A 112098-nucleotide genomic window follows, 5' to 3' on the forward strand; every position below is an offset into this window, starting at 1 on the left:
ACCCGAGTCGGCCAATCCCATCGCTTAGCGATGAACCGCCATCCAGTGGCACACCACGGCGGCATCGGCCGAAAGACCCCGCCACGGTGTGCCACTGAACGGCAATTCGGTGACCCCCGGATTTCGGCGTGCCAGCATAGGCCGCATGACTCCGGTCCCAGAGAACCGCGACGGGTGCGGACGAAGCGTTGTGGTTCACTCGTTCTGGCGACGACCATATCGGGCGCCTCACTACTGATGGTGTCCTGTCGGCGTTCGAATTACCTTCGGGCAGTGGCCCGTTCGGTATCTGTGCCGGTCCGGACGAGGCCATGTGGTTCACCGAGATGAATACCGGTCGAATCGGCAGTATCACCTCGACGGGCATCATCAAGATGTTTCCGCTGCCAGATCCGACGGCGAAACCGCATGCCATCACCGCACTTCCCGCCGGCGACTGCTGGTTCACCGAATGGGGCGCCAACCGGGTCGGCCGGATCACCCCTGCCGGCATCATCACCGAATTCGGCCTACCCACACCGGAATCCGAACCACACGGCATCACCGTCGGCCCCGACGGCGCGGTGTGGACTGCATTGGAAACCGGTGCCGTCGCACGCATCGCACCATGACTACAGCGGCCAAGTAGCAGGTGTCTACTCGCGGGAGCGTACGGCGGCCCGGAACATCTCCGCGACCACCCCGAGGACGAGCACCACGGCGCCGACCGTTAGTGCCCGCCCCGGCGCATCGGTGGAAAGTGTCTCGCCCAGGCTCTGATCCGGTAGGAACACCAGCGCGGTGATCGTGACCGCGGCAAAGCACAGCCCGTACGCCACCGCCGCCGCGATCAACGGCCGCACCGTTCGCAGCGGCGTCAGCGGGGCGCACGCCAACCGCCATGCGAACCCGACCCCGCCGACCAAGGTGAATGCGAGCCACCCGTAGTTGATGGTGCTGAACCCGTTGATGCCATGGAAGTCGAAGTGGCGGGCACCGCCGATGACGAGGTCGACGGCCACCGCGACGGCGAGCGACGCAACCCATGGCCACCGCGACACGAACGCTTTAGTGCTGTGCCACACCATGTCTGGGCGCCGCGCCGCGCCCGGCGCTAAACCAGAGATGTGCGAACCTGCCATCTGAGCCTCCCGGCGATCGCTCCCGCAGCAAGACCCATCGTGCGCGCATCCCCGAACCACCACATCAGGGACAACCCCGGACTCCACCCGGAGAACAATCGAATCCTGGCCAGCCCGCGCCGACCACTGCGCCGTGTCGGTGGCTGATGGCATCCTGCTGCTCATGACGGTCTGGGATCTGCTCGCCATCGACAAGGCTCTGCGTGCGAGTTGGGCGGGGGATACCTGTTCCCCGGATGACGTTGCCAGGGCGGGTTGGCGGCCGGAGAATCCCGCGTGGGGGCAATGCGACATCACGGCCTTGATCGTCAACGACATCTTCGGTGGTGATTTGATCGTCGGTGAGGTGTGGTCGGGTGCGGAACAGCATGGGTTCCATTGGTGGAATCGCCTGACCACCGGCATCGAATTGGACCTGACCCGTAGCCAGTTCCGCGATGGACAGGTCGTCACCAATCCCCGGGTTGTCCAACGTCCGCGTGGTCGACTACCGCGACGAAGGGATGAATATCTCCTGCTGCGTCAACGCGTTATCGACCAGCTAGGTCACCTGCCGCCATTGGACAGCTGACCGCAGGGACAACCCCACGCCCTCAGCCCGCTGTTTCCGGCCGCCGTTCATGTTCGGAGAGCCAACCCGTGTTCTCGTTCCCGACAACGCCTTCGACCCGTTCGACCAGGATCGACCGCCGGTCCGGCGATCGGTACGGGCCGCTGGCGGTCAGGTAGAGATACTTCTCTCGCTTCAAGGCCTCGGCGGTGCCGCGGTAGCGCAGCCAATTGGTGTGCCACTGGAATAGTTGCTGGGCGCCCTCGGCGATCACTACGAGGGCGGCGATCGAGGCGGTCAGTCCGGCGGGGGCGGAGAGGGCGACCACGGGTACCGCGGCGCCGACCGCGATCTGCGCGAACTTGACCCGCTTGTACATGCGCTGTGCCTGCGCGCCGTTCGTGCTATACCAGCGCAGCTGTTCGTTCAACCGCACCCATACGGGGTCGTTCTCATCCACCGACCCGCCCTGCGGTTCCGTCTCCGGCACTGCTCACTATTAGCACGTGCGCGGTGGGCGTTGTGCCGATCCGGCGCAAAGAGTTACGTGATAATCGAGGGATGAAGGCACGGCTGTCCATGCGGTGGCTGGTCGGCGTCGTGGTGCTGGTCGGGGTGGTCATCACGGTGTGGGCGTGCTGGCCGAGCGCGCCGCGGGCGGAGCAGGCGACGGGGTGGCAGGTGCAGGCCGATCTGCCGATGCTCGTGACCGGGCCTAAAGGCGTTGTCGTGGATCGGAACGGCGACGTGTATGTGGCCGAGTCCGAGCACATTCAGCGGCTGTCCGCCGGGAGTTTCCGGCCGGAGCGTTTGCCGATCCAGGAGCTGAAAGACCCGAGCAATGTCGCGTTCGGCCCGGCCGGGGAGTTGTATGTCGGCGATTACAGCCTGCAGCGAATACTGAGGATTTCGGCGGATCGCCGGACGGCCGTTGCCCTTTCGTTCACCGACGCGGCGGGCCAGGATCTGTCGACCGCCGGATCGGCGATGGACGCCGGCATCGCCGTCGACCACGCGGGCACCCTGTTCGCCACCGACCCCGAGAAATCCCGGATCATCAAGCTGGCTGCGGGATCGGCGACCGCCGAGGTGCTGGCGACTGTCGAGCACCTGCGCCCGCCGATCGCGGTATCCGACAACGGCGATGTCGTCGTGTTCGTTTCGGATCCGGTACCGACGCTGCTCACCTTCCGCGGCGGAAAGTCACCCGCGGTGCCGACGCCGATCCCGGACCTGAAATTCCTCTCCGCGATCGCGATCGACCACCGGGGAAATCGATTGCTTGCGGACAATGATCTGGAATTCAGTTCGGCGGACGGTAACTTGACCTCGACGACTACCGCCAGGCTGTGGCGCCTCCCGCCGGAAGCGGTGACGCCGCAACGACTGCCGTACACCGACCTCGGCGAGGTCGTCGCACTCACGGTGGACTCGTCCGACACCATGTACTACACAGATCGCTCCACGCTCGGCCGGGTCGTGCGGCTGACACCTATGGGATGACGGCCTGTTGTCATCCGCAGGTGTCGCGGTAGGGGAGCTCTTGGATGTACTGGCGCCAGCTGTCCGGCCCAAGCGCGGAGCCCACTGTCTGGCAACCGATTTCGGCCGGATCTCGACGAAGGTCGTGCAGCCTGCGCAGATCCCAGTCGACCACCGCGCCCTTCTCGTGGCCGGTGATGAGCCGCTTCGAATCGGCGGTGAAGGTGGCCGACATGATGTCGAACGCCCCGGCATCCCGAGGCTCACCGATCCGCGTCGGATGTGCTGGGTCGCCGACGAGCCACATCTGTACCTGTTGGCTGCCGTAGATGGCGAGAATCGTTCCGGTCGCATCGAATTGGGCGCCGAAGTTCCCGATGTCCGGTCGCACGGCGTTGCCGACCGGCGCGGGGTGTGCGGGGTCGGCGACGTCCCAGAACTGTCCGGCGCCGTTCTCGATAACCACCAGCACGCCGGTCACCGGCGAATACGCCACCGGCGTGTTTTGCGCGAGCGGTAGGCCGCCGAGCCGGATCGGACGGTCGGAGTCGGTGAAGTCCCAGAAGGTCAACTCCCGGTGTGCTGAGCCCATCGCGAGTACCCGGCCGTCGGCGGTGAACGAGATCTGCTTCATGACCGCTTCGTGGATCCCACGTCCGAGCCGCCGCGGCGCGTCTCTGATCTCGATATCCCATGCCAGCGAGTTCTCGTCACTGCCTGCGGCGAGCCGCTTGCTGTCGGGCGAGAACGCGAGTGTGGTCACGTCCCCCGCCAGCCCGGTCAGGGGCACGCCGAGACGCCGAGGGTGCTGTCGGTCGCCGACATCCCACAGCGCCACCGTCCGATCCGCACCCCCCGTCGCCAAGGTCTTGCCGTCTGGCGACAGTGCGATACAGCTGATTCGGTTGTCGTTGAGGTAATCGAAGTGCTCGGTGTCGAAGGTCGCGGTGCGTACGGGCATGCCGGGGTTTCCGGTCCCCCACAGATCGACTTTCCCGCTCCTGCCACCGGTCGCGATGAGATCGCCACTGGTCGCGACGCCGCACGGAGCGGCGACCATGCCTACCTCGCCGGTGAACGGCCGACCGATGGGCTGTGGTTGGGTGTGGGCGTCGATCGTCCACAGGGTGGTCCGGCCGTCCGGTCCGCCTACCGCGAGAATTCCGTTCGCCGAGAACGCGATCGCGGTAATCGCGGCGGGCTGGCCGACCAGCCATGGCCCCGCTCGAATGGTGTTCGCCGTGTTGTCCAGTACCGACAGCGAGACACCGTTGTTGACGGCTCCGGCGATGACATCGCCTGCCGGAGCGAACGCCACCCGCGACCAGATCGTCTCGATGCCTGGTTCGGCACGCGGGTGCGCCGGGTCGGTGATGTCCCAGCGTGCGGCACCGGACGTCGAGGGTGAGACCACCAACTGATGGCCATCGGGTGAGAATGCGAGGTGCCGGAGGATCGCCGGCCCGAGCCCCGATCCGCCGACCGGACGCGGGGAATGCCGGTCGGAGACGTCCCATATGGTGAGGGCTTTGATGGTGGCGGTCACCAGAAGCTTGCCGTCCGGCGAGAATTCAGCGGCGTCGATGGCTTCTTCGCGAGGCAGGATCGTCGCGGTGGGGACCGGATGCTCGGGATCGGTGAGATCCCATAACGTGGTCGGTTCGGTGTACGCGCTACTGATCGCCAACATCGTCGCCGGCGCGAAGTCGAACTGCAGTTTCTCCGGGATAGACAGGGCTGCACGGACTTTCTGGCGCGGATGAGCCGGATCGGTGACATCCCACCAGATCAGGCCGTCCACACTGGACGATTCGTAACTCGGCTCACCGTAGCTCGATTGACCCGAGCGTGCGGCCCGCGCGTTGCGGTCGAGGCCCGCACCGGTGAGCAGTGTCTTGCCGTCCGGAGTGAAAGCGATATCCGTGATATCGCTGATGCCCGTCAGTGGTTCGCCGAGCGCCTGTGCTCGGCCGGAGTCGGACACGCCCCAGAGGGCGATCGTCCCGTTCGTTTGCTGTATGGCGAGCGTCTGGCCGTCCGGTGAGAAGGCCAGTCGGTCAACGTTTTTCGGGGGTCCGTCGACGGTGCCCGCATATCGGGTGGTGGACAGCATGTTGATCAGCCACTGCCGCGTCTCACTACCAGGATCGATGCGGTCGGCCGCCAGCCCGAGCCGGATCGCCGTCCTCGGGTCGACATCGCGCAGTTGATCCGCCTGCGCCAGCAATTGCCGCGCCACCGCGGTGTGCTGCCGCGCCACCGCGTGCTGCTGCTGCACGATCGCGACAACGGCGGCTACCAGTGCGACGCACAGCAGTGCCGAAAGCACCACCGTTGCCCGCCCGCGGCGCAGGCGGTCCCGTCGATAGCTGTGTTCGAGGAATTCCCGTGCCCGCGAACTTGTTTCGACGCGTGTCGTGCTGAGTTGCCAGAGTCGAGGTGGCCAGTGGCGCAGTTGCGGTCGCGGCAGCATGCGCAGGCGGGCACCGGTGTCCTTCATGGCCACGGCGAGCCGGTCACGTTCCCACAGGCGCACCGGCTTGTCGTCCTGTTTCCATTCCGCCGCCGCGATTTCCACGGCGCGCCGGGCCCGCAGTGCCGCGCTCTGGTCGGCGATCGCCTCGCTCAGCGGCGACCAGTTCCGCAGAAACGCCTCATGCGCCGCCGAGACGACGATGCCTTCGTCCTCCTCGGCGGTGATGAGCAGCCGATGGGTCACGAAGGCGTCGATCATCTGCTGTGCCGATTCGCTGAATTCCGCGCGCGCGACCCGATCGCGCGTCGGTACACCGTTCTCGTCGACGGTGACCAAACGCAGTAGCACCGCGATGATCTCGTCGCGCGAGTGACCGGTCGTCGCCTGTGCCTGCGCCAATGCGGTATCCGCCTGACGATCCAAAGCGCCTCGGACCCCGCCGATTTCGCGATAGCGACGATGAGAGAGCAGGTCGCCGCGCCGGAGCCCGTCAGACAGCTGCTCCAGGGTGAAGGCCAGCAGGGGGAGGGCCTCGCCACTGTCGGTGTCGGCGAGCAACGCGTCGACCAGCCCATCTTCTATGGTCAAGCCCGCCACCCTGGCCGGGCCCTCGATGACCTCGCGCAAGGCGTCCTTGCGCAGCGGCTGTACCGGGTGCGTCCGGGTCTGGATGCGCGACAACGCGGGATCGGTGCCGAGTGGATCGAGGAATTCCGGTCGGAGCGTGGCAAGGATCTGCAGCGGGCCGCCGACCGCGGGAATGAGCAGGTCGACGAAATCGGCGCGGTCCCGCGGTGCCGTGCGCCGCAGCAACTCCTCGAACTGGTCGATCACCAGCAGCAGCTTGCCGTCGACGCCGGCCTGCTCGGCGAGCAGGATCTCCTCGGCGATGTCGCGAAGACCGTTGCCGACCAGGCGTTCTCGCAGCGATGCCGACTTGGGGTCGATGCCCGCGCGCCGCCGGGCGACCGCGAGTGATCGGGCCAGCGCGGCCACCGGATCGGTGCCGGGGACCATCGGGTCGAGCGGCACCCACAGCGATTCCTCGGCGATCAGCGGAATGACGCCCGCGCGCACCAGCGAGGATTTCCCGCACCCCGACGGGCCGATCACGAACTGTATCGCCGTCTGGGCGCGAGTCGCGGGCTTGCGCAACAACTCCGCGATGTCGGCGGCCTCGCGGGCACGACCGAAGAACACCCGATGCCGGTCGGTGTCGAAGGCCACCAAACCCGGATAGGGCGATCGGTCGTCGGACCAGCCGAGGCCGCCGCCCGCGTCGAGCCTGCGCAGCGCCACCACGAGTTTCTGCCTGGCCACCGCGGGATCGGCCGCGGCGTTGGACTGCTGCAGCGATTTCAGCAGCGGATGGACGACATCGGCGGCCACCCGGACCGGCAGCAGCCTGCTGCCGTTGCCCTTCGCGATGCCGACTTCGGCTGCGCACCACACCGATTCGAGATAGGTCTGGGTGACGACACAGACCACCGCGTCGGCCCAGCGCAGGCGCCGGTAGAGCTCGGGCTCCCACTCTTCGCCGACGATCAAACCGTCGACCGGGTGCAGATCGAGGAAGACCTCGTGCCCGTCGTCGACCAGCCAGCCCCGAATCTCACTGGCCCATTCGCGATCCGCGCTCGCGTGACTAATGAATACTCTGGCCAACACCCCTCCAGCCGGAAGGCCGTCCTGCCAGCACAACGGTACCGGTCAACGGTCGAACCGCGCGTGCTTTCCTGACCCGCTGATCGGTCGCGGCTATCGTGAATAGCCAGGCGCCTCGGCACAATGGCGAGACCGATGACCGAAAGGAAGTCCGTGGAAACCATCGCCGAGGGCGTCTTCAAGGGTGGTGAGCCGTACCTTCGGGTGGGTAGTGGCCGGCCGCTGGTGTATCTCGCCGGGTTCGCACTCAGCCACGCCAACCCCACGGGACGGATGCGCCAGATCGCCCTGGCGAGCGTGCGGCCGCTCGCTCGTGCCGGTTTCGAGGTGTACTACACGAGTCGGGCGCCTGGTCTCGCGGCCGGCACGACATTCTCCGACATCGCCGCCAGCCACGCTGCCGGTCTGGCCGCGCACTTCGGTGCGCCGGTCGACGTGCTCGGTCACTCGACAGGCGGCGACCTGGCACTGCAGCTCGTCGTCGATCATCCGGAAGTGGTGCGCCGGGCCGTAGCCGCAAGTGCCGCTTACCGTTTGGGGCCGGTGGCAAAGCGGGCGCAGCTGGACATGATCGCAAGCTTGGAGCGGGACGGCCGGTTTCGCGCCGACGCGCTCGTCGCCGGATTCACCCAGAACCGGGCACTTCAGCGGCTGCTGGCGATACCGATGCGGCTGACCGTGCTGATGAAGGTCCCCAACCCCGCCGACCCCATCGCCTTACTGCGCGCGGAGGACCAGTACGACGTGCACGACCGCCTCGGCGCGACCGAGACCGAGACCCTGGTGATCTGCGGAGAACGCGACTACTTCTGGCCGCCGGAGATGTTCGCCGACACCGCGCGCCTGATGCCGCACGGAAAGCTCGTGATGTACCCCGACGCGGGACACGCCATCGTCACCCGCGCCGACTTCGTCACCGACGTCACCGCATTCCTCAACGCCCCCTGAGTCTGCGGCGTCACGAGTCGGCCGGGGAGGTCGGTGCCTGGCAGAGTGCGGGTATGACAGTTACTGATCCGAAGTCGGATCTGCACCGTTATTTGCGCTACGCGCGTGAGGCCATGCTGTGGAAGCTCGATGGTCTGTCCGAATACGATGTTCGCCGTCCCATGACCCCTACCGGGACCAACTTGCTGGGCTTGGTCAAGCACCTCGGCACCATCGAGTTCGGTTACTTCGGCGATACTTTCGGCCGTCCCTACGACGAACCCATCGCCCAGCAGGATTTCGAGGCCGATCCCACCGCCGATATGTGGGCCACCGGCGAAGAATCTCGGGCGGAGATCATCGGGTTCTACCGCCGGGCTTGGGCGCATGCCGATGCCACGATCGATAGCCTCGAGCTCACGGCCGAAGGCTCGGTTCCGTGGTGGACTAAAGACAGAGTCGTCACGCTGCACCGGATCCTCGTGCATGTGACTGCCGAAACGAATCGGCATGCCGGACATGCCGATATCGTTCGCGAACTCATCGACGGCGCCGCCGGACTGCTCGCCGACAACGACAACATGCCCAGCAGCGACCAGAGCTGGTGGCAGAGCTATCGGTCCGAGCTGGAGGACACCGCGAAACGGGCAGCGGGACTCGGCTGATCGCGGAACGCTCCGGCGAGGCGGCGGAGTCCCGCGCAAGCATCGCGCCAGGGCGGTGCAAGAGTCCTCGAAAAGCATTGGTTCATGGATGAATTCGATGTGGTGATTGTGGGGGCGGGCCCGGTGGGGCTTTTCCTTGCCTGTGAGCTCGGCCTCGCGGGGTGCGCGGTGCTGGTGCTCGAGCGGGAGCCGGAGCCGCATTCCCGGTGGCGGGTGGAACCGCTCGGGATGCGGGGGCTGTCCGCCACGTCGGTGGCGGCGTTCTACCACCGCGGACTGCTGCCTCCGCTGATGACGGCGTCGGGGGTGCCCGACGATCTCGGCGTGGGTGCCGACACGGACGAGCCGTCACTCCCGCGTAGCGCAGGCCACGTCGCGGGCATGGTGCTCGATCCGGCGCTGATCGACCTCGCCGCACTGCCGTTCCGGCTGCCGAGTCCGGCTTCGGAATCCATGATGACGAGCCTCGACGCGGTGGAGACGGTGCTGTCGGAGCGGGCGGCCAAGCTCGGTGTGCAGGTCAGGCGCGGGGTCACGGTTTCGGCTGTCACGCAGGACGAGGCGAGCGTGGTTGTCGAGGCCGGCGCGGGCACCTACTCGGCACGTTGGGTCGTCGGTTGTGACGGTGGACGCAGTGCGGTGCGTGGGCTCGTCGGCTTCGAATTCGTCGGCACCGAACCACAATTCACCGGCTATGCCATGCTCGCCACCATCGCCGATCCGGAGAAGCTGCGCCCGGGGATCAACCTGACGCCGACGGGCATGTACATCACGATGCGCACGCCGGGGCACATCGGCATGAACGACTTCGACGGCGGCGCGTTCGATCGCACCCAGGAGCTGACTCGCGAGCATCTACAGGCGGTGCTGCGCCGCGTGTCGGGCACCGACGTGACGCTGAGCGACATCCAACTCGCCTCGAGTTTCACCGATCGGGCGATGCAGGCGACGACCTACCGGCAGGGGCGCGTCTTGCTCGCGGGCGACGCCGCGCACATCCACTCGCCGCTCGGCGGGCAGGGACTCAACCTCGGCCTCGGCGACGCCATGAACCTGGGGTGGAAGCTCGCGGCGACCGTGCACGGGTCCGCGCCGGAGGGGCTGCTCGACAGCTACACCCGGGAGCGTCATCCGATCGGTGCCGGGGTGCTCGACTGGTCGCGCGCGCAGGTGGCGATCATGCGGCCGGACCCGCATTCCCGGGCGATCCAAGGCATGCTTCGCGATCTGCTCGGGACCCGCGATGGCACGACGTACGGGTTCGAGAAGCTGTCGGGCTCGTCGATCCGTTACGACCTCGGCGGCGAGCACCCACTGGTCGGCCGTAGCGTTCCGGACTTTCTGTTCGAGGACGGCACGCGCCTCGGCGACCTGATGCAGGACGGGCGCGGCGTCGCGCTCGATTTCAGCGATGATCGATCGCTGCGGGATTCAGCGATGTTGTGGGAGAGCCGGATTCGGTATTCGGCTGGGACGGCGCGGAACGAACTCGGATTGCGTGCCGTGCTCGTTCGACCCGACGGCATGGTCGCCTGGGTAGCTGACGGCGACCCTGATCGCGAGGCGTTCGAGCTCGCCGCGGGCCGTTGGTTCGGCTCTCCGGCAAGCACCGCACTGTGAATTGTTTCCTCCCCCCGTTGATTTCAGGAGTGCAAGTGACGATTACCCTCCGTCCCGGAACCACCGTGATGTTCACCGGCGATTCGATCACCGACCCGCAACGACTCGAGAGCCGAGACGGCCGCCGGTTCGGCTACCCGCTGCGCATCGCCGACGAGTGGGCGCTGCGGCACCCGGACCGCGCCGTGACCTGGCTGAATTCCGGACTGGCCGGCAGTAAGGTGCGCGACCTCGAATCCCGTTGGCAGGCAGACGTACTCGACGTGCGCCCGGACGTGGTATCGATCCTGGCCGGCATCAACGACGTCGGCTGGCGCACCCTCGACCCGTACGGTTACCCGATCTCCGCGCAGGACTACGCGGCGGGTTACGACCGCCTGCTCGCGCCCCTTGCCGAGGCAGGCACCGAGCTGATCCTCATCGAGCCGTTCCTGCTGCCCATTCGCGGCGTTATCCAGAAGCGCGACGTGCGCATCGACGAGGCGGTCCGTAAGGAGTGGCGCGCCGACCTGGACCTGAAGATCCAGGTCGTGCATCAGCTCGCCGCCGATTACGACGCGCACCTGCTCGCCGCCGACGACATGTTCGCCAAGCTGTCCGCGACGACCGAGCCCGAGCACTGGGCCGAAGACGGCGTGCATCCGACACCGGCCGGGCACGCCGCGCTCGCGCAGGCATGGCTGCGGCTGGTGGCGTAATCGCCGCCGATTCGGAATGTGGTCCGACGCTTGTGAATATCTCCAGCTGCGAAAGAGCTCCGTTGTGCCACAACCAAATGTTCATCGTCGATTCGCGCATTCAGAGGTTGCATGAAAACATCTGTGCCAGTTGACTATCGGAATGCGGCAGACATGATCACCGCATCGTCGCAACGCCAAGGGATTCGGGGAGCAGATGCTGTTCTGGGCAACCATCGCAGGTGCCGCACTTCTCGTGCTGCTGTTACTCGCCGCGGCGGCACGAGCCATGGATCCGCGCGGCCAGGACGAGCGCAGGCGCCGCACGAGTGTCGCTGACTCGCGCGGGCCCGCACTGCCGCAGGAGTGGCCGCAAGCTGGGCGGCCGTCCTAAGCCACCTTCACGCAGAGTTCGGTCCCGCCGTGCAGTGGCAGCGTCACCGACACGAAGCCGTTGGCCGGATCACGCACGTAGGCAAGGAAATCGGGTTCGGCGTTGTCGTTCATGACGTAACCGCCGACGCGCAGTTGCGGGGCGATGATCTCGATCACCTCGCGGGCGAGCGACGGTTCGGCGCCGAGCCAGCCGTCGATCAACGCGAAGTCGACCTGGCCGCCGAGGTCACGCAGCGTCGCGCGCGCGTCGCCCTCGCGGATCTCGGCGTAGTCGGCGAGTCCGGCCTCGGCGAGGTTGGCCCGGGCGACTGTGACTTTGGTAGGCACGATCTCCGATCCGATCACCTTGCCGCCGCCGTTGTCGCGCACGGCGGCGGCCGCGTAGAGCGTCGACATGCCGACGGAGGTCGCGAATTCGACGGTCCGGGTGGCGCGGATGCCACGGCACAGCAGGTAGATCAGATCACCCTGTTCGGGTGCGATCGAGTAGCCGTATCTGCTGTAGTCGTGCGGATCGCGCAGCTGGCCGTCCTGGGGGTCGTCGGGCCGATACTGTTGCGCCCCAGCGAGTCTGGAGATGACCGCGTTGATCGTGCTGTCGCGGAGGGGGCGGTGCGTGTCGGTGCTCATTGGATCTCCTAATCCGTTGCGGCCCAATATGATTCAGGGCTCCACCCGTAGCTTGCCGATAAGGTAAGGCTAATGTGGCGGATGGGCGGCAGACGGCCAATTGCTACCGTGAAACGGCCAACCTTGCGCACCTACGCGGTGGGACCGCCGGCTTCCCGCCGCACGGTCTCGGCGATGCCGGACAGTGCTACGCCGAGTTGGCGGCGCTGCGCCGGAGTTAGCGGGTCGAACACGAGACGGCGTACCTGCTCGACATGTCCCGGCGCGCTGTCGACTACCTTCTGACGGCCCGCTTCGGTCAGCGTGGCCAGTGTGTAGCGACCGTCGCCCGGGTCGATCCGGCGAACGATCCACTCGCGCGCCTCGAAGCGGTCCATCAGTTTGGACAGCCGCGGCAGCGTGCTGTTGCAGACCCTGGCCAGCTCGCTGAGTCGCATGGTTTCCTCGTCGGCCATCGACAACCGGGCGAGCACGCTGTACTCGAAGTTCGAGATGCCCGCGTCGCGCTGTAGCTGCCGGTCGAGGGCTGTGGGCAGCGCGATCACGACGGTGAGCAGGTCCTGCCAGAGTGCCTGCTGCTCGGCGTCGAGCCACGGCGTCGATTCGTCCATGCGGTCCACTTTAACTTGCCTCGGCAAGAGATTTAACTTGCCTAGGCAACTCAATGTGGTCTAGCTTATGAGTTGCCTAGGCAAGTCAATCTCGATCGCAAGGAGTATTCGATGATCAAGCTCAGCATCTTCCTGACCCGGCGGGCAGACCTCACCCACGAAGAGTTCGTGGACTACTGGACGTTGAAGCACACCCCGCTGATCGCGAGTGTGCCCGGCGGCGAGGTCCCGGTCCGGCGCTATGTCCAGCTGCTGCCCACCGACGACCAAATCGACGGTGTCAGCACGATCTTCTACGACGGTGTCGCCGAAGTGTGGGTCGACGAGATTGCCGACGCCGCACGTTGGTTCACCTCCGAGACGTACACCACGACCATCGCCGAGGACGAGGAGAAGTTCATCGACCGCTCGAAGACTCGTTTCCTCTACACCACCGAGACGCCGATCTTCGGTTGAGCACCGACTCGCTGTCCCCGGGCTACCTGACGATCAGGTCGCCCGGGGAGGCGCCCACTTCCGATAAGGAACGACATGACCACCTCGCACATTCCGGCCGGAGCCTACGACGACCATCTCGCGCGGGTTCTCCCGCGAGCCAATGCGCAGCGGCGCTGGGATCCGGCCGATGGGGCGTTGCCGAGCCTGTTCATCAGTCACGGAGCACCTTTCACCCTCGACGATCCGCAGTGGCTCGACGACCTGTTCGGCTGGGCGCAGTCCCTGCCCAAACCGCGAGCCATCGTGATCATCTCGGCGCACTGGGAGGACGCACCGGCAGCGATCTCGGGCGCGGCGGCGGGCACCCCGCTCTACTACGACTTCAGCGGATTTCATCCCCGGTACAAGACCCTGCCTTACGCGACCCCGGACGCGACCGACCTCGCTCGTCGGCTCGCGGCCACGCTCGGTCCGGCGACCACGGTGCACGAGCGCGCCGACCGAGGTCTCGACCACGGTGCGTTCATCCCGCTCATGGCCATGTATCCGGCGGCCGACATTCCGGTCGTGCAACTGTCGATGCCAAGCCTCGAGCCCGCCGCGCTGGTCGAGTTCGGGGCACAGCTGCGAGCTCTGCGCGACGAAGGCATACTGGTCATCGGCTCGGGCTTCATGACTCACAGCTTCGCGGTCTTCCGCCGTCCTGACCTCAGCGCACACACCAAAGCCTTCGATGAGTGGGCCGTGGACGCACTCGGGCGCGGCGACGTCGACGCTCTCGCCGACTACCGGCGTAAGGCGCCCGGCGCCTCGGTCGCGCATCCGACGGCAGAGCACTTCGTGCCCCTGCTGGTCGCGGTCGGCGCCGCGAACGATCCAGGCAGTGCCACCAGTGCGATCGAACGCATGGTCATGGGCAACTCGATCCGTTCGGTGCAGCTGAACTGACCTTCTCAGAGGAAAATGCGGGCGATCTCCAGCCACTTTTGTGCGTCCGCGCCGATCGCCATGAGGTCGGTCTCCGCGAGGGGGCGGCGTTGGGTGACTCGGAGGCAGAAGTCGCGGGCACTGCCCTGCACCCGTTGCTCGGCGTCTTCGGGGCCCCACACCCAGCTTTCGCCGTCCGGACCGGTGAGCTCGATACGGAACGGCTCTGCGGGAGTGGGCAATTCGGCCGTATAGAAGGACAGCTCGCGTCCGGTGACCCCCAAGGCGGCGATATGCCGGAGCCGACTCGTCGGGCGGTGGGCGACACCCACCGCATCGAAGATGTCCTGCCCGTGCGCCCACGTTTCCATCAGTCGCAGCGGCACCATGAGCGCCGCGGTCAGCTGCGAGCCGTACCACGGAAACGGCTGGTCCAGCGGGATGTCACCGAGCGCCGCCGCCACTTCGATGCGTCCGGCGCGCCATCGTTCCAGTAGTTCCGATCGCGGTTCGGCGGCTCCGGCGGCGGCGTCGAGATCCCGGTATCGGCTGCCTTCGTTCTCCGCGTACTTCAGCACGGCGTCGAAGGCAGCCGGGGTCCGGATGGCGATGAGGACGTTCTCGTCAGCCGACGCGAGATGAGCGATCTGGTGGGCGATCGTCCAGCCCACTGCCGGTGTGTCCGTGGACCAGTCGGCCTGCGCTGATACCAGGGCGTCGAGCTCATCGCCTTCGGCCACCAAGTCGGGCAACGCGATATCGCGCCGCACATCGGACATGTCGATGCCGTAATCCAACATTCAGTAGCACCTTTACACGCATTGACAGCAACAGACTCGTCCCGCTGGACGGGCAGCCTGCGATTCCGCAGGTTTGTTTTCGAGCCTATGGGTGCTGACCCGCGCCCAGCAAACCCGGTGAACTGCGGTGTTACCGAAATCTGACAGGCGACTTGCCGCAGAGCCGTTCGCGGACCTCCGCTTACGCCGCAGCCAGGTCAGTATTCGGGTCAACGGGAAGAGGGCCGGTGCGGAAGAGGAGTGCGGCCAGGGCGGCACCGCCGAGGAATACTGCCGCGGCGACCCAGAACACCAGGTGGTAGCCGCTGATTGTCGCGTCGGCGAGGGTCGCGGCGTGCGTGGTGCGGTAATTGTCGATCGCTGTCGTGGCGAGTGAACTGAACACGGCAAGCCCAATGGCGCCACCGATCTGCTGGGCGGTGTTGACCGTCGCGGAGGCGACGCCGGCGTCATGGGGTTGCACACCGCTGGTCGCGGCGTTCTGGATCGGGCCGAAGATGAAGCCGAATCCGAGACCGGTCACGAGCAGGGCAGGCAGGACGCCGGTGGCGTAGCCGGAGTCGGTACCGATGCCGGTGAGCAGCGCCATGCCGGTCGCGGCGAGCAGGCAGCCGGCGGGTACGAGCGGGCGCGGGCCGGTGCGCGGCATCAGCGCGGTACCGGAGAAGACCGCACCCACCATCACCATGGCGATCATCGGCAGGAATGCCGCGCCGGACCGAATCGGGCTGAACCCCAGCGTGTTCTGGAGGTAGTAGGTGAGGAACAGGAAGACCGCGAACATGCCGGTGCCGGTGATCGCGACAGTCAGGAAGGCCGAACCGCGGACGCGGTCGAGGATCACGTGCAGGGGTAGCAGGGGATTTCGAGTGCGGCGTTCGATGAGCACGAACGCCGCCAGCAGCAGGATCCCGGCGATGACCGGAGCGAGCGTCGCGGGGGCGTGCCAGCCGTGAGATTCGGCGTTGCCGAGCCCGTAGACGAGGCCGGCCAGGCCGAAGACCGCGGCGGCGGTGCCCGCGATGTCGGGCCGAACTCGCTCGGGGCGGTCGCCGTCACGCAGAAACACCAGCGCGCCTGCGAACGCGATCGCCGCGATCACGATGTTCACATACAGACACCACCGCCACGAAAGTCCTTGGGTGAGAACCCCGCCGAGCAGCAGCCCCAAGGCGCCGCCCGCGCCGGAGATCGCGCCGAAGATGCCGAACGCGCGGCCGCGTTCCTCGGCGTTGTCGGCGAAGGTGACCGACAGCAGCGACAGTGCCGCGGGCGCGAGCAGCGCACCGAACACGCCTTGGGCGACCCGTGCGACGAGCAGCATTTCCAGACCACCGGCGGCGCCGCCGAGCGCCGAGGCCGCGGCGAATCCGCCGACGCCGATGAGGAACATTCGCTTGCGCCCGAAGAAGTCCGAGAGCCTGCCGCCGAGCAGCAGGAGGCTGCCGAAGGCCAGCGCGTATCCAGTCACTACCCACTGCCGGTCGCCGGTGGAGAAGCCGAGGTCGTGCTGGGCGCTGGGGAGTGCGATGTTCATGATGGTGTTGTCCACGATGTCCATCAGCTGGGCCAGGCTCAGCACAACCAACGCTATCCATCGATTCCGGCCACCGTGGTGGTCGGCGCTCGGTGTCGAGTGGGGGGACCCGGGTGTCGAGATGGTAGAACTCATGATGACCTCTCAGTCAGGTGCGCAGGCGTCATCGCCGATGCGGACGTGCGGCATCGGGAATCACGGTGTGGGCGCGACACATTCGCGTCGCGCAGGATTATGTGGGTGTGGTCGTCAGTGGGGGAGTAGCACGAGTTTCGCGCGTACCGCACCGGATTCGCCTGCACGGTGTGCCTCGGCGATATCGGTCAGCGGGAAGGTCCGGACGGCGGGAAGTGCGAACTGCCCGGACTCGATCAGCGGGCCGATCTGGGCGATTACGTAGAGCGCTCGACTGGCGTCGCCCCGGGAGAACCGCACGTCGTATTGTTGCGCGCCGGTGAAGTCGGCGAGCGTGATGACGTGCTCCGGACCTCCGGCGAGCTCGATCAACTCGGGCAGCACACCGCTGCCCGCGACGTCGAGTGCCAGATCGACGCCGTTGGGCGCGAGCGCGCGGACCCGCTCGCTCATGCCCGCGCCGTACGCGACGGGTTCGGCGCCGAGCGAGCGCAACAGGTCATGGGAGGCCGGACTGCCGGTGCCGATCACGCGGGCGCCGCGGGCCACCGCCAGCTGCACCGCGGCGCTACCGACGGTGCCGGACGCGCCGTTGATCAGCACCGTGTTCCCGGCCTCGACACCGAGCTGGTCGAGCGCACGCACGGCCGTCTCCGCGGCCGCGGGCAGTGCGGCGGCCTCGGCGAAACCGACCGACGACGGGATGGGCGCGTAGTGGGTCAGCACCACCAGTTCCGCCTGCGCGATGCCGTCGGAGCTGAATCCGAACACTCGATCGCCGAGGGCGACATCGGTGACGCCCGTGCCGATCTCATCGACCACCCCGGCCGCCTCGTAACCCAGGGTTTGCGGGAGCTCCTGATCCATCTGACCTTGACGTTTCTTCCAGTCGCTGGCGTTGACACCGGCGGCGTGCACCACGATCCGGACCTGGCCGGGGCCTGGGTGCGGGTCGGGCAGGTCGACGATTTCCAGGACCTCGGGGCCGCCGAATCGGTCGAAACGAGCTGCTTTCATGATTGTCGTCCGTCCTCGGCCCGGATGTCGGGCTCGATAGTCGTGGTCTCCGAGGTCAGCCCTCGAAACAGTTGCGCGAGGGTGAAATCGAAGCGATCGTGTCCATGGCCCGCGGTCAGCTCGTGCGCGTAGGCCACCATGTTCGGGAAGTGTGAAACGGGCAGCATCTCGAGTCGCGCGATACTTTCGGCTCGATCCAGCACTCGCCCGTCGGTGTCGGTGACCGGGTCGCGGCGCAGCGACGCCTCGAAGCTGTACGCGGCGACATACAGCACCGCGGCATCGACCGCCCACGCGGCGCTCTGCGGCGACACCCCGGCGGCCAGCAGGATTGCCAGCATGCCCTCGGCGATTCGGAGTGTGTCGAGACTGTTCGGTGACGCCGACAATGCCGCGCGGGATATCCCCGGATAGCGCAGGTACTGGTCGCGTAACTGCTGGCACACATCGCCGATCTGCGTCCGCCAATTCGCCGGGTCCGGTGCGGGTATCGCCACCTTCCGGCACAGCTGACCGATCAGCAGATCATCCAGCTCCGCCTTGTTCCGCACGTGCGCGTACAGCGCGCCCGGACTCGTCTCGAGCGCCGCGGCGACGCGACGCATCGTCAATGCGTCGAACCCCTCGGCCTCGACCAAGCCGAACGCGGCGGTCAAGATCGCGCCGACCGTGATCGGCTCCTTGCGAACCCGGCGCGGCGCTTCCGTCGCACCCAGCGCGGCGATCTGCGCTTCCCATTGGTCGCGGGTAACAGCCCTGCTCGGGGGATTCTTCTCGGTCACCGGTTCACCGTAGCACGGTAGACGAACGATGTTCAACGGAAGAACACTGTTCATTCACGAACAGTGTTCAGTCAGCTTCGCTGAGATTGCCGGAGTCTGTCCGGTCCGCGAGGACCGCCACCCGGGCCTGCGCGGTGAGCACTCCTCGAATCCCATCGAGAAACGCTGGCCTGGAAGGGTTCCCGACTCGCCGCTGACCGGGCGCTTCGGCGGGCGGCTAGCCTGGGCCGGTGACAGTCGCAGAGTTGCCCTTCGGATCGTGGCCGACCTCCATCACCTCCGAATTCGTCGTCACGGCCGCGGTGCGGCTGTGGGAGGTGCGGGTGGACGGGGCCGATGTCTACTGGTCGGAGGGCCGTCCCACCGAGGACGGCCGGACCCAGATCGTGCGCCTCAGCGCCGACGGAACCGTCGCCGACCTGCTGCCGGACGGCATGAACGCGCGCACCGCGGTGCACGAATACGGCGGCGCGGCATGGTGGGTGCGCGACGGCGTGCTCTGGTTCACCAACTGGGCCGACCAGCGGCTGTACCGACTCGAGCCCGGTGGTATGCCGGTGCCGCTGACGCCGATCCCCGCCGCGCCCCGCGGCGACCGGTACGGCGACGGCGAGCTCACGTCGAACGGCACCGACCTCGTAGCTGTCCGCGAAAGTCATCAGGCTGACGGGCGCGGCGCGATCGATGTGCGCAACGAGATCGTTCGGCTGGCCGCGGACCGTCCGTCGCAGCCGGAAGTCCTGGTGAGCGGGCCGGACTTCGTCGTCGCGCCGCGGCTGAGTCCGGATGGGGGTTCGCTTGCGCTGGTGTCGTGGGACCACCCCTCCATGCCGTGGGACGACACCGTGCTGCGGGTACGTGATCTCGCGACCGGCGCCGACACCGTCGTCGCGGGCGGGCCGGGCGAATCGGTCATGGAGCCGCGCTGGCAGCCCGACGGTTCGCTGTTGTTCCTCTCCGACCGCAGTGGATGGTGGAATCTTTACCGCTGGACGCCCGGCGGTGCGGTCGTCCCGGTGATCGAGTTGGACGCCGAGATCGGTGTGCCCGCTTGGCAATTGGGGTCGGCGCGCTACACCGTCCTCGAGGACGGCAGCATCGTGTTCGCCCGCTGGCGCGACGGCTACGACGGCCTCGGATTACGGACTCCCGACGGTTCGGTGGCTGAGCTGGACCTGCCCTTCTCCGCGATCACGGCGATCGAACGGGTCGGTACGGACGCCGTCGTCGTGGTGGCGGCCACCCCGGCTACCGAACTCGGCGTGTACCGCGTCGAATTCGGCAACGGCGCACCACAATTCGAGGCGCTCCGCGCGCCGCGGGTGCTCGGCCTCGCGTCCGCCGATATTTCCGTTCCCGAGCCGATTTCCTTTCCGTCGGTGGACAGCACGGGCGCACCACGGACCGCACACGCGCTGTTCTACCCGCCGACGAGCAGCGGTAACGGCGGCCCGGTCGGGGAATTGCCACCGCTGTTGGTCATGATTCACGGCGGTCCCACCGCTTCCGCGCGGCCCATGCTGTCGCTGGAAACCCAATACTGGACCAGTCGAGGATTCGCGGTCGTCGACGTCAACTACGGCGGCTCCACCGGATACGGTCGCGAGTACCGCGAATTGCTCAGGGACGCTTGGGGAGTGGTGGACGTAGCCGACTGTATCGCCGCGGCCGGCTGGCTCGGCGAACAGCACCGGGTCGATCCGGAACGGCTTGCCATCCGCGGCGGTTCGGCAGGCGGTTATACGACGCTCGCCGCGCTCGCCCGCGCGGACACCCCGTTCGCCGCCGGTGCGGACCATTACGGCGTCGCCGACCTCGAGGCGCTCGCGGCCGACACCCACAAGTTCGAAAGTCGATACCTCGACGGTTTGATCGGCGCGTATCCGGCCAGGCGCGACATCTATCGCGAGCGTTCGCCGATCCACCACGTCGACCAGCTCCGCAAACCGCTCATCGTGTTGCAGGGCAGCGACGACTCGGTGGTGCCGCTCAATCAGTCGGAGATGATCGTCGACGCACTGCGGGCGCGGCGGATCCCGGTGGCCTTCCTGGTCTTCGAAGGTGAGCAGCACGGCTTCCGCCGCGCGGAGAACATTCGCCGTGCCCTGGACGCCGAACTGAGTTTCTACAGCCAAGTGTTCGGTTTCACGCTGCCGGCGGACGAAGCTATCAAGCCGGTCACCGTCGAAAACCTCACCTAGTTCGGGCGACACCTGACCGCACTGGACACTGCGGGCAGGGTTACGGCCGCAGACCGGGTTGTCGCGGGCGATCAGTGGGGGCGCACGATGTCCAGAAGGAGCTCTGGGAGGTTGGTCATGATGCCGCTGATGCCCGCGTCGACAAGGCGACGGAGATCGTCGGCTGGTGCGTCGGGCCTGATGTCGTTGTAGAGGGTGTCGGCGCAAGTCCACACCGGTGTCCCGAGTTCGCGGACGGTGCGGACGAGGTGCGCGCCCGCTCGGTCGTCGGTGAGGATCCATGACGGCCAGAGCCGGACGAGATCTGTTCCCGCGTCGACGAACTCGGTGATGACGGCCAAATCTGCGGGCTCGTCCTGACGTCCGGGGATCAACGCCAGCGCACGCAGCCGGGGATCGAGTTTCTTGAATGCCCGTAAGTCGGCGATGGTGCGCGGACCGACGATCACCTGGTGCGATGCGGAATAGTGCGCGGTGCAGTCGACTACCGCTGCAATTGCGTCGGGCGGACAGTCTTTGATGTCCAGCAGCAATTGAATTCGGCTGTTCTGCAGGGTCTCCAGCACTTCGCGGTAGGTCGGTACCCGTTCGCCGCCGAACTGCGGACCGGCATACCGGCCGGCATCCAGCGCCTTGACCTCGGCAAGTGTCAAGTCGGCGACCCGGCCGGACCCATCGGTGGTTCGATCTACGGTGTCATCGTGCATGACGACGACATGGCCATCGACGGTCACTCGAAGGTCGATCTCGATAGCGTCCACGCCAAGCGCGATCGCGCCCCTGAACGCCGCCAGCGTATTCTCCGGCAGGCCAGGCGCCAGACCACGGTGCGCGATCACCGTGACATTCTCAGATTCCGTCGTCGCGGTCACGAACCGATTGTGTCACAGGCGATTCGGCGTGAGCCCTAACCGAACTCACGTTGCGATGTCGAACAGTGTCCGACCGGGAACATCAGGTTCGGCAAGCCTGACGACTGAGTTGCGGGTCGTCAGCGGCAACTATTGTGCGGGACCGGCGATCCCGCTCGACGCCGCCGGGCACGAGGGGACCGCACGGAGTAGTTCGGCGTCGAGTGATTTGTCGTGGGCCCGGATTCGGTCCCCGACCTCCGGAGGCAGCGCTGCCCTCGAATAGACGCCGAACCAAACGTCGGTCGGCTGAGTGCTCAAATAACCACCACATACCGCGCTGACAATCTGGTCGGCCGGATCGAGGTTCGCCGCCGAAGGGTCGAGCGGTACCAGGTGGATCGTGTACTTGCCGCGCGTGAAATCCGGATACCCGATTTCTGTGTATACCTCTTGCACAGACTTTCCGATGAGGCTGTCGAATGCCACCGGCCGATGGGGTTCCGGGTCGGTGACATAGCCCGTGGACGAGGTCGACTCGCCGGGAATCAATCGCTGAACAACGATCCAGCCGACGATCACGACGGCGATGAGTGCCACAGCCGCGATTGCGGTCCTTCGAGTGAGTTTCATCTGACTTCCCATCATCGGCGCGGTACACCTTTGATGCCGACCGGCACCATGTAGAGGAACGTTTCCGTCGCCACCACTGTCTTGGACTGAGTGTCGTATTTCTGCAGCGTGTACTGGTAGACGCTGTATTCCATGTAGCCGTCCGCCGCGTAGTTCGGCGCCAGATCCTGACCAGGGAGCGTGGTCGTCGCGCTGAAGTTGTTGAGATTCTGGATTTGATTCTGCTCGGTGGTCGTGAGCTTTTTACCGATCTTCGCGTTGATTCCGTCGACGCTCAGTCCCGCCTCCCCGGACAATTCTTCACTCTGGCTCAGGGTGTTCGTGACGGAGACGCTGTGCTGATACTGCAGTGTGCACGTGCCGTGTTCGGTCGTGGTGCACGTCGTAACCGGGCCTTCACCCTGCTTCGTGCTGGTTCCCAGATATTTCACGTTGGTGATGTTGTAGTCGTAGTCGGGATAACACGTCCCGTCGATAACGCCGTAGCCGCTCTTGTGATATCCCGCCGCACAACCATCCCAACTCCACGGATCGTAGTGGTCGGAATCCGCAACGTCCTTCACGAAACGCGCGGTTGGGGTGCGTGGGGTCACGGGCACGCCCGGCGTCGTCGGGACGGTCGAACCCGGTTCCCCAGTGCTCGATGCAGGGGGTTCCGACGCGGCGTCCGGATTCGGTGCCTGCTGCGGCGATCCGGGCACGGACTCCGGTCGCACCGACGGCGGCTGCCCCGGCACCGGAACAATCGGCGTGTTGTTTCCTGGTCCGACCGGCGGCGGCGTCAGCGCACCGGCACGGCTGCCGGCCCCGGTGGACGGCTGGCCGGGCAATGCGGGCGTTGGCAGCGGTGGTGGCGTGGTCGGCGCCCCGGGCGCGGGTGTCGGCGGTTCTGGCACGTCGACGCAGGGCCAGCCGGGATGCATCTGCTGCCACTGATCGCACGGAATATAGGGGCCGGCTTCGGCCTGCGGGATGTTGAGTGCGGGAGTCAGAACGACCCCTGCGCCGATCGCCACCGCGACGATCGTCGTCGTAACGACTCCGCGTGGTCGGCTGCGCCGGTCGTTGGTAGCTGTGTTCATCTAGTGCGGACCTTTCCGAAAGGGTTGGCCGGCAATTGATGCCGAATCGCCGGTACGGAAAAGCCCATGCTCGAGACAGTCAAAGTTGCCCCCCAATTCCCGCACGAGTGATTCCCCCAGGTAGCTGCTTCGTCTGCCGAAGCGCGGTGCGTCGGCGGACTTCTGATGCCTCAGAGCTGACCACATTGGCAAACATTCAGCAATCTTTATGGAACTCGTACGGGCATCGCGTCACCTCCCGGTTACTTACCGGGTCCGCAAATCGCCCGGTCCGCATCCCAATTCGACACTCCAACCGGCGATCTGTGAGCTCCGTCGCAGACTGTCTCGGGCAATTGAGCAAACCAGAGTTCGCCGAACACATTTGGACGGATACGACCGCGGTATCAGCGGTCGCCGACCGTATTGCCGACAGCGTCGGCTTGACCCTGGCACCCAATACCGACGGTCGGGTGCGCGGCAGGCTTCGCCAGATGGCGGTCACGGTCCGTCACGCCCGCAAGTAACTTGCAGGCGCGAGGACCCGACTCAGGCTGCGATGTCGAACAGCGTCAATTCTCGTGCGGCGGCGCGTTGTTCAGCGCGTTCGCGGATCGCGCAGGTTGGTCCGATGCCTTGGGCGACGGATTCTGTGGACAGCAGCCAGCCGTGGCAGCGGCGACAGTGCGCGACCAGTCTGGCCTCGGGCTTGTTGTCGGTCTCGGCCATCTAACTCTCCTCCGGCCGTGGGTAGATATGTTGCCAGCTTGGCATAGGGGACCGACACGAAAGGGTGGCGAACCGCTTACCAGGTGCGGCGGAGTGCTGGGCTCGCCATAACCTTCACTACCTGGCCGGTGACGCAAGTCTCCGGGCTTATCGCAGGCGTTGTGCGCGCAAGATGGTGTCTCGGGTGTGATGTGTTCCTATGGGGGCGGGGGCAATTCGTGGGCGTGCTTCGTTGATCTGGATGGTCCAGGTGGAGTCGAGTAGTTCGGCGATGTCGGTGGGTCGGTAGTAGTCGGCGGGGTTGACGCCGGGGGTGTCATCGGGGGTCAGGTCGGCGAGATCGTGGCCGACGAAGAGGAGGGTGCCGCCCGGTGCGACGGCATCGAGCAGGCCGCGCAATGCGATGTGGTGTGGCCGGCGGTGGAGCGGGAAGTATTGGGCGGACACCAGATCGAACGCGCCGGGCGGTGGTGGTGTGACGGCCAAGTCGGCCCGCAGCCAGGCGATGCGGTCGGGGAGTTCGGTCGCCGCGGCGGCGCGCTGCAGTGCGGTCGACGCGATGTCGATTGCGGTGACCTGCCAGCCGTGCCGGGCCAGCCACAGTGCGTCGGCACCTTCACCGCATCCCACGTCGAGCGCTTGCCCCGGCGGCATGCCGGTGATCTCGGTGACGAGCACACCGTTGGGTGCGCCGCTGAAAAGCTGGTCATGACTGCGATACCGGGCATCCCAGAAGTCGGCGTCCATTCCGTATTTCTCCTTGTGGTGGGGTCGAGCCACCACTGTGGACTTGCCGATGACAATCGGGCAAAGAACTTTGCCGAATGCGCAAATCACTGGGCATAGTGGGGGCATGGACGACGAGTTCGACACCGTACTTGCCGCCGTCGGACCTGGATTGCGGGAGTTTCGCCGCCGCGGCGGCACCACGTTTACCGCGTTGTCCTCGGCGACCAAGACCTCGTTCTCGCCGCCGGAGAGGTCGCCGAATTCGACACCCACCTCCCACACTGGTTCGGCAACGCCGACACCCGCCCGGTGGAATTCCTGAGCATCCTCGGCCCACAAGGCGAGCGCTTCCACATCAAAGCCAGCTACCGGCCTGCCCGATGATCCGGCGGCCGAGCCATTTGCGGCGATCGGTCCGTGACATGCTGGTCCGCGGCAAACCGAGCTGCGGCCGACGGCGAGGACCCGCTCGACCCGCTCGTCGCCGAGGCACTCTTTGAGCACCCCTTGCCCGATCATGCCGGTCGCGCCGAAATGGATTACCTTCGTGGAGGCATCCTGCCTGATGGCAAGGCAACCTCGGTTTCGGCAACGCGCTGACATGCCGGTGCGGACGGCCCGCAGCACTCAGGATGACCCGCCGTAGCAAGCGGCGATGGTGGCGGCGTGGTCGCGCAGGGAGGTGCGCAACCACTGCGGGGCAAGGGCTTCCGCGTTCGCGGCGAGCTGCCACAGCGCCCATTCTGCGTGTTTCGGATCTTGGAAGGTCACCTCCAGTCGCAGCCAGCCGTCTGCGTCGGTTTCTTCGGCGCGGACGGCGAGTGCGGTGCTCAACAGTTCCGCCCGTCGTGCCGGGTGCACCCGTACCAGCACCGAGATTTGGTCGCCCGCGGTCCGGAACCGCGTGCTGCGTTCCTGCCAGGCCCGGTCCAGATCGACTCGGTCTGGCCGCTGCGCGAGTTCGGGGAGTTCCTCGGCGGCCAAGACTCGCGACAGCCGGTAGGTGCGGTCCGCGCCAGCCCTCGTGGCCAGCAGAAAGCCCTGGTCGCGCACGGTGACCAGACCGATCGGGTCCACTGTGCGCCACTGCGGGCGCTGGTCCACCGCCGCGTAATGGATGCGCAGCTTGTGTCCGGCCAACACCGCGCGCCGGACCGCGGTCACGATGGCGTCGGGCACCTCCTCGGGGACCAGCCTGCGCGCGAAGAGGTCGGTCTCGGGGTCGATGAGCAATCGCTGGGCCGCACCGGCTGCGGTGTCTCGATAGCTTTCGGGTAGCGCGTCGACCACCTTGCGGATGGCCGAGGCGAGTGCCGAGCCGAGGCCGAATGCCTGTGCGCCGCGCCGTGATCCGGCGACCAGCAGGGCAAGTGTCTCGTCGTGGTTCAGGCCGATGAGCTCGGTTTGGAAACCGGGTAACAACGCGAAACCGCCGTGCCTGCCGCGCTCGGCGTAGACGGGGACGCCGGCCGCGGACAGCGCCTCGATGTCACGTAACACGGTGCGGGTGGACACTTCGAGCTCGCGAGCGAGCGTGGGCGCGGACAGCTGACCGTGCTGGCGCAGCAGCAGCACCAGCGACACCAATCGGTCCGCGCGCATGGAAAAACCTTAACCGGAATACCCGACAGGAGATGTCGTGATTCTTTGGGAGGCTTATCGGTATGACAAACAAGATCGTGGCCACCGAACCGAACGACCTGGGCAAGTACTTCATCGAGCGCGCGAACGCGGGCGACGTCGACGGGCTGGTGGCGTTGTACGAGCCGGACGCGGTGCTGGCGTTTCCGCCGGGCAGCCAAGCGACCGGACATGCGGAGATCCGCAAGGTGTACGAGCAGTTCCTCGCGACCGCGCCGGTGCTCGCGCCGGGCAGGCAGCATCCGGCGCTGGTGAGCGGCGACCTGGCGCTGATCGCGACCACGCTGACCACCGGCGAGGTGACCGTCGAGATCGCCCGTCGCCAGCCGGACGGGTCCTGGCTGTTAGTTATCGACCAGCCGACACTCGTGCCGTAGTGGCGGGCCGGGTGCGGCGATGAGGCGCATCGTGACGATCGGCGTCTACGGCTTCACCGCCGAAGCGTTCGTCGAGAAGCTCACCGGTGCCGGCGTGGGGTTGCTGCTCGACCTCCGCCAGCGCCGCGGCGTTCGGGGCCCCGAGTACGCCTGGGCGAACTCGGCTCGACTCCAGCACGCGCTCAGCACCGCGAAGATCGGCTACCGCCACGTGCCGGAGCTGACGCCGACGACCGAGATGCGTCAGCTCCAGTACCGCGAGGACGACCGCCGGGGTGTCGGCAAGCGCAACCGCAGCGTGCTGGCCGCCGAGTACGCCGAGCGATACACCAGGGAGATCCTCGATCCGTTCGACCTCGGCGCGCTCGTGGCCGAACTACCGAATGATGCGGCGACCGCCCTGTTCTGCGTCGAACGCGATCCGGCGGCCTGCCACCGCTCGCTGGTGGCCGAGCGCCTGCACGTCGAGCATGGTCTGCTCGTCACGGACCTACGCCCTGAGGTCTGCTGATCACCGGCGCGACCCGAAATACGGTATGGGTCAGGGGCGGTGCGTTATCGTCGGCTTCCAGGGGAAATGCCAACTTGCCCCGCGGCGGCGTTCAGTGCTGACCTGACCTGCGATATCAGGGAGGAATTGTGGACATTACCGAGCTGATCCTCGACGACCACCACGAGCAGCGGCGGCTGTTCGCGATCCTGGAGCAGATCGATCGCGGGGAGACCGGCATCCTCTCCGCGATCTGGGACAGGCTGGCCACCTTCCTCGAGCTGCACGCGAAGGCGGAGGAGGAGATCTTCTACCCGGCGCTGCTGCAGGTAGGTATCGCGGCCCGGCGCACCGGCCGGGTGGAGGACGAGACGCTCGACGCTATCCACGACCACAACGAGATTCGCGACGCGATCGCCGAGGCGGCGCGGCACGAGGTCGGCACCGATGACTGGTTCGCGGCCGTCACGGCCGCGAACCTGGCGAACAGCGACCACATGGCCGAGGAGGAACGCGAGGGCCTCACCGACTTCCGCCGCCTGGCCGGGCTGCCGCGCCGCCATCAGCTGGCCGTCGCGTTCGCCGCCTACGAGGCGCGGAACTACGCGGGCGTCAAACCCGTCGACCCGGATCCCGCCGGGTACGTCCGTGCGGTAGAGGACGCGGTAGCGGAGAAGCTGCCGGGGAGCGGATCGCTGAGTGTCGGCAGCCTGAAGCCGAACTGACCCGGCCTTGGGTCAGCCACCCAGCGCGAGCTGGATGAGCGCCTGCAACGCGCCGTCGATGGGATGGGGCTGCGGCCGCCCCTCGGCGTCGAGCCGGTTCCAGCGCTGCAGGTTCACCGCGATAGACATCTGCCTGGTGCCGTCGGCGCTGATCATCGATATCGCGCCGCCGCCCCAGACGGAACCGTCATGGCCCCAACAGATTCCGCGACCGGGCACGGTCAGCCTGTGCAGGCCGAGACCGTAGTCGAGGGTCTTGCCGTCGAAGGCGATGACGGGAATGGTGCGCTGCATCTGTGCCAGGGACGATCGGCTGATGATCTCGCCCGCCAGCAGCAGACGGTAGAAGCGGTTCAGGTCCGCGACAGTCGATATCAGCGAGGCCGCGGGGCCCACAAACGACATGTCGAACACGCTGTAGTCGCGCGGCGGGTCGATCATGCCGACCCATGCCTCGTAGTGCAGTGAGTGCGGCCCGTCGATGGACGGTCCATCCGGGAGCTCAGTGTCGCGCAGCCCCGCCCGCTCGATGACGTCACGGGTGATGCATTTCTCCGCCGACGAACCGGTCACCGACTCCAGAAGTTGGCTCAGCAGAAGGTAATTGGTGTTCGAGTAGACGCCGGGTGTGCCGCCCGGAGTTCCGCAGGGAGGTGACGAGACGCCCAGCTCGATCAGCTCGGTCGGGTGAAACTTGGTGAACCGGTTGTCATCCAGGCTCTGCGGTGTCGTTTTCGCCAAGGCGGGAAAGCCCGCGAGGGACGGGTAGGCGCGTGGCAGGTATTCGGTGAGGCCGCTGGTGTGGTTGATCAACATGCGGACCGTGATCGCCTTGCCGCGTTCGCCGGGAACCAGCTGGGGGAGATAGTGGCCGATCGGTGTGTCGAGGTCGATTTCGCCGTTGTCGACCTGCCGCAGCACCGCCGCGGCGGTGAACGTTTTGGTGATGCTGCCGACGCGGTGCCGCATGTCGGCCGTGACGGGGCGGCCGGTGTCGACATCGGCGACTCCCGCTGCGCCACGCCAGGTTTCGTCGTTGTCGCGCACTTCGGCGAAAACGCCGGGCATGCCCGCCTGATGCAGGTTCGCCAGGGCGGTCTGTAGTTGCACGGGATCGAGGGTGTTGGTCACGACACCTGTCCTCTCGCTGTTGATGGGGTGACGGATCACCACTATCGAGCTACCGGTGCCGTGCGGTATTGGAAAAATTTCCCCAGGCCCGATACCGGTGCCGGGCGATGGTGGGCAGATAGTGCGTCCGCAGCGCCCCCGGCGTGTGGTCCGCGAAGATCGACACGTCCCGGCACAGATGGGCCTGATCGGTATATCCACAGTCCATCGCGACGTCGGCGGCGGGCCGGCCCGCCAGCAGCTCGTCGACCGCGGCCCGGAATCGAACCAGCATCGCCGCCCGCTTGGGTGTCAGGCCGATCTGGGATTCGAACCGCCCCAGCAGCCGCTTATAACTCCAGCCGACGGATCCGGCGAGCTCACCGATCTTCACCTTGCCGCCGGAGGTGAGGATATGATTCCAGCTGGCGAGCACCTCGGGATCGGGCGTTCGCGTCGGCCTATCGCATTGCGCCAGAAACGATTTCGTCAACGCGAAGCGCTCGTCCCAGGTTGCGGCGGCCGCGAGTTGCGCACGCAGTCGCTGCGCCCGCGGTCCCCACAGGTCCTCCAGCGCGACCGCGCCCCGCCCCAAATCCGTTGGCGAAACACCCAATAGCGAATATGCCTGGATCGGCGAGAACCGAACCTCGACGCACTCGGCCCGCTCGCTACGGATGCGCATGGCCTCGATGGGCAGCCCGGCGACGAAGCCGCCGAGCGTCCGCTGCCCGAGCGCGTCGTCGATGATCACGCCGCGCCCCCCGAACTCGATCAGCACGGTGACCGCCGACGTCCCGGCAACCCGAAGATCCAACCCCGCGCCACCCACATCGCGGTAGCCGATCATCCGCCCACCCCACGGCACCGCATCGGCCGGGACCGCGAAATCCCATGCCATACCAGGCTCGCGGCCGACATCCACAGCTCCCACCTGTCCAGGCTACGGTGCGACGACCGTCTCCTGCGGGCCCGCGCCCGTGTGCAGGATCCGGAAACGATCGGGTTTCGCCGGGTCTCGATCGACGACTGAGACGCCGACCCTCTTGTGCGAAGAAGCATTTTATGGCTGCTGGAGGGCGTCGGTACGGTCGATTTCATGGAATGGAGTTTTAGTTCGGCAGAGGATCTTTTGGCTGCGTTGCGGGTTGGTGAAGTGACCTCGGAGGAGTTGACCGAGGAGGCGATCGCGCGGATCGAGCGCGACGACAAGGTGATCAACGCGATCTGCGTGCCGGACTTCGACAATGCGCGGGCCGCCGCGCGTGCGGCCGACCAGGCGCGCGCCCGCGGCGAGGACCGGCCGCTGCTCGGTATCCCGGTGACGGTCAAGGAGTCCTACAACATCGCCGGGCTGCCGACGACCTGGGGCATGCCGCAGTTCCAGGACTTTGTGCCCGCCGAGGACGCGGAACAGGTGGCGCGGGTGAGGGCGGCGGGCGCGGTGCCGCTCGGTAAGACCAATGTGCCGCTCATGCTGCAGGATATGCAGAGCTTCAACGAGTTCTACGGCACCACCAACAACCCGTGGGATCACGACCGCACGCCGGGCGGCTCCTCCGGCGGCTCGGCGGCGGCCCTGGCCGCCGGATTCGGCCCGCTGTCCCTCGGCACCGACATCGCCGGTTCGCTGCGCACCCCCGCGCATTTCTGCGGCGTCTACGCACATAAGCCGACGGTCGGGCTGGCGGCGATCCGCGGCATGGTCCCGCCGCCCGCGCCCGCCTTGCCGACCGAACACGACCTCGCCGTCGTCGGCCCGATGGCGCGCACCGCTCGCGACCTGTCGCTGCTGCTGGATGTGATGGCCGGACCGGACCCGCTGACCCGCGGCGTGGCGTACGACCTGCGCTTGCCGCCGGCCCGGCACGAGCGGCTCGCCGATTTCCGGGTACTGGTGCTCGACGACCACCCGCTGATTCCGACGGGTGCCGCGGTGCGGGCGGGCGTCGACCGAGTGGCCGACGCGCTTGTCGACGAGGGCGCCCGCGTGGAACGGCACAGCGCGCTGCTGCCCGATCTCATGGAAGCCGCGATGCTCTACGTGCAGCTGCTGGTTTCCAACGTGGGCGCGGGTTATCCCGCGGCGCGGTACGAGGAGATTCGGACCCACGCCGCGGGCCTGAGCGCCGACGACCAGGGTCTCGGTGCCACCTGGTTGCGCGGCATCGTGTTCAGCCACCGCGACTGGATCGAGGCGAACAACCGTCGCGAATCGCATCGGCAAGATTGGCGGCGGCTCTTCGCCGAGTTCGATGCCGTGGTCTGCCCGATCACGCCGACGCCCGCGTTCCGGCACGACCACGAGCGCGGTATCGGCGAACGGTTCATCGACATCGACGGCGTCGAGTACCCGTTCCTCAACCAGTTCGGCTGGCCCGGGCTGGCGACCATGCCCGGCCTGCCGGCCACCGCCATCCCGGCGGGCCGGTCACCCGAGGGTCTGCCGGTGGGCGTGCAGCTCATCGGTCCGATGTTCGAGGATCGCACGCCGCTGCGGCTGGCCGAACTGCTCGAACTGAAGATCGGCGGCTTCCAGGCACCGAAGTAGGGCGGACTGCCGCATTCGTCCGTACTCGAGCTGTTCGGAGTGCCATACGAATTGGGCCCCCACTGTGACCTGTCCCGCATCTGCCCCCGGATAATGCGTTCTTGTGTCTGTACCGCTTAACGTCGCGGAAGCACAACAGAGTTGGTAGGGAAGGTGGCAGCGGGCGTGGTGGATACCCAGGCGAAGCTAGATGAGTTGGTCAAGATCCTGGCGATCGCCGAGGAACCCGCGGGTGAAGTCGGTATCGCCAAGCGGGAGAAGAAGGGCGTCCCGAGCGTCCGGCAGCGGATGCGCATGCTGCTCGACCCAGGGACGTTCATCGAGACCAATGCCTTAGCTCGTCAGCCTGACCAACCCGACGCCCTCTATGGCGACGGGTTGGTCACCGGTCGGGGGTTGATCGCGGGCCGCCCGGTGGTGGTGATCGCCCACGATCAGACGGTGTACGGCGGTTCGGTGGGCGTCACCTCCGCCCGCAAGTTCATGCGGGCGCTGCAGTTCGCGTTCGACAACGCGTGCCCGGTGGTGACGATCAACGATTCCGGCGGTGCGCGCATCCAGGACGCGGTGGGCTCGATCGCCTCGTTCGGCGATATCTCCCGGGTGCTGGAGAAGCTGTCCGGCTATGTGCCGCAGGTGTCGATCATTCTCGGCAAGTGCGCCGCGGGTTCGGTGTACGGGCCGATCAACACCGATGTGCTGATCGGCACCCGGGATTCGTACATGTTCGTCACCGGGCCGGAGGTGATCAAAGCCGTCAACGGCGAGGACATCACGGCCGAAGCGCTCGGTGGCGCCGAGGTGCAAGCCAAGCGCGGCACCCTGCACCATGTGGCGGACACCGAGCAGGCGGCCTACGACTGGGCCCGCCAGTACCTGAGCTACATGCCGACGAGCTGCCTCGAGCAACCGATGGTCGTGAACCCCGGCCTGGAGCCGGAGATCACCGCGACCGATCGGGAACTCGAGAAGATCATCCCGGATTCGGATCGCACCGGATACGACATGCACGAGATCCTGCTGCGGATCTTCGACGACGGTGAATTCCATGAGATCCGTACCGAATTCGCGCCGAACCTGATCACCGGATTCGCGCGGGTCGACGGATATCCGGTCGGTGTGATCGCCAACCAGCCGCTGGTGCTCGGTGGTTCCATCGACGCCGCCTGCTCGGACAAGTCGACCTATTTCATCCGGCTGTGCGACGCGTTCAACATTCCGCTGGTGTTCGTCGTCGACACCCCTGGCGTGCTGCCCGGTCTCGAGCAGGAAGCCAACGGCGTGATCATCCGCGGCGGCCGGGTCCCGCGCGCGATCATCGAGGCCACCGTGCCGATCATCAACCTCGTGGTGCGCAAGTCCTACGGCGGCGCGTACGGCATGATGGCGGCCCGGCAGGTGGGTGCCGACATCAGTTTCGCCTGGCCGACGGCCCGGATCGCGGTGATCGGCGCGGAAAGCGCGGTCGACCTCATCGGCAAGCGGCAACTCGCGGCGGTCCCGGCGGAGCAGCGGGCGGCCGCACGCGAATTCATGGTCAACCACTACAACGAGACCATCGCCACCCCGTGGATCGCCGCCGAACGCGGCTACATCGACGCCGTCATCGAACCCGCCCGCACCCGCCTGGAGATCCGCCACGCGCTGCAGCTGCTGCGCGACAAGCCGCCGGTCAAACCGGGATTCAATCCACGCAAGCATCCGGTATACCCGATGTGAGCGGCCCGGCGGCTCGGCGAGATCGCCTGAGCCGCCGCCTGTTCGAGCCCGTCGTGTGTCGGCGGGCTCGGCCGGGCCTCAATTCCCTTGGCCCGGCCAGTGGTTCGTAGGTAGCGGCAGAATAACCGGATCCGTGCGGATGTGGGAGGGCGCGGTCGGCGTCGGCTCGTCGTACGGGAACAGCAACGCGACGCCGCCCACGAACAACGCCAGTGCGGCCGCGACGCCCATCAGCGGACGTACCCACCTCGCCTGGGTCAATCGCCAGAAGCGCCACAGGTACGCTAACCGCCATAGTCGCCACAGCTGCCCGAGCCGCCATGGTTGCCATCCGCGCACTTCGTTCATGTCACAGTCCTGTCGCCGCACTGCATATGCTCAATCGCGCTGGCGGCCACCGCGTTACAGGGTCGAACCGGCGGGTAGGGCGACGGTGTGCAAGCATCAGCGCATGTCGATTACTGCGGAATCCATTGCGCATCTGCGTCTAACCGTGTGCGATATCGACCGGTCGCGGGCCTTCTACGAGAAGGTGTTCGGCTGGCCGGTGGCGTTGGAGATTCCGGCCGACGCGGACGACGAGACACGGCAGCGGCTCGGATTCCTGTACGGCGGCGTGATCTATCGGATGCGGCACGGCATGATCGGACTGCGGCCGGTGGGCACCGATCGCTTCGACGAAAACCGGGTTGGTCTCGACCATCTCGCGTTCTCGCTGGGATCGCTCGCCGAACTGGAAGCCGCCGCCGCACATTTGGATGAGTGCGGTGTAGTGCGCGGGGATATCAAAGACATCGGTATCAGCTACATCCTGGAATTCCGGGACCCGGACAACATTGCGCTGGAGCTGGTCGTTCGCAAGTAATCGCGCGCTATTTCGGATCCACTCGGTCGAGCTTGGTCCAGCCGGTCCACCCTTGCCGGCGCAACAGCTCGACCAGCCGACGGGTCGGCGGCGCGGTGTCGAAGGCCAGCGTGTCGAGCAGCTCGGCCAACGACGGTTCGATATCGCCGCCGACGTAGTCCGCGCCCTGCTCATCGGCGAGCTGCGTGAGGTAGACCGCGACCTTGTCGACGAGCTCGACCAGCATCGAGTCGTTGTCGGTGCGGTCGAGGGCCGCGCTCAGCGTGAGATAGAAATCGACGAGCTGGGGGTGCGCGAGCTGTGCCCGCTTGCGCGCGATCAACTCCCGAACCCGATCGGGCGAGCGCGCGGCCAGCGGGATCCAGCCGTCCCGTTCGACCCGGACGATCCGCTCGTCGACCCCGAGCGCCCGCAGGTGGTCGAGAAACTCGACCACCTCCGGCGGCAACGCCAGATTGTCGCCGGCGGCGAGACGGGCGATCCGCTCGCGATGCCGCTGGCGTTGCCGGATCTCCGCCCGCAGCCGCTTATCGATGTCGGCCACCGCCACGGCGAACTCCGCCGGGTCTGCCCGCAGCAGCTCACGCACCCGCGCCAGCGGAACACCGGACTCGGCGAGGGTCCGAATCTTGATCAGCTCGACCACGGTATCCGCGTTGTACCTGCGATAGCCGGAGTGGTCCCGCTCGGGTTCCGGCAGCAGCCCTTTGGCGTGATAGTGCCGCACCGCGCGCACCGTGACTCCGGCGTAGGACGCCAGCTCGCCGATGGTCAGCATCGATCCAGTATGAGGCGAGCGACCTCAGGGACGCGGTCGACGACCAGCGCGTGCGTGGCATCGAGCCAGGAGACGGAAATGTGTGGCTGCTCGCGGACAAGCCGCTCGATCCCAGCACGCCAAAGCCGATTGTGCCGCGGCGCACGCCCTTCGCCGCTGTCACCTGCCATCGAGGTCGCCATGACCATCCGAATCGGACAGTCGAGCTTGCGATACCGATCGAGGATTCCCGGCCCGACCACATCGATATCTAGATCGATGCCCGACCGCAGTACGTCCAGCTCGAGATTGAGATCGAGGATCTCCTGCGCGGTGAGCAACACCTGACGCGCGGTGCCGCTGATGCTCTCCTGCCACGCCGCCAGGTCCGCCCACAGCGTGCGGAACCCTGGCAGATCAGGCGTGGTGATGAAGGGGGCGGGAATCGGGTTCGCCCCGTCGATGAGCACGAGCTCGCCGACGGAATCGGGATATTCGGCGGCATAGTGCACGATCAGATCCGCACCGTACGAGTGCCCCGCGAGGATCGGCGCCGAGGACAGTCCGCGCCGCCCAACCTCGGCCATCACCGCGACGAAATCACCGAGAAACGCCTCGAACGAGTACCGGTCGGCCGCCGACGAAAACCCATGTCCCCGTAGGTCGAAGCTCACCACATCGAAGTCCCGACGCAACGCCTCGATGAGTTCGCGCAACTCGGCCTGCGTCGAAGAAAGCCCAGGACACAACACCAACGTTCGCCCGTTGCCCCCGCGCGACACCGGGATCGTCACTCCATTGTTGCGGGCGGTGAATTGCTCGGTATCCGTAGTCATGCCAACCATGCTGAAACGTTGACCCTGCGTCAGTGTCAAGCCACGGCCCTATGTGCGGTCAACTTGGCGGCGAGGGTAGCCAGCACTAGACAGATGGACATGACGGCTGCCATGGGGGCAGGACTGTGGGTTCCGAAAAGGCCGACGACGGGTGAGGCCGCCGCGCCGAAGAGGAATTGCCCGCCACCGAGCAGCGCCGAAGTGGCACCAGGCGCGGCACGTCCGCGGCGCTGAGCGATGGTGACCACCGCGGGAAAAAAGACGCCGAATGCGATGAGCGACAACAGCAGACACATCCACGTGAAAAACAAGGAGCTGCCGACTGTGACCGAGGCGAGGAACAGCAGGGCCGGACCTGCCAGAGCGAGTGCCGAACTCGCGATGAGGAGCGTTTCCGCAGACCAGCGTTTGATCAGTCGTCCGTATCCGAGGCTGCCCGCCATATTGCCGACCGCGTTGACGCCGTAGACGAGGCTCGCGACCGCCGGGGTGAGGTGATGAATGTCCTGAAAGACGAAGGTCGCGCCGGCGATGTAAGCGAAAACCGCTGCACCGCCGAAAGAGAGCGCCAGCACGGGACTGAGCACATCTCGGCGGTTGGCCAGCTGTCCGATGGCGCGCAGCCCGGCGGTGACGCCTCCGGCCAGACGCGTCTGCGGAGGAAGCGATTCCGGAACCCAGCGCAGCACGCCCAGCGCCAGCAGCAGACCGAGCAGGGCGAGCACGGCGAACACCGCTCGCCAGGAAAGAACCAGCAGCAAGGCGCCACCGGCCAGCGGAGCGATGATCGGTGCGGCGGCGGTGATGGCGCCGAGTCGCGAAAACGTGGTGGCGAGTTCGTTGTCGTCGAACAGATCGGCTACTACGGCGCGGGCGATGACAATGCCCGCCGCACCGCTGACCCCCTGTCCGAATCGCGCGGCGTCGAGGACTTCCATGGTGGGTGCCACTGCGCACACAGCCGAAAGCGCGGCGAACAGTGTGGTGCCGGACAGCAGGACGGGCCGACGGCCGACCGCGTCGCTGAGTGGCCCGAGGACCAATTGCCCGACAATGATTCCGGCCAGGAACCCGGTCAGCGACAGCTGCGCGCCGGAGGCGTCGGTGCCCATCGACGCGGCCAGGTCCGGCAGTGCGGGGACATACATGTCGGTCGCCAGCGGCGCCGCGCCACTGAGTCCTGCCAGCACCAGGAGAAGTCGTAACCGGCTCAGCGTCGATATCGGTGCGGAAGCCGTGGTGACATTGCCTGCACGCGAGGCCATTACAGCGCGGGCGCCGCTCCATCGGCTCGGGCGGGGGTCGCTTGCGGTCGCTCACCTCCGTCGCCGGTGACTTCCGCCTCGGCCACCGTGCGCAGCAGCCCGGCCGCGATGCCGAGTACCCCACGCTCGGCGTCCGACAAAGTGTGCCGCAACGCGGTGGCCAACCAGGCATTGCCGTCGCGCACGTGCTCGCGCAGCGCGTCCCGGCCGCCGTCGGTGATCATGAGGTTCTGCCGTCGTGCGTCGGAGTCGCTGCGCGAGCGCAGGATTCGGCCCTGCTCCTCGAGTTCGTTGAGTACTCGGGTGAGCGATTGTGCCTGTAGCCCTTCGATATTCGCCAGCTCGGAGGCCGTGAGTGGGCCGCTGTGTGCGAGATTCGCGAGTACCGAAGCGGCCATCCGGGTGAGCGTCCGGCCGGTGCCCGGTTGCTCCGCACGCAGGCGAGAAGCAAGTCGAGACACTCCCCACCGCAGTGTCTCGGCTAGCAGTAGGTCGTCGTCGGTGTATCCGTTCGCACCTTCCATAGTTACAAGCTAAAGCTTGGTATATGTCGGAGTCAACACCGCAAATATATCGTGGAGATAAGCTAATGATTAGTAAATGGGGGAACTGATCTACCGCACCGCCCGCAATTGCGCGAAACCGCCGATCGTATCGCCGCCGAGCCGCAGCGAGCGGCGTACTAGGCAGTCGTGGACCGTGTGGGTGAACGCGGCGGGCGTGCGAGGGAGCGGATACGAACTGGACTGGCGGTTAGCGTCGGGTCGATTGTCCGGATGCGGTATACCTCGTTGGTACCGATCCCAACGCGCAAGGAGACTTCGGCGTGTCCGATGGCCCTATCGACCTGCATACCGATGTGCCGCACCCGGCTCGGATGTATGACTATTTCCTCGGCGGCAAGGACTCCTACGATGCCGACCGCGTGGCTGCTGAGCAGGCGCTGCGCGACTTTCCGCACGTCCAGTTGACCGCTCGGACCAATCGCGAGTTCATGCGGCACGCCACGCGATTCCTTGTGGGGCAGGGGATTCGGCAGTATCTCGACATCGGCACCGGCATTCCGACCGAACCGAACCTGCACCAGGTCGCCCAGGAGCAGGCGCCCGAGTCCAGAGTCGTGTACGTGGACAACGACCCGTTGGTGCTCGCGCACGCGCGGGCGCTGCTGGTGAGCACTCCCGAGGGGCGCACCACCTATCTACAGGCCGACGCGGCGGATCCGGCGACCATTCTCGCCGCGCCGGAATTGCAAGCGACATTGGATCTTTCGAAGCCGGTGGCGGTGTCGCTGATGGCGGTGGTCCACTTCGTGCCCGGTGACGTCTACGAGATGGTGCGGACCCTGATGGCGCCGTTGGCGCCGGGGTCCTATCTGGCGATGTCGCATGTCACGACGGATTTCGATGACGGTGACGCGGACCCAGAAGGCATGGCACGGCTGTTGCAGGTCTACATAGATCGTGGGATTCCCGTACGGCCGCGGACCCGCGCCGAAGTCGCACGATTCTTCGATGGACTGGAACTCGTCGACCCCGGTGTCGAGGTGATCCACCGCTGGCGTCCCGAGGGCATCGAACGCCCGAAAAGCTATGACAAGCGGGTGTCGCTCTACGGTGCCGTCGGCAAGAAGGTCTGAGGCCTGCGGGGATCGCCTCCAATTCACAACTGGTGGTTGGGGATTGGGCGTTTCGGTTGTTGGACAACGCACTCGCGATCTAGTCGAATCGATCCGTGACCGAACTCGAGCTCTCGTATGTCGATGATGTGCCGTGCCATCGGTGCGCGGGCCCGGTGATATGCGCTATGCGGGTTCCCCATTCTTTCCTTCGGGCAGACGGGATAGAGGTGCGTGGGACCAGATCCGTCGGCCTCTGCCCGTCTTGCGACGGCGAAAGTCGCGCGGCACGAGCGGTGATCGATCACCTCGTGCGCCACGGTGGCTTCGCACAGGCGGACCTGCCCGAGATCGCCGCTCTGCTCGGCGAATTGGCGTCGCGGGCGTTACCGGCGGAACTGGACGAGGAACTGTTGCACGCGGCCGCGGCGGAGTTCGTCAGGGCAACACCTTGATTCCGCGCAGCGCCCGCAACTCGCCGAGCAATGCCGGGCTCACCGCCACCGGATAGTCGGCGACCGCCAGGGTTGTCCGCTGCTCCCGATGGCACAGTACGATCCGCACCGGAGTGCTGCCGTGATGGGCTCGCAGTGCCGACTTGAGCTCCAAAACGCCTTTGCGGTCGGTGCTTTGGGCGTTGAGCTCCAGCATCAAGGGCGGGCGTTGCCGGCCACCGTCCAGGTGGCTCACGTCGAGCACCGCGACGTGCGAGCCGAACACCGACATCTTGTCCTCGCGCCAGTTGACGCGGCCCGCCACCACGACAACGGCGTCGACGGCCAGATCCATGGCGAACACGCTGTAGCTCTTCGGGAAGAACAGCACCTCGATCGAGGCGTCCAGGTCCTCCACCACGGCGATGGCCCAGCTCTCACCCTTCTTGTTCACCCGGCGCTCCAGGGCCGAGATGATGCCCGCGACGGTGACCGTCCCCTCCTTCGGCGGATTGGCCAGCACGCCGGCGATCGGCTTCGGCGCACTCTTGCGCAGGACATGGTCCGCGCCATCGAGCGGGTGGCCGGAAACGTACAGCCCCAGCATTTCCCGCTCCAGCGCGAGCAGGTCTTTGCGCGGCCACTCGTCCGCGTCGAAGCGCAGGTGCGCCAGCGGCGAGGAATCGCTTGCCGCCTCCTCGGCGCCGTCCGGCACCCCGAACAGGTCGAACTGGCCCATCGCCTCCTGGCGTTTCAGCCCGGTGACCGCGTCCACGGCTTCTTCATGGACGGCGACGAGCGCTTTGCGGTGATGGCCGAAGGAGTCGAAGGCGCCGGCCTTGATGAGCGATTCCAGGACACGCTTGTTGCAGCAGACCAACGGCGACTTTTCGACGAAGTTCGCGAACGAGGTGTATTTGCCCTTCGCCGTGCGGGTTTCGATGATCGAGTCGACCACGTTGGCCCCGACGTTGCGCACGCCACCGAGCCCGAACCGGATATCACCGCCTACTGCCGAGAACCGCAGTGCGGACTCATTCACGTCCGGCGCAAGCACTTTGACGCCGAGCTGCCTGCATTCGGACAGGTAGATTGCCGACTTGTCCTTGTTGTCGGACACCGAAGTCAGCAGTGCCGCCATGTATTCGGCTTGATAGTTGGCTTTGAGGTAGGCGGTCCAATAGCCGACCAATGCGTAGCCGGCGGCATGCGACTTGTTGAAGGCGTAGCCGGCGAACGGCAGCACGGTATCCCACAGCGCCTGCACGGCCGCATCGGAGAATCCGTTGTCCCGCATGCCCGCCCGGAAACCCTCGAACTCCTGCTGCAGTACGTCGAGCTTCTTCTTCCCCATCGCGCGGCGCAGCACGTCGGCGCGCCCCATGGAGAAACCCGCGACCCGCTGCGCGATCTGCATGATCTGTTCCTGATAGACGACCAATCCATAGGTCTCGGCGAGGATTTCGCGCAGCGGCTGCTCGAGTTCCGGGTGGATCGGCTCGATCCGTTGCCGGTCGTTTTTGCGATCGGCGTAATTGTTGTGCGTGTTCATCGCCATCGGTCCCGGCCGGTACAGCGCGTTGACGGCGACGATGTCCTCGAAGCCGGTCGGCCCGAGTCGCCGGAGCAGTTCGCGCATCGCGCCGCCGTCGAGCTGGAACACGCCGAGACTGTCACCGCGGCCGAGCAATTCATAGGTCTTCGGGTCGTCGGTGCCGAGCGCGTCCAGGTCGACCGTCTCGCCGCGGTTGGCCTGGATGTTGTCGATCGCGTCGCCGATCACCGTGAGGTTGCGCAAGCCGAGGAAGTCCATCTTGAGCAGGCCGATGGCCTCGCAGGACGGGTAATCCCAGCCGGTGATCATCGCGCCGTCGTCGCGTCGCCACAACGGCGTCACGTCGACCAGCGGTTCGGACGACATGATCACCGCGCAGGCGTGCACACCCGCGTTGCGGATCAAGCCCTCGAGGCCGCGCGCGGTGTCCATGATGGTGGCGACGTCTTTGTCGGTCTCGATCAGTGCCCTGACCTCGGCCGCCTCCGGGTAGCGTTCGTGCGACGGATCGGTGATGCCCGAAAGCGGAATGTCCTTGGCGGCCACCGGCGGTGGCAGCGCCTTGGAGATCCGGTCGGCGACGGCGAAGCCCGCCTGACCGTAGTGCACGCGCGCGGAGTCCTTGATCGCCGCCTTCGTTTTGATCCTGCCGAAGGTGATCACCTGCGCGACGCGATCAGAACCGTACTTCTCCGTCGCGTAGCGCACCATCTCGCCGCGGCGGCGATCGTCGAAGTCCATATCGATATCGGGCATGGACACCCGCTCGGGGTTGAGGAATCGCTCGAACAACAGTCCGTGCGCGATCGGGTCCAGGTTGGTGATGCCCATGGCGTAGGAGACCAGTGATCCCGCGGCCGAGCCGCGGCCGGGCCCGACGCGGATGCCCTCTTCGCGCGCATGATTCATGAGATCCGCGGTGATCAGGAAGTAGGCGGGAAACCCCTTCTCCACGATGATGTCCATCTCGAACTCTGCCCTGCGCACATACTCTTCGGACACCCCGTCGGGAAACCGCCGGCCGAGTCCGCGCATGACCTCCGCGCGGAACCACGAGTTCGCGTCGTAGCCCGGGGGCGCTTCGTAGATCGGCATCCGATCGGTATGCGCCCACACCTCGGCGTAGGACTCGACCCGTTCGGCGATCAGCAAGGTGTTGTCCGCCGCACCGGGGACCTGGGTGTCCCAGTACGCGCGCATCTCCTCGGCCGATTGCAGGTAGTAGCCGTTGCCGTCGAACTTGAATCGCGTTGGGTCGCTGAGGGTTTTACCGGCTTGCACGCACAGCAGTGCGGCGTGCGCCTCGGACTGGTCCTTGCTCACGTAATGCGAATCGTTGGTGGCCAGCGGGGGCAGCCCGAGCTTGCTGCTGATCTCGAGCAGGCCGTCGCGGACCGACCGCTCGATCGGCAAGCCGTGGTCCATCAACTCCACGAAGAAGTTGTCCCTGCCGAAGATGTCGCGGTAGTCGGACGCGGCCCGCATCGCCTCCGCGTGCTGGCCGAGGCGCAGCCTGGTCTGGACCTCGCCGGACGGGCAACCGGTGGTGGCGATGATGCCCGCGGCGTGCTGGGCGATGAGCTCGCGGTCCATCCGTGGCTTGCGGTAGTAGCCCTCGATGCTGGCCAGTGACGACAGCTTGAACAGGTTGCGCAGACCCCGCGGATTCTGCGCCAGCATCGTCATGTGGGTGTAGGCGCCGCCGCCGGAGACGTCACCGCCGACGCCCTCGCCATTGGATCCGCGCTGGCCCGCCTGTCCCCAGAACACCGGCTTCTTGTGGTGTCTGCTGCCCGGTGCCAGGTAGGCTCGATGCCGATGATGGGTTTGATGCCCGCTTTCGTGGCGACCTGATAGAACTCGTCGGCGCCGAACATGTTTCCGTGGTCGGTCATGCCGACCGCGGTCATCCCGAGCCTGGCCGCCTCGTCGAACAGCGGCTTGACCTTCGCCGCGCCGTCGAGCATGGAGTATTCGGTGTGGACGTGCAGGTGAACGAACGAAGACAACAGATGCCCTCCAAGATGCGATCCGGGTTCGGATCGCCCTATTCGAGCCGAGTGCGCGAGGGTGGGGCAAACAATCGACACGCGTGCGTCGACAACCGATAGTTGTTCGTGCTGGCAGTGGATCGCGAAACAGCGGCGGGGCGCAGCCGAATTCGGGGTGTCGTGAGCGAGGGTTTCCATGAGATGGCCGACATGTTCGCGCGTCGGCTGATCAGGGGCGCCGGGACTCTCGGACGTGCGGCTTGCCCCAGAGTCCGCTGTGCAGTTCCGCCGTTGGCAGCCAATGGATTTCGGGGTCGTACGGCCGAAAGCCGGCGGTCACATAGTCGATGAGGCGGGGCAGTGCGGGGTGCCGATTCCGGCGCTGCCACAGCATGGAATGCGGGTAACCGGGTATCGGCTCGACGACCGGAATCTGCACGACCTCGGGATGCCATGGGGCGCGGAGTCTTTCGCCGGTGAAGACGATGCTGTCCGCTGAGTCGGCGATATCGTCGAGCAGGTGTTCCAGGCCGAAATAGGGGCCCGAGGTATCGATGGTGAGCCGGAAGTCGGCGGCGAGATCGTCGTAGTACTGCCGCCATTCGCTGCCCGGTTCGTTGCCCGGCATCCGCGCGACCGAATCGGTCAGCTCGCTCAGCCGGATCTGGCGGTGGGCCGCGAGGCGGTGTTTGCGGCCGATCAGCACGTGCAGTGGCTCGAGGTAGACGGGGAGATGGTCGATCGAGGGGTCGAGTGCGCCGACCACCCTGGCGAAGGCGACGTCGATCGCGCCGCTGACGAGCGCGGACCGCCCGCTGCGCAGGCCGCTGGAGGTGATGATGTCGACCTCGACGCCCGCGTGCGCGTGCAGGAAATCTCTGATCAATTCGGTTGCCGCGAGCCGGGTTTCGAGCACGTCGACGCGCAGCGGGCGCACCCGTCCACTGACCGATTCGCGGGCCTGATCGGCCAGCGCGATGAGCGCCCTGGCATGGGGGAGGAAGGCGGTGCCGTCCTCGGTGAGGCCGCTCCCGTTGCGCGAGCGCTGGAACAAGGTGGTGCCGAGACCGGCCTCCAGCTTGGCGATCCGCTTGGAGATCGCCTGCTGAGTCAGCGCCAGCTGGTCCGCGGCCTCGCCGAAATGCTGATGGTCGGCGATAGCGATGAACGCGCGGACCGCGCCCAGGTCCAATTCCACCCTGACTCCTCCCACAACAACCGGTTGTCTACCTTCGCATACGGCAGACAGCCGTCGCGGATCAGTCGGGCGTCGTAGCGTCCGGCACCGGCTCGGTGACGAGTCCGAAATCGGCGTCGTGGCGTTCCTGGCCTTGCAGCACAGCGTTTTCGATGAGTGCGGCGCCGTGTTCTTCGCGCAGGATCATCGGATCCGAGCGCACGTCCTTGTACAGCGCGACGCACAGCAATCCCATGACCAAGACGAAGGGGAGTGCCACCACCGTCGTCAGCGCTTGGAGTCCGTTCAGGGCGCCGCCGAGGTCGCCGGGGTCGGCGATGATGAGCATGATGGCGGCGACCGCGCCGGTCGCGCTGCCCCAGAAGATCACTGTCGCCTTGGAAGGTTCGAGGCTGCCCTTCTCCGACAACGTGCCCATCACGATGGAGGCGGCGTCGGCGCCGGAGACGAAGAAGATGCCGACCAGGATCATCACCAGGACGGCGGTCACCGTGGCGATCGGATAGTGATCGAGCAGATGGAACAGCGTGAAGTTGGAGTCCACGCGGCCGTTCGCCTCGGTGAGGTCACCGGTCTGGCGCTGCTGGAAAATACCGGCGCCACCGAAGATCACGAACCACGCGAGGCTGACGATGCTCGGCACCAGCAGCACGCCGGTGACGAACTGGCGGATCGTGCGCCCTCGGCTGATCCGGGCGATGAACATGCCGACGAACGGGGTCCACGAAATCCACCAGGCCCAGTAGAAGACGGTCCACGTCGACAGCCAAGCCTGCATCTCGTCGCCGCCGCGCACGCCGGTCCGCGAGGCCATCTCGGGCAGCATGGAGATGTAGTCGCCCAGCGCGGCGGGCAGCATGTTGAGCATGAAAAGCGTTGGCCCGACCACGAAAACGAAGACCGCGATGAGCAGGGCGAGCACCATGTTGACGTTCGACAGCCACTGGATACCCCGGTCGATTCCGGACACGGCCGAGGCGATGAACGCGATGGTCAGGCCGGTGATGATGACGACGAGACCGACCTTGCCGATCGCGTCGACCCATCCGTTGAACTCGATGCCCGCGCCGATCTGTAGCGCGCCGAGACCGAGCGAGGCCGCCGAGCCGAACAGCGTCGCGAAGATCGCCATCATGTCGATCGCGCGGCCGCCGATGCCGTCGGCGTGGCGTCCGAGGATCGGCCGGAACACCGACGAGATCAGCTGTGAGCGTCCCTTGCGGAAGGTGCCGTACGCGATGGACAGGCCGACCACGGCATAGATCGCCCACGGGTGCAGCGTCCAATGGAACAGCGTGGTGGCCATGGCGACCTCGGCCGCCTCGGCGGTGCCGGGTGAGACGGTGCCCGGCGGCGGGCTCGTGTAGTGCGTTACCGGCTCGGCGACACCCCAGAACATCAGGCCGATGCCCATGCCCGCGCTGAACATCATCGCGATCCACGACGTGGTGCGGAACTCCGGCTTCTCGTCGTCGGCGCCGAGCGGGATCTTGCCGTATCGGCTTGCCGCCAACCAGATTACGTAGACGACGAAGGTGGACGCGGTCAGTACGAACAGCCAGCCGGTGTTGGTGATCACCCACGACTGCGCGTCGGCCGCGGCGGTGCCCAGGCTGGAGTGGTCGATGATGCCCCAGGCGACGAAAGCCAGCGAGCAGACGGCGGTGAAGCCGAAGACCAGCCAGTCGAGCCCGCGCTTCGCCGGCGACGGGCCGGGCGGGTCCTGGATGCTTTCATCCGATCCATCGGCGTAACGCCCGGTCTTCGTCGCCATCAGGTTCGAGTCCTTTCCGGTTGACGCGAGCGCGCGTCTGCGAAGCCCCCTTGCCACTCCCTGGCACCGTACAACGTCTTTCCGTGCGAACCCGCGACATTCGATCTTCTGTCGAAGGGCTATTTGTCCGATCGTGTTGGGGCGGCGGTGTGTTCGAGCGGTGTGGTCAGGATGAGGTCGAGGAGTTCGCCGAGCGTGTCGATCTGAGCGGGGGACAGTCCTTCGAGGGAGCGGCGTTGCGTTGCGCGGACGCGGCGCGCACCCTCGGCGCGGATCTGCTCGCCCTTGGCGGTGAGGCGGTGCCGGATGGCGCGACCGGGACCCGGTACGCGTTCGATCAGGCCGCGGTCGACCATCCGTGCCGCCAGGGTGCCGAAGGACTGGTCGGTCTGAAAGGTCAACTGCGCCAGATCATGCAGTGAGGCGTCGGGATGGAGATCGAGATGCCGCAACGTGTCCCATTGCGCCAGCGAGACACCGAGATCGGCGAGTTCGGCGGTGAAGGCGCGGTGGTGGCGGTGCTGCACCCGCTTGATCGACAGGGCTACCGCTTCGATCGAGGTCATGGCGCGATCATAACTCAGGTTGTTTGTATCAGGTTCATTGTATAAGGTTGCTGATATGTCGTCCTTGGTTACCCGCACCGTCGATATCGAACTGCCCGGATTCGGCAGCGTTGCCGTCCGCCTCACCGAGCGAGGGGCGGGTCGCCCGATCCTGCTGCTGCACGGCGGGGCAGGTTCCATCTCGGTCGCCGACTTCGCCGATCGTTTCGCCGCCGAGCGGCATGCCCGCGTCCTCACGCCTACCCACCCCGGGTTCGACGGGACCGAGCGACCCGAATCCCTCACCACCATCGGTGAACTCGCCGCCGTCTATGCCGCGTTGCTCGAGACCCTCGATCTCACCGACGTCACCGTCGTCGGGAACTCGGTCGGCGGATGGATCGCGGCCGAACTCGCGCTCCTGCACCCGGATCGGGTGACCAGTGTGGTCCTCGTCGATGCCGTGGGGATCGAGGTTCCTGAGCACCCGATTATCGACTTCTTCGCGCTCGATATTTCGCGGATCGCGGACTATAGCTACGCGGATCCCGATGCCTACCGGATCGACCCGGCACAGCTCAGCCCGGCGGTGCTGCGAGTGATGGCCGCGAATCGTGGCGCGCTTCAGGTTTACGGCGGCTCGATGGTCGACCCGACGTTGCATGGTCGGCTGCCCGGGATCACCTTGCCGACGCTGGTCATCTGGGGGGACGCCGATCGCGTCACCGAGCCGGAAAACGGGCGGGCCTTCGCCGATGCCATCCCCAATGCTCGATTCGTCGTCATGAAAGACACCGGGCATCTTCCACAGATCGAATCACCTGCCGAGCTGATCCAGCTCCTCTGGGACTTCGCCGAGACCTACGCCACCGAGCCTGCCGCCTGAGTTTTCTCGCTCACCCGCGGGGTGCAACGCACCTAGCCTCAGTCGTGCGCCCTCGGACGCTCCTTGGCGGTCAGGGCGTTGGACCGTCGAGTTGGTTGATGGTGGCGTTGGAGGGGGTGCGGGTGCGTTGCAGTTTGTCGGCGACGTCTTCGGCGTCGCGGAGGACGCGGACGGCGTTGTGCCAGGTCAGTTTTCCGATGTCGGGTTCGGACCAGCCGCGGCTCAGTAGTTCGGCGATCAGGGTGGGGTAGCCTGCGACGTCGTTCAGGTCGGTGGGGAGGTAGTTGGTGCCGTCGAAGTCGCTGCCGAGGCCGATGTGGTCGATGCCGACCAGTTCGCGCAGGTGGTCGAGGTGGTCGGCGACGGTTGCCACGGTCAGTGGGGGGCGGGGGTGGGTGGCTTCGTAGGTTTGGCGGCACGCCGTCGCCTCCGGTGACCAGTCCATGCGGAGGAAACCGTTGGCTTGCGCGTATTCGTCTGCCGCGGCCGCCCAGTCCTTTGCGGCGGGGAGCAGGAAGTATCCGACGAAGGCGGCCATCGCGACACCGCCGTTGGCGGGCAGCGTGGCCAAGACGTCGTCGGGGATGTTGCGCGGGTGGTCGCAGAGGGCGCGGGCGCAGGAGTGCGAGAAGATCACGGGCGCTTCGGATGTCGCGATCGCCGCACGCATGGTGTCGGGGGAGACGTGGGAGAGGTCGACCAGCATGCCGACGCGATTCATCTCGCGCACCACCTCGACACCGAACGCGGTGAGCCCGCCCGCCTTCGGTTCGTCGGTGGCCGAATCCGCCCACGGCACATTGTCGTTGTGCGTGAGGGTCAGGTACCGCACGCCCAGTCGATGCAGGGCACGTAACGTCGCGAGCGAGCAGTTGATGCTGTGGCCACCCTCGGCCCCCATCAACGAGGCGATCCGGCCCGCCGCGCGTGCGGCTTCCATTGCGTCTGCGGTGCAAGCCAATTGCAGCCGATCAGGGAATCGCTCGGTCAGTGCCCGAACGAAGTCGATCTGTTCCAGGGTGGCGCTGACGGCGGCGTCGCCTGCCAAGTCGCTGGGCACGAACACCGACCAGAACTGTGCGCCGACCCCGCCGGCACGAAGCCGATCGAGGTCGGTGTGCAACCGCGCACTCTGATCCTTTGCCAGGTCGATGGCGTCGAGATCGTATCCGGCCTCGATCCGCATAGCCCACGGAAGGTCGTTGTGACCGTCCACAACCGGGGTATCGCGGAGGATGGCGTGCGCGCGAGCGAGCAGAGGGGAGGTCACGACTCTGTTCTATACGCGCATCGCATCGGTGTCGAATGTTTTGGACTTGGAAGCGGCGAAGGGAGCCGCCACGCTCCGGGTAACGCCGTTGCCGACAGTTGGTGTGGGAGGGTGCGGGCATGAACTCGGTTGCGACGCCAGGTATCGGATTGGCGGCGCTGTGTGTTGTGCTGGTCGCGGCGGCCACAGCGGTGTATTGGGGAGCCGACCTCGGGTCCATTACCGTCGCGCCCGGGGCGGCGTTGCGTGCTGTGGCGCAATTGTCGGTGGTGGCGCTGGTGTTGGCTGCGGCGTTGGCGCACTTGTGGTCGTCGTTGTTAGTGCTGTTGGTGATGTTCATCGCCGCGACGCTCACGGCGGCAGGTCGGGCCGGCGCCGGGGTATCGGGCGGTTGGCTCACACTCGCCGTGGGTGCCGGCATGGCGGCGGTGCTACCGGCGATGCTGGTCAGCGGTGTGGTTCCGATGACCGGGGTGGCTGTTGTCCCGGTCGGCGGGATCATTCTGGGCGGCACCATGACTGCCACGTCGCTGGCCGCTCGACGGTCGCTGGACGCGTTGACGCAACGCCGCGGGGAGGTGGAGGCGGCGCTGAGCCTCGGGCTCACCGATCGCGACGCACGGCTCGAGATGATTCGCTCGACCGCCGCCGATGCATTGCTGCCCGGCGTCGATCAGACGCGAACCGTCGGGCTGGTCACGCTGCCCGGCGCGTTCGTCGGTGTCCTGGTGGCCAGTGGATCCGCCGCGCAAGCGGCCGCCGTGCAGATACTCGTGCTGCTGGGTTTGATGCTCGCGCAAGCCTGCGCGGTAGCGGTGACCACCGAGCTCGTGGCGCGCGGCCGGGTATGGCGATCGGGCGTCATCAGCGGGGCTCGCCGTCGAGCTGGGTGCGGATCCAGGTGAGGTTGGCGCGCATGCCGGTTGCCCATTCCTCCAGTCGCCGCGCGACGATTCGTCCTTCGAGTTCCGGGGTGGCGATGATCGCCGCAGTCAATCCAGATGGGGCGGGGCCCATTCGGGCCCACTGGCGGACGAGCACTCCTTCTCGGGCCGGGTCTATCTCGAAGGCCCAGGTGGCGCTGGTGGTGTCGGCGGGGCCGACTACTCGCCAGACCCAGCGACGCTGGGGTTCGACCTCGACGACTTCGCAGACGGTTTCCCAGGATCCGAGGGCGGGGTGATCGTTTCGGCCGCGGAACCGTGCCCCGGGCTCGACCCGGTCCGCTGTGCCCTCCCATTCGACGGACTTCAGCTCGGGTGAGCACCGTACCGGTAGCTCTATGTCGGTGACCATGGCCCACGCGGTGTCCGCGTCGCATGGAATACGTTCCGCCACTTCGATAGTGGGACAGTCTCGATAGCGCACCCGCACCCTTCCCTGCTGCTGGATCCGAACTCTCTATACGCTATGGCAACTATGCCCGAGGAGGCGCGATGCGTATCGGTGTACTGATCGAGCCACGGCTGCCCGGCGCGGTCGAGTTCGCCGTCGCGGCGGAGCAGGCCGGGGCCTCGTCGCTGTGGGTCGCGGAGGTGTGGAGCTACGACGCGCTCACCGGACTGGCCTATCTGGCGGCCAAAACGTCATCGATCCGGTTGGGGACGTTCGTGGTTCAGCTCGGATCGCGCACACCCGCGCTGTTGGCGACGTCGGCGCTGAGCCTGCACGAGCTGTCCGGCGGACGATTCGACCTCGGCATCGGGGTTTCCGGGCCCGGGGTCATGGAGGGGTGGCACGGCGTCCGGTTTCGTCGCCCGGTGCAGACCACCCGCGAGACGATCGAGATCATCCGGACGGTGAGTCGCGGCGAACGCCTCGAACATTCCGGCGAGATCTATCCGCTGCCACTGCCGGACGGGCCGGGCCGGGCGCTGCGACCCCTGGTGAATCCGGCGCATGTGCCCATCTACAACGCCGCGATGGGTCCGCGAAACCTGCGGCTGACCGGCGAACTGGCCGACGGCTGGCTCGGTAACGCGTTCATTCCCGAAGCGGCCGAGGTTTTCCTGGATCCGTTGCGCGAGGGCGCGATTCGCGCCGGTCGCGCTCTCGCCGATCTCGACCTGGTGGCGCCGGTCGCCGTCGAGATCACCGACGACGACCAGGCGGCAGCCCAGGCGATCGACAAACACGCCGAGGGGTACGCGTTCACTATCGGTGCCATGGGCGTAGGCGGCCGGAACTTCTACAACGACGCCTTCACGCGTCTCGGTTTCGGAACGGCCGTCGACAAGGTCGTCCAACTGTGGCAGTCCGGCGACAAAGCCGCCGCGCGCCGCGCCGTGCCCCGCGAACTCGGCGAATTGACCAACCTCATCGGGACTCCCACCAGGATCGCCGACCGATTGCGTCACTATCGTGGCGCCGGAATAACCAGCCTGCTCGTCAAACTCGACGGCGACTACCAGCGGCAGCTGTCGACGTTACGTCAATTGATCGCTATCGAATCCCGCGGCACGGATTGACGGAAGAGTGCCCGGCCTCCCGTTGCCACCGGGAGGCCGGGCGAGACGCTTCGGCGGCTATCCTTCGAGTCCGCCGATAAGAATTGCCGGATCACGGTCGCAGCCGCTACAAACGCAGTGCCCGCAGGTGCAGCATCCGGAACAGTCGCACGGCGGGATCAGACCCGTTGGCGCCGAGCGGTTGTCGGCCATGGTCAGCAGTTCGGGTTCGAGATTCAGCAATTCGAGGGCGAGTTTCGCCGAGGTAGTAGCCATATGCCAGTCCTCTCCTGGATAGGTGAAGCGAGAACTTCGAATATGCGCGCCGCGCTTTCCCTTTCGACAGGGCAGCGGGCCCTCCTGGACCGGGTCCCGCCCCGCTCGGGCTGGGAAAGTTTCCCAGCCATCCGGGAATTGGCGCTCTGTCGGCGTGACCGTCGGCCGTGTGATCGTGCTCCAAGAGGTGAAAGGAGCCCGGCATGCGTCCACGATTGGATCCGGCTGTGCGCTATGTGGCCTGCCCCGACGGGGTCTACCTGTACGGAGATCGGGGCGCGCGCACCCTACGGGGAGCCAGGGCATTCGAATGGCTCAGCCGGCTCGAACCGTATCTGAACGGTGAACTGGAACTGGACATGCTGACTGCGGCGCTGCCCGCCGACCAGCGGGCCACCGTCGAGGGCATGGTGACGGTGCTGCACGAGCACGGTTACCTGACCGACGCGCAAGACGATCTTCGCCATCGCCTCTCGGAGGCGGACCAGCAGACCTATGCGCGCGAGATCGCGTTCCTGGCCTGCGCGATCGACTCGCCCGAGCATCGGTTCCAACGGCATCGGGAGGGGCGGGTAACTGTATTCGGCGCTCCCGGAACCGAATCCGTCGTGCGAGAGGTGGTCGCGGCCGGTGTGCGATCGGGCTGGGCGGATGTTCGCGTCTTGGCGGGCGAGTGGGACCTCGTCGAGCTGGCGCGGGCCGCGGAAGCCGCGCGCCGCGACGAACAGCAACGGGTGGTCATCGAGACCCCGGCGGCGCCGGCGGCGGCCGATTTCCACTACACCGACGTCGTGCTGCAAATATCCAGTGCCCTGGACGATTTGGCCGCCTTTGTCCCTTCCTGCCCGCAGGGCGTATCCCTCGGGCAGATGTTGGTCGGTACCGACGAAGCATGGATCTCCGAGGTCGGCGATTCCGTCGACATCGCGGCCGCGTCCTGTTGGAAACGCCTGCGGGCCAACCGGAAAGGCACAGAAACCCGGCGGCGGAATCGCTGGGTCACCGGACCCGTGCCCGCTGTACTGGCCGCACATATGGTCCTTTCCGCCTTCCGGCACCGCACGGGATTGGCTACGCTACCGACCCCCGGGGCGAGCGGACCGCGTTTGACCCGGGTGGATCTGCGGACCCTCGATATGACAGCGCACAGGGTTGCGCCGATTCATGTTGTCGCTGAACGTGGTTCACAATCGCCGCAGGGACGAGGTGGCAACAAGATCGCCTCGACACTCGACGATCTCCTCACGAAGGGCGCCGGGCTCGTCGATGAGAACACCGGCGTGATCAGTGTTCTCGATGAGGGCAACCTGCCGCAGTTCCCGCTATCGCTTTGCCGTGCGGTTGTTTCGGATCCGGCGGCGGTGGTTCCGGCCGGGACCCCGCTTCCGGAAGTGCTCGGGTGGGGGCCGGACCAGCGCGTTGCTCGCATCGGGGCATTGCTCCGCGCACTGGGCATGTACGCATGGCTCGCCTCGGACGCGACGGCGAGGACAACCGGCTTGGACCTGCTGACCGGCGAAACACTAACGCTGTCAACGGAAGTCGCGAGTGAAGCGACGAACCAGCCAGCTGTCGGCGTCGCCGCGGGACTCACTCAGGCGGACGCCATCTCGTGGGGGTTGCGCCAGCAATGCGAAGCACTGCTCATCGAGCGCCGTGCGCGGTGGACGGCACCGGCCGTCGACGCGCATCGAGTACCGCTCGACGAGGCCGGTGGTCGGCTCCTGCACCAACTCGACGTGGCAGGATGCCGGACATCCGTGCTGGATCTCGGTGACATCCTGCGGATTCCGGCCTACGCCGTGCGTACCGATCGCGGTGACGAAGTGGTGAGTTGCGCGGCCAACGGCGCGGATGCCGTGCGGGACGGGTTGGCGCGCACGCTACTGGCCTGGCAGGGCTACCCGGCCGGCTGTACCGCCCCGGTGGCGTCCGAGGAACCGGGTGTGCTCGTGCAGGCATTGGACAGGGCCGGATTCACGCCTGTCGCAATGATTCTCGACAGCGACGTCACGCTCGTGCACACCGTCCGGGTGGTGCTCGATGCCGCATGACATCGCTGTGCTCGGGGAGGGCCTGCTCGCAACCGCCGTTCGGACAGCCCTGGTGGCGACAGGTAACCGCGCCACTGATGACGAACATTCCTGCGATGCGCTGGTAGTGGCCGAGGACGGTCCGGGCACTACCATTTCGGGTCACTGCGCCGCCGATAAGCCGTGGATTCCGTTGCAGCTGAACCATACCCGGGTGCTCGTCGGGCCCGGCCGCCTTCCCGGTACGCCAGGCTGCCCGACCTGCGCGCACCGCCGCCGCGAACACAACCGTGCCGACGCGCCCCAACGCGCGGCGCTGACCGAACAGTTCGGCACGGAACTGCTGCGCCGATCCTCGCCCTTGCTCCTGGAGACCACGGCGGCCGCGGCGGCGGCGCTCGCGGTCGCCGAGGTGGCACGGTTGGTGGCGGGCGCGTCCAGTACGACGCAGTGGAGCCTCGACCTGGCGACGGCGGTCACCAGCAACCACGCGATCCTGGCCGATCCGCTGTGCCCGGACTGCGCCGAGCTGCCGGACGACGACCCTGATCTCGCGCGAATCCAGCTCGCGCCCACCCCGAAACCCGAACCTGGCCGGTTGCGCCTGCGTGATCTCACCGCGGATTTACCTGAGCTGCAACGGACTTACGTCGACGCGGACACCGGGATGGTGCGCGCCATCACCACCTGGACCACCGCGACCTGCCCGGTATCCAAGGCGGAGATCGAATCCGAACAGGCCCCAGCGAGCAGCCACGGTTACGGACGCGGCTTCGGTGTCGCCGCGACCAAGGCCGCCGCGGTGGCCGAGGCGCTGGAACGTCTTGGCGGACAACGCCCCCGCGCCCGGCGTACCGTGGTACGCGCCGCGTATTCCGACATCGCCGACCAGGCCGTCGACCCTCGTACCTTCGGCTTGTACTCCGACGCGCGGTACGACACCCCCGGCTTCTGGTTCCATCGCTACCACCCGGGCCTGGAAATACCCTGGGTGTGGGGGTATTCGTGCACCCGTGCCGAACCCGTGCTCGTCCCGGAGTGCCTGGCGTACTACGGAGTCCACGGCCGCCGTTTCGTCTACGATACCTCCAACGGTTGTGCCGTGGGAAGTTCGGTGGTGGAGGCGGCCCTGCACGGCCTGCTGGAGGTCACCGAGCGGGACGCCTTCCTGCTCACCTGGTATGCCCGGCTACCCGTGCCCCGGGTCGACCTGAACTCGGCGAGCGATCGCCGGATTCCGCTGCTCGCGGATCTCGTCGCGCATGAATTCGGTTACGAGGTAGCGGCTTTCGACTGCACCACCGAAACGGGTATTCCGGCGTACTGGCTGATGGCCGTCGACAAGACTCCCGACGCCAGCAGGCCCAAAGTCCTCTGTGGGGCGGCCGCGCACGTTGTTCCAGAGCGCGCGCTGCTGAGCGGCGTGCAGGAAATGCTGACTATGCTGGAGGGATTCGTCGCCCGCTACGATCCCGACTCGGCACGTCGAATGGTTGTCGATGACACCGCAGTCGGCGATATGGACGACCACAGCATTCTCTACGGTCACCCAGACGCCTTCGCGCGCTTCGACTTCCTGCCCTTCGACGGCCCGCAGCGGCCGATACCCCGCCCGGCGTGGACCGAATCCACCGATCTCACCCAGGATTTGCTGCGGCTCACCGAGCGGTATGAGGCCAGTGGCCTGGATGTCCTTGTCGTCGACCAGACCTCGTCGGAACATCGGGCGGGCGGGCTGGCCTGCGCCAAGGTGCTCGTTCCCGGCACGCTGCCGATGACCTTCGGGCACCGGAACCGCCGCGACCACGGACTGCCGCGAATACGCACGGCACCAAGAGTTCTCGGCTATGCCGAGCGCGATCTCGCCCCGGACGAGGTCAACCCATATCCGCACCCGTTCCCCTGAGGTAGACGTCGATGAGTGCCGACATCGGTTCCCCGCTTGCGAGATTCCTGGACCGCGGCCGCCGTCCGGCGGATGGTCCGATCGACTGGAATGCCGCCCCGGAGCGGTACAAGCGCTACCCCGAAGCCGAGCGGGTGCACTTGCCGTGGGCCGAGGAAGGTGCCGAAGCCGCGTCGATCCGGTCCCTGATGGGTGCCCTGCTGCTCGAGCTGTGCGGAATCACCCGCTTGATGTGGATACCGGTCCTCGATCGCGAGGGTGCGCCGAGGCCAGGGGAGTTCAAAGTTCAGCACGGGCGATCCGCGCCGTCGGGCGGCGCACTCTATCCGTTGGAAGCGTATGTGGCAGTGGGTAATCCCGGGCCGGGGCTCTATCACTACGATCCCGCGCATCACTGCCTGGAGCTGCTGCGAACAGGCGATCATCGGGGCGCGCTGGCACCCGGCGCACCCGTCCCCGCCGTGGTGGTGCTCACCACTCGGTTCTGGCGCAACGGATTCAAGTACGGCGAGTTCGGATATCGGCTGCAGACACAGGAAATCGGTGTGCTCGCGGCTCATGGCGAGGCGATCGCCGCGCGCCTCGGCACCACGGTGGATACGCGCCTGGACTTCGTTGACGAGTCGGTCCATGCGCTGCTCGATGTCGATCCGCGCGCGGAAGCCGCGTTGGCCATGATGTTCGTCGGCGACGAGGCGGCGGCCGCCAGCACGCCCTCCTACCGGGAATTGATCGACCTGGCCCCGGCGAGCGCCTTGCGGCGCGCACCGACGATCACCGACCGGTTGCCCGCCATGGCCGCGCTGCATGCCGCCTCGATGACGCCGCCGGACGACCTCGTGACGGAATCTGCGCCGTATCCGATGGAATCCGGGCGCGCAGTGACACTGCCGTCGGTACGGGTGTCACTCGACGCGGGCATCCCCGGCCGATCCTCGCCCGCTGACGGGTTCCGTCCGCGATCCATCGATGCGGCCCAGCTCGGGGGTCTGATCGGTACCGTCGCCGACGGCTGGGCGGGGTTCGGCCGAGGATCGGCTCTGTACTGCCTCGTCGCGCGGGTCGAGGGGATAGCACCCGGCATGTACCGCTACGACCCCGCTCAACATGCTCTCGTCGAGATCACCGTCGGTGTCGACGAATCCATCCGCTGCCATCCTGTCGTAGGCGAGGCCGCCGCGGTCCTCCTGCCGGTCGGTGATTTCCTGGCGGGTACCGACACCGTCGGAGCTCGCTGGTATCGCATCGTGCAAGCCGATGCGGGCGTAGTTCTGCAACGCGGCGCACTCGCCGCCGCGGCACTCGGTCTCGCCGCACGCATCTACTCCGGCGAAAGTCCCGATTTCACTGACTATTTCGGCGGTATGGCCGGCCGCACCGCGCTGGCCGCGTTATTGATCGGAAAGCCGCGAGCGGTCTCGACGCTGGACCACCGCATCCACCCGGTCCGTTACCCGGCGGGGAAGACGAGGGCCGGATCCGATCTACCCGAGTAGCTTGTCCGCGGTGATGGGTAGATCTCGGATGCGGGTTTCGGTGGCGTGGTAGACAGCGTTCGACACCGCGGCCGCGGCGCCGACGATGCCGATCTCGCCCGCGCCGCGCGAGCCCATGGGATTGGTGTGCTCGTCGATCTCGTCGAGCCAGATCGCCTCGAAATCGCCGATGTCGGCGTGCGCACTGAAGTGGTAACCGGCGAAGTCCTGGTTCACGATGTGACCGAAGCGCGGATCGCGCACGCTTTCCTCGTGCAATGCCATGGACAGTCCCCAGATCATGCCGCCGATGAGCTGAGACCGCAGCAGTCGTGGGTTGATGGCGCGTCCGATGGAGAAGACACCGAGCATGCGGGGCACCCGAATCTCGCCGGTGTCCCGATTCACGTGCGCCTCAACGAAATGCGCGCCGAAGGAGTGCGTGGCGAAATCGTCGGTGTCCTGACCCTCGTCGGCGTCGACGCTGACCTGTGCGCCGACGGCCGGGGCGGTCCCGTGGGTGTCGCGGAAGGCGCGTGCGGCGGTGACGATCGCGGTGCCCCACGAGCTGATGCCCGAGGACCCACCCGCGACGGACGCCGAGGGCAGGGCGGTATCGCCGATCTGTAGCTCGACCGATTCGAAGGGGCAGCCCAGCGCGTCGGCGGCGATCTGGGTGAGCGTGGTCCACGTGCCGGTACCGATGTCCGCGGCGCCGATTCGAACGACGTATCGGTGGTCCGCCGTGAACTCGACGCGCGCCGCGTTTCCTGGTGATCGGGTCGCCGGATAGGTGGCGGCGGCGACGCCGGTGCCGACCAGCCAATCGCCGCTGCGACGGCAACCCGGTGCGGGATCGCGTGCGGCCCAGTCGAACTCGACGGCACCGCGGCGCAGGCATTCGATCAGGTGGCGTCCGGACCACGGTTTGCCCGAGTCCGGATCGGTGGCGGGTTCGTTGCGGATCCGCAATTCGATCGGATCGATAGCGCAGGCGACGGCGAGTTCGTCCATGGCCACCTCGCCGGCGAACATGCCGGGCGCTTCGCCGGGCGCGCGCATCCAGAACGGCACGGCCACGTCGAGGCGCGCCAGCCGGTGCGTGGTCCGGCGATGGGGGGCCTGGTACATCTTTCGCGACGAGACCGCGGTTTGTTCGGCGAACTCTTTGACCCTGGAGGTTTGCTCGATGACGTCGTGGGTGAGCGCGATCAGTGTCCCGTCGGCCTCCGCGCCGAGACGGATGCGCTGGATGGTCGGGGTTCGGTAACCGACCAACGCGAACATCTGCTGTCGGGTGAGTGCCAGCCGCACCGGTCGTCCGCCGCTGCGTTGCGCCGCCAGCAGAGCGAGAACGTTGTGGGCGTGTGGGGCGCCCTTGGCGCCGAAGCCGCCGCCGACGTGCGGTGCGATCACCCGTAGCTGCTGAGGTTCGAGTCCGAACAAGGGCGCGAGCGTTTCGCGGACGGTGTGCACGCCCTGGGTGGAGTCGTACAGCGTGACCGCGGGCTGGTCGCCCGCCGGATGCCAGATGGCGATACAGGCGTGCGGTTCCATCGGGTTGTTGTGTTCGATGGGGGTGGTGTAGGTCTGGTCGATGGTCACGGCGGCGGTGGCCAGCGCGGCGTCCGCGTCGCCGACGGCGGTATCGGTCGGAAACCCGGAGACTTCGTCCGGGGCGTACCGGGTGGCGGGGTCGCCGGGGAATTCCACCTGAGCCTGCTGTTCCTGATAGGAGACCTGCACCAAACCGGCCGCATGCCTGGCGATTTCGGGTGTCTCGGCGATCACCGCGCCGATCAGCTGGCCGCGGAAGGCGACGTTGTCGTCTTGCAGGATGGTCAGCTCCCCGTCGGAGGTATCCGCCAATTTCGGTGCGTCGAAGACGGTGAGCACGGCGATGACGCCGTCGAGCCGGGTGGTCGCGGTGGTGTCCATGGCGGTGACCCGGCCGCGCGCGATGGTGGCTTGCACGGGATGCAGATAGGTCGGCCGGTCCACGTGGTGTTCGGCGGTGTAAGGGGCAGTCCCGGTGACCTTCGCCGGGCCGTCCAGGCGAGTCGGCGAGGTGCCCATCGCCTTGGCTTCGATGAGTGTCATGACCGCACCTGTTCGGCCGGGTCGGATTCGGTGAGGGAACGCAGCGTCGCGACCAACGTGCGCCGCGCGAGTTCGACCTTGAAGGCGTTGCCTTCCAACGGTTGTGCCTCGGCGAGCTCGGCCTCGGCCGCCGCTGCGAAGGTTTCTTCGGTGGCGGGAGCACCGATCAGCATCGACTCGGCCACGCGGGCCCGCCACGGTTTATGCGCCAGCCCGCCGAATGCGATACGCGCGGAAGTGATTTCGCGCCGATCGTGGTAAACCAGTTCGGCGGCAACCGATACCAGCGCGAACGCGTACGACGCGCGGTCGCGCACTTTGCGATAGGTCGAGCGTGCGCCGGTGGGCGCCGCGGGTAACTCCACCGCGGTGATGAGCTGTCCGTGCGTGAGTACGGTGTCGCGGTCGGGCCGGTCGCCGGGCAGGCGGTGGAAATCGACCAGTGGTATGCGCGTTTCACCGTCGGCGCCCATCACCACCACCTTCGCGTCCAGGGCGGCCATCGCCACGGCCATGTCCGAAGGATGCACGGCCACACAGTGTTGCGAGGCGCCGAGGATCGCGTGATAGCGGACGTAGCCGCCGAGAGCGGCGCAACCGGAACCGGGTTCGCGCTTGTTGCACGGCGTGCTGACGTCCTGGAAATACACACACCTGGTGCGCTGCAACAGATTTCCGCCGGTCGTTGCCAGATTTCGCAGTTGGCCTGACGCGCCCGACAGCAATGCCCTTGCGAGGGCGGGGTATCGGGTGCGTATCGAGGGGTGTGCGGCCACGTCGGTGTTGCTTACTCCGGCCCCGATGCGCAGGCCGCCATCGGGCAGTTCGGTGATCTCGGTGAGCGGCAGGTGCCCGATATCGACCAGCAGGGTCGGCCCGGCCACGCCCAGTTTCATGTGGTCGACGAGATTCGTTCCGCCCGCGAGATAGGCCGCGTCCGGCCGGTCCGACACGGCCGCGACCGCGTCCTCGATGGTGTCCGCCCGCTGATATTCGAAAGGAATCATGTCGAGGCCTGCCGAATCGCCGCGAGGATGTTGGGGTACGCGGCGCACCGGCACAGATTCCCACTCATCCGTTCCCGGATCTCGGCGTCGGTCAGCACCTGCTCCGCGTCGAGATCCTCGGTGACGAAGCTCGGCTGCCCGGCCGCCACCTCGTCGAGCATCCCGACCGCCGAACACACCTGACCTGGCGTGCAGTAACCGCACTGGAAGCCATCCTGTTCTACGAAGGCCCGCTGCATCCGATGCCGTTCGCCGCCGTCGCCCAGGCCCGCCGCGGTGACGACGGTGGCGCCGTCCCGCGCGACCGCGAACGTCAGGCAGGTGAGGGCGCGCCGCCCGTCCAGTAAAACGGTGCACGACCCGCACTGCCCGTGGTCACACCCCTTCTTCGGTGCGGTCACGCCGAGATTCTCGCGCAGGGCATCCAGCAGCGTGGTGCGGTTGTCGAGCCGCAGGGTGTGCCGTACTCCGTCGACCTCGAGGCTGATCTCGGTATGACTTCGGGCGGGTTCCATGAGCGCGGAATAGCCCTGCGGGTCGCGCTCAATCGGATTCGGTGGCTTCTTCGCAATTGCCGGGGGGTTGATCTGCGGAGCGTCGCCCGTAGATCGGAGTGCCGTCGCCTTAGCCTGAGGTGTGGCTGTGCTGACCCCGCGCGAACGTCCGAGGCGTTGGTCGCTGGACGACATCGTCGTCACCGATCCGCCGATCATCCGCCGGGCGATCGGCGCGGCGAGCATCGGCAACATCACCGAGTGGTACGACTTCGGCGTCTACGCCTATTTCGAGCCGACCATCAAGGACGTGTTCTTCTCTCATCTGGGCGACACCGCGGGCACGGTCGCCACCTTCGGCCTGTTCGCGGTGGCGTTCCTGGTCCGCCCATTCGGCGGGATGTTCTTCGGCCCGCTGGCCGACCGCATCGGCCGCAACCGGGTGCTGGCTACCACGATGATCCTGATGGCGCTCGGCACCTTCGCCATCGGCTGCATCCCGGACCAGAACTCGATCGGCATCTGGGCGCCCATGCTGCTGCTGTGCGCGCGGCTGTTGCAGGGCTTCTCCACGGGCGGCGAATACGGCAACGCGATGACCTTCATCGCCGAGTACGCGCCGGACCGGCGGCGCGGATTCCTCGGCAGCTGGCTGGAATTCGGCACGTTCACCGGATATCTGCTCGGCGCGCTGATCGTCACGCTCGCCGACGCCACCCTGAGCCACGACCAACTGCTGGCGTGGGGCTGGCGGTTGCCGTTCTTCGTCGCGCTTCCGCTCGGTTTCATCGGTGTCTACCTGCGCATGCGCTTGGCCGACACCCCCGCTTTCGCCGCGCTGGAAAAGGAATCCGAGGAGCGAGAGAAGTCGAACAAGACCGGTGACGAGGCCAAGATCCTGGCGAAGCTGTGGCCCTACGTCCTGGTCTGTATGGGTTTGGTCGTGGTCTGGAACGTCCCCAACTACATGCTGACCTCCTACATGCCGACCTACGTCACCTCGACGGTGCCCGACGCGACCGGCGGTGGCGTGTCCTCGTCGACCTCGCAGTGGCTGCAGATCGCGGTGATGGTGGTCGCGCTGCTGACCATTCCGGTGATCGGCCTGATCTCCGATCGGGTCGGCCGCAAACCGATCATCTGGACCGGTATCGCGGCGCTGATCGTGCTGGCGTTCCCGATGGTGCTGCTGGTCCGCACGGATAACGCGTTCGCCGTCTTCGTGGGCCTGCTGATGATGGGGCTGACGCTGATCTGTTTCAGCGCGACGATGCCGTCCACCCTGCCCTCGCTGTTCCCGACGAAGGTGCGTGGCGCGGGGCTGTCGGTGGCGTTCAACGTCGCGGTGTCGCTGTTCGCGGGCACCACCTCGGTGGTGGTCGGCGCACTCGTCGGAGTGACCGGCGATTTGAACTGGCCCGCCTATTACCTGATCATCGCCGGTGTGGTTGGCGCGGTATCGGTCTACTTCCTGCAGGAACCCAACGGCAAGCACATGTGGGGTTCGGCGCCTGCCGCGCAGTCCGAGGAGGAGGCGGCGGAGTTCGTCGGGTCGCAGGCGCCGTCGTAGCCAGCGTGCAGGCGCCGACTCTGCCGCACCGCAATCTGAGCCGGGTCCGGTCTCACTAGTTGGCGGCGGTGCGGAAGCCTGCGTTGCCCATGGTGGAATCGGGGGTGTTCGAGGATCGGGCGGCGGTGCGGTATCTGGTGCAATAGCTGTCGTGGCAGAGGTATGAGCCGCCGCGCAGTACCCGTGCATGTCCGGTTGCGGCTCCTTGCGGATCGCGGACGCGCCCTGCCTGGGCGTCGTGGCTGTAGGTGCCGGGGGAGAAGCGGTCGGCGCACCACTCCCAGACGTTTCCGGACGTTTGCCAGAGTCCGTATCCGTTGGGCCGGTAGGTGTGCACCGGTGCGGTAGTCAGGAATCCGTCCGCCCGGGTGTTGGTAGTCGGGAAGGTGCCCTGCCAGATGTTCGCCCGCCACTGACCGCCGGAATCCGGCGCTTCGTCGCCCCACGGGTAGCGGGCGCCGGAAAGGCCACCGCGCGCGGCGAATTCCCACTCCGCTTCGGTCGGGAGGCGACGGCCTGCCCAGTCGCAGTAGGCGACGGCGTCGTACCAAGAGACCTGCACAACCGGATGATCGCCGCGGTCGTCGACGTTCGAATGCCGTCCCTGCGGGTGTCGCCAGTTCGCGCCCTTCACCCCTATCCACCAAGGTGTGCGCGTGGGGGGTCCGATGAGGTCTTCCTCGTCGGCGGCCAGCACGAGGTGGAACACGGCGGAGTACCCGAACTTTTCCGCGTCGGTTATGTATCCGGTCTGCTCGACGAACGTCGCGAAGGCGGCGTTGGTGACGGTGGTGGTGTCGATCGTGAACGCTGAAAGTTCCACGGTGTGTACCGGCGTCTCCCCATCGGCGTGAAATCCGTCGTGGTGCGGATCGCCCATCGCGAATGTCCGGCCGGGCAGCTGTGCCTGTTCGATCGGGTGCCGGTCGGCTAGTCGGTAACTCATCCGACCGCCGCTCGCTCGGCCAGCAGGGCGCGCTGGCGTTCGACATCGCGGGGATAGGTGCGATAGAGAATGGTGCAGAAGGCGGCGTTGACGAGCATGAGAATGCCTGGGATCCAGAGCATCACGCCGCGCAGGCCGATCACGTCGGTGAGCAGTCCGGCGACGAGGTTGAACAGCGCGTAGGCGAGGGCTTCGAACACCGAAAGCAGCAATGCGAAAGCGGCACCGCGCATTTCGGGCGGGACCACGGCGGCCACGATGGGCCGGTTCACGCCGGGGTTCAGGCCCTGCATGAAGCCGAGGACGGCCCAGAAGCCGGCGAAGACCCCGATGCCGCCCCAATTGTGCTGAGTACCAACCACAGCGACGACACCGAAGCCGAGCTGGGCGAACTGCAGGACGATGACGCGGCCGATCCTGGGCAGCCTGCTCTGCAGGAAGTCGGTGGCCACGCTGCCGCCGAAAGTGCCGAGGAGATAACCGATCCCGAAGGGCAGGGTGACGATCGAAGCGACCGCGGTGGAGAAGCCGTAGGTGTGGACGAGGAAGACGATGCCGAAGCTCGCGATCAGCAGATGCCCCGAGATGAGCCGCTGGATCAGCATCAGGACGAAGGTGGGGATCCGCAGCATCTGCCGCACCTTGGCCCAGGTGATCTGGTTGTCTTCGGCCTGCTGCCGGGCGGTTGGCAGCGACGTCGTGGTCTCGCTGGCGCCGACGGCGGGGTCGGTGAAGAACACGGCCAGCAGCACGGCGGTGAGCGTGGTGACGGCACCCCAGATGAAGAATCCGTAGCGCCAGCCGTCGGGCACCCGGGACAACTGCCCGATCAGTGGTCCGAGTACCGAGCCGAGCAGCGAGATCACGCCCCAGGTGTAGCCATTGGCGCGCCCGCGCGAGGTGTCGTCGAACAGGTCGGCGGTAATCTCGCTGGCGATCGGCAGTGCCGCGGCGATGAACACCGCGGACAGTCCGTACAGGAGGATGAGCTGGGTGTAGCTTTGGGCGAGACCTGTTGCGGCGGTCGCGATTCCGGCGAGGCCAGACGCCACGGCGAAGGCGATCTTGCGATTTGTCTTGCGCGCCACCCACGCCCACAGCGGCCCGAAGACGATGCTGATGAACTTCCCGACGGAGGTCAGGTAGCCGACCGCGGCCGCGGGCGCCCCGACCGCCGCGACGATGACCGGGGCGAGGGTGCTGAGCACGCTGGATTCGTTGTTGTCGGCCCAGAGCGGAGCGACGACGACGGCGAGTTGACGCCAACGGCCGGGCACGCTCACCGGGGTGCCGCCGACGAGTGCCGGGGACGCCGGTACCACGGTGTCTGTCAAGGGATTACCTCACTGAAAGTGTTAGGGACCGGCCTGGTTTCGGCCAATGCCCGATCGAGCGTGTGCAGGGTGCGCCTGGTCAGCGCCGGGGTGAAGTCGGCAAGGTCGAGGAGAGTGGCCGACCCGGTCTGCTCGGCGATGCGGGCGATCGCGGGCCCGAGCGCGGCCTCGACGATCGCGCGGGTATCCGCGGTGGCGAGGAGGTCGGTGATCGGCGTGTTCACCCCCGGCCGCCCGGTGGGGAAGTCCGCCGGTACGGGTAGTGGTGCCACAGCTTCCTGGTAAGCCCGCAATTGGGTCCGGGCCAGCAGGTGCCGGGAATCGGCGGGTCCCGCCAAAGGCAGTCCGAGGCGGGTGAATTGGGAGTCCGGCGCGTCGCTCGCGTGCATGAGTTCCAGCAGGAGGTTGATCATCCGTAGTTCGAGTGCGTCATCGACAATCGGATTCTCTTGGCGGGTATCGCTTTCCAGATCGAACAGGGCGGTGCCGAAGGCGAACGGGTCGCCGACAGCGAACCCGGGTACCCGCAGCACCGGGACGTTCTTGGTGAACGGCAACGGGCCGACCAGCTGCGCGTTCTCCAGTTCGGCCGGGGTGAACCGGGACGCCATGTGCGTGGGCATCAGGGTGTGCTCGAAAAGCGGTGCGTTGCCCGGCGCGGCCGGGGCTCGCAGGTACACGTACCGCCCGTCGGTGACGTTGACGTGCCCGCCGAAGATTCCGAACAGCGCCCCCGCGCGGTGCCTGCCCGGTGCTGGATCGCGCAGCAGCGGCAGCAGGGACCGGCCTTGCATGTCCGCGGTGGGCGGCAGGCCGAAGAAATCCAACAGGGTCGGGCCGAAGTCGATGGTCTGGACCAGTTCCGGGCAGGTACCGGCTTGCACCCGGGCCACCGGATCCCACGCGAACAGCGGCGTGTGGATGGTCTCGTCGTACCAGGGCTGCACGTTCTTGCCCCACCAGCCGTGCTCGCCGAGCAGGAACCCGTGGTCGGTGCACACGATCAGCAGCGTGTCGTCCCAGAGACCGAGCTCGTCGAAGGCGTTTAGGACGCGACCGAGCGACGCGTCGCACATCGTCAGCAGCGCGGCGTACTCGGCCCGTGCCCGCTGCACGGTCGCCGGATCTTCGGCCACCCGTTTGTAGTCGGGCCACGCCGGGGCCTGGTTCGTGGTGTCCAGCGCGGGATAGTGGCGCTGATGCTCGCGGTGGGAGAAGTACGGTTCGTGCGGGTCGAAGCACTCGATCTGCAGGAACCACTCGTTCTCGGCGTGATTGGTGCGGAGGAACTCGAGGCCCGCCTGCACCGTCCGGATCTGCGGGTGATCGGCTTCTTCGGTGAGGTACTGCCGGTTCACGAGATCCTGGCGCCACAGCTGGTTGCGGACCCGGCGCGGGCTCTGCGGTTGCGGCGGATCGGCGACCTGTCCTTTCCACGCGTCGCCTTCTTGCCCGCGGAAGAACTCGAAGGTGCGGAATCGGCTGTGGTACGTCGCGCCGCCGTCTTCCCAATAGTGCGGATGGTCGGTGACCAGGTGCGGGTATATCCCAGCGGCGGAAAGCATTTCCGGCACGGAGTCGTCGAAAGGCTCCAAGGGTCCCCAGGAACGGTGCAGGAAGTTGTGCCGGCCGGTGTGCATCTCGCGGCGGGCGGGCATGCACGGCATCGAGCCGCCGTAGCAGTTGTCGAACCGCACGGTGCGCGCGGCGAGCCGGGTGAAGTTCGGGGCATGCACCCACTCGGCGCCATAGGGCGGCAGCAACCGGCGGTTGAGACTGTCGAAAAGCATCAGGACCGCGCGCATCAGTTATCCGCCGCCAGCCGATCTGCCTGCGGAAAGGGCATCAGCTCACCTGGATCAGTTGTGCCCGAAGGTATTTCGGCCGGTTCATCCCAGGCGACCGGTAGCCGGCGCACGCCGTATACCAGCGTGTTGTCCTTGTACTCCAGCTCTTCTCGCGGCACTGCCAGCCGCAGGCTAGGTACTCGCCGGAACAGCAGGGTGAGCGCCTCCTGTAGCTCGACGCGGGCGAATTGTTCCCCGAGGCATTTGTGCGCTCCGAAGCCGAAGGCGACGTGGCTGCGCGATGCGGCGCGGCTCAAATCCATGTCGTCGGCGTGCGGGAACACCTGCTCGTCGTGGTTGGCCGAGTTCAGGGCCGCGACCAGCCACTCACCCGCCTTGACCATGCGTTCGCCGACGAGCACGTCGGTAGTGGCGTAGCGCAGGACGCCGAACTGCACGACCGAGAGATAGCGCAACAGTTCGTCGATCGCGCGCTGCGGCGCTTCGAGCAGCACATCGCGCTGCGCTGGATGTTCCAGCAATGCCAGTGTGCTCAACGCGATCATGTTGGCGGTCGCCTCGTGCCCGGCCACCACAAGGTTGAGCGCGAGCATGGCCATTTCAGCGATCGTGAGCGGGTCGTTGTCGGCCTCGCCGCGCACGATCATCCTGCTGAACACGTCGTCCTGCGGGTTGATCTGCTTGTCGGCGAACAACTCGGCCAGGTAGGTGAGCAAGCCGATGGTGGCCTGCTGCGTTTCTGCTGGAGTGGTATCGCTGCTGAGCAGCGTCGTGCTCATGCGCTGGAACTGGCGACGGTAGCCGGGGGGCACGCCGAGGAGCTCGGAAATCATCAGCAGGGTGATCGGTGATGCGAAGTCCCGCACCAGATCCGCGCTGCCGGGCTGGGCGAGCATCGCGTCGAGGTGACTGTCCACCACCGCTTGCACGTAGTCGCGCATCGCCTCGACGCGGCGGACGGTGAACTCCGCGATCACCATCTTCCGCAGCCGCGAATGGTCTTTGCCGTCGAGCTGAATGACCGAACCGGGCTGCACCGGGTCTCGACCGGCGTTCGGGAGGATATGCAACGAGGCCGCGCCGCGAGAGCTCATCGTCCGGTCGGCCAGCACCGCACGGACGTCCGCGTAGCGCGTCACCAGCCAGGCGTCGATACCGGTCGGACAGCGCACCTCGACCACCGGCTCGGTAGCGCGCAGGGTCGCGTACGCGGCCGGGGGATCGAACGGGCAGCCGGGCGGCCGCGTTACCGGAAGTGCTGATACCCGGGATGTTTCGGTCATTGCGGATCACGTCTTTCGGTCATGAGGGACGTGGCGCCGAGCACCGCGTCGCGTGGCAGCAAGGTCAGATGTGGCGAGATCGACTGTGCGTAAACGGGTTCGGGCACCGGGTGCTCGGCGGCCTGCTGGCGGGGTACGGCCTGCGGCCATTCGCGGCGCTGTGCGGGTTCGGCCATCTTGCGGGCGAACAGCCGCATCAGGTCGTGATAGCGATAGCGGCCCAGCCGTGGTGTCTGCAGCATGCCGAGATCGACGAGGTCCTCGCAGAGCTGCTCGGCCTCGGCCTGACCTCGGTCGAGCAGGGCGGCAGCGGCCGCGACCGACAGCTCACGCGCGTCGGAGACTGCGAGCAGGACGAAGGCGCGGGCGAGCTCGGGTTCGAGGAGGCGATAGCTCGCTCGGAACACCGATGCCACGCTGGTGTTGCCGAGCGTGAGTTCGGCCAGTCGCCGATGGTCGTCGGCCAGCCGCTCTGCGACGGTGGCGAGGCGCCAGCCGGGCCGGGTCGTGAGCCGGGCCCCGACGATGCGTAGTGCGAGGGGCAGGTTGCCGCAGGCGCGCAGGATCTCGCGGGCCGCATCGGGTTCGTCCGACAATCGTCTCGTAGTCACCAGCCGCTGTAGCAGCGTCTCCGCTTCGTCGGTGGTGAGGACGTCGAGCGGGACCAGTCGCGCACCGAACAGATCCGCCGAGCTCGACCGGCTGGTGATCAGCACCGCGGCACCCGGGCCCGGCAGCAGCGGGGCGAGTTGATGGACGTCGCGCACGTTGTCCAGCACCAGCAACATGCGTTTATCCGCGATAGTGTTGCGCCACAGGGCTGTTCGCCCCGCCAGATCGGACGGTAGCTCGCCTGGCCGGACGCCGATCGAGCGCAACGCGGCCGCCAGTAACGTCTCGGCTGATCGCGGATGCTCGTCCAGGCCACCGAGATCGAGATACATCGACCCGTCGGGATAGCGGGTGCGTACACGATGGGCGAGATGCACTGCGAGCGTGGTCTTTCCGATGCCGCCCATGCCGGTGATAGCTATCATCGGCCGATGTTCGGCATCGGCGTCGAGCGTCTCGGTGAGCTCGTGCACCAGATTCTCGCGTCCGGCGAAGTCGGCGAGGTCGGGCGGTAGCCACGCCGAGACGTGCCGAGGCGGGACATCCGTTGGGGCAGGCGGAGATTCGGTGGTCGTGTCGGCGGTGGGCGTTTCGTTCGACAGAATTTGCTGATGCAGCCGAACCAACTGTGCGCCGGGCTTGATGTCGAATTCGTCGGCGAGTACGCGGGATGCGTTGCGGTACACCGCGAGCGCGTCGGCCCGCCGCCCGCTGTGGTGCAGCGCGATCATGAGCAGTTCGTTCCAACGCTCGCGGTGCGGTTCGGCCGCGACGAGTGCCCGCGACTCCCGGACGGCGGCCGCATACCGGCCGAGATCCAGCGCGATGCCGATCGTGGCCTCCCGCAGGGCCGAACGCAACCTGTCCAGGTGGTCGCGCTCCTGGTCTGCCCACGGTCCGGGCAGGCCGACCAGGGGGTCGCCCCGCCACAGGCTCCGTGCGGTTGCCAGTTTGGCGGCCGCCCGCTCCGCCGCTCCCGCTAGACGGTCGGCTTTGGCGGCACCGAGGAGTTCCTCGACCTCGACGGTGTCGAACTCCACCGGTACGCAGAGTCGATATCCGCCCGGCGCCGAACCGAGCCACGCGGACCCGGCACCCGCGCCGCCGTACGCGTCGAATTGCCTACGCAGCGCGAAGATATGGTTGCGCAGCACATTGACCGCCGACCGCGGCGGGTTGCCGGACCACACTCGTGCCGCCAGCTCCCTCGTCGTCAGGGTGTGCCCCTGTTCGGTCGCGAGCATCGCCAGCACAGTCAGCGCCTGTGGCGCGGCGATATCCAGGCGATGGTGTGCCAACCAGACCTCCACCGGCCCGAGGACCGATAACCGAAGTGGCATAAGCCTCGGCCGACGACTGCCCGAGTTCTGTCGTGTTGACACTGGTCCCTCACCTTCGAACGTCGCAGCCCTGCGGTGGATCCGGTGCTGCCGACGCGGTCGCAGCTACTCCGCGTTAGGGGTGACTAATAAACAATTAATTTGACTATGAGGCAATCAGATTGACGCAGGCGAGGTCAATCGCTGCGGTACTTGCCCGGTCTGGAGCGACCCGGTGGATGTCCGGTTGGCGAATGCTGGCCGGAACTGCCCATGTGGCAGCGGTTTGCGCGTCGGCTGAGCCCTACCCGGGTGCTGACGGGCACCCAAAACTTTCGGCCCCGCCCGCTGCTGCGGTCATGGTCACTATCGAGGCGGCTCGCGTTGCGACAAGGAACCGGATGGCCTCCGCGACCGCGCCGGGTCCGCCGTGACTCGCGGGCGCACCGCCCGGATATCCCGGCGGCGGTTGCTGCCGACGCGCGTCGGCCGGGGTGGGCGGGCGGCCGAGATCCACGGTATTCACCCGCACACCCTTCGGCCCGTACTCGGCCATCCACATTTTGGTCAATCTGATCAACGCCGCCCGCGCGGCCTGCATCAAGCCTTGGTCCCCGACCCCCGCCGAGGCGTCGAGACCGGCCACATTGACGATCGTGCCCCGGCCGCGCGCGGCCATGAGCGGTGCGAACGCGTCCGTCAAGATCAAGGGCGCCTTCACATTCGGGTTGAACACCGCGTCGAACTTGTCTTCACTCGGCCCATATTCTGCCTCGCCTGCGTTATTGACCAGCACCTCCACCGGGGTGCCGTCGAGTAACGCGACCGTCGCCGTGGCCAGCCGACGTACCGCGGCGCAGTCACCCAGATCGGCCACCATGTCCAGCGCCAGGCCCCCGGTCCACTCGATCAGCTTGCGAGTCTCCTCGACACCGGCACTGTCACGACCGCACACCACGACCGCGTACCCGTCCTCGGCCAGTCGCAACGCGATCTCGCGCCCGACCCCGCCCGCCGAACCGGCAACCACCGCCCACGGGCCCCGCCTCCGACCTTCCCTCGGCATTGCTTCACTCATCCGACGTCATCTCCTTCTCGCTACCGCCCCTTGGTGATTCGGTCCCCTGGGCCTACAACGGCGGTAGGCAGCTCAGATGAGGGCTTCGGTCGTCGAGTGCTGGGTCTTGGTCAGTTGTTGTGAGCGGTAGGCGAGGATGATCATGATCGCGGGCAAGAGCAGGTCGCAGACCAGGACGCCGCCGGTGTTGCCGGGGGCGTGGTCGCCATGGGCGAACCACTGGTAGAGGTGACCGATCAACGCGCCCCACAAGAACATTGCCGCACCCAAGCCGATGGTGATGCGTTCACGAGCCGAGGCCGAGACCGCACGAAACCCCATCACGGCCAATGCCAGGTTGGCGAAGGCGATCTCGAACTGGAACGGAGTCGAGTCGAACCCGATCGCGGTCGCCATCACCTGCGGCACCGTCAAGAACGTGATCGTCATCCACAAGCTGCCACCACCGAGCGCCACCACCGCCCACCACCGCTGCCACGTCTCGAGCGCCGCTGCACGAGACGGACTACGCCGGGTGGCAACGAGTGCACCCACAACCGCGATCAACGGCCAGATCAGAGGGACGGCGGTCTGGATGGCATACGGCATAGCGTTCATTTCAGTAATGTTGCACAGTTAATATTAACTCGTCAAGACTTAGGTTGGTCCGAATTGTGGACGCCGGACGGCCGGAAGCCGCGCAAAGATGAACGCGAGGGCGACGTGTGTGGGCTTGCGTCTCCATACCGTTCGGCGGTATCGAAGAGTCCGCCTTCGGCTACGAGGGCGTTGGGGAGTGTCTCGACACGAAATGCATTGCGCTGGTGCGGCATCCATGGGCAAACTACCGGGCGACTCGGCGCCGGTAGGCGAGCGTGTGACGGTGTTCCCAGCCCGGGATCGCCGGGCGGGCGGCTAGCGGGACGGCTCGAGGAGCTTGGCGAGCGTGATGGTGTCTTGCAGGTAGCGGTCGTACGGAAAGTTGGCTGCGAGCAGGGCGTTACGAAGCTCGTCGGCAAGCGGTTTGCCGCTGGCGTGAAAAGCCGTGCGGCCCGCTTCGGTGCTGCGGACCAGCCGTCGTCGTCCGTGGTCGGGGTCGGGGTCGACCTGCACGAGTCCGGCTTCTTCGAGTGGGCGCAATGCTCGGCTGATGGCCGGATCGGACACCGCAAGCGCTTGCGCCAGCTGATGCTGGGTCACTGGCTCGATATCTTCCAACGTCCCGAGCAGCCGTATCTGGCTGTAAGTCAGGCCGCCGGAGCTGTCCACGCGCCGCCGGGTGGCGTCTCCGAGTAGGGATACCACGCGATGCAACAAGTCTCCGAGTCCGTCGTCCACGCGTCGAGCATATCAGGGTCTTACCTAGTTAAGATTGGTATGGACACCCTCGATGTGGGCCTTCAGCAGTTCCAGGCCGGGCTGGACGCGTGCCGGATCTTCGACCGGGTGCGGGCTGGGCGGCTCGGTCTCGGGGATCAGCCGCTCGAACAGCCGGCAGAACAGGGTGGTTCCGTCGCCGAGGTCGAAGGTGGTGAAGGTGGCGATCGCGTGCATCGCGGGTGCCGGGGTGCCGTCGTCGAGCACGTCGCGCCCGACCACCGTCCACAGCTTGCCGGGCACGCGCGCCACCACGGTGTATTCCTTCGGCTTCTCGTTCAGCTCCGGAAAGATGTACTCGAGCAGCACATCCCCGAGTTCGGCGGGGACGCCGTCGGTGCCGCGCCGCACCTCGGTTCCCGACGCGAAAGGCAGCCACTTCGGCAGATTCGACCAGGTTGTCACCCAGTCGTAGACGACTTGCGCCGGGCGCTCGACGACGATGCGGTTCTCGACGAATCGGACGTTCAGGTTGTCCGGGATCTGGGGCGTGTACAAGTCCATTCGTTCCTCTTTCGGGTGCGCGAGACGCTGAGATCTCACTGTCTTCAATTATGTTTTCAATCATGAAGTCAATCGGCATGTCTGTCAATCACGAGCTGGCCGGGCTGGTACCGTCCGCCGAGTGGCCACATTTGCACGCCCCGCGAGCCGCACCACGGCAAAGGTTCTTGATGCCGTTCGCGGCGCTATCGTCAGCGGCGAACTCTCCCCGGGAGAGCAGCTTCGTCAGCAGGTCTGGGCCGAGCGCTGCGGCGTCAGCCGACCGCCGGTCCGGGAAGCGCTCGAGATCCTGAGCAACGAGGGTCTGCTCACGCACGGCCTGAACCAGGGCTACTTCGTCGCGAAGTTCAGCAACGACGAGATCGAGCAGCTCTACACCATGCGCGACCTGCTGGAGGCCGAGGCGCTCCGCACGCTCGAGTGGCCGGCGCCGGAGATGCTGGCCGAGCTGTCCGCGCATGTCGACCGGATCGAAGCCAACGCACTGGCCGGCCGGCCAGACCTCGCGAGGTCGGCGATGGCGGACTTCTATCTGTCCATCTACCGCCTCTGCCACCGCACGCTCATCATCGCCGAGATCGAACGGCTCTGGGCGCGTACGGTTTCCTACCGCGCGCACAACTACGACATACTGGCCGCGCCGAAGGAATCGACGGTCCAGTTCCGCCTGATACTCGATGCCCTGGCCGCGCAGGATCGCGAGCTGCTCGCCGAGCGGCTGCAACGCCCGGTGGTAACCATCCTGTCCCGTGCGCGAGCGGCGATCTCGCCCACTGCGGCCCCCGACAGTTAGACCGTCGTGGGCCGCGCCGATTCCGCGGACCGCTTTTCCGCACGAACCCGTCTATCCGGCGTGGTGTGCGCCGATCATCAGTGCGGCGAGGTCCTCCGGGTGTAGGAAGGACGGCGGTGGCGGTGGGCCCCAATCGAATAGGCCCTGGGCGCCCTCGAAGACCTCCGGGGTCCAGAGCTGGTCGTCGATGATGGAGTCCATGTCGGCGTAGTACTCGGAGAAATTGCCCGCCGGGTCCTTGAGGTACCAGAAGAAATTCGAGCCCGCGTGATGGCGTCCGAGTCCCCAGACGTGTCGCTCGGGGTTGCCCTCGAGCATGGCGGTGGCGCCGCGGCCGACCTCGTCGACGTCGTCCACCTGCCACGAGGTGTGGTGCAGGAAGTTGATGGGCGCCTGCAGAATCAGCACATTGTGATGATCGGTGGAACATCGCAGAAAGGCGCCGTGGCCCTTGATCTCGTCGGAAAGCTTGAAACCCAGGCCCTCGGTGAAGAAGCGACGAGTGGCCACGTAGTCCACCGAGCCCAGTACCGCGTGACCGAGTTTGCGTGGCCGTACCGGGTTTTTGCGCAGCACGCCGGGAGCTCGAGTGTTTCGGCGTTCGATGCGGCCCGGCCCGTTGTATGGCGTTGCGGGCGTGGCACGTTGGGTGAGGCGGTCGGCGATCCGCACCACGGCACGGAAATTGCCGATCGGTTCCTCGGCGACGACCGAGTCGGCGGTGCGTGTCACCGTTAAATCGAGCTTGCGCAGGCGGGCGGCCACCGCGTCGAGGTCATCGGGATCGTCTGCGCCGATGACGATTTCGGCCAGTCGACGGGAAGGTGCTCGGACGAGCCGGAGCTGTTCGCCGCCATCGCGGGTAGCCAGCCAGCCATCCGGTCGGGGCGCCAGTCCGAATTCGGTGTAGTAATCGCGTGTCGCGGCGGGATCGGGAACGCCGATCGTGACCGAGGACAGTCGGTGCAAAGTCATTGGTATCTCCTGGAATTCGGGATGGGTTCAGTACCCGGCGACCATCCGGTGGCGCATCTCGCCATGACGGTGGAGCAGATGTTCTAGAATGCCTTCAATAATGTCTTCAATCGTGAAGGCGGTCGGTGCGGCTGTCAACTGTGATGCTGGCGATGTGGGCGACGGGTGGGTCGAGGTGGTCGGCGAAAATTGAGTCTTGCGTGGTTAATATTAACTATGCAAGACTTGCCGCATGAACGCTATGTCGTATGCCATCCAGACCGCCGTCCCTTTGATCTGGCCGTTGATCGCGGTTGTGGGTGCACTCGTTGCCACCCGGCGTAGTCCGTCTCGTGCAGCGGCGCTCGAGACGTGGCAGCGGTGGTGGGCGGTGGTGGCGCTCGGTGGTGGCAGCTTGTGGATGACGATCACGTTCTTGACGGTGCCGCAGGTGATGGCGACCGCGATCGGGTTCGACTCGACTCCGTTCCAGTTCGAGATCGCCTTCGCCAACCTGGCGTTGGCCGTGATGGGGTTTCGTGCGGTCTCGGCCTCGGCTCGTGAACGCATCACCATCGGCTTGGGTGCGGGAATGTTCTTGTGGGGCGCGTTGATCGGTCACCTCTACCAGTGGTTCGCCCATGGCGACCACGCCCCCGGCAACACCGGCGGCGTCCTGGTCTGCGACCTGCTCTTGCCCGCGATCATGATCATCCTCGCCTACCGCGCACAACAACTGTCGACCATCGAGCGGCCCGAGGCCCCGATTCTGTTGTCCAGCAGCATGGTTGACGCATCGCACGGAGCCGGTAGCCGGACGGCATGAACACGACAATCGTGATCGGCGGGTTGAGCGCGGCGCGCGGCCTGGTGCGCGCCGGCTGGCAGGTGCTGGAGCGGGCGGAGCCGTTCCGCCCGCTCGGCGCCGGGCTGCTGCTGGCACCCAACGCGGTGCGAGCGCTGAATTCACTGGGACCGTAGGCTCTTTCGACAGTCCGCCCCGATCTGGAGGTTCCTCGGCTTGCGTGGTCCGGCCAGCGTTGGGGCTCAGGTTCGCAGGTAGGAGGCGCCGTTGAGATCGAGTACCGCCCCCGAGGCCCACTCCGCATTGGCGGACGCCAGGTAGAGCACCGCGGCGGCAACCTCGTCCGGTGTGCCGACCCGGCCGAACGGGCTCTGGGCGCGTACCGCGTCACCGGCGTCGCTCGCGAGTTTCGCTTCTTGCCGCTCGGTGCTGATAAAACCTGGCGCCACCGATGCCACCGCGATTCCATGGGGAGCCAGCGCGACCGCCATGGACTGTCCGAAAGCGTGCAGCGCGGCTTTGCTCGACGCGTACGCGGGAAAGTCGGGTTCACCCCGGAACGCGCCGCGCGAGCCGATGTTGACGATGCGACCGGCCGCGCCGCGGTCGATGAGATGCCGGGCGACGGCATAGCTCAGGTGTACCGCGCCCAGCAAATTGACATTGATCATCTGTTGCCAGATCTGTTGCCATTGGGCGTAGTCGACCTCCGTGACCGCGTGCCGAGTGGCCGCCGACGTCGCGACGGCGGCATTGTTGACCAAGACGTCGATCCCACCCAAAGCGCTGACCGCCGCCTCCGCGACCTGTAGCGCGGCGTCCGGATCGTCGAGGTCACCGGCAATCGTGGTGTGTCCGGTACCCGGCAAGAGTCGCCGGGTTCGATCCGCGGCGTCGGCGTCACTGTTGTAGTGCACCGCCACTCGATCGCCATGTTCGGCAAACGCCACCGCGACTGCCCGCCCGATGCCACGCGAGCCACCGGTCACCAGTACCCGCCTCATCGCGTGAACACCTGCCTCTCATCGGCAAAGGCTTTGAACTCCAAGGCATTACCAGCCGGATCTCGGAAGAACATTGTCCACTGTTCCGCCGGGCGGCCCGGAAACCGCAGGTAGGGGTCGATCACGAATTCCACACCGGCCGTGCGCAACCGCTCGGCCAGTAGGTGAAACTCCTTGGCCTGCAGCAGCAGACCGAAGTGCGGCACCGGCACATGGTGTCCGTCGACCTCGCTCACGCCTTGCGCGGCGATATCGCCGGTCACCGCGTGCGTCACCAGCTGGTGGCCGTGCCAATTCCAGTCGATCCAGTGATCGCTGTGGCGTCCCTCCTCGAGCCCGAGGACGCCGCCGTAGAACTGTCGGGCGGCGTCGAGGTCATCGACCGGTATCGCCAAGTGCACGGCGGGGCGGGTTGGCATGGGCACTACTCCTTCGCTTCGAAACTGACCCCACCTTGCGCTGCTCGATGTCCTAATGTCAACATTCAGACATGAACCTCTCGCTGCCCAGGGCGGCCCGGCGCGGGCTCGCGCACGAAGCCGCCGATGTCATCCGCACCGCGATCTTCGCGGGCGACTTCGCGCCCGGCGCACCGCTTCGTGAGGTCGAACTCGCCACCGCGCTCGGTGTCAGCCGCGGCTCGGTCCGTGAGGGCCTGACCTTGCTGGAACGTGAGGGCCTGATCCGCGGCGGCTGGCATCGTGGCACCACCGTCATCGAGGTGACACCACACGATGTCGAAGAGGTCTATGCGGTCCGCGGTGCGCTGGACCGGCTGGCCGCGATCAGCGCCGCCGCGAATCCACAACAGCTGGCGCCGCTCGACGAACTCGTCGACGCGATGGCGACCGAGATCGCCGGCGCAGCATCCGGGCCGCGACTGCTCGCCCTGGACATCGCCTTTCACGACCATATTTACGACGCCGCCGGAAATCAGCGGCTCAGCCAGGCGTGGCAGACTCTGCGGTCACAGGTTTACCTGTTCCAAATGCACCGCGTCGCAGTGGGATACGAGCACTACCGCGACCGGGTGATCGACGAGCATCGGCAACTGGCCGTGCTGCTGCGCTCCGGTGATCACGAAACGTTGGGTCGATGCGCCGAAGAACACGTCAACTCGGCCCGCCGGAACCTACTTGCCCACCTATCGGCCTGAACCGTCCCGGACGCGGACATTATCGGGTCTGCGGTTGACGACGGCCACACATTTTGATTGACTTCTAGTCAAATCAGATGATTATTAGTAACTCTAATGTGTGGACTGAGGTCCAAGGTGTTGGCATCACAAAGCTCGTCGGCCCGGGATGGTCTGGGCGTCGGCGAGCATCCAGAATTTATCAGTCACAAGGGTGTGCGGGCTCGCCGCAGCCTTAGCCGCAGCAGTAGTCCCGATGACCAACGTCCACGCTGACCTGGTCGAGCCGGGTGTGCCGCTCCCGTTCTGCCGGATCCTGGGTTCGACCGAAGTCGAGATCAACGGCGCCGCTGCCGATCTGGGTGGCCCACGCACTCGCAGGGTGCTGACGGTACTGTCCACCGGGCACGGCGATCCGGTTCCGGATGACTACCTGATCGACAAGGTGTGGCAAAAACGGCAGCCCGGCAATGTCATTCAAGCGTTGCGCACCATCGTGAACCGATTGCGCACCGGGCTCGGACCGGAGGTCGGACATCGATATCTGCGGCGCGGCCCAGGGGGATACGCGCTGGCTATTCCGCTGGACCGGACCGACCACGGTCGGTTCGCGGCTTTGATACCCAGAGCGCAGCGACGACTCGCCGACGGCGAGTCGGCCGGCGCGGCCGACGATTTCGCCGCGGCCGTCGCCCTGTGGCGTGGCGATCCGTGGCAGGAGCTCGGTGACGAGCCGGAACTGGCCGGCGCCCGATTTCGCCTCGGCGAACTCTATGAAACCGCCGTGGAGGAACTGCAAGCCGCACGACTGGCGCTCGGCGACACCGCCTCGGCGATCGCCGGTCTCACCCTTGCCGTCGAGACCGCCCCCTACCGGGAACGGCGGTGGCAGTTGCTGGCCCTCGGCCTCTACCGCGGTGGACGCCAGACCGAGGCGCTGGCAGCCCTGCACCGCATCGGCCGACTGCTACGGACCGGCACGGGCACCGATCCCGGACCCGGACTGCGGATGCTCGAGCAACGGATACTGCACCAAGACCCCGTGCTGCTCGGGCGGGATTGCGTCGCCGCGCTCGCTGCCAATCGGCCGTTCGCCACGCCGGTGTCGGCTGGACTCGCCGTCAACACCGGGCACGGATCAGGAACCGGCACCGCTATCCGGTTCGACCTGCCTCCCCGTAGGATGGACGCGCGCGTCAGTGGTGCTTCTCATTCCCGAAATACCCACGCCGACAACGCCACTCGCGCCCGCGACGGCGGATACACAGTTGACACCTGCCTAGTCGACATCGGCAACGCCGCCGACACGGTCCGGCGATCACTGCGAGACAAGCAGTACGACGTCGTATTCATCGGTGCCACCATTCAATTCGGCGGCGATTCGCGGTTGCTGGAAACAGTCGTGAACCTCGCCCATGAGCTGCAGCCGTCTTGTCGATTCGGATTCGACGACGTCGCTGGCATGTCCGCTGCCCGGCGAGCTATGGTGGGGGACTCCGCGTAAAACCCGGTGTTTAGTCATGTTTCGGTTCGAGCAGGGCGGTGCACATCGCGCTGGCATGCCATCGTTCGAACTCCTGGTGGCTCCAGCCGCGTTCATCGACCAGGCGCTGGTAGTTCGTGTGCTGGAGTTGCAACCACAGCACATCGGTTGCGGCGTCACGCGAGATGTCATGCCGCAACGATCCCGTCGCCGCGATGGCGGCGACGACGCTACCGGCCGTCTCCAGCAGCTGCCGTTGCTTCGATTTCAGGAGATCCGCCAGGTCGGGATCGGTGCCCGCGGCCTGCTCGAGGACGACCTGCAGCGGCCGCACTCGCTGCATCAGGGCCGCCATATGCGCGGCGAACTGTTCGAGCAGGCGCCGGGGGTCGGTGATCGTGAGGATCTCCGCCACCGTCGAGACGGCTTCGGTGGTGCCACCGTCGTCGACCGCGTATTGGCGGGCGAGTGTGAACAACTGGGCCTTGTTGCCCGCGGCGAACACGGTGGGACGCGAGACGCCGGCGCTGGTCGCGATGTGGTCGATGGTCGCGCCGGCGTATCCCCGTTCCGCGAATACCCGCGTTGCCGCCTGTACCACGATGTCTCGGGTGCGGCGCGCGGCCTCCTCGCGCACCGGGGAACGGTAGGCGCGCTGCAAGCGATTGGCGTCTGCCATAAGCTCTATTTTACTTTCAGTCATGTCAGTTATTCGCGGTTAATTCAAAGACGAGTCTGACCTGGATGGGCCAGCAGGGCGAGGTGCGATGAAACCTGGAACGGTCCGCCCTCCTGCGGTGGGTGCCACGGCCGGGACCGGCCGCATCGGCCGAGCTGAGCGCCCACGTCGGCGGGCGGCCTCCGCTGCAGGGCGTAGCTGATGCCGACCTCACGCGGTCTCTACCTCCTGCTGCCCGCGGCGGATGCCCGCCGAATTGGATTTCTTTCGACAAGAAGCATATCAGCCGGGCGAGCGCACTGGTAATAACCCTAGTGTAATGTCATTCGAAGTAGCCGATTCTTATCAGATCGTTATTATGATTTGAATGGGAAAGGCAATGGATCAGCCTATCGAAAATTAAATCCTGACGAGTTCGAGATCTGCACCCGCGCGGCAAAAATACGACGCATCGCCCGCAGGCATTCAGCCGAAGGGTTGTTCGTGGACGAATCGGGTCAGCGCGGTGGCGAAGGCACGGGCCTCGTGCTCGGGCCAGGCGGCCAAGTGTCTGTCGAGACGGCCGGCGAGGCGTTCGCGCATGGCCTCGACCGCTTGCTCGCCATCGCCGGTCAGGCTGAGCAGGGTGGCGCGGGCATCGTCGGGATCTGGTGTGCGACGGAGCAATCCGGCTTGTTCCAGGCGGGTGGCGTGTCGGCTGGTCACCGAACGATCCAGGCCGATTTCGGCGGCCAGCGCGGCGGCGCTGCGTGGGCCCCAGCGGGCCAGTGCGCTGAGCACTGGATAGGTCGCCGTGTCCACCGCGGGGTCCATCCCTTGGGTCAGTTCGGCGTAGATGCCCTCGCGGGTTCTGCGGCGCAACAGCTCGGCGATCGCCTCGGCGACCTGGGCTCCGATCCCTGGGGGTGGCATGTTTCCCAGCATAGCGTGCATCGTGCACGGATATGCGCTACAGTCATCTGCGTGCACGATGCACGCAAATGACCAAGGGAGAATAGCCATGACCGCCATCGCCGCCGCCCTCACCGACCTGCTGTTCGATCGGCGGATCGACGTCGACACCGCGTTCGCGCGCCACTTCACCGACGACTACCGTCAGCGCACCGACGGCGTGTGGAGCGACCACGCCGAGTTCGTCGAGCACATCACCCACCTGCGAACCGTCATCGCCGACGGGAGTGTGGAGGTGCACGACGAACTGATCAACGGTGACCGCTACGCCGACCGCCACACCGTGCACGCCCGCAAGGTCGACGGCAGCGAGGTCGCGTTCGAGGTGCTGGTCTTCGCCGAACTCGCCGGCGACGGCCGCTTCCGGCAGATCATCGAGACCACCACCATGCTCTCGGGCGCCGCACACGATCGAGGCCTGGGCAGCGCCCGCTGAACATGTCGCGCCGGAGGGTTACGTTAATCATATTGTATGGGTTCCGAAGTAATATGTTACGGTTTCCGTACTATATGACTCTCGAACGGATACGCATGTACCTCGTCGCCGGCCCGACCCGAATCATCGGACGGTCACCCGTCGAAGCTCTGCTCGCCCAGGGCGCCGAACTCCGGGTCGTCACCCGCGACCCGGCGAACCGCGCCCTCCCCGCCGGGGTGGAAGCCGTTGCGCCTGAGGCGATTCGGCCTGCGCTGAAGAATGCTGACGGTCTCTTCGTGCATCCCCGCGCGACCGGCCGCCCCGCCCGCACCTTCGCCACCTGGGTCGCCGACCGCGCGCAGGCATGGTCATGACGAAATACGTACGCCTCGTCAGCCTGGTGTTCACCGGGCTCTTCGCCGGATTCCTCACTGGTGTCCTGGTTTTGGAGCTCTCCCTGCGCGACTTCGACGCAGCGGTCTACACACAGGTCAGGTTGGTGGAGCTCGATTCGCTGGACAAGCTTGCGGTCGTCACGCTGCTCCCCTCCCTGCTCGCCACCGCGGTACTGGTCTACCAGGCATTCGGAACCAACAGTCGATACCTGACGGTGGCCGCGCTCGCACTGCTCGTTTTCGTCTTCGTCCTCACACTCATCGTCAATCTCCCGATCAATTCCGACCAGCTCCAATGGAGCCCAACGACCCCGCCGCACGACTGGGCGGACGTGCGGGACCGATGGCAGATCGCCCACGCGGCCCGAACGGCGGCCGCCGTCCTCGCCTTCGGCCTCCTGGCCTGCGCTGCCGTCTTGCCCAGCAGGAAGCGATAGCGACAGCAGTGCGTACCTAGGGATGCGGCACAACCCGGTCCGCAGTCCTGGCAAGACGTCCGGAGACAGTGGGCCAGTTGGACCGCGCACGCATGACTCGCCGGACAGCGGGTACGCGGTGCAGATGATCTATAGATCATCTGCACTATCAGGGGTCCCGCGGTGAGCAGGCGAAGCCCTACGACCCGCGATAGCGGCCGGAGGAGCAGTGCTTACCGCGATGCGGTGCTGTTCGGAGGTGGTGTGGTGTTGCTGGCGCTCGTCGCCATGGTGATCACCGGGGCGTGGGTCGGCGGTCGAGCCGACTGCGCTGGTTGCGCGAGCCAACCTCGGTATCTGCTGGTCGTCGTGCCCGCGAGCATCTTGCTGGTCGGCACCCTCGCGGCTTTCGGTAATACCTATCGCGTGTGGCGTCGCGGCGGTCCCTGGGTGACCTGGCAGGGCGCGGGCTGGTTTCTGATGACGATCACCCTTATCTATCTCGCCATCTCGGCAGGATCCGTGGGCGATTGAGCCGTAGTGGGCTTCGGACGACGGCTGCGCACATTCCGTTGTCGAGCTGATTCGAGCAGGGAGGATTGCGATGAAAGCGGTAGTGATTACGCCGTTCGTGGTTGCTGCGGTGGTGGCGGCGACAGCATGCGGGCACGACCCGGATCAGCACTCGGCCACTCCCGCGACCGGCACGTCGGATATCAGCAGTTCGGCGCCCACCCTTGCGGATTCGGCACCGGTTGACTTGGCGCGGAATTCGTTCGCGGTGAGTCCGCAGGACGTCCTCGCGGCGGCACAGGAGAAATTCGCGGGGACGCTGACGAAACTCGAGCTCGAGCCTGAAGGTGTCAGTCCCCGAACTTCTTACGTGTACAAAGTCGAGCTGATGTCCGATCAGGAGAAGTACACCACGCAGCTGGCGGCCGACTCCGGCGCGGTGATCTCCGAACGAAAAGAGAACCTGGACGCGGACGAACGGGATACCGAGCGTCGGCGCGATGCGGTCGACTTCGGTAAGGCGGTGCCGTTGAACGAGGCGATGTCCACTGCCACGAGGGCGCATCCCGGCCGGGTCGGGAAGTGGAAGATCGAGGGCAAGGACAACACAGCGAAGTACGAATTCGATATTTACGGCCCCGCCGATGCCGATGAGGATCACGAGGTGCAGGTCGACGCATACTCAGGCCAACTCGCGACCGCGGGCTGACGACAGGGCCTCGAGGCGCCTCAGTCGGCGACCGCGTGCAACGCGCGGAGACCGAGTTCGACTGCATCCTGTTGGCCGCTGCCGCGTCGGATGCAGGTGAGGATTCTTCGGAAGGGCCGAGGTTCTCCAGATAGCGGAATCCGTGCGACAGCGTGCTCGGCGGCGACGGGCGCCATCCGCGGCAGCAGGCATACGCCGAATCCGTGGGCTACCAGTGAGCAGATCGCGTTCCATTCCTGCGCTGAATGCGCGATACGCGGTGTGAAACCGGCGGCCGCGCATGCGGCCAGGATCAGCTGGTGCTGGTCGATGTGTTCCGGGGCGGCTATCCAGTTTTCGTGTGCCGCCTCCGCCAGTTCGACGCTGGCGCCCCGCCGCGCCAGGGGATGATCGCTGGCTACTACCAGGTCCTGTGGATCATCGAGCAGATACTGCTGTTCGAAGCGTGCGTCATCGGGCGCGGGGTTGTCCGGCAGCGGTACCAGGACGGCGATATCCAGTTGGTCGGAGGACAGTAGCTGGAAACACTGCGTGGTCTCGACCTCGGTCAAGGTGATCTGCAGGTGTGGGTGCGTTCGGCGCAGGTCGGCGGCCGCCGGCGCGACGATTCGGGCCAACGCGGACGGAAACGCACCGATCCGGAGCGTGGTTTGGCGCTGATCGCTGTGGGCGTCGAGTTCGGCCCGCACGCCTTCCCACATTGCGCGGACACGTTCACCGTGCCGGATCATGATCTGCGCGGCGGGCGTCAGTCGCACTCCCCGCCCCTCGCGCTGGACCAGCTGCGCGCCCGCCTCACGTTCGAGCACTTTGATCTGCTGCGATACCGCGGAAGGCGTCAAATGCAACGCGGTGGCGGTTGCCGTCACGGTGCCGGTGGCGGCGAGTACACGCAGGACCTCCAGCCGCCGGGCTTCGATCATGTAGAAGACGCTACATAACAATGCGAGGTAAATGTAGATGGACCTCAGGTCAGCCTCGGACGACGCTGGAAATATGCCTACCGACCGAATAGCAGCGCCCGAAATGGTCGATCTCGACCGACGAAGCAGCGTCACGGCCCCGCGCCAGCGGAAACGCGCGGCACGACTACTACGTTATGTGCCGCCGTCGCTGCTGGTCGTGGTCAGCATCCTCGGGATCCAGTTCGGTCAGGCCTGGGTAAAGGGTCTGTTCGGGACTGTCAGTCCATGGGGTGTAGTCGCCTTGCGGCTGATCTTCGCCGCCGTCGTTCTGCTCGTCCTGTTGCGGCCGCGACTACCTACTGACCGGAAAATTTGGGTGGTCATCATCGGCTACGGCAGCTCCATCGCGGGCATGAACCTATTCATCTATCCCGCCCTCGAACAGTTACCGGTCGGCATCGCCGTCACCCTCCAATTTTTAGGGCCCTTTTCGGTCGCGGTGCTGGGCAGCCGACGGCCGACAGACGTCATCTGGGCGCTGCTCGCCGGATTCGGCGTATGCCTGTTCTTGCTGCCGCAGACGTCCGCAGCCGGTCTATCCGCCGTCGGCATCTTCTTCGCGTTGTCCTCCGGCGCATCCTGGGCCTGCTACATCGTCCTCAACAAACACGCGGGCGACCGCACCGGCACCGCAGGCACATTGGCCCTGGCCGTCTGCTGGGCCGCGATCGTCTCGGCGCCGATCGGCTTCGCCCACGACGGACTCGCACTGATCACCGACACACACGTCCTGGCAACAGGTTTCGGCGTCGCGATCTTGTCTGCGGTCATCCCGTATCTGTTCGACTGGGCCGCCCTTCGCCGCATCTCCTCCCAAACCTTCGGCATTCTCGGCAGCCTGGAACCCGCGGCCGGCGGACTCGCGGCCTTCATCCTGCTCGGCGAAGTGCTGACTCCAATCCAGATGATCGCCGTCGCATGCGTCGTGACGGCATCCGCCGCAGCATCGATGAGAGGTAGGTAAGCGCCGAAGGCCGTATGTTTGGTGAGATGTCCTCATGCGTCTCGATCAGGGACTTCTTGGGTCTGGCTGAGGGCTTCACTGTGAACGCGCGGTACCGCAGGCCGGACCCACGATGGCGTCCGTGTCGGGGTGCGTCGGCCATGTCCGCCTGGAGGTTGAATCAGTGGCTGTAGCAGCAATTCGGTTGGGATCCGGTGGAAGTGGACGGTTGCACAGTGCTCCGCCCGCGCGGTGAGCTGTGCGCGCTCAACTATCGGTCGTTCACCGATGACCTGATCAAGTTCGCCATGGACGTGCCGCAAGCGCTGATCGTGGTGTTGGACGATCTGCTGATCCCCGGCGCTGTCTCGCTGTCCGCGTTCGCCAAGGTGTGGATGCGGATCGGTGAATGGCCGGGGGTGCCGCTGTTGCTGGTGGCCGCCTCGGCTGAGTTGCGCGGGCGATTGGTCACCGCGGTGGTCCACCGCTTCGTCCCGGCGTACGCCACGATGGCCGAGGCGTTGGTGGCCGCGGCCGACCCGCCGTTGCGGTTCAGGTCCAGTCTTGCGGTCGCGCCGACCGAGGGGTGTGACCAGCGAGCGCGGCAGTTCGTCGAGCGCACCTGTGATCTCTGGGCGGTGCCGGAGTTGCGGATCGATGCGTTGGTGATCGTGACCGAGCTGGTCGAGAACGCTTTCCAGCATTGCCGTAGCAGCGAGGGCATGGTGGTCCGGATGGAGTTACGCGATGAGTTACTGACGGTCGCGGTCTCCGACAGTGATCCCCGCGAGGCGGTGCTGCGGGAACCGACGAGCGAGTTGACGCGGTTCTTCGGATTGCACGCGGTGGCACTGTTGGCTTTGGCATGGGGCTGTGCGCCACGGTGGCCGAACGGCAAGGTCGTGTGGGCGACGCTGCCGACCGCGCGCCGGGAGGAGCGGCCCGGACGCCGGACTCAGTCGAACTGAGGTGCCGATTCCGGCTCGGTTTCCTGGCTTGATCCCGGCCCGTCGTTGCGGTGGGTGAGGAGCCTGCGCAAGACGGTGGCCGCATGCCCGTGCTCGACGCTCTGTTCGGCGAATCGGTCGGCTGGCCGCTGCTGGCCGCGGCGTAGCGCGTCGGACCGCATGCGTTCGACCAGTTGTTGTTTTTCCTCGAGCACTCGCACCGCCGTCCAGAGGGCCTTCTCGGTCTGCACGCTTTGTTCGAGGAGCAGCGCCTCGCCGGTCCAGCCGTGACCGACCCGGCAGCGGTATCGTGCCTCGTCAGGCACGGCGTACAGTGGCCCGCCACAGTCGGGACAGCTGAAGCCGACCGGATCGATCGCGCGCGTCACCTCAGCCGAATTCTTCTGCTCACCGGCGTCGATCTCGGCCTCCAGTCGAGCCAGGCTCGACAGGGGCGCGGGCAAGGGCAGTGCGCCCCGCGTGGTGATGGAATCGGCAAGCACCGTGCCGATCTTGCGGGCGGGCAGCGTGAAGTCGACCGACACGTGCGCCAACGCGCTGTCGGGCATGCTCCGATAGATGGCTTCTTCCGGGTCCTGCACCACAGTCAGGCCGCCCTGGGCCTTGATCAGGGACAGGCCCGCGGTGCCGTCATCGAGCGCTCCGGACAGGACCACCCCGATTGTCCGTGCGCCCCAGGTGATCGCCGCGGAGCGGAACAGTTGGTTGATGCCCGGTCGTCGTCCGTTCTCGGTTGGCCCTCGCGACAACAGAATTCGCTCATTCGACACGAGCAGGTGGTGGTCGGGGACAGCGGCGTAAACGACGCCGGCGCTGAGGCGCGTACCGTCTTCGGCGGTCAGTGCGGGCAAGGCGCCACTGCGGCGCAGTATCGCGGCCAGCGCGCTGGCCGCGCCCGCGGGCATATGTAAAACCACCAAGACAGCCGCAGGCAGGTCCTCGGGCAGGCCCGCGACGAAGTCGCGCAGCGCCTCCACGCCGCCGGCGGAGGCACCGGCAACGATGAGGTGATCTGGTTCCGCCATTCAGGCCCCTGAAAGTTGGTTTATCCGACTGCTAGTGCGGGATTACCCGCCGCAGCTCTGTTCAGTCGGTCAATGCTCGCGCGCGCAACGCACCGCTCACCTATGCCGACCGCCGGACATCCGTCCGGTATAGCCCGGCGTATCGGCGTATCGGCGTGTCTTCGGTCAAGTGCCGCTAGCGAGGGAGTGGCGGCGGACTCTCGGAGCCGGGGACCAGGCTGCGGACCGCTTCGACGGCGATAGCCACCATGGGGTCGTCGCGATGGCTTGGGAGGGTCAGGATTCCTATCCGGGCAGCGGGGAGCTCGATGTCGAGGGGAACGGCTCGGATGTTGCGTGGCGCGTTGTGCGGCAGGTCGAGCACGACTTGGGAGAGGAAGCCGACGCAGCTGCCGGACTCGACCAGGCTCAGGAACGCTTCGATGGTCTTGACCTCCACGGTCGACGGCTGCTCGGGACCGCGGATCCGGTCGAGATAGCAGACGACCGTGCCGGTGGTGACGACGGCGACCCGGTACCGGAACACCTCGGCCAGCGATACCGGAGTCTTCTTCTTCGCCAGCGGGTGTCCAGCGCTGGAAATCGCGAGGACTTTAGTCGTCGCGGCGGGGATGAAGGCGAGGTTGTCACTGCGTTGGTCGCCGAGAGCCTCGAAAGTCACTGCGGCGAGGCATATCTCGCGGCTGAGCCACTCGGTGAGTTCCGCGGGGGCGCCGTCCAGGATCGTCACCTGCTTGCCCTGCTTCGCGAACGCTGGGCGCAGTGTCCTGATCAGGGCGGGTGTCAGCGATTGCAGGCTGCCTATCCGGACTACCGGAGTGCGGGTTCGCTTGTCCGTCCGGTCCGTCGCCTCGGACAGTGCCCGAGCGTGCGTCACTATCGCGTCGGCCAGCTCCAGGTATATCCGCCCGCGCGAGGTCAATTCCACTCCTCCGGAGGACCGGCGTTCGAACAGCAGAACTCCGAGGTTTTTCTCGAGTCTGCGAATCGACATGGAAATTCCCGGCTGGCCCGCGTGCAGTCGTTCGGCCGCGGTGGAAATGGACCCGCATTCGGCAACGGTGACGAAATGGAGGAGCTGAGTCAGGGTAAAACCGAACACAGGATCCATAAGGCGGCAATATTACCCGGCCTAATAGCTCATTCGCTTGTTCTGATGGTGCGACACGGGGTTATCCGTAAGGCCGTTTGGTCGGCCGTCCGGGAGTCAGGTCGTAGAGGGTGAGCCCGTCCACCTCGGTCGCGGTGTAGTTCGCCAGGACCCACGCGTTGATTCGGGAAGCGGGGGAGTCGACGGACGCCAAGTCGGTGAGATCGCCGCCGATGAAGTAGTGGATCTTTCCTGCCGCCACGTACTGCTCGAACCCGGCGAGGGTAGGAGAAGGGTCGCTGCCATTGAAGCCGCCGATCGGCATGACGGGGAGCTGGGTCGGCAGTTGGATGCCCGCGGCAGGACGGGCGCCGACTACGGCCGCAGCCCAGGTATAGGTTCCGCGGTCCTGATGCAGGAGAGCCATTACCCTGTCGCTCGGAGCGACGTCGTTGTACAGGCTCACTCCCGTCACCTTCCGATTGGCGAGTGCCTGCACGGCCGGCGGTTGTCCGCCGACATCCGGGCCGGCGAAAGGAAGGCCCGTCGTGTGCGCGGTCGCGATAGCGTCGATGGTGTAGGCGATGGGTCCCGCCAGGCCGGCGGCAGCGAGGGTGATGGCAGGAATCGCGGCCAGCGTCCTCGGGATCGGGGCGAGTACCGCGATCACGGCGCACACGCCGGCTACGAGCACCGTCCAGCGCAGCCACGGCAACCAATCCGTGCTGCGGGACAACAACATCCATGCGGTCACCGTGGTCAGCCCGAGCGTGAGCGCGAGCATCGACCGCACCCACAGTCGGTGCCTGTCCCGCCACAACAGCACCGCACCCGCGCCGACGAGTGCGGCGATGGCCGGAGAGAGCGCGACGGTGTAGTACGGGTGGAAGATCCCCGCCATGAAGCTGAAGGTCAGACCGGTCACCAGCAGCCAACCACCCCACAGGATCAGTGCGGCACGTTGCCGATCGGTACGGGCCGCCTTGCCGCGCAACAGTATTGCGGCGACGAGGAGGACCAGTGCGGCCGGCAGCAGCCACGCTATCTGACCGCCCTGGGCCGGTTCGAACAGGCGAGCGATACCGGCCTCACCCCATACGTGGTGGGTGCTGGCGGACGGTAGATCCGGCAGGACGGCGCTGTGGTCGTTACCGTTGAGGCGGGTCAGGCCGTTGTATCCGAGGGTCAGCTCCAACACCGAATTGTTTTGTGACCCACCGATCCACGGCCGCGACGAGACGGGCGACAGCTCGACGGCCAGCAACCACCAGCCCGCCGCGACCACCATGGCGGCACCGGCGGCGAACAGCTGCAGAATGCGAATGCCGAGCTTGGGCGGGCCCGCGACCAGGTAGGTCAGCGCCAGCGCGGGAACTACCAACAGCACCTGCAATTGTTTGGTGAGGAAACCGAGTCCGACGAGGCTGCCGGTAAGGACCAACCACCGCCAACGACCGTCCTCGACCGCCCGCGTTATCGCCCACGCCGCGGCGATCATCAGGAACACCAGTAGCGCATCGGGATTGTTGAACCGGAACATGATCGCCGCCATGGGTGTCACCGCGAGCACCACCCCGGCCAGCAGCCCAGCGGCGGGCCCGAACGATCTGCGCACCGTCGCCCAGAGCAATGCCACACTGGCGACGCCGAGCAGCACCTCCGGCACCAGAATGCTCCAGCTGTTCAGTCCGAACGCCCGCACCGACAACTCCATCAACCACAGCGAGACCGGTGGCTTGTCCACGGTGATGGAATTGGCGGCATCCGACGAGCCGAAGAAGAACGCCTTCCACGACACCGAACCTGCCTGCACCGCACCGGAATAGAAGATATTCGCCCAGCCGCTCGCGCTCAGATCGCACAGGTACGCGATACCGGTGGCGACCAGCAATACGGCCAACGCCGGGAATTCCGCACGCAGCTCGGCTGCCGGGGTTTCCCGCGGCGTCAGGGCGGATGATGTCGTCAATGTCGCGGTCATGGCAGCACGCCCTCGTTGCCGGCCGGGGGCAGAGCCGTTCCGGCCAGCCGTCGAGATATGCGCGGCCTGCTGCGGAATACCCAGCGCAACCCGACGAACCGCAGGATGGTCGCCAGCAGATTGGCGAGCACCAGCACGAACAGTTCGAGGTGCACCGGCGCATCCGGTGCCCAATGATCCAGCGCGAGCAGCGATCCGCTGGTCAATGCCAATCCGACGGCGAAGATCACCAACCCTTGCAGCTGGTGCGACACCGCTCGGTTCGGTCCCCGCACACCGAAGGTGAAGGCGCGGTTGGCGGTGGTATTTGCCACGGCCGTGATCAGCAGCGCCAGAAAGTTGGCCACCTGCTCGTCGGTAAAGGATTGCAACACCACGTAGAGCAGCAGATAGGCGAGCGTGCTCAACGCACCGACGATCGCGAACCGCACCAGCTGCCCGACCATGCCGAGCGGCACGCCGGGCACCAGCGGTTCGCGCCCGACCGCGCGCCGTAACTCCTCGAGCGGCAGCGCGCCGGTCGCCAGCGCACGCCCGAGTCTGCCGATGCCGAGCAGGTCCTTGCGCGCGGTATCGACGATGTCGACCCGGCTGTCCGGATCGTCGATCCAATCCACCGGCACCTCGTGGATGCGCAGCCCGGCCCGCTCGGCCAGCACCAGCAACTCGGTGTCGAAGAACCATTCCCCGTCGCGCACCAGCGGAAGCAACTGTCGCGCCACCTCGGTGCGCATCGCCTTGAATCCGCACTGGGCGTCGGAGAACCGCGCCCGCAGCGAGGCCCTCAGCAGCAGGTTGTAGCAACGGGAGATGATCTCGCGCTTGGCCCCGCGCACCACCCGCGAGGAGGCGCTGAGCCTGGTCCCGATCGCCATATCGGAGTGCCCGGTGATCAGTGGCGCCACCAGCGGCAGCAGCGCGTTCAGGTCGGTGGACAGGTCGACGTCCATGTAGGCGACCACTTGCGCGTCGGAGCGTTCCCACACCGCGCGCAGCGCGCGGCCGCGGCCCTTGGCGGCCAGGTGCACCACGTGCACCCCGTCCAACTCGTCCGCGAGCAGCCGCGCCACCTGGAGGGTGGTGTCGGTGCTGGCGTTGTCGGCGACCGTGATCCGCACCGAGTACGGGAACGAGGCATGCAGATACCGATGCAGCCTGCGCACACAGACGCCGAGATCGACCTCTTCGTTGTAAACGGGGATCACCACGTCCAATACCGGCGCCCGCTCACTACCGGCCACCCGCTCTTGGAGACGTGTCACCGCCGACCCGATAACGCTCACCTGACAGGAACCTCTCCAGCACACGAACACCTATTCCGCGCACAAAGAGCCCGTTATCACGGCATCGTGCTCACCGGGCCGGCGAAAACCAGCTCGCGAATGAGCTGACGTAGTGGACCATAAGTCCGCAGTGGGAATCGTCGATCGCATCATCAGTGGAAGTGAACCCCCCATCACAATATGCAATAGGGCAAATGATCGGATTCGGCGGCCAGAGCTCTGTCGCTGTGGCCACCGAACCGATGCCTGACATTGTGCCTCACAGTGTTCTCGCCATGCCGGTGAGGGCATCGCAACATAATTGGTATGGGCAGCAATCGAGCCGCGATGAACAGCTCATCTCGAGGCAATGTGTCGCTGCTGTCGTTGAGTCATGACTATTTCCTCGTGGTTCAAACAGCGATCGACCGCGACAGCCGCACCGATCTTCGATCAGATCGGTGGTTATCAGGCGTTGGAGGTCGTGGTCGCCGATTTTTACGTCCGAGTGCTGGCCGACGACCAGCTGGCCGGTTTCTTCACCGGAACGAATATGAACAGGCTGCGCGGCAAGCAGGTCGAGTTCTTCGCGGCCGCTCTCGGCGGACCCGATCCGTACACCGGTGCGCCGATGAAACAGGTGCATCAAGGACGCGGGATCACCATGGCGCATTTCGGCCTCGTCGCCGAGCATCTGACCAATGCGCTGGTCGCGGCCGCCGTCCCCGCGGCGGTGGTCACCCAGATCATTTCCGCCATCGCGCCGCTGGCCGACGACATCGCCTCTGGACCCGCGACCAGCGCCTGAATCCCTAGTCCCCGAGAATTCGGCGACTACCGGACGAAAATAGTTCGATCAACCCGAGTTACACCGTTATCTGGACGGACCCTGCGTTGTTGGCTCGTTGAGGGTGTTCTTGATGACGGCACCGTCTTTGATGATGAGCGTGAGGGTCTGTGCGGGGCGTTCGAGCAGGCTGATGTCTTCGAGGGGGTTGCCGTCGAACAGGAGCAGGTCGGCAAGGGCGCCGGGCTCGATGACGCCGAGTTCGCCAGGGTAAGGATTGCGTGGCCCCGACAGCGCCAGCAGGTCGGCGTTGGTAGCTGTGGCCATGGTCAGGATCTCGGCTGGGGTATACCAGCGGGTCATCTTGGCGAGTAGGTGGCCGTGGCGGGCGGCGAGGTCGGGGGAGAACAAGATGTCGGTTCCCCAGGCGACGGCCATGCCGTACTTGATGGCCATGGCGTAGGCGTTGTCGGTGCCGCGCACCATCTGTAACAGCTTGGCGCGGTTGGCCGGTGGCATCGGAGGCGAGTCCGCGTCGTCGAGGAAGGGCTGCAGGCTCCACCAGATGCCTTGTGCCGCCATGAGTTCGACGGTAGCTTCGTCGAGTAGTTGGCCGTGTTCGATGGATTTGGCTCCGGCGCGGATGGCTTGTTGTACCGAGCGCGGCGTGTAGGCGTGCACCGCGACGTAGGTTCCCCAGTTCTCGGCAGCCTCCACCGCCGCGTGCAGCTCTGCCTCGTCGTACTGGGTGACATCGAGCGGATCGTGGTCGGAGGCGACACCGCCGCCGGCCATGACCTTGAGCTGGCTGGCTCCCTGCATGAGCTGTTCACGAGCGGCGCGGAGCACCTCGGTGGTGCCATCCGCGACGATCCCGACTCCGGCGACTTCGGCGAAGCTGCGCCCGCCGGTGCGGCCTCGGGGAAGCTCACCGATCGGGCGGTAGTCGGCGTGGCCGGAGGTCTGCGAGATCATCGCCCCGGAGGGGAAAATCCTTGGCCCGCTGATACTTCCATTATCGATGGCCTGCTTGAGCCCGAACACCGGCCCACCCATGTCCCGCACGGTGGTGAATCCTTGCAGCAGTGTCTGTGTCGCTGCGGCGCCGGCCAGTACGTGGATGTATCCGAGGTCCGCGGTCGCGAGTTCCTGTTTGGGGACGGTGGCCATGAACCCGTGCCAATGCGCGTCGATCAAGCCCGGGGTCAGTGTGCGGCCCCCTCCGTCGATCACGAAGGCGCCAGCTTCCGTCTCTGCCGCTACCGCGCCGAGAGGTTGCACCGCTTCGATCGTGGTGCCACGCACCACCACTACCTGCGGGCCCTTCGTCAAACGACCCGCTCGGCTGTCGAACACTCGAATGTTCCGGATTATCAAGGCATCTCTTGTCGTGCTGGTTGTCATGAGATCTCCCTGTTCTGGTGCCGCTGCTCAGGTGACCTGCCGGGCGGGTAGGCGGTAAACGCGACGAGCGGTGGTGTCCATGACGGCGGTGCGCTCGGTGGGGTCCAAGCCGCTGAGCAGGGCCTCGGTGGTCTGCAGGACTTGCTCGTAGGGGGCGACCAGGGCGCTGATCGGCCAGTCGGAACCGAACATCAGGCGGTCCGGGCCGAACGCCTCGATGGCGTGCTGTGCGTACGGAATCAGGTCGGCGGTCGTCCATGAGCTCCAGTTCGCCAAGGAGATCAGGCTGGACAACTTGGCGGTGACGTTGGGCAGGGCGCCCAGCGAACTGAGGTGTGCGGCCCAGGGATCGATCGTCCCTTCGGCGATTCGAGGTAGGGCGAGGTGGTCGACCACGAACCGCACTTCGGGCAGCCTGGCGGCCGCCTCGATAGCGGCGGGCATCTCGCGTTCGCCGATGAGCAGGTCATAGGTCAGTCCCGCCGCACCGACCGCGCGCAGGCCGCGCAGCACGTCATCGCGCAGGAGCCATCGTGGGTCGGGCTCGCTGTACGCCGGATGGCGAATCCCCGACAGGGCTGTGCTGTCCAGCATGATCAGCCGTTCGGCAACGTCGGGTGCGGTGAGGTCGGTCCAGCCGATAACTCCAGCGATCAGCGGGGTCGAGGCGGCGCGCGCGAGCAGTTCCCGGGTTTCCTGCTCGGAAGTGAGCGCCTGCACGAGGACGGCCGCCCCGACCTCGTGCGGTGTGCTCACCGCCGCGAACTCCGCGGGCCCGAAGACGTGTCGTAACGGATCAGCCCCTGGATCGTTCAGATACGGGTAGTCGTGCCGCCAGACGTCCCACAGGTGAAAGTGCGCGTCTACCACCATCTTTCGTCCTCCTTGGTCGCTGATACGGCAGGCCCAGCGGGTGCTTACCTGTCCAAGCATGCCTCTGGTTACCGTTGGTGTCAACAGTGTTGTCACCACTGGTGACAACACTGGGGTCAATCTGGCACACTACGAGGCGTGACCACGAAAAAGGGAAGCTCTCAGGCCTCGCGCAAGAAGCCGGCAGACGTCGGCAAATCCCGTTTCCTCAGCCGCGAAGTGCTGCTGGACGCCGCCATGGAACTGGTCGAGCGGCACGGCCCGGACAAACTGACGATCCGGGCCCTCGGTGCCGACCTCGGCGTCGATCACACCGCCATCTATCGGCATTTTCGCAGCATGGACGAGCTGTTGCTGGCCCTGGCCGACCGGCTACTCGCCCAAGCCGTCGTGGATATCCAGCCCTCGTCGGACTGGCGCGGCACACTGCGCCAGCTCGCACTAGGCGTCCGGCGGGCCTACCTCACCCATCCCAGGCTTGCGGCACTGGCCACCGCCCGCGTCACCCGCGGCGACGCCGAATTTCGCATCGTAGACCTCGGCCTCGGCGCCCTCAAAGCCGCCGGGATGGACGACCGCACCGCCGCGCGTGCCTACCTGAGCTTCGCCCATCTGGTCCTCGGGTCCACCGCACTGGAAGCCATCACGCGCGGCCTGGACGCGCGCGCCCACGCCGGCGATCTCGCGGCGACCACACACGAATACCTGGCCGCACCCGCGGCCGACTATCCACACCTGGCAGCCGCCATGCCGCACTTCGCCGATGCCATCAACGACGATCGCTTCGAACTCGGTCTCGAACTCATCCTCGACGCCGTCGAACTCCACGCCCGCAAATCCAGGAGTGATCCATGAGCTCGTAGACGCAGTTTTTCAAGCAGAACTGTGTGAGTTGAGCGCGTGGCCCCGCGCTAGGGTTGCGGCCTCGGGCTACCACGCACGGGCAAAGCCACGACTACCGCATATCGCGGCGAGCAGCTTGTACGCCGAATTCTCCTTCCCGGAGTGCGGGATCCCGTCCCAGCGACGGGCGGGTGAAGCTTCGAACCCGCTTCGCTCCGACCAGTATTCGGAGACGGCCGCCGCTGTCGTCGATGCCCCGGCACGACCTGGATTCCTTTGAACGTCAACCAGACTCGTCGTGCGGCGGGTGCCGCAGCACCGGCGTGCACCCTGGCGCCACACCGGAATTATGGTCACGACACCGGCGAGCTTCGGCGGATAGCATTCGACCGGATCGAAACCGCTTGCGGGCAATCGAACAGGGGGATCTTCACGGTGCGCACAAGATCGGGTTGGCTGCCACGTGCGGTCCGGCGGCGGCTCGCGCCGCTGCTAGCGTCACTCGCAGTCCTACTACTCGCCGGCGGACCGCCGGCGCAGGCCGAGACGGTGTTGCTGCCGCCGACGGTTGATCCGTTCTACCGCGCTGCCGGTGCGCTTGACAACGTCGCACCTGGCACCGTGCTGCAAACGCGCACCGTCGGGCTTGCCCCGACGGGCACGCCGCTGCCGGTGCAGGCCACCCAACTGCTGTACCGGACGACCGGCCAACGCGGTGAGCCCGCCGCCACGGTGGCCACCGTGATCCGGCCCGCGACGTCGGGGCCGATCCGGCTCGTGTCGTATCAGACGGCATATGACGCGCTCGGCGCGCGCTGCGATCCGTCCTTCACGCTGCGCGGCGGCGGGCCGGGCGCACTGGCAGACGCGCCGGTGATCGCCGGCTTCCTGGCCGCCGGATTCACCGTTGTCACAAGTGATTACGAAGGTACCGAACTGGCCTACGGCGCTCCCCGCACGTCCGGGTACGCCACCTTGGACGGTATCCGCGCGGCCCTGACGGCCCTCGGCGCCCCCGCCGCGGCGCCAGTCGGCCTGTCCGGATTCTCGGGCGGTTCGATCGCCACCGAATTCGCGGCGGAACTGGCTCCGGACTACGCACCCGAGCTCGATATCGTCGGCACCGCGGCGGGCGGACTACCGGTCGACCTCGCCGACACCCTCGCCTATATCGACGGCAAGCCGGACCCGTCGACTTTGCTGCCGTACGTATTCGAGGGCATGGCACGTGGATTCGGTATCGATCTGGCGCCGTATCTTTCCGATTACGGCAAGCAAGTCGTCACGCAGGTCGCAGATCAGTGCGTATTCGACGGCCCGAAATTCCCGGGCCTGCGCATCGACCAACTCCTGCAACCGCAATACCGGGACTACCGATCCGTTCCCGCCTTCGCGGCGATGCTCGACGGGGGAAGAATGGGTAGCGCGGGCACGCCGAGGGGACCGGTGTTTCTCGCAGGCGGTAACTCCGACGGCATCGGCGACGGTGTGATCGTGGCCGCGGACGAGCGCGCGCTGGCCGCCGACTACTGCCGCCGCGGCGTCGCGATCCGCTACGAGGAATACCCGGGTGCAGATCACCTGGTCGCCGGTGCTTTGTTCGTGGTCGCCGCCCAGGCCTTTCTACAGGCCGCCTTCGATGGCGCTCCGTTCGAGAACAGTTGCGCCGCAGTTGGTTCGCAGTGAAAGTGAACCTGTGCAACCCCACCACATAGATAAACCAATGGCAGGGTCGACGCTCGAATATCGACAATGACTTGGATAATTTCTACCGGCGGTGTCGTACTGGCGGGCCACCCACATGTGCGAATATTGCCGACACGCCGCCGTCCCACATCCTTCCTTCTGGTAGCACCGAATAGTGTCGTAGTGCCCGCTATAGGAACTGCGCGGGCATGTGTGTCACCAGCCCGAAGACGAATAGGAGTGTGATGGCAGACCGTAAGGTGGTTCGCGCAGTTATCGTCGGTATTTCGGCGGCGTTTTTGGTAGGCCTGGCCCCGTCGGGCACGGCGCTTGCGAGCGTGGCGGACGGTATTCTCGCATGTTCTCATAACTCTGCACACTTCGATAAGTACACGTCATGCACCGCCAAGCCGACTCCCCCCGATCCCAAGAATCAGCAGGACCCCCAGAACAAGGCGCCGGAAAAGCAGAACCAATCCGGGCAGAATCCGATGTGCGCAGGGACGCCGCTGGCCGCCACGCCTCTGTGTGCCCAGCCGGGCTGAGACAATTAGCGGCCGATCGACGTAAGCTGCGGCGCGGATGACCAGTCGGCGGAGCACATTACCGGCGGCTGGTCAGCGGCGTGGGTGGAGCGGAAGGGTCTATCACCGTGCACCCTGTTGGGCCAGGGCCACCGCTACCTGAATCCGTGATCGCAGGCGCAGTTTCGTCAGAATGTTCGACAGGTGTGACTGCACGGTGCGGGGCGACAGGAACATTCTGGTGGCGATGTCAGGGTTCGACAGGCCCTCCGCTACCAGCGCGGCGACTTTCCGCTCGGTGGGTGTCAGCGCCTGCCAGCCGGTCTTGGGCCGGTTGCGGCGACCACGGCGGCCGCGCCGAATCCCGTACTCCCGCAGGCGAGCTTCGGCTCGCGTGATATCCCATTCGGCGCCGAATCCGGCGTACAGGTCGATCGCGTTGTCCAATGCGGGCCGAGCTTGTTCGGCATGACCGTCGGCCGCGAGCAGGGCGGCGAGGATTTCGCTCGCCTGTGCCTGATACCAGGGGCGACCCGCCTGCCGGAACGATTCGACGGCCTGGGCGACGAGCGCGGACTCTCCCTCGGCCAGTCCGCGGCACAGCGCCGCCGTAGCGCGTCGGCTGTGCGTGGAATGCCGTGCCGCCAACGCTTCTGCGGCCGAGGCGACCTTGCCCGCGAGCTCCGCCCGCCCGGCCGCGAGCGCCAGTCGGATCAGATCCGGATACATCTGATACACCGTGGCCGAAACCGGCCCGTTCGCGAACTCCTCGCAAAGGCTCATGGCCCGGCTCGAATCACCTTGTGTCTCATATATCAGCGACTGCACCCAGGGGCGCAGATGCCGGTAGCCGAGCCCGTCCCACCGAGCATCGGGTGTGGGTAGCGACTCCGGGGTACCGGCGAACGTGCCGCGGTGCACCGCGACGAGAGCCGTCAGGCAGTCGGCGGCCGCGGCACCGCCGAAGACGTCCGGTGCGTCCCGGCAGGCGCGCAGTTCGATCAGGGTTTCGTCCCAGCGGCCCCGCAGGAAGTGTAATCGCGCCAGTTCCAGCCGATTCGAGCCGAGATACACACCGGCGTTGTGCTCGCTGTACCGAACTGCCAGCGTAAGCGTCTTTTCCGCCGCCGCGTGCTGGTCGAGCTCGGTCAGGCATCGGCCGCTCAGCGAGTACGGCTCGATGTTGGATAGCCGACGGCGACCGTTGGATTCGAAATCTCGCATCAGTTGATCGCCGAGTTGCCGCGCCTCATCGAGAAATCCCTGGTGAAACCGTACCAAGCCCAGCGCGAGCGAACTCAGTCCCCGGGCGACCGGATCCGCATGGGCGATGCCGGTCGAAATCGCCTGTGCCGACGCCTCTTCGGCGAGGTCGAAACGCTCGAGCAGTGTATGGGACACGGCACGAAATCCGTGAAACTGCCCCTGCTGCACTGCGCTGACGCCGGGCCGGCCGAGTGCGGACTCGGCGACCTCGACGGCGTCGGACAGGTTTCCCTGGGCGAAGCACGCATGGGCCAGCAGCCAGCGCAACATGGTGCCGACCTCCTGTCGCCCGGTTACGTTGGCGCCCTGCGACATTGCGTGTCGCGCCACCGCCTCGGCCTCGGTCGGGTTTCCGCTCCACAACAGCGCACGGACCTGCCAGAGCCGCAACTCATCGAAGCGCTCCGGGTCGAGCCGCCGGGTCTCGAGGGCCCGAGCGAGCACCCCGGCAGCCAGTTCTGGCGCACGAACCGTCAGCGGCTCAACGACATTCGTCAACCACTCCAGACCGGCCAGGTCCAGCGGCCCCGCGCCCGTCAGCAGGTACATTGCGACGCGCTCCACCGGCGCTGCCATCGACATCAGTACCCGCGCCGCTCGCAATTGCAGAGTCACCCGCGAGGCGGGCGGAAGCTGATCGGCCAGCACCTGACGGATCAGGTCGTGCCGGAAGGTCAACTCGGCGCCGGAACGAACCAGGATTCCCGACGCGATCGCCACACTGATCACGCTCCACACGTCGATGAGCGGCGCCTCGAGCACCTCGGAAAGTTCGATCGCCTCGACCCCCTGACCCAAGGCCGCGGCCATCGATAGGATCTGCCGCGATCGTGCCGGCAGCTGGTCCATCCGCCGCAGGATCACCTCGGTCAGCGATTCCGGCAGGCGGATATCCGCCGATCCGTTCTCCGCGAAAGAGCTCGCGTCCGAACTGATGTCGCCGGATTCGAGCATCCCCGCCTGCAACATTCCCGCCACCAGTTCGGTGACGTACAGGGGATTACCACCCGCGCTGGAGACGGCAGCCGACAGTAGCGGCCCAGCGGACGATCCGAGGGAGAGATCCACCAGCACAGCAACTTCCGAAGGGCTCATCGGGCCGAGTCGCACCAGTTCGGCACCCGCTGCCTCGAACTCCGCGAGCAGACTCGACAGCCCACGCGCACGGGGCGGCGGCCCGACCGCGAGCACGATCAGCAGCGGGAGCTTGTGGATGAATTCTCCCAGCCGCTGCAGCGTCCGCAGGCTCGACGGATCCGCCCAGTGCGCGTCGTCCAGGATCAGCACGAAAGGCTCTGTGGCACAGTAATCCTCGGTCGCGGAAAGCAAGGTCTCGATGATCGTCGGCGCGGGCCCGATTGCCATCGTGTTCGTGCTGGCACCCCGGCTCGCCTGCCCTTGGAGCGGCGCCGGCTCGACCGCGGCTCGCAGCGGTCCCATCGCCGCGAACGGCACGTGTTGTTCGAGCTCCTTGGCCGCACTGCGCAGCGCCCGCAGCCCACGTGCTGCGGCCAACCGCGCGGCCGCTGAAAGCACCGCGGTCTTGCCGATGCCGGGTTCTCCCTCGACGAGGACGATTCCGCCCGCACCCGCGGCCACCCTGTCGATGTGGTCCGTTATCCGACCGAGCTCGTCGCGCCTGCCGATCAGCCGGCCTGCCGGACCGCCATGCGCAGGGTGTTCGGGCGACGCACCGGCTCCGGACCTCCCCGCCGGTGCGGCCGTTGATTCGATTTCACTGAGTCCTTGCATAATTCCTGCCCCGTGGGAATCCGGGATGGTCGAGTCATGCCACACGCGCATATGCGGATTCGGCCACCGAAGGCGGATCGACGTTGGCCGGGCTCGCCCTCCTCCATGGCCGAGTGCCCGGCTCGGCGAATCCCGTGCGGCACCCGGACCGCGAGGATCGACCGAAAGCGGCGCTGCTGCAACAACGTCGCGGAACGGGGATGCTGTTCGATCAGATCGCCCGACATATACTGATTTACTAGTAGGTCAGATTCTTGCCAGGACACGCCCAATAGTCAAGAGGCACAAGACCATGACGTCACGTCCCCCGAGGGGCGACCGCAGCACTCGGTCCCACATCCTCGATGCTGCCGAGCGAATGGTACAGAGTCGCGGGTTCAACGGGTTCAGCTATGCCGACGTTGCCGCGGCCCTGGCGATCTCCAAACCGGCTCTGCACTACCACTTTCCGAGCAAGGCGGAGCTGGGCCTGGCGCTCGTGCGGCGATACGAGCAACGATTCTTCGAGGCGCTGTCAACGGTCGGCGATCGAGACGCCCCCGCCAGGCTCGAGCACTACGCAAGCCTGTACGCAGGCGTCCTGCGCGAGCAGCGAATGTGCTTGTGCGGCATGCTCGCCGCCGAGTACCGGACCCTGTCGGAGCCGATGCAGCAATCGGTGGTCCATTTCTTCGAACGAAACGAGGCATGGCTGTCCGAAGTACTGACTCTCGGCCAGCGAGAACGAACACTGGTCTTCACCGGATCTACGCACGAAAAGGCGCGAATGATCATCAGCTGCCTGGAAGGCGCGATGCTCGTGGCCCGGCTGTACGGCGATCTCGACATGTTCCAGACGACGGCGGCGAGCCTGCTCGCGGGACTCGCGCCCGCCCCCGCCGACGAAACCGCCGACACCGCAGGCTGATCCGATGGCGGGCGGGGTCAGTCGTAGTATCGCTTCTTCAGCTCGCCGACTTTGGCCAGGTAGTCCTGGATGAGCTCCGCGGCCGCTTCGGCGAAGCTCGCACAGAACTCGCTCTGGGATAGTTCGCGAACGGTGTCGGGTTCGAGGTGAGCCGAGAATTCCCTCATGCCTACCGTGCAGATCTTGATCCGCTTGTTGCTCGAATCGCCGGCAGCCTCGACAGCGTCCCGGTCAGCGAAGAACGCGTAGTCCGTCGCGTTTTCGGCATCGATGTTCAGCTGTGTGTACTCGATCGCCCGCCGATACTGCCGCTGCCACCCGGCCGCCAGTAGCCCGGCGATACTCGCCAAAGCCCGCTCCATTATTGGTTCGTTGACGAATGCGTAGTCGCTGTCCTTGAAGAACAACGCGACTTCGGTACGTTCGGACAACTCTGCTTCGATATCGGTCCCGGGCGCGTTCACCCGGACGCGTATATTGTCCAGTCGCGTAGCCAAATCCATGACAGTCCCGCTTCTATCCTCAGCCAGGCAGGCCCATGCCGCGGGCGCCACCGAGGTCGGCCGGACTCATTCCGGCGAGGTCCGGGCGTTTGGCGACAAGCTTGTCCTTGTTATCGGTGAATGCGCCGATCAGCGGTGCGACGTAATTCGCGATATGGTTTTGCTCGACGTCCTGGATATGCTGACGCAAAGTGTCGATAGCCTGCTTCATCGATCCGATGACGGATTCAGCAGACTGCCCGGAACCCGCTATATTGGATGCGCCCAAGCCCACATTGCCGAGGGCGATGCTTCCGGCGACCGGCACGATCGGTGCGGTAGCGCCGCCGGTTCCGATGGTGATGAGCCCGGAAGCGATCGTGGCGACCGCCGAGAGAACGGTCAGCAAGTAACTCCACTGGTTCTTCGCGCAGCCACCGACGTTGTCCAACGCATCCAACGTATTTTCCGCGATACCGTCGATATCATGTCGCGCCGCGGCCCACATCGCCTGATGCGCCTCGAGGACACCCCGCATGGTCGACAGGGCGGTGAACTGGTTTCCGGCAAACATCCCGAAAGGGTCGACGAAGTTGGCCTTGAACGCGATTGCGGCCGCGCCGCTCCAGCTCTGGAGATAACCACCGTCGGTTGTCATCTTGGCCAGGTCCGTGTTCGTCAACATCACATCGCTGGTGAGCTTTGTCTGGGGGGCCGAGCCGGAGTTCACCTGCCCCATGGCCGCCTTCAGATCGTTGATCAGCGGGTCGTAGTGCGCCGGATCGGGCATCTTGGTGAATGGCTCGAACGCCGGCTCGACGAAGGCGAATTGCTGCCTGAATTGCGCTAGTGGAGGGGCGCCGACGCCCGATCTACCCGTGGTAGCGGGCGTCGCCTCACGCCGTGCGATGGTGGCGGCCTTCTCTGCGATGTCATGCGCGTGTTGCATGAGCTGATCGAAACTCATTTCCTGCCACTTCCATTCACTCGACGTACGCGCGTCGGCCCGGTCGATACCGCCCCGGCACATTTTGCGTGACGCTCAGTGCCGGATCGTCGTGCATGCGACGGTTCATCTCTTCAGCAGCCGTTTGATCGGTCCCCGCAAAATACTGCGCCGCCTTGTCCAGGGCCGTCGCAGTGTCTTCCAGATTCTTCACCGTGTCTGTCAGGAAACCCACCACCGTCGCGTGTAGAGCGAGATAGGCGTTATACACCGGACCTTTTGCGTCACCACCGAAGAACCCTGGTCGGTCCATAACCTGAGCCAGCTGATCGGTGACGCTGTTGCAGCTACCGATCGCGATACTGTAGTCCAGTGCGATCTGCGGAAAATCCGCCTTCGCGGCCTTTTCCAGTTCGTACAGCTCGACACCGAATCGTATATCCGAAACCCCCATGGACGCCCTCTTCCCTACGTCTCGAAGTCTGCGCGCGGCGAATTCGGCAACCACGCATCGCAAACGCTACCGCCGCTCGGACGAATTGCCCAGAGGTTCAACGGAATCGGGCACAAACCCGCTTCGGAGCCGGCGTCGGGTCCATAAATATCCGCCTACTCGCGGATGTTTCTCCCTGCCGCGCTGCCGTATCATTGCGCGGACTTGGTACGCCGCCTACTTGCGGCAAGCGTGGCGGTAGTCGCGGATGGCGGCGCGGGCGTTTTTGAAGTCCTGTGCTTCCTGCGGGTGCGCCTGGCGGTAGGACTTCCACTCGGCTTTGCGCTGGTCCTTGGGCAGGGCCCGCACCTTCGCGATTTCGGCGGCGAAGTCTGGGTGGCCGGCCAGGAATGCCGCGATCCGCGGGGCGCTGTCCGCCCGCGCCTGGGCTGCGGCCGCGGGGTTGCATTGCAGGCCGGGGTCGGCGGAGGCGGCTGCGGGCAGGGCGATGGCGAGACCAGCGAAACCGGTGAGGGTGGCGGCGATGAGGGTGCGCTTCATTGTCTTCTCCTGTGTTCTGCGGGCCATGTCTTCATCGAATCTGCCGCCACAACCTCGAGAGCGCCCGCTCGAGACCGTTATCTTCAGGCGATCTTCAGCCGTAGCACGAATACCGCACCCCGCTGGCCGGTCGGCGGTTCGGTGCAGATCAGGTCGCCGCCATGAGCTCTGGCGATGCCGCGCGCGACGGCGAGTCCGAGGCCGGCGCCGTCGGCGCGATGTTCGCGCGCCTGGTCGAGGCGCACCAACCGGTCGAAGATCCGGTCGCGTTCGGCGCGCGGCACTCCCGGGCCGGTGTCGCGGACGATCAGTTCGGCGAGGTTGTCCGTACCGCCGATCAGCACTGTCACCGCACCATGGCCTTGCATGGCCTGGCACGCGTTCTCGAGCAGGTTCAGCAGCACCTGACGGATACGGTCCGGGTCGACGGCCGCGACCACATGATCGCCCGCGAGCTCGAACGCGATCTCGGGACGCAGCAGCCGCATCCGATCGACTTCGGCGTCGGCCAGGTCGTACAGATCGGTGGGTGTGCGCCGTAGCTGAAGTCCGGCGTCGATGCGGGCCAGCTCGACCAAATCGTCGACCAGGCGTCCGGCGCGCTGAGCCTCACGGACCAACAGCAGCTGCATCTGCTGACGGACCTCGGGGTCGGCGTCCAGCGGCTGCTGCAGAATCGCTTGGGCGATCGCGCGAATCCCGGTGATCGGTGTACGCAACTCGTGCGCGGCGTCGGCGACAAAGGCGCGGATCTGTTCCTCCGAGGCATGCGCCCGTGCTTCGGCGCCCTCGAGCGCGTCCAGCATCTCATCGAAAGCCGTTGCGGTGCGTCCCAATTCGGTATCCGGTCGGGAGGGCGACAACCGTCGTCCGCGTCGTCCGCCCGCGATCTCGCCGGCCAGCAGCGTCATCGTATCCAAGGGAGCCAGGGCACGCCGGATACCGAACGGCAGCCCGACGACGATCACCAGTAGCGCGGCGGCGGTGGCGCCGATGAGCACCCATGCCAGCTTCGACTGGGCGCCCGCCAGCAGTTTGGTATCGAGCTGCAGCGTCAGTTTCGCGTGGTCCAGTTCGCCCTGCCCGGACAGCAGGACATGTTTGGTCTTCACCGCGGACTCGTCCTCGCGCACCGTGTTCAGGCTGCCGAAGGTACGGCCGTCGGCGAGAACCAGCCGCGCCCGCACCGACCGCGCATCGATGCGGGTGAGCAGATCCCTGGCCGAGGTGCCCTGTTTCGAGAGTTGCTGTGCCAGCTGAACGCGGTCGGTGAGCACCGCGTTCTGGCTACGGTTCACCGCCACCGCGAACAATCCGTGCACCACCAGCGAAACAAGGATCAGCACCACGGCGAGCACCGCTGCCGTGGTGAACGTGACGCGCCTGCGCAGCGACACCGTCTTCATCGCGCGACCACCCGGCAGGTGCGGCAGTGCGAGATCACTGGTCACCGACTCTCAGCGTGTAGCCGAGGCCGCGGACGGTGTGCAGCAGTCGTGGTCCGTGTGCCTCCAGCTTGCGCCGCACCGCACTGACATACACCTCGACCAGGTTCGGGTCGTAGTCCTCGTAACCCCATACGGCGGTGAGTATTTGAGCCTTGGTGACTACGCGATCGCGGTGCGCGGCGAGATAGGCCAGGACTTTCAGCTCGGTCACGGTCAAGGCGATCGTCTCGTTGCCGCGTCGCACCGTACCGGAGGCGGCATCGATGACCAGGTCACCGATCGTGGTCGAGGTCTGCAGCCGCCCCATGCGCCGCAGCAACGCGTCGACGCGGGCCACCAGTTCGGCGAGGTCGAATGGTTTGATCACGTAGTCGTCCGAGCCTGCCCGTAGTCCGCGCAGTCGGTCCTCGATGCCGTCGCGGGCGGTCACCATGAGCACGCCCGCGCCTGATCGCGCGCGGGTGGTCTCCAGCAGGGTGAATCCATCACGTCCTGGCAGCATGATGTCGAGCACGACCACATCGGGGCGGAACTGCGCGAGGTCGCGTTCGAGCTGCTCGCCGTGCCCGCGGCTGAGCACCTGGTGCCCAGCCGTGGTCAGCCCCGATTCGATCGCGACTCGGATGGCCTCGGCGTCCTCGATGACAAGTATTCGACCCGGTTGCACACCTGTCATTGTTGCGCTCGCGGGCTGAAGATTGCCTGAAAGGTCGCGAGTGAGCGGCTGACGTCGCCGCGCCTGGCCGGATACTCGGACCATGGCGACCCAATCGGCACCGTGGATGAGCACCGCGCGCATGCTGCGCCGGGCCGGCTTCGGTGCTACCGGGGCCGAAGTCGACGCCGCAGTGGGGTCGCGGGCTCAGGACTACTTGCGTGCGGCGTTGACTGCCGACCCGGACGCGGATCCTGGTGCACGGGCGACTCCGCTACCGACCTTCACCAAGGTCGCCGCGCCAGGGAAGCAGGCGACGCCCGAGGTCCGAAAGCGATATAACGCCGAGCGCAACGATCAGCTCGGCGCCTTGACCGCGTGGTGGCTGCGGCGGATGGCCGCTGTCCAGCAGCCGATCCATGAGAAGCTGACCCTGTTGTGGCACAACCACTTCGCGACATCGGCCAGCAAAGTGCGTGACGCGACCGCCATGGCCGCGCAGAACCAGAAGCTGCGCACCCTTGGCACCGGCGACTTCGGTGCCCTTGCCTACGCCATGCTCACGGACGCGGCGATGCTCAAATGGCTTGACGGCGCCAGTAATTCGGCGAAGGCGCCCAATGAGAACCTGGCTCGCGAGTTCATGGAGTTGTTCGCCCTCGGGCACGGCAACGGATACACCGAGACCGACGTGCGAGAGGGTGCCCGCGCGCTGACCGGATGGACGATCGACGGCAGCGACGAGGTCACGCTGAATCCCAAGCGGCACGACCCCGGCCCGAAAACGCTGCTAGGAGTGACAGGGTCACTCGGTGCCCGCGAATTCTGCGATATCGTCCTAGGTCGTGCCGAATCGGCACAGTATGTGGCCCAACGGATGTGGCAGCAGCTCGGCGCCGACGCGCCGCCATCCCGATCGGCGATCGACCGCACGGTGGCGGCCTATGGACCGGACCGCGGCACCGCGAGCATGGTGGTCGCTATCCTCACCGACGACGAATTCGCCACCGCGCGTGACACCGTCGTGCACGGGCCGGTCGAATGGCTGATCGGCGCGGTGCGTGCGCTGGCGGTGCCCATGGACAGCGAGACCGATGTCAAGAAGCTGATCGGCGTGCTGCGCAACCTCGGACAGTTACCGTTCTACCCACCCTCGGTCGGCGGCTGGCCGCACGGCCAAGCGTGGATGTCTACGGCCGCGGCACAGTTCCGTCTCCTCGAGGCATCCAGCCTGGTGAAAAACGCCGATCTGAGCCATATTTCGGCCGCCGCGCCGATGGATCGTCTCGACGCGGTCGGATATCAGCTGGGCATCGGCGCCTGGTCGGACCGCAGCGCCGCGGTGCTCATGCCCCTGCGGGCCGATCCGGCCAGGCTGACCACGATCGCCTTGAACACCCCCGAGTACCTGACCAGCTGACCCGAAAGTCGCTCAACCATGCCACAATTCACTCGCAGAGGGTTCCTTGTCGGCAGCAGCGTACTCGGTGCACTGGGCCTGGCCGGTGGGTCGGTGATCAGCTGGGACGAACTGCACCGGCGGGCGGTGACCTCGCCGCTCGCGACCGGCGCCGGGATTCTGGTCCTGGTGACGATGTACGGCGGCAACGACGGCGTCAATACCGTGATCCCCTACGCCGACAACGCCTATCACGACGCGCGGCCGGAATTGTCGTACCCGCCTCAGGACGTGCTGCACCTCGATGGACAGCTCGGACTGAATCCGGCCATGAAAGGCTTCGCGGAGTTGTGGAACAAACACCACCTCGCGATCGTCCGCGGCGTCGGGTACCCCCATCCCGACCACAGCCACTTCCGGTCGATGGACATCTGGCAGACAGCGTCGCCCGACAGCCCGGTCGGGACCGGCTGGATCGGCCGCTGGCTAGACGCCACCGGCGACGATCCGGTGCGTGCCGTCAACATCGGCCCGGTACTGCCGCAGCTGGTGCTGGGGGAGAAGCACACGGCGGCGGCCCTCGATCCCACCACGACGCCGCTGACACCCGAATTGTCCACGGCCCTGGCCGGACTCGCCGCCACCGACCCGCATGACAGTCCCGCCCAGGCGCAGGTCTGCACGGGCTATCACGCCGAACAGACTGTGACACAGACATTCTCTTCGCTCGGCCCGAAACCGGCCGCCGCCGGCGCCAATCCGCTGTCCGCCCAGCTCGAACTCGTCGGACGGTGTGTCAAGGCAGGCGTACCCACCCAGGTCTACTCGGTCAGCATGGGTGGCTTCGACACCCATGCCGACGAACGCCGAACCCAGCAACAATTGCTCGGCCGGCTCGACCAAGCCGTATCGACGTTCCTCACCGACATGTCCGGGCACCCACGAGGCCGCGACGTGGTTGTCCTGGCCTACAGCGAATTCGGCCGCCGCGTCCGCGCCAACGCCTCCCAAGGCACCGACCACGGCACCGCCGGGCCGGTGTTCGTCGCGGGCGCCTCCGTCAAAGGCGGCTTTTATGGAGACGAACCCAGCCTCACCGACCTCGACAACGGCGACCTGAAGACCACCGTCGACTTCCGCGACATCTATTCCGAACTGCTGCACCGAGTCATCGCGACCGACCCAGGCCCCGCCGTCGGCGTCGCCCGCCACGACCTGGGTGTGATCACCTGAGTCAGCGGTCCCGTGAATTCTCGGCCGGTTGGTGCTGTTAGGAACTGGCGAGCGGATCGTTCAGTCCGGCGGTTCCTGTGGTTCGGGGGTTTCGTCGTCGGGGGTGGTCGCTTCGGGAGCGTTCTCGCGTGTCGCCATACCACCGTTGTGCCCCTGATCGGTCGGTCCCGGACGGCCGCCCTTGGGCTCGTTGGGGTCTTCGGCATCGTTCTCGCGTGACATCCGTTTGTCCTTTCACTCGATTCGGCATTTCGGCGCGATAGTCGTGATCGGCGCCGTGGGATCGGATCAGGGCAGGTCTCGTGGTGTGAGTGCCCGGGTCGCGGGTCCTTCGAGGACGCTGCCGTCCGGAGCGAATCGCGAGCCGTGCAGCGGGCAGTCCCAGGTCTTCTCGGCGTCGTTCCACGCCACGACGCCGTAGAGATGCGGGCAAATCGCCGACACCGTGGTGGTTTTGCCGTCCACCGTGCACGTGGCGACCGGTCGGACTCCCGAGCGCCCGACGTGACCCGCGCCCTCTGCCGGTGCGATACCGCCGTCGTGCAGCTCGGCGCGCAGCCAGCCCTCCGCCATGGCGAGGCCGACACCACCATTGGCCTTTACCGCGGTCAGGAGCCCGGTCAATTCGCGGGGTCGCCACGTTTCCAGGACACCCGCCCAGTCGGCCCGGCCACCGAACACGCGACCCGAGATGGCGAGCGCGGCGGCGACCGCGTTGGTCATACCCCACTTCGAATAGCCGGTAGCCACGAGAATGTGCTCGCTTCCCGGCAACAGGGGGCCGACGTAAGGTAATCCGTCGATCGGCGAATAGTCCTGAGCCGACCATTGATGCGTCAATTTCGCGCCCGGCCAATATGTTTCGGTCCACTCACGGAGGTCGTCCACCTTCGATTGCGTCGAGTGTTCCCGTCCGACGACATGTCCGTTACCGCCGACCAAGAGCAGATCACCCTGCGGGCCGGGTGCATAACGCAGCGAGCGGGTCGGCTCGTCCGCGGACAGATACATGCCACGCGGAACCGGGCCCGAAACGTCGAACGCGAGCGCGTACGACCGCTTCGGTTCCAGCCGGGCGAAGAATCCGCCCCGGTCGAGAATCGGCGTCCCGGTCGCCAGCACGACCGTTCCGGCTTGGACTGGCCCGTGCTCGGTGTTGACGACGTCGCCGCTGACACCGACGACTCTCGTATTCTCGAAAATCATCGCGCCCGCGCGGACCGCCGCGGCAGCCAGTTCCTGAAGTACCGCCATCGGGTCGAACTGTGCTTGATTGTCGACCCGCACTGCGCCATACGTCGGAAAAGGCAACTCCAACTCGTCCGCCCACTCGGCATCGAGCCCTGCCGCGCGACAAGCCGCGAGTTCTTTCTCGACCTGTCCGGTGCCCGCCCTCGACTGCGCGTATGTGAACGCCGCCGCGCGCTGGGTGTCCATGCCGTGTTCGGCACAGAACCGCAAAAGCCACTGCTGCCCTTCATGATTGGCCCGCACATACGCGCGTAGTGTCGACTCCGAGTGTTTCGCCGCGATGCTCGAAAGGTGCGTCCCCTGCAGCAGACTGAGTTTCGCGGTGGTGTTTCCGGTGGCCGCGGCACCGAGCTCGCGCGCCTCGACCAGCGCTACCGACACGCCGCCACGAGCGAGCAGCAGCGCTGTGGTCACCCCGGTCAAGCCGCCTCCGACCACGACGTAATCGAACCGCGATCCTGGCGGCAGCGTCGGGTAGGCGGTCCGCGAGGTCGCTCGAGCGTGCCAGAGGGAAGTCACGTGTGCCGGGTGCCCTCGCGTGCGGCCACCAAACTAGAACACCGGGTCAGGCCGGAATGAATGCCAGGCCGATGATGCCGAGGAGATAGATCGCCAGGACGGTGAGGGAGTCGGGGACGTCAGTCCAGTGGAGAGCTCCGGCAGGGAGGTGGCGGCGGCGAGGACGGTGGCGCCGAACAGCACTCCTGACATGCCCCACCGGCCGAACAGTTCTTCGCTGTTGCGCTCGATGCATACGCCCGCGACGAGGGTGACCAAGGCGGCCGCGGTGAAGACCAGCGTTATCCGGCGGGTGCCGATGCCCTTGCGGGTTGCCGGCCGCCACATCGAGTTGATGGGCCAGCGCGGCGCTGGCGGTGATCGCGATCTCGGGCAGGTGTTTGTGGCGATGGCCAACAGGATGACACCACCCAGCGCCTTCCCGAGGCGCAGGCGCTTCGGATCGGCGAGGCTAACGAGCTCACGTTCGGAGGGCACCCTTGCGAGAAGGGTTGGTCGCCGCGTTCACGGCTGCGCACAGCCGGGAGAACAGGGGGAGTGGCGGTACCGCTCGGTGTGGTTCCGGCTCGAGCGGGCGGTGCACGCAGGCGAAGGTTTCGACCAATTCGACCGCGGCGGTGATGCGCGCGGCGTAGGCAGGGGAAGCGCAGTTCCGCACCAGCGGTAGTTCGCGCAGATCCTGGTGGGTGAGGTGCGTTGACATCAGGTCGGTGAATTGGGCGAATTTGCGGTCGAACTCGGGATTTTGCACACCGAGGTCGTAGAGCTCGGCCAAGACGCGCAGCAACTGCTGCTGCTCGCCGCGCCTGGTCTGCATAGCCGCGTCACTGGGCGGGTGGGCAATCGGATACACCAACGACTGCTCCACACTTTCATGCGCGACGATCAGTCGAACCAGTTTCGCGAACGCAGGCGCGCGGTCGCGTCCGAATCGGACATCAGTGAGCAGGGCCTGGATCCGTCGATGTTGCCGCTCGAGTAACGCGGCGGCGTGTTCTGCTGCCCGGGTCATGTCCACCACCCCTGAGTCGTGTTGTCGAGGTTGTCTTCTCGCTGTACCCCGTCGCGCGACCAGTAATCGGAAAGCGTCGCTCAGCGGTCCCGCAGTAGGCGACCCATCCCAGGCACTCGGTCATCGAGTCCGTGCTCGCGCAGCGCGTGCCACAGGGTTGCGGCGTTGATGGCCAGCACGCAGCCGCGCGCCGCTGGACAGCGCGGAAAGTGAACTGGCGTTCTCCAGATCAACCGGCGCCCGCGGCCGCCAGAGGTCAATCGCGATCGGGTGCGACCGTTACCCGGTCCACGAGGAATTCGTGGATGTCGTGGTTCAGCTGCTCGGCGTGGGTGATGTAGAGGCCGTGCCCGGCGGTCGGATATTCCTGGAAGTCCGCGTGGGGCAGCAGTTTCGCGACCCGGCGGCCGGTGCGGTCGATCGGCGCGGACTGGTCGGCACTACCGTGCCCGACGAACGTGGGCACGGTCAGCTCACGCAGGTCGGGGCGGAAATCGGTGGCAAAGGTGGCCTGCCACACCGCCGTGAGGGCAAACGGGGCCGCCGACAGGCATCGGCGAATCTCGTGGTCGACCACCGCCGGGGATACGTTGTTGAACTGGGTGGCGAAATAGGCCTGGGCGCGACGGGTGAACCAGTTCGGCCGGTCACGTCGCAGCTCGGCGACGGTGGCATCGCACAGTGCGGCGGGCACACCCTCGGGATTGTCCTCGGTCAGTTCGAGATACGGCAGTGTGGTTGCGAGCAGCACCAGTCCGGCGACCCGGTCGCGTCCGTGCCTGGCCAGGTAACGGACGGCTTCACCGCCGCCTGCCGAGTGCGCGACAAGGGTGAGGTCGCGCAGGTCGAGGTGGTCGATCACGGCGGCTACGTCGCCGGCGCGAGTGTCGGCGTCGTAGCCGCTCGACGGTCGATCGGAACGGCCGTGCCCGCGCCGGTCGAGCAGCACGCACCGGTACCCGTGCGCGAGGAAGTAGGGGACTTGGTATTCCCACATGTCGGCGTTGAGCGCCCAGCTCGCCAGGAACACTAGCGGCGTGCCGGTGCCGTAGTCCTCGTAGGCGAGTTCGGTTCCGTCGGTTGCGGTGCAGTAGGGCATGGTTTCTCCGTGGTGGCTCAGTGTTTCGCGTGGTGGCAACGGATTCGACAGTAGGGACGCCCGGGCGGCGGGGAATCAGTCGTCTATAGGTAATCCGTGGCAGATCTCGCCAAGCTGAGCAGAGCGACGGCGTAGCGGTGCGAGGCAGACTTACCCGCGCAGACCTAGTCTTCTTGTTTCCACGTCGGAAACTCTCCCGGCGCCAGCTCGACGAAATCCGGCAGTCCGCGCAAAGCGGCCTCGGCGCCGCCGGGCGTGTACGTCGCTACCAGGCGCAGCGGGCGCCATCCGGTGTTGAATGTGGAATGCGGTGTGCCACGCGGAATCCAGACCGCGTCACCGGCCTTGATGGCGAATTCGCCACTGTCGCCGACGGTTTGACGTCCCTCGCCGTCCACCACGTAGAGGATCTCGTCGGACTCGGGGTGCTCGTGGCGGTCATGCCCTTTGTTCGGATTGATCACTACCTCACCGAGCGTCGAGGACGCGCCTTCGATGGTGTCCGGCGAGACATGCCATTTGATCGATCCCCAGTCGAAAACCATTGTCGCAACGGTGTTCGGATCGCGGTACATAGGACTCTCCTTCGAAAGATGAAGCTGCGCGGGATCTTCGAATCACGACTTGTTGGGCGGGACTTCCTTGAACGCCCGAAGCTGGTCGGCGATGGCCCGTTCGGTGGGCAGCCGCTCCATCGACGAGGCACCGAAGAAC

At 66.3% G+C, this 112098-nt stretch carries 111 protein-coding genes and 2 pseudogenes (1 of these 113 only partly in view); 47 read left to right on the forward strand and 66 right to left on the reverse strand.

Annotation, left to right across the window (positions count from 1 at the left end; genetic code table 11):
• The first annotated feature begins 326 nt into the window (after positions 1-326).
• Positions 327-611, forward strand: coding sequence for a hypothetical protein (locus ACIBCN_RS27955; protein WP_396994653.1), 285 nt, complete (start codon positions 327-329; stop codon positions 609-611).
• Positions 612-635: 24 nt separating this feature from the next.
• Here the strand turns inward: ACIBCN_RS27955 and ACIBCN_RS27960 are convergent, their stop codons facing one another.
• Complete coding sequence (locus tag ACIBCN_RS27960) at positions 636-1121, reverse strand: hypothetical protein (protein ID WP_396994654.1); 486 nt, start codon at positions 1119-1121, stop codon at positions 636-638.
• A 133-nt stretch (positions 1122-1254) separates the two neighbouring features.
• On the opposite strand from ACIBCN_RS27960, the gene ACIBCN_RS27965 reads away from it, so the two are divergent.
• The gene (locus tag ACIBCN_RS27965) at positions 1255-1692 is read left to right on the forward strand and encodes a hypothetical protein (RefSeq protein ID WP_396994655.1); all 438 of its coding nucleotides are present in this window, start codon (positions 1255-1257) and stop codon (positions 1690-1692) included.
• A 22-nt stretch (positions 1693-1714) separates the two neighbouring features.
• Here ACIBCN_RS27965 and ACIBCN_RS27970 read toward each other — a convergent pair whose 3' ends face one another.
• Complete coding sequence (locus ACIBCN_RS27970; RefSeq protein ID WP_396994656.1) at positions 1715-2131, reverse strand: DUF4231 domain-containing protein; 417 nt, start codon at positions 2129-2131, stop codon at positions 1715-1717.
• 101 nt (positions 2132-2232) lie between these two features.
• On the opposite strand from ACIBCN_RS27970, the gene ACIBCN_RS27975 reads away from it, so the two are divergent.
• Positions 2233-3174 carry a hypothetical protein gene (locus ACIBCN_RS27975; protein ID WP_396994657.1) on the forward strand — a complete coding sequence of 314 codons (942 nt, stop codon included), beginning with the start codon at positions 2233-2235 and terminating at the stop codon, positions 3172-3174.
• 10 nt (positions 3175-3184) lie between these two features.
• Here the strand turns inward: ACIBCN_RS27975 and ACIBCN_RS27980 are convergent, their stop codons facing one another.
• Positions 3185-7294: a TIR domain-containing protein gene (locus ACIBCN_RS27980; RefSeq protein WP_396994658.1), complete on the reverse strand. Its 4110-nt coding sequence runs from the start codon at positions 7292-7294 to the stop codon at positions 3185-3187.
• A gap of 135 nt (positions 7295-7429) precedes the next feature.
• Here ACIBCN_RS27980 and ACIBCN_RS27985 point away from each other — a divergent pair, with 135 nt between their 5' ends.
• The 5 genes from ACIBCN_RS27985 (at position 7430) to ACIBCN_RS28005 (ending at position 11577) form a co-directional block, all read left to right on the forward strand.
• Positions 7430-8242, forward strand: a complete 813-nt coding sequence (locus ACIBCN_RS27985; RefSeq protein WP_396994659.1) for an alpha/beta fold hydrolase — start codon at positions 7430-7432, stop codon at positions 8240-8242.
• 53 nt (positions 8243-8295) lie between these two features.
• Positions 8296-8886 carry a DinB family protein gene (locus tag ACIBCN_RS27990; RefSeq protein ID WP_396994660.1) on the forward strand — a complete coding sequence of 197 codons (591 nt, stop codon included), beginning with the start codon at positions 8296-8298 and terminating at the stop codon, positions 8884-8886.
• A gap of 84 nt (positions 8887-8970) precedes the next feature.
• Positions 8971-10506, forward strand: a complete 1536-nt coding sequence (locus ACIBCN_RS27995) for an FAD-dependent monooxygenase (protein ID WP_396994661.1) — start codon at positions 8971-8973, stop codon at positions 10504-10506.
• Between the two features lie 35 nt (positions 10507-10541).
• The gene (locus ACIBCN_RS28000) at positions 10542-11204 is read left to right on the forward strand and encodes an SGNH/GDSL hydrolase family protein (protein ID WP_396994662.1); all 663 of its coding nucleotides are present in this window, start codon (positions 10542-10544) and stop codon (positions 11202-11204) included.
• A gap of 196 nt (positions 11205-11400) precedes the next feature.
• Complete coding sequence (locus tag ACIBCN_RS28005; RefSeq protein ID WP_396994663.1) at positions 11401-11577, forward strand: hypothetical protein; 177 nt, start codon at positions 11401-11403, stop codon at positions 11575-11577.
• On the opposite strand, the gene ACIBCN_RS28010 is transcribed toward ACIBCN_RS28005, so the two are convergent.
• Positions 11574-12209, reverse strand: coding sequence for an O-methyltransferase (locus ACIBCN_RS28010; RefSeq protein ID WP_396994664.1), 636 nt, complete (start codon positions 12207-12209; stop codon positions 11574-11576). The genes ACIBCN_RS28005 and ACIBCN_RS28010 overlap by 4 nt on opposite strands.
• 131 nt (positions 12210-12340) lie before the next feature.
• Positions 12341-12820 (reverse strand): MarR family winged helix-turn-helix transcriptional regulator, encoded by a 480-nt coding sequence (locus ACIBCN_RS28015; RefSeq protein WP_396994665.1) that lies wholly within the window; start codon positions 12818-12820, stop codon positions 12341-12343.
• Between the two features lie 111 nt (positions 12821-12931).
• On the opposite strand from ACIBCN_RS28015, the gene ACIBCN_RS28020 reads away from it, so the two are divergent.
• The gene (locus ACIBCN_RS28020; RefSeq protein WP_396994666.1) at positions 12932-13276 is read left to right on the forward strand and encodes an EthD domain-containing protein; all 345 of its coding nucleotides are present in this window, start codon (positions 12932-12934) and stop codon (positions 13274-13276) included.
• A 75-nt stretch (positions 13277-13351) separates the two neighbouring features.
• Positions 13352-14206 carry a DODA-type extradiol aromatic ring-opening family dioxygenase gene (locus ACIBCN_RS28025; protein ID WP_396994667.1) on the forward strand — a complete coding sequence of 285 codons (855 nt, stop codon included), beginning with the start codon at positions 13352-13354 and terminating at the stop codon, positions 14204-14206.
• Between the two features lie 5 nt (positions 14207-14211).
• On the opposite strand, the gene ACIBCN_RS28030 is transcribed toward ACIBCN_RS28025, so the two are convergent.
• The 4 genes from ACIBCN_RS28030 to ACIBCN_RS28045 form a co-directional block, all read right to left on the reverse strand.
• Positions 14212-14985: a TIGR03084 family metal-binding protein gene (locus ACIBCN_RS28030; protein ID WP_396994668.1), complete on the reverse strand. Its 774-nt coding sequence runs from the start codon at positions 14983-14985 to the stop codon at positions 14212-14214.
• A gap of 181 nt (positions 14986-15166) precedes the next feature.
• Positions 15167-16657 (reverse strand): DHA2 family efflux MFS transporter permease subunit, encoded by a 1491-nt coding sequence (locus ACIBCN_RS28035; RefSeq protein ID WP_396994669.1) that lies wholly within the window; start codon positions 16655-16657, stop codon positions 15167-15169.
• A 114-nt stretch (positions 16658-16771) separates the two neighbouring features.
• A complete protein-coding gene (locus tag ACIBCN_RS28040; protein WP_396994670.1) occupies positions 16772-17674 on the reverse strand; it encodes an NADP-dependent oxidoreductase in 903 nt (300 codons plus the stop codon).
• Positions 17671-18456 carry a TetR/AcrR family transcriptional regulator gene (locus ACIBCN_RS28045; RefSeq protein ID WP_396994671.1) on the reverse strand — a complete coding sequence of 262 codons (786 nt, stop codon included), beginning with the start codon at positions 18454-18456 and terminating at the stop codon, positions 17671-17673. Before ACIBCN_RS28045 ends, ACIBCN_RS28040 begins: the two co-directional genes overlap by 4 nt.
• Positions 18457-18686: 230 nt before the next feature.
• On the opposite strand from ACIBCN_RS28045, the gene ACIBCN_RS28050 reads away from it, so the two are divergent.
• Positions 18687-20657, forward strand: coding sequence for a prolyl oligopeptidase family serine peptidase (locus tag ACIBCN_RS28050; RefSeq protein ID WP_396994672.1), 1971 nt, complete (start codon positions 18687-18689; stop codon positions 20655-20657).
• Positions 20658-20728: 71 nt separating this feature from the next.
• On the opposite strand, the gene ACIBCN_RS28055 is transcribed toward ACIBCN_RS28050, so the two are convergent.
• From ACIBCN_RS28055 to ACIBCN_RS28065, 3 genes are all read right to left on the reverse strand, one after another.
• A complete protein-coding gene (locus ACIBCN_RS28055) occupies positions 20729-21529 on the reverse strand; it encodes a glycerophosphodiester phosphodiesterase (RefSeq protein WP_396994673.1) in 801 nt (266 codons plus the stop codon).
• Between the two features lie 129 nt (positions 21530-21658).
• Positions 21659-22108, reverse strand: a complete 450-nt coding sequence (locus ACIBCN_RS28060) for a hypothetical protein (RefSeq protein ID WP_396994674.1) — start codon at positions 22106-22108, stop codon at positions 21659-21661.
• A 44-nt stretch (positions 22109-22152) separates the two neighbouring features.
• Entirely contained in the window at positions 22153-23223 is a 1071-nt protein-coding gene (locus ACIBCN_RS28065) for a hypothetical protein (protein ID WP_396994675.1), read from the reverse strand.
• A 335-nt stretch (positions 23224-23558) separates the two neighbouring features.
• On the opposite strand from ACIBCN_RS28065, the gene ACIBCN_RS28070 reads away from it, so the two are divergent.
• A complete protein-coding gene (locus tag ACIBCN_RS28070) occupies positions 23559-23729 on the forward strand; it encodes a hypothetical protein (protein WP_396994676.1) in 171 nt (56 codons plus the stop codon).
• A gap of 22 nt (positions 23730-23751) precedes the next feature.
• On the opposite strand, the gene ACIBCN_RS28075 is transcribed toward ACIBCN_RS28070, so the two are convergent.
• Both ACIBCN_RS28075 and ACIBCN_RS28080 read right to left on the reverse strand, forming a co-directional pair.
• A complete protein-coding gene (locus ACIBCN_RS28075; RefSeq protein WP_396994677.1) occupies positions 23752-23931 on the reverse strand; it encodes a DUF6011 domain-containing protein in 180 nt (59 codons plus the stop codon).
• A 147-nt stretch (positions 23932-24078) separates the two neighbouring features.
• Positions 24079-24786, reverse strand: a complete 708-nt coding sequence (locus tag ACIBCN_RS28080) for a class I SAM-dependent methyltransferase (RefSeq protein ID WP_396994800.1) — start codon at positions 24784-24786, stop codon at positions 24079-24081.
• 81 nt (positions 24787-24867) lie between these two features.
• Between ACIBCN_RS28080 and ACIBCN_RS28085 the strand changes: the two are divergent.
• Positions 24868-25044, forward strand: a pseudogene (locus ACIBCN_RS28085) (cupin domain-containing protein); the annotation flags it as partial.
• 243 nt (positions 25045-25287) lie between these two features.
• Here ACIBCN_RS28085 and ACIBCN_RS28090 read toward each other — a convergent pair.
• Positions 25288-26262: a helix-turn-helix transcriptional regulator gene (locus tag ACIBCN_RS28090; protein ID WP_396994678.1), complete on the reverse strand. Its 975-nt coding sequence runs from the start codon at positions 26260-26262 to the stop codon at positions 25288-25290.
• A gap of 62 nt (positions 26263-26324) precedes the next feature.
• Between ACIBCN_RS28090 and ACIBCN_RS28095 the strand changes: the two genes are divergently transcribed.
• The 3 genes from ACIBCN_RS28095 to ACIBCN_RS28105 all read left to right on the forward strand — a co-directional run bounded on the left by ACIBCN_RS28095 (position 26325) and on the right by ACIBCN_RS28105 (position 27893).
• Positions 26325-26678, forward strand: a complete 354-nt coding sequence (locus ACIBCN_RS28095; protein ID WP_396994679.1) for a YybH family protein — start codon at positions 26325-26327, stop codon at positions 26676-26678.
• 19 nt (positions 26679-26697) lie between these two features.
• The gene (locus ACIBCN_RS28100) at positions 26698-27189 is read left to right on the forward strand and encodes a DUF488 domain-containing protein (protein WP_396994680.1); all 492 of its coding nucleotides are present in this window, start codon (positions 26698-26700) and stop codon (positions 27187-27189) included.
• A gap of 128 nt (positions 27190-27317) precedes the next feature.
• Positions 27318-27893, forward strand: a complete 576-nt coding sequence (locus ACIBCN_RS28105; protein ID WP_396994681.1) for a hemerythrin domain-containing protein — start codon at positions 27318-27320, stop codon at positions 27891-27893.
• A 12-nt stretch (positions 27894-27905) separates the two neighbouring features.
• Here ACIBCN_RS28105 and ACIBCN_RS28110 read toward each other — a convergent pair whose 3' ends face one another.
• The gene (locus ACIBCN_RS28110; protein ID WP_396994682.1) at positions 27906-29024 is read right to left on the reverse strand and encodes a serine hydrolase domain-containing protein; all 1119 of its coding nucleotides are present in this window, start codon (positions 29022-29024) and stop codon (positions 27906-27908) included.
• Positions 29025-29073: 49 nt separating this feature from the next.
• A complete protein-coding gene (locus ACIBCN_RS28115) occupies positions 29074-29937 on the reverse strand; it encodes a helix-turn-helix domain-containing protein (RefSeq protein ID WP_396994683.1) in 864 nt (287 codons plus the stop codon).
• Between the two features lie 165 nt (positions 29938-30102).
• Between ACIBCN_RS28115 and ACIBCN_RS28120 the strand changes: the two genes are divergently transcribed.
• Together ACIBCN_RS28120 and ACIBCN_RS28125 are read left to right on the forward strand one after the other, a co-directional pair.
• Entirely contained in the window at positions 30103-31554 is a 1452-nt protein-coding gene (locus ACIBCN_RS28120) for an amidase (RefSeq protein ID WP_396994684.1), read from the forward strand.
• A 165-nt stretch (positions 31555-31719) separates the two neighbouring features.
• Positions 31720-33273 carry an acyl-CoA carboxylase subunit beta gene (locus ACIBCN_RS28125; RefSeq protein WP_396994685.1) on the forward strand — a complete coding sequence of 518 codons (1554 nt, stop codon included), beginning with the start codon at positions 31720-31722 and terminating at the stop codon, positions 33271-33273.
• A gap of 78 nt (positions 33274-33351) precedes the next feature.
• Here the strand turns inward: ACIBCN_RS28125 and ACIBCN_RS28130 are convergent, their stop codons facing one another.
• The gene (locus ACIBCN_RS28130; RefSeq protein WP_396994686.1) at positions 33352-33621 is read right to left on the reverse strand and encodes a hypothetical protein; all 270 of its coding nucleotides are present in this window, start codon (positions 33619-33621) and stop codon (positions 33352-33354) included.
• 103 nt (positions 33622-33724) lie between these two features.
• Between ACIBCN_RS28130 and ACIBCN_RS28135 the strand changes: the two genes are divergently transcribed.
• On the forward strand, positions 33725-34138 hold the full coding sequence (locus ACIBCN_RS28135; protein ID WP_396994687.1) for a VOC family protein: 414 nt from the start codon (positions 33725-33727) through the stop codon (positions 34136-34138).
• A 7-nt stretch (positions 34139-34145) separates the two neighbouring features.
• Here ACIBCN_RS28135 and ACIBCN_RS28140 read toward each other — a convergent pair whose 3' ends face one another.
• The 4 genes from ACIBCN_RS28140 to ACIBCN_RS28155 are packed head-to-tail and all read right to left on the reverse strand — an operon-like array spanning position 34146 to position 37520.
• Positions 34146-34916: a MerR family transcriptional regulator gene (locus ACIBCN_RS28140; protein ID WP_396994688.1), complete on the reverse strand. Its 771-nt coding sequence runs from the start codon at positions 34914-34916 to the stop codon at positions 34146-34148.
• Positions 34910-35731 (reverse strand): alpha/beta fold hydrolase, encoded by an 822-nt coding sequence (locus ACIBCN_RS28145; RefSeq protein WP_396994689.1) that lies wholly within the window; start codon positions 35729-35731, stop codon positions 34910-34912. Before ACIBCN_RS28145 ends, ACIBCN_RS28140 begins: the two co-directional genes overlap by 7 nt.
• Positions 35732-35766: 35 nt before the next feature.
• Complete coding sequence (locus ACIBCN_RS28150; protein ID WP_396994690.1) at positions 35767-36996, reverse strand: Bcr/CflA family efflux MFS transporter; 1230 nt, start codon at positions 36994-36996, stop codon at positions 35767-35769.
• A complete protein-coding gene (locus tag ACIBCN_RS28155) occupies positions 36996-37520 on the reverse strand; it encodes a MarR family winged helix-turn-helix transcriptional regulator (protein ID WP_396994691.1) in 525 nt (174 codons plus the stop codon). Before ACIBCN_RS28155 ends, ACIBCN_RS28150 begins: the two co-directional genes overlap by 1 nt.
• Before the next feature lie 302 nt (positions 37521-37822).
• On the opposite strand from ACIBCN_RS28155, the gene ACIBCN_RS28160 reads away from it, so the two are divergent.
• Both ACIBCN_RS28160 and ACIBCN_RS28165 read left to right on the forward strand, forming a co-directional pair.
• Entirely contained in the window at positions 37823-38635 is an 813-nt protein-coding gene (locus ACIBCN_RS28160) for an SAM-dependent methyltransferase (protein ID WP_396994692.1), read from the forward strand.
• Between the two features lie 128 nt (positions 38636-38763).
• Positions 38764-39069, forward strand: coding sequence for a DUF6300 family protein (locus ACIBCN_RS28165; protein WP_396994801.1), 306 nt, complete (start codon positions 38764-38766; stop codon positions 39067-39069).
• Here ACIBCN_RS28165 and dnaE read toward each other — a convergent pair.
• The 4 genes and pseudogenes from dnaE to ACIBCN_RS28185 form a co-directional block, all read right to left on the reverse strand.
• Positions 39053-42615 (reverse strand): annotated as a pseudogene (gene dnaE, locus ACIBCN_RS28170) (DNA polymerase III subunit alpha). The gene ACIBCN_RS28165 and the pseudogene dnaE overlap by 17 nt on opposite strands.
• 208 nt (positions 42616-42823) lie before the next feature.
• A complete protein-coding gene (locus tag ACIBCN_RS28175) occupies positions 42824-43792 on the reverse strand; it encodes a LysR family transcriptional regulator (protein ID WP_396994693.1) in 969 nt (322 codons plus the stop codon).
• 61 nt (positions 43793-43853) lie between these two features.
• Positions 43854-45566 carry a BCCT family transporter gene (locus ACIBCN_RS28180; protein ID WP_396994694.1) on the reverse strand — a complete coding sequence of 571 codons (1713 nt, stop codon included), beginning with the start codon at positions 45564-45566 and terminating at the stop codon, positions 43854-43856.
• A gap of 119 nt (positions 45567-45685) precedes the next feature.
• Positions 45686-46132, reverse strand: a complete 447-nt coding sequence (locus ACIBCN_RS28185; RefSeq protein ID WP_396994695.1) for a MarR family winged helix-turn-helix transcriptional regulator — start codon at positions 46130-46132, stop codon at positions 45686-45688.
• A 55-nt stretch (positions 46133-46187) separates the two neighbouring features.
• Between ACIBCN_RS28185 and ACIBCN_RS28190 the strand changes: the two genes are divergently transcribed.
• Positions 46188-46997 (forward strand): alpha/beta fold hydrolase, encoded by an 810-nt coding sequence (locus ACIBCN_RS28190; protein WP_396994696.1) that lies wholly within the window; start codon positions 46188-46190, stop codon positions 46995-46997.
• 70 nt (positions 46998-47067) lie between these two features.
• Here the strand turns inward: ACIBCN_RS28190 and ACIBCN_RS28195 are convergent, their stop codons facing one another.
• Positions 47068-48267 (reverse strand): dipeptidase, encoded by a 1200-nt coding sequence (locus ACIBCN_RS28195; RefSeq protein ID WP_396994697.1) that lies wholly within the window; start codon positions 48265-48267, stop codon positions 47068-47070.
• A gap of 119 nt (positions 48268-48386) precedes the next feature.
• Between ACIBCN_RS28195 and ACIBCN_RS28200 the strand changes: the two genes are divergently transcribed.
• Positions 48387-49172 carry an ABC transporter permease gene (locus ACIBCN_RS28200; RefSeq protein WP_396994698.1) on the forward strand — a complete coding sequence of 262 codons (786 nt, stop codon included), beginning with the start codon at positions 48387-48389 and terminating at the stop codon, positions 49170-49172.
• Here ACIBCN_RS28200 and ACIBCN_RS28205 read toward each other — a convergent pair.
• Complete coding sequence (locus ACIBCN_RS28205; protein WP_396994699.1) at positions 49132-49605, reverse strand: SRPBCC family protein; 474 nt, start codon at positions 49603-49605, stop codon at positions 49132-49134. The genes ACIBCN_RS28200 and ACIBCN_RS28205 overlap by 41 nt on opposite strands.
• 98 nt (positions 49606-49703) lie before the next feature.
• Here ACIBCN_RS28205 and ACIBCN_RS28210 point away from each other — a divergent pair, with 98 nt between their 5' ends.
• The 4 genes from ACIBCN_RS28210 to ACIBCN_RS28225 all read left to right on the forward strand — a co-directional run bounded on the left by ACIBCN_RS28210 (position 49704) and on the right by ACIBCN_RS28225 (position 56425).
• Positions 49704-50735 carry an LLM class flavin-dependent oxidoreductase gene (locus ACIBCN_RS28210; protein ID WP_396994700.1) on the forward strand — a complete coding sequence of 344 codons (1032 nt, stop codon included), beginning with the start codon at positions 49704-49706 and terminating at the stop codon, positions 50733-50735.
• Positions 50736-51193: 458 nt separating this feature from the next.
• Positions 51194-53044: a hypothetical protein gene (locus tag ACIBCN_RS28215; RefSeq protein ID WP_396994701.1), complete on the forward strand. Its 1851-nt coding sequence runs from the start codon at positions 51194-51196 to the stop codon at positions 53042-53044.
• Positions 53034-54929 (forward strand): TOMM precursor leader peptide-binding protein, encoded by a 1896-nt coding sequence (locus ACIBCN_RS28220; protein ID WP_396994702.1) that lies wholly within the window; start codon positions 53034-53036, stop codon positions 54927-54929. The genes ACIBCN_RS28215 and ACIBCN_RS28220 overlap by 11 nt, the downstream gene beginning before the upstream one ends.
• Positions 54930-54940: 11 nt before the next feature.
• Positions 54941-56425, forward strand: coding sequence for a SagB family peptide dehydrogenase (locus ACIBCN_RS28225; protein WP_396994703.1), 1485 nt, complete (start codon positions 54941-54943; stop codon positions 56423-56425).
• Here ACIBCN_RS28225 and ACIBCN_RS28230 read toward each other — a convergent pair.
• Genes ACIBCN_RS28230 through ACIBCN_RS28240 form a run of 3 tightly spaced genes read right to left on the reverse strand, consistent with a single transcriptional unit; the run spans position 56414 to position 60026 of the window.
• The gene (locus ACIBCN_RS28230) at positions 56414-58504 is read right to left on the reverse strand and encodes a xanthine dehydrogenase family protein molybdopterin-binding subunit (RefSeq protein ID WP_396994704.1); all 2091 of its coding nucleotides are present in this window, start codon (positions 58502-58504) and stop codon (positions 56414-56416) included. The two genes, ACIBCN_RS28225 and ACIBCN_RS28230, sit on opposite strands and share 12 nt — an antisense overlap.
• The gene (locus tag ACIBCN_RS28235) at positions 58501-59511 is read right to left on the reverse strand and encodes an FAD binding domain-containing protein (RefSeq protein WP_396994705.1); all 1011 of its coding nucleotides are present in this window, start codon (positions 59509-59511) and stop codon (positions 58501-58503) included. Before ACIBCN_RS28235 ends, ACIBCN_RS28230 begins: the two co-directional genes overlap by 4 nt.
• Positions 59508-60026, reverse strand: coding sequence for a 2Fe-2S iron-sulfur cluster-binding protein (locus ACIBCN_RS28240; RefSeq protein ID WP_396994706.1), 519 nt, complete (start codon positions 60024-60026; stop codon positions 59508-59510). Before ACIBCN_RS28240 ends, ACIBCN_RS28235 begins: the two co-directional genes overlap by 4 nt.
• A 127-nt stretch (positions 60027-60153) precedes the next feature.
• Between ACIBCN_RS28240 and ACIBCN_RS28245 the strand changes: the two genes are divergently transcribed.
• Complete coding sequence (locus ACIBCN_RS28245; RefSeq protein ID WP_396994707.1) at positions 60154-61575, forward strand: MFS transporter; 1422 nt, start codon at positions 60154-60156, stop codon at positions 61573-61575.
• Positions 61576-61630: 55 nt separating this feature from the next.
• Here the strand turns inward: ACIBCN_RS28245 and ACIBCN_RS28250 are convergent, their stop codons facing one another.
• The 9 genes from ACIBCN_RS28250 to ACIBCN_RS28290 all read right to left on the reverse strand — a co-directional run bounded on the left by ACIBCN_RS28250 (position 61631) and on the right by ACIBCN_RS28290 (position 71815).
• Positions 61631-62521 (reverse strand): formylglycine-generating enzyme family protein, encoded by an 891-nt coding sequence (locus ACIBCN_RS28250; RefSeq protein WP_396994708.1) that lies wholly within the window; start codon positions 62519-62521, stop codon positions 61631-61633.
• Positions 62518-63855: an MFS transporter gene (locus ACIBCN_RS28255; RefSeq protein WP_396994709.1), complete on the reverse strand. Its 1338-nt coding sequence runs from the start codon at positions 63853-63855 to the stop codon at positions 62518-62520. The genes ACIBCN_RS28250 and ACIBCN_RS28255 overlap by 4 nt, the downstream gene beginning before the upstream one ends.
• Positions 63852-65660 (reverse strand): sulfatase, encoded by a 1809-nt coding sequence (locus ACIBCN_RS28260; protein WP_396994710.1) that lies wholly within the window; start codon positions 65658-65660, stop codon positions 63852-63854. The genes ACIBCN_RS28255 and ACIBCN_RS28260 overlap by 4 nt, the downstream gene beginning before the upstream one ends.
• A complete protein-coding gene (locus ACIBCN_RS28265; RefSeq protein ID WP_396994711.1) occupies positions 65660-66946 on the reverse strand; it encodes a cytochrome P450 in 1287 nt (428 codons plus the stop codon). The genes ACIBCN_RS28260 and ACIBCN_RS28265 overlap by 1 nt, the downstream gene beginning before the upstream one ends.
• Positions 66943-68856, reverse strand: a complete 1914-nt coding sequence (locus tag ACIBCN_RS28270) for a BTAD domain-containing putative transcriptional regulator (RefSeq protein ID WP_396994712.1) — start codon at positions 68854-68856, stop codon at positions 66943-66945. Before ACIBCN_RS28270 ends, ACIBCN_RS28265 begins: the two co-directional genes overlap by 4 nt.
• Before the next feature lie 325 nt (positions 68857-69181).
• Positions 69182-69955, reverse strand: coding sequence for an SDR family NAD(P)-dependent oxidoreductase (locus ACIBCN_RS28275; RefSeq protein ID WP_396994713.1), 774 nt, complete (start codon positions 69953-69955; stop codon positions 69182-69184).
• 72 nt (positions 69956-70027) lie between these two features.
• Positions 70028-70552 carry a DUF6790 family protein gene (locus ACIBCN_RS28280; RefSeq protein ID WP_396994714.1) on the reverse strand — a complete coding sequence of 175 codons (525 nt, stop codon included), beginning with the start codon at positions 70550-70552 and terminating at the stop codon, positions 70028-70030.
• Between the two features lie 297 nt (positions 70553-70849).
• The gene (locus tag ACIBCN_RS28285; RefSeq protein ID WP_396994715.1) at positions 70850-71272 is read right to left on the reverse strand and encodes a MarR family winged helix-turn-helix transcriptional regulator; all 423 of its coding nucleotides are present in this window, start codon (positions 71270-71272) and stop codon (positions 70850-70852) included.
• Between the two features lie 24 nt (positions 71273-71296).
• Complete coding sequence (locus ACIBCN_RS28290; RefSeq protein ID WP_396994716.1) at positions 71297-71815, reverse strand: SRPBCC family protein; 519 nt, start codon at positions 71813-71815, stop codon at positions 71297-71299.
• Between the two features lie 121 nt (positions 71816-71936).
• On the opposite strand from ACIBCN_RS28290, the gene ACIBCN_RS28295 reads away from it, so the two are divergent.
• The gene (locus ACIBCN_RS28295; protein ID WP_396994717.1) at positions 71937-72608 is read left to right on the forward strand and encodes a GntR family transcriptional regulator; all 672 of its coding nucleotides are present in this window, start codon (positions 71937-71939) and stop codon (positions 72606-72608) included.
• A gap of 51 nt (positions 72609-72659) precedes the next feature.
• On the opposite strand, the gene ACIBCN_RS28300 is transcribed toward ACIBCN_RS28295, so the two are convergent.
• Positions 72660-73583: a VOC family protein gene (locus ACIBCN_RS28300; protein ID WP_396994718.1), complete on the reverse strand. Its 924-nt coding sequence runs from the start codon at positions 73581-73583 to the stop codon at positions 72660-72662.
• 232 nt (positions 73584-73815) lie between these two features.
• Between ACIBCN_RS28300 and ACIBCN_RS28305 the strand changes: the two genes are divergently transcribed.
• On the forward strand, positions 73816-74388 hold the full coding sequence (locus ACIBCN_RS28305) for a DUF6790 family protein (RefSeq protein ID WP_396994719.1): 573 nt from the start codon (positions 73816-73818) through the stop codon (positions 74386-74388).
• Positions 74385-74543: a hypothetical protein gene (locus ACIBCN_RS28310; RefSeq protein ID WP_396994720.1), complete on the forward strand. Its 159-nt coding sequence runs from the start codon at positions 74385-74387 to the stop codon at positions 74541-74543. The genes ACIBCN_RS28305 and ACIBCN_RS28310 overlap by 4 nt, the downstream gene beginning before the upstream one ends.
• Before the next feature lie 66 nt (positions 74544-74609).
• Here ACIBCN_RS28310 and ACIBCN_RS28315 read toward each other — a convergent pair whose 3' ends face one another.
• Together ACIBCN_RS28315 and ACIBCN_RS28320 are read right to left on the reverse strand one after the other, a co-directional pair.
• Positions 74610-75371, reverse strand: a complete 762-nt coding sequence (locus ACIBCN_RS28315; protein WP_396994721.1) for an SDR family NAD(P)-dependent oxidoreductase — start codon at positions 75369-75371, stop codon at positions 74610-74612.
• Complete coding sequence (locus tag ACIBCN_RS28320) at positions 75368-75790, reverse strand: VOC family protein (protein ID WP_396994722.1); 423 nt, start codon at positions 75788-75790, stop codon at positions 75368-75370. Before ACIBCN_RS28320 ends, ACIBCN_RS28315 begins: the two co-directional genes overlap by 4 nt.
• Before the next feature lie 71 nt (positions 75791-75861).
• Between ACIBCN_RS28320 and ACIBCN_RS28325 the strand changes: the two genes are divergently transcribed.
• Together ACIBCN_RS28325 and ACIBCN_RS28330 are read left to right on the forward strand one after the other, a co-directional pair.
• Positions 75862-76527, forward strand: coding sequence for a GntR family transcriptional regulator (locus ACIBCN_RS28325; RefSeq protein ID WP_396994723.1), 666 nt, complete (start codon positions 75862-75864; stop codon positions 76525-76527).
• A 235-nt stretch (positions 76528-76762) separates the two neighbouring features.
• Positions 76763-78010 (forward strand): BTAD domain-containing putative transcriptional regulator, encoded by a 1248-nt coding sequence (locus tag ACIBCN_RS28330; protein WP_396994724.1) that lies wholly within the window; start codon positions 76763-76765, stop codon positions 78008-78010.
• A gap of 10 nt (positions 78011-78020) precedes the next feature.
• On the opposite strand, the gene ACIBCN_RS28335 is transcribed toward ACIBCN_RS28330, so the two are convergent.
• Together ACIBCN_RS28335 and ACIBCN_RS28340 are read right to left on the reverse strand one after the other, a co-directional pair.
• Entirely contained in the window at positions 78021-78668 is a 648-nt protein-coding gene (locus tag ACIBCN_RS28335) for a TetR/AcrR family transcriptional regulator (protein ID WP_396994725.1), read from the reverse strand.
• Between the two features lie 465 nt (positions 78669-79133).
• The gene (locus ACIBCN_RS28340) at positions 79134-79580 is read right to left on the reverse strand and encodes a MarR family winged helix-turn-helix transcriptional regulator (RefSeq protein WP_396994726.1); all 447 of its coding nucleotides are present in this window, start codon (positions 79578-79580) and stop codon (positions 79134-79136) included.
• 88 nt (positions 79581-79668) lie between these two features.
• Here ACIBCN_RS28340 and ACIBCN_RS28345 point away from each other — a divergent pair, with 88 nt between their 5' ends.
• The 5 genes from ACIBCN_RS28345 (at position 79669) to ACIBCN_RS28365 (ending at position 82070) form a co-directional block, all read left to right on the forward strand.
• Positions 79669-80055, forward strand: a complete 387-nt coding sequence (locus tag ACIBCN_RS28345) for a nuclear transport factor 2 family protein (protein ID WP_396994727.1) — start codon at positions 79669-79671, stop codon at positions 80053-80055.
• A 95-nt stretch (positions 80056-80150) separates the two neighbouring features.
• Positions 80151-80411, forward strand: coding sequence for a hypothetical protein (locus tag ACIBCN_RS28350; RefSeq protein ID WP_396994728.1), 261 nt, complete (start codon positions 80151-80153; stop codon positions 80409-80411).
• Positions 80408-80869, forward strand: a complete 462-nt coding sequence (locus ACIBCN_RS28355) for an anthrone oxygenase family protein (RefSeq protein ID WP_396994729.1) — start codon at positions 80408-80410, stop codon at positions 80867-80869. Before ACIBCN_RS28350 ends, ACIBCN_RS28355 begins: the two co-directional genes overlap by 4 nt.
• A 225-nt stretch (positions 80870-81094) precedes the next feature.
• Positions 81095-81382 (forward strand): hypothetical protein, encoded by a 288-nt coding sequence (locus ACIBCN_RS28360; protein WP_396994730.1) that lies wholly within the window; start codon positions 81095-81097, stop codon positions 81380-81382.
• A 70-nt stretch (positions 81383-81452) separates the two neighbouring features.
• Positions 81453-82070, forward strand: a complete 618-nt coding sequence (locus ACIBCN_RS28365; RefSeq protein ID WP_396994732.1) for a PepSY domain-containing protein — start codon at positions 81453-81455, stop codon at positions 82068-82070.
• 20 nt (positions 82071-82090) lie between these two features.
• Here ACIBCN_RS28365 and ACIBCN_RS28370 read toward each other — a convergent pair whose 3' ends face one another.
• Positions 82091-82993 carry a LysR substrate-binding domain-containing protein gene (locus ACIBCN_RS28370; RefSeq protein WP_396994733.1) on the reverse strand — a complete coding sequence of 301 codons (903 nt, stop codon included), beginning with the start codon at positions 82991-82993 and terminating at the stop codon, positions 82091-82093.
• Between the two features lie 73 nt (positions 82994-83066).
• On the opposite strand from ACIBCN_RS28370, the gene ACIBCN_RS28375 reads away from it, so the two are divergent.
• Both ACIBCN_RS28375 and ACIBCN_RS28380 read left to right on the forward strand, forming a co-directional pair.
• Positions 83067-83999 (forward strand): EamA family transporter, encoded by a 933-nt coding sequence (locus ACIBCN_RS28375; protein ID WP_396994734.1) that lies wholly within the window; start codon positions 83067-83069, stop codon positions 83997-83999.
• Positions 84000-84199: 200 nt separating this feature from the next.
• The gene (locus ACIBCN_RS28380) at positions 84200-84946 is read left to right on the forward strand and encodes an STAS domain-containing protein (RefSeq protein ID WP_396994735.1); all 747 of its coding nucleotides are present in this window, start codon (positions 84200-84202) and stop codon (positions 84944-84946) included.
• Here ACIBCN_RS28380 and ACIBCN_RS28385 read toward each other — a convergent pair.
• The 4 genes from ACIBCN_RS28385 to ACIBCN_RS28400 form a co-directional block, all read right to left on the reverse strand.
• Positions 84934-85971, reverse strand: coding sequence for a chemotaxis protein CheB (locus ACIBCN_RS28385; RefSeq protein ID WP_396994736.1), 1038 nt, complete (start codon positions 85969-85971; stop codon positions 84934-84936). The genes ACIBCN_RS28380 and ACIBCN_RS28385 overlap by 13 nt on opposite strands.
• Before the next feature lie 175 nt (positions 85972-86146).
• Complete coding sequence (locus ACIBCN_RS28390; RefSeq protein ID WP_396994737.1) at positions 86147-87082, reverse strand: LysR family transcriptional regulator; 936 nt, start codon at positions 87080-87082, stop codon at positions 86147-86149.
• A gap of 61 nt (positions 87083-87143) precedes the next feature.
• Entirely contained in the window at positions 87144-89042 is a 1899-nt protein-coding gene (locus ACIBCN_RS28395) for a glycosyltransferase family 39 protein (RefSeq protein ID WP_396994738.1), read from the reverse strand.
• On the reverse strand, positions 89039-90304 hold the full coding sequence (locus tag ACIBCN_RS28400; RefSeq protein ID WP_396994739.1) for a glycosyltransferase: 1266 nt from the start codon (positions 90302-90304) through the stop codon (positions 89039-89041). Before ACIBCN_RS28400 ends, ACIBCN_RS28395 begins: the two co-directional genes overlap by 4 nt.
• 394 nt (positions 90305-90698) lie before the next feature.
• Here ACIBCN_RS28400 and ACIBCN_RS28405 point away from each other — a divergent pair, with 394 nt between their 5' ends.
• A complete protein-coding gene (locus tag ACIBCN_RS28405; RefSeq protein WP_396994740.1) occupies positions 90699-91112 on the forward strand; it encodes a group 1 truncated hemoglobin in 414 nt (137 codons plus the stop codon).
• 66 nt (positions 91113-91178) lie between these two features.
• Here ACIBCN_RS28405 and ACIBCN_RS28410 read toward each other — a convergent pair whose 3' ends face one another.
• Both ACIBCN_RS28410 and ACIBCN_RS28415 read right to left on the reverse strand, forming a co-directional pair.
• On the reverse strand, positions 91179-92495 hold the full coding sequence (locus ACIBCN_RS28410; protein WP_396994741.1) for an amidohydrolase family protein: 1317 nt from the start codon (positions 92493-92495) through the stop codon (positions 91179-91181).
• A 27-nt stretch (positions 92496-92522) separates the two neighbouring features.
• On the reverse strand, positions 92523-93368 hold the full coding sequence (locus ACIBCN_RS28415) for an amidohydrolase family protein (protein WP_396994742.1): 846 nt from the start codon (positions 93366-93368) through the stop codon (positions 92523-92525).
• A gap of 138 nt (positions 93369-93506) precedes the next feature.
• Between ACIBCN_RS28415 and ACIBCN_RS28420 the strand changes: the two genes are divergently transcribed.
• From ACIBCN_RS28420 to ACIBCN_RS28430, 3 genes are all read left to right on the forward strand, one after another.
• Entirely contained in the window at positions 93507-94223 is a 717-nt protein-coding gene (locus ACIBCN_RS28420) for a TetR/AcrR family transcriptional regulator (RefSeq protein ID WP_396994743.1), read from the forward strand.
• A 423-nt stretch (positions 94224-94646) separates the two neighbouring features.
• Positions 94647-95897 carry a lipase family protein gene (locus ACIBCN_RS28425; protein WP_396994744.1) on the forward strand — a complete coding sequence of 417 codons (1251 nt, stop codon included), beginning with the start codon at positions 94647-94649 and terminating at the stop codon, positions 95895-95897.
• A gap of 245 nt (positions 95898-96142) precedes the next feature.
• Positions 96143-96442, forward strand: coding sequence for a hypothetical protein (locus ACIBCN_RS28430; RefSeq protein WP_396994745.1), 300 nt, complete (start codon positions 96143-96145; stop codon positions 96440-96442).
• Positions 96443-96544: 102 nt separating this feature from the next.
• Here ACIBCN_RS28430 and ACIBCN_RS28435 read toward each other — a convergent pair whose 3' ends face one another.
• Complete coding sequence (locus ACIBCN_RS28435; protein ID WP_396994746.1) at positions 96545-99439, reverse strand: AAA family ATPase; 2895 nt, start codon at positions 99437-99439, stop codon at positions 96545-96547.
• 292 nt (positions 99440-99731) lie between these two features.
• Between ACIBCN_RS28435 and ACIBCN_RS28440 the strand changes: the two genes are divergently transcribed.
• A complete protein-coding gene (locus tag ACIBCN_RS28440) occupies positions 99732-100346 on the forward strand; it encodes a TetR/AcrR family transcriptional regulator (RefSeq protein ID WP_396994747.1) in 615 nt (204 codons plus the stop codon).
• Between the two features lie 17 nt (positions 100347-100363).
• Here ACIBCN_RS28440 and ACIBCN_RS28445 read toward each other — a convergent pair whose 3' ends face one another.
• The 6 genes from ACIBCN_RS28445 to ACIBCN_RS28470 all read right to left on the reverse strand — a co-directional run bounded on the left by ACIBCN_RS28445 (position 100364) and on the right by ACIBCN_RS28470 (position 104892).
• Positions 100364-100810, reverse strand: a complete 447-nt coding sequence (locus ACIBCN_RS28445; protein WP_396994748.1) for a hypothetical protein — start codon at positions 100808-100810, stop codon at positions 100364-100366.
• A gap of 58 nt (positions 100811-100868) precedes the next feature.
• Positions 100869-101795: a hypothetical protein gene (locus tag ACIBCN_RS28450; protein WP_396994749.1), complete on the reverse strand. Its 927-nt coding sequence runs from the start codon at positions 101793-101795 to the stop codon at positions 100869-100871.
• 16 nt (positions 101796-101811) lie between these two features.
• Positions 101812-102228 (reverse strand): hypothetical protein, encoded by a 417-nt coding sequence (locus ACIBCN_RS28455; RefSeq protein ID WP_396994750.1) that lies wholly within the window; start codon positions 102226-102228, stop codon positions 101812-101814.
• A gap of 216 nt (positions 102229-102444) precedes the next feature.
• Positions 102445-102768: a hemophore-related protein gene (locus ACIBCN_RS28460; RefSeq protein ID WP_396994751.1), complete on the reverse strand. Its 324-nt coding sequence runs from the start codon at positions 102766-102768 to the stop codon at positions 102445-102447.
• 83 nt (positions 102769-102851) lie between these two features.
• On the reverse strand, positions 102852-104219 hold the full coding sequence (locus tag ACIBCN_RS28465; RefSeq protein WP_396994752.1) for a sensor histidine kinase: 1368 nt from the start codon (positions 104217-104219) through the stop codon (positions 102852-102854).
• Positions 104209-104892 carry a response regulator transcription factor gene (locus ACIBCN_RS28470; protein WP_396994753.1) on the reverse strand — a complete coding sequence of 228 codons (684 nt, stop codon included), beginning with the start codon at positions 104890-104892 and terminating at the stop codon, positions 104209-104211. Before ACIBCN_RS28470 ends, ACIBCN_RS28465 begins: the two co-directional genes overlap by 11 nt.
• An 82-nt stretch (positions 104893-104974) precedes the next feature.
• Between ACIBCN_RS28470 and ACIBCN_RS28475 the strand changes: the two genes are divergently transcribed.
• Positions 104975-106291, forward strand: a complete 1317-nt coding sequence (locus ACIBCN_RS28475) for a DUF1800 family protein (protein WP_396994754.1) — start codon at positions 104975-104977, stop codon at positions 106289-106291.
• 18 nt (positions 106292-106309) lie between these two features.
• Positions 106310-107503 (forward strand): DUF1501 domain-containing protein, encoded by a 1194-nt coding sequence (locus ACIBCN_RS28480; RefSeq protein ID WP_396994755.1) that lies wholly within the window; start codon positions 106310-106312, stop codon positions 107501-107503.
• A 60-nt stretch (positions 107504-107563) separates the two neighbouring features.
• Here ACIBCN_RS28480 and ACIBCN_RS28485 read toward each other — a convergent pair whose 3' ends face one another.
• The 7 genes from ACIBCN_RS28485 to ACIBCN_RS28515 all read right to left on the reverse strand — a co-directional run.
• Positions 107564-107725: a hypothetical protein gene (locus ACIBCN_RS28485; protein WP_396994756.1), complete on the reverse strand. Its 162-nt coding sequence runs from the start codon at positions 107723-107725 to the stop codon at positions 107564-107566.
• A gap of 66 nt (positions 107726-107791) precedes the next feature.
• Positions 107792-109273 carry an FAD-dependent oxidoreductase gene (locus tag ACIBCN_RS28490; RefSeq protein ID WP_396994757.1) on the reverse strand — a complete coding sequence of 494 codons (1482 nt, stop codon included), beginning with the start codon at positions 109271-109273 and terminating at the stop codon, positions 107792-107794.
• Positions 109274-109306: 33 nt separating this feature from the next.
• The gene (locus ACIBCN_RS28495) at positions 109307-109600 is read right to left on the reverse strand and encodes a hypothetical protein (RefSeq protein WP_396994758.1); all 294 of its coding nucleotides are present in this window, start codon (positions 109598-109600) and stop codon (positions 109307-109309) included.
• A gap of 133 nt (positions 109601-109733) precedes the next feature.
• Positions 109734-110285 carry a hemerythrin domain-containing protein gene (locus ACIBCN_RS28500; protein ID WP_396994759.1) on the reverse strand — a complete coding sequence of 184 codons (552 nt, stop codon included), beginning with the start codon at positions 110283-110285 and terminating at the stop codon, positions 109734-109736.
• Positions 110286-110541: 256 nt separating this feature from the next.
• Entirely contained in the window at positions 110542-111384 is an 843-nt protein-coding gene (locus tag ACIBCN_RS28505) for an alpha/beta fold hydrolase (RefSeq protein ID WP_396994760.1), read from the reverse strand.
• Between the two features lie 164 nt (positions 111385-111548).
• Positions 111549-111959 (reverse strand): cupin domain-containing protein, encoded by a 411-nt coding sequence (locus tag ACIBCN_RS28510; RefSeq protein WP_396994761.1) that lies wholly within the window; start codon positions 111957-111959, stop codon positions 111549-111551.
• 42 nt (positions 111960-112001) lie between these two features.
• Positions 112002-112098, reverse strand: partial view of a phosphoenolpyruvate hydrolase family protein gene (locus ACIBCN_RS28515; RefSeq protein ID WP_396994762.1) — the end only. 734 nt of this gene lie beyond the right edge of the window; 97 of the gene's 831 nt are visible here — the last part of the coding sequence; its start codon lies off the right edge, out of view; it ends in the stop codon at positions 112002-112004.

Source organism: Nocardia sp. NPDC051052 (assembly GCF_044456045.1).
Classification (GTDB): domain Bacteria; phylum Actinomycetota; class Actinomycetes; order Mycobacteriales; family Mycobacteriaceae; genus Nocardia.

Excerpts from the sequence above, each read along its gene's own strand:
- ACIBCN_RS27955 (WP_396994653.1), top strand. The coding sequence starts at position 327 with ATGAATACCGGTCGAATCGGCAGTATCACCTCGACGGGCATCATCAAG.
- ACIBCN_RS27960 (WP_396994654.1), bottom strand. The coding sequence starts at position 1,121 with ATGGCAGGTTCGCACATCTCTGGTTTAGCGCCGGGCGCGGCGCGGCGC.
- ACIBCN_RS27975 (WP_396994657.1), top strand. The coding sequence starts at position 2,233 with ATGAAGGCACGGCTGTCCATGCGGTGGCTGGTCGGCGTCGTGGTGCTG.
- ACIBCN_RS27985 (WP_396994659.1), top strand. The coding sequence starts at position 7,430 with ATGACCGAAAGGAAGTCCGTGGAAACCATCGCCGAGGGCGTCTTCAAG.
- ACIBCN_RS27990 (WP_396994660.1), top strand. The coding sequence starts at position 8,296 with ATGACAGTTACTGATCCGAAGTCGGATCTGCACCGTTATTTGCGCTAC.
- ACIBCN_RS27995 (WP_396994661.1), top strand. The coding sequence starts at position 8,971 with ATGGATGAATTCGATGTGGTGATTGTGGGGGCGGGCCCGGTGGGGCTT.
- ACIBCN_RS28005 (WP_396994663.1), top strand. The coding sequence starts at position 11,401 with ATGCTGTTCTGGGCAACCATCGCAGGTGCCGCACTTCTCGTGCTGCTG.
- ACIBCN_RS28010 (WP_396994664.1), bottom strand. The coding sequence starts at position 12,209 with ATGAGCACCGACACGCACCGCCCCCTCCGCGACAGCACGATCAACGCG.
- ACIBCN_RS28015 (WP_396994665.1), bottom strand. The coding sequence starts at position 12,820 with ATGGACGAATCGACGCCGTGGCTCGACGCCGAGCAGCAGGCACTCTGG.
- ACIBCN_RS28020 (WP_396994666.1), top strand. The coding sequence starts at position 12,932 with ATGATCAAGCTCAGCATCTTCCTGACCCGGCGGGCAGACCTCACCCAC.
- ACIBCN_RS28025 (WP_396994667.1), top strand. The coding sequence starts at position 13,352 with ATGACCACCTCGCACATTCCGGCCGGAGCCTACGACGACCATCTCGCG.
- ACIBCN_RS28030 (WP_396994668.1), bottom strand. The coding sequence starts at position 14,985 with ATGTTGGATTACGGCATCGACATGTCCGATGTGCGGCGCGATATCGCG.
- ACIBCN_RS28035 (WP_396994669.1), bottom strand. The coding sequence starts at position 16,657 with ATGAGTTCTACCATCTCGACACCCGGGTCCCCCCACTCGACACCGAGC.
- ACIBCN_RS28040 (WP_396994670.1), bottom strand. The coding sequence starts at position 17,674 with ATGAAAGCAGCTCGTTTCGACCGATTCGGCGGCCCCGAGGTCCTGGAA.
- ACIBCN_RS28065 (WP_396994675.1), bottom strand. The coding sequence starts at position 23,223 with ATGAACACAGCTACCAACGACCGGCGCAGCCGACCACGCGGAGTCGTT.
- ACIBCN_RS28075 (WP_396994677.1), bottom strand. The coding sequence starts at position 23,931 with ATGGCCGAGACCGACAACAAGCCCGAGGCCAGACTGGTCGCGCACTGT.
- ACIBCN_RS28080 (WP_396994800.1), bottom strand. The coding sequence starts at position 24,786 with ATGCCCCCACTATGCCCAGTGATTTGCGCATTCGGCAAAGTTCTTTGC.
- ACIBCN_RS28090 (WP_396994678.1), bottom strand. The coding sequence starts at position 26,262 with ATGCGCGCGGACCGATTGGTGTCGCTGGTGCTGCTGCTGCGCCAGCAC.
- ACIBCN_RS28095 (WP_396994679.1), top strand. The coding sequence starts at position 26,325 with ATGACAAACAAGATCGTGGCCACCGAACCGAACGACCTGGGCAAGTAC.
- ACIBCN_RS28100 (WP_396994680.1), top strand. The coding sequence starts at position 26,698 with ATGAGGCGCATCGTGACGATCGGCGTCTACGGCTTCACCGCCGAAGCG.
- ACIBCN_RS28120 (WP_396994684.1), top strand. The coding sequence starts at position 30,103 with ATGGAATGGAGTTTTAGTTCGGCAGAGGATCTTTTGGCTGCGTTGCGG.
- ACIBCN_RS28130 (WP_396994686.1), bottom strand. The coding sequence starts at position 33,621 with ATGAACGAAGTGCGCGGATGGCAACCATGGCGGCTCGGGCAGCTGTGG.
- ACIBCN_RS28135 (WP_396994687.1), top strand. The coding sequence starts at position 33,725 with ATGTCGATTACTGCGGAATCCATTGCGCATCTGCGTCTAACCGTGTGC.
- ACIBCN_RS28140 (WP_396994688.1), bottom strand. The coding sequence starts at position 34,916 with ATGCTGACCATCGGCGAGCTGGCGTCCTACGCCGGAGTCACGGTGCGC.
- ACIBCN_RS28145 (WP_396994689.1), bottom strand. The coding sequence starts at position 35,731 with ATGACTACGGATACCGAGCAATTCACCGCCCGCAACAATGGAGTGACG.
- ACIBCN_RS28150 (WP_396994690.1), bottom strand. The coding sequence starts at position 36,996 with ATGGCCTCGCGTGCAGGCAATGTCACCACGGCTTCCGCACCGATATCG.
- ACIBCN_RS28155 (WP_396994691.1), bottom strand. The coding sequence starts at position 37,520 with ATGGAAGGTGCGAACGGATACACCGACGACGACCTACTGCTAGCCGAG.
- ACIBCN_RS28180 (WP_396994694.1), bottom strand. The coding sequence starts at position 45,566 with ATGGCGACGAAGACCGGGCGTTACGCCGATGGATCGGATGAAAGCATC.
- ACIBCN_RS28185 (WP_396994695.1), bottom strand. The coding sequence starts at position 46,132 with ATGACCTCGATCGAAGCGGTAGCCCTGTCGATCAAGCGGGTGCAGCAC.
- ACIBCN_RS28190 (WP_396994696.1), top strand. The coding sequence starts at position 46,188 with ATGTCGTCCTTGGTTACCCGCACCGTCGATATCGAACTGCCCGGATTC.
- ACIBCN_RS28200 (WP_396994698.1), top strand. The coding sequence starts at position 48,387 with ATGAACTCGGTTGCGACGCCAGGTATCGGATTGGCGGCGCTGTGTGTT.
- ACIBCN_RS28210 (WP_396994700.1), top strand. The coding sequence starts at position 49,704 with ATGCGTATCGGTGTACTGATCGAGCCACGGCTGCCCGGCGCGGTCGAG.
- ACIBCN_RS28215 (WP_396994701.1), top strand. The coding sequence starts at position 51,194 with ATGCGTCCACGATTGGATCCGGCTGTGCGCTATGTGGCCTGCCCCGAC.
- ACIBCN_RS28220 (WP_396994702.1), top strand. The coding sequence starts at position 53,034 with ATGCCGCATGACATCGCTGTGCTCGGGGAGGGCCTGCTCGCAACCGCC.
- ACIBCN_RS28225 (WP_396994703.1), top strand. The coding sequence starts at position 54,941 with ATGAGTGCCGACATCGGTTCCCCGCTTGCGAGATTCCTGGACCGCGGC.
- ACIBCN_RS28230 (WP_396994704.1), bottom strand. The coding sequence starts at position 58,504 with ATGACACTCATCGAAGCCAAGGCGATGGGCACCTCGCCGACTCGCCTG.
- ACIBCN_RS28235 (WP_396994705.1), bottom strand. The coding sequence starts at position 59,511 with ATGATTCCTTTCGAATATCAGCGGGCGGACACCATCGAGGACGCGGTC.
- ACIBCN_RS28240 (WP_396994706.1), bottom strand. The coding sequence starts at position 60,026 with ATGGAACCCGCCCGAAGTCATACCGAGATCAGCCTCGAGGTCGACGGA.
- ACIBCN_RS28250 (WP_396994708.1), bottom strand. The coding sequence starts at position 62,521 with ATGAGTTACCGACTAGCCGACCGGCACCCGATCGAACAGGCACAGCTG.
- ACIBCN_RS28260 (WP_396994710.1), bottom strand. The coding sequence starts at position 65,660 with ATGCGCGCGGTCCTGATGCTTTTCGACAGTCTCAACCGCCGGTTGCTG.
- ACIBCN_RS28265 (WP_396994711.1), bottom strand. The coding sequence starts at position 66,946 with ATGACCGAAACATCCCGGGTATCAGCACTTCCGGTAACGCGGCCGCCC.
- ACIBCN_RS28275 (WP_396994713.1), bottom strand. The coding sequence starts at position 69,955 with ATGAGTGAAGCAATGCCGAGGGAAGGTCGGAGGCGGGGCCCGTGGGCG.
- ACIBCN_RS28280 (WP_396994714.1), bottom strand. The coding sequence starts at position 70,552 with ATGAACGCTATGCCGTATGCCATCCAGACCGCCGTCCCTCTGATCTGG.
- ACIBCN_RS28290 (WP_396994716.1), bottom strand. The coding sequence starts at position 71,815 with ATGGACTTGTACACGCCCCAGATCCCGGACAACCTGAACGTCCGATTC.
- ACIBCN_RS28300 (WP_396994718.1), bottom strand. The coding sequence starts at position 73,583 with ATGACTTTGCACCGACTGTCCTCGGTCACGATCGGCGTTCCCGATCCC.
- ACIBCN_RS28305 (WP_396994719.1), top strand. The coding sequence starts at position 73,816 with ATGAACGCTATGTCGTATGCCATCCAGACCGCCGTCCCTTTGATCTGG.
- ACIBCN_RS28310 (WP_396994720.1), top strand. The coding sequence starts at position 74,385 with ATGAACACGACAATCGTGATCGGCGGGTTGAGCGCGGCGCGCGGCCTG.
- ACIBCN_RS28315 (WP_396994721.1), bottom strand. The coding sequence starts at position 75,371 with ATGAGGCGGGTACTGGTGACCGGTGGCTCGCGTGGCATCGGGCGGGCA.
- ACIBCN_RS28320 (WP_396994722.1), bottom strand. The coding sequence starts at position 75,790 with ATGCCAACCCGCCCCGCCGTGCACTTGGCGATACCGGTCGATGACCTC.
- ACIBCN_RS28325 (WP_396994723.1), top strand. The coding sequence starts at position 75,862 with ATGAACCTCTCGCTGCCCAGGGCGGCCCGGCGCGGGCTCGCGCACGAA.
- ACIBCN_RS28330 (WP_396994724.1), top strand. The coding sequence starts at position 76,763 with ATGACCAACGTCCACGCTGACCTGGTCGAGCCGGGTGTGCCGCTCCCG.
- ACIBCN_RS28335 (WP_396994725.1), bottom strand. The coding sequence starts at position 78,668 with ATGGCAGACGCCAATCGCTTGCAGCGCGCCTACCGTTCCCCGGTGCGC.
- ACIBCN_RS28340 (WP_396994726.1), bottom strand. The coding sequence starts at position 79,580 with ATGCCACCCCCAGGGATCGGAGCCCAGGTCGCCGAGGCGATCGCCGAG.
- ACIBCN_RS28345 (WP_396994727.1), top strand. The coding sequence starts at position 79,669 with ATGACCGCCATCGCCGCCGCCCTCACCGACCTGCTGTTCGATCGGCGG.
- ACIBCN_RS28350 (WP_396994728.1), top strand. The coding sequence starts at position 80,151 with ATGTACCTCGTCGCCGGCCCGACCCGAATCATCGGACGGTCACCCGTC.
- ACIBCN_RS28355 (WP_396994729.1), top strand. The coding sequence starts at position 80,408 with ATGACGAAATACGTACGCCTCGTCAGCCTGGTGTTCACCGGGCTCTTC.
- ACIBCN_RS28365 (WP_396994732.1), top strand. The coding sequence starts at position 81,453 with ATGAAAGCGGTAGTGATTACGCCGTTCGTGGTTGCTGCGGTGGTGGCG.
- ACIBCN_RS28370 (WP_396994733.1), bottom strand. The coding sequence starts at position 82,993 with ATGATCGAAGCCCGGCGGCTGGAGGTCCTGCGTGTACTCGCCGCCACC.
- ACIBCN_RS28375 (WP_396994734.1), top strand. The coding sequence starts at position 83,067 with ATGCCTACCGACCGAATAGCAGCGCCCGAAATGGTCGATCTCGACCGA.
- ACIBCN_RS28385 (WP_396994736.1), bottom strand. The coding sequence starts at position 85,971 with ATGGCGGAACCAGATCACCTCATCGTTGCCGGTGCCTCCGCCGGCGGC.
- ACIBCN_RS28390 (WP_396994737.1), bottom strand. The coding sequence starts at position 87,082 with ATGGATCCTGTGTTCGGTTTTACCCTGACTCAGCTCCTCCATTTCGTC.
- ACIBCN_RS28395 (WP_396994738.1), bottom strand. The coding sequence starts at position 89,042 with ATGACCGCGACATTGACGACATCATCCGCCCTGACGCCGCGGGAAACC.
- ACIBCN_RS28405 (WP_396994740.1), top strand. The coding sequence starts at position 90,699 with ATGACTATTTCCTCGTGGTTCAAACAGCGATCGACCGCGACAGCCGCA.
- ACIBCN_RS28410 (WP_396994741.1), bottom strand. The coding sequence starts at position 92,495 with ATGACAACCAGCACGACAAGAGATGCCTTGATAATCCGGAACATTCGA.
- ACIBCN_RS28415 (WP_396994742.1), bottom strand. The coding sequence starts at position 93,368 with ATGGTGGTAGACGCGCACTTTCACCTGTGGGACGTCTGGCGGCACGAC.
- ACIBCN_RS28430 (WP_396994745.1), top strand. The coding sequence starts at position 96,143 with ATGGCAGACCGTAAGGTGGTTCGCGCAGTTATCGTCGGTATTTCGGCG.
- ACIBCN_RS28435 (WP_396994746.1), bottom strand. The coding sequence starts at position 99,439 with ATGCAAGGACTCAGTGAAATCGAATCAACGGCCGCACCGGCGGGGAGG.
- ACIBCN_RS28440 (WP_396994747.1), top strand. The coding sequence starts at position 99,732 with ATGACGTCACGTCCCCCGAGGGGCGACCGCAGCACTCGGTCCCACATC.
- ACIBCN_RS28450 (WP_396994749.1), bottom strand. The coding sequence starts at position 101,795 with ATGAGTTTCGATCAGCTCATGCAACACGCGCATGACATCGCAGAGAAG.
- ACIBCN_RS28455 (WP_396994750.1), bottom strand. The coding sequence starts at position 102,228 with ATGGGGGTTTCGGATATACGATTCGGTGTCGAGCTGTACGAACTGGAA.
- ACIBCN_RS28460 (WP_396994751.1), bottom strand. The coding sequence starts at position 102,768 with ATGAAGCGCACCCTCATCGCCGCCACCCTCACCGGTTTCGCTGGTCTC.
- ACIBCN_RS28470 (WP_396994753.1), bottom strand. The coding sequence starts at position 104,892 with ATGACAGGTGTGCAACCGGGTCGAATACTTGTCATCGAGGACGCCGAG.
- ACIBCN_RS28475 (WP_396994754.1), top strand. The coding sequence starts at position 104,975 with ATGGCGACCCAATCGGCACCGTGGATGAGCACCGCGCGCATGCTGCGC.
- ACIBCN_RS28480 (WP_396994755.1), top strand. The coding sequence starts at position 106,310 with ATGCCACAATTCACTCGCAGAGGGTTCCTTGTCGGCAGCAGCGTACTC.
- ACIBCN_RS28485 (WP_396994756.1), bottom strand. The coding sequence starts at position 107,725 with ATGTCACGCGAGAACGATGCCGAAGACCCCAACGAGCCCAAGGGCGGC.
- ACIBCN_RS28495 (WP_396994758.1), bottom strand. The coding sequence starts at position 109,600 with ATGTGGCGGCCGGCAACCCGCAAGGGCATCGGCACCCGCCGGATAACG.
- ACIBCN_RS28500 (WP_396994759.1), bottom strand. The coding sequence starts at position 110,285 with ATGACCCGGGCAGCAGAACACGCCGCCGCGTTACTCGAGCGGCAACAT.
- ACIBCN_RS28505 (WP_396994760.1), bottom strand. The coding sequence starts at position 111,384 with ATGCCCTACTGCACCGCAACCGACGGAACCGAACTCGCCTACGAGGAC.
- ACIBCN_RS28510 (WP_396994761.1), bottom strand. The coding sequence starts at position 111,959 with ATGTACCGCGATCCGAACACCGTTGCGACAATGGTTTTCGACTGGGGA.